Genomic DNA, 115343 nt, shown 5'->3' with positions numbered 1-115343 from the left:
TACATTAGAAAGTAGAGGAAAAAAATATGGAAGATAAGAGATACGATCCGTATACTGGATACGAGATCAAAGATGAAGATTCAACACAAGAATATCATACACAAGATGATGATTCATACAGACGATATCGTTACGAAGATGATCACATAGAACAACCACAGCAGGAGCAGACAAGTGGAATTGTGATCGCAACAATGATCCTCGGAATCATAGCAGTTGTATGCATGGTCAGTTGTTGCTGTACGCCAATCGCAATTATCACTGGGATTGCAGCGGTCATTTGTTTTGCGGTGACACCAAAAGTCAGAGGAACAAGAGGAAATAAGGCGAAAGCAGGATTGATCTGTGGGATTATAGGCATCATTGGTTCTGTGATCTTGATCATAGTTTTTGTTGTGAATATTTTGCTTAGTTCGGATTTTCAGAATGAAATGAAAGAGTTTAATACACATTATGATACATATATCGATGAAAATGATGACTCTATATAAGATCATAAGAAGTATGCCATGCTTCTTTAAGGAAGTAACACATTTCTATTGTCCGGCATGCGGCGGGACAAGAAGTGTGACCGCACTGCTGCATTTGGATATTGAGAGAGCATTTTTATGTAATCCAACCGTTGTATATACCGGGGTTATGTTTCTATGGTGTATTGCAGGATGGATGGTAAAGAAACTGACAGCCAAAGAGATGAAGAGCATGAAGCCGAGATTGTGGATGTTGATTTTGGGAGTGTGTATTTTCTTTGGATATGCGGTGATCAGAAATATACTGGTGTACCAGTTTGGATATGATTATTTGGGAGACCTCATTCATTACACAAAATTTAATTAAATATTTGTCACAGATCAAAAGTGCCATCTTTTTTGTAACAGAAAAAGATGGCACTTTTTAATGCTGCCAAAGTAAAAGGTCTATTGCTTGTACTTGTATAAGAATACATCGTATAATAAACATAAAGAAAGAGGTGTCATATGAAAGAATGGAAAGAATATTTATTTAAAGTCAATGGATTTGAAATGACAGCGGTCTATAACGAAGACACGATCCAGAAAGTTTTTCTTCCTTTATTAAAACAATTACAGCAGTTACAAAAGGAAAAAAAGGAACGGATCATTGTATTTATGGCAGCACCGCCGGCCGTTGGAAAGACAACATTATGTGAGTTTTTGGAATATTTATCAAAACAAGATCAAGAGTTTACAGACATTCAAGCATTAGGATTAGATGGATTTCATTATCACTCTGATTACATTAATTCTCATGATGCGATCGTGCTTGGAGAAAAAGTTCCAATGAAGCAGGTAAAAGGATGTCCGGAAACATATGACACAGAAAAATTAAGACAGAAACTTGAAAAGATAAAAATAGAAGATATTTTATGGCTGATTTATGATAGAAATCTTCACGACGTTGTGGAAGATCAGATTAAAGTTACCAAAGATATCATTTTGATCGAAGGGAACTGGTTACTATTAAAACAAGAACCATGGAAATCCATGCAGCAATACGCAGACTATAAAATCTTGATCCTGGCCGAGGAAGAGATGTTGAAAGAACGTCTGATCTCAAGAAAGGAAAAAGGAGGTCTCACAAGAGAAGAAGCTGTGGCATGGTATCAAAACAGTGACAGTAAAAATGTAAAAAGAGTTTTAAAAAATTCCTGCCGGAAACATTTGAATCTGCTGTTACAAGTGGAACAGGATAACGATTATCTGCAAGTAAAATAATGACCAAATTTTTGCAGGAAAACAGAAGATATTAGTAACAAGTGAAAGCTTGCAACCCACGTGTAAATAGAGTATAATAAACTAGATGTGAAAAAGTTAACGAATTATATGGAGGACAAACTATGTTAGTATCAGCAAAAGAAATGTTAAACAAGGCAAAAGCCGGACATTACGCAGTTGGACAGTTCAACATCAACAACTTAGAGTGGACAAAATCCATTTTATTAGCAGCAGAAGAAACAAGATCTCCAGTGATCCTTGGTGTTTCTGAAGGAGCAGGAAAATATATGACAGGATATAAAACTGTTGTAGGAATGGTTAACGGAATGTTAGAAGAATTAAACATTTCTGTACCAGTAGCTCTTCACTTAGACCATGGTTCTTACGAAGGATGCTACAAATGTATCGAAGCTGGATTCTCTTCTATCATGTTTGATGGATCTCACTATCCAATCGAAGAAAATGTTGAAAAAACAAAAGAACTTGTAAAAGTTGCAACAGGAAAAGGAATGTCTATCGAAGCTGAAGTTGGATCTATCGGTGGAGAAGAAGACGGAGTTATCGGTAAAGGTGAATGTGCAGATCCAGAAGAATGTAAAGCAGTTGCAGATCTTGGAGTAACAATGCTTGCAGCAGGAATCGGAAACATCCATGGAAAATACCCAGAAAACTGGGAAGGATTAAGCTTCGATACATTAGATGCAATCCAGCAGTTAACAGGAGATATGCCATTAGTATTACACGGTGGTACAGGAATTCCTGATGACATGATTAAAAAAGCAATCTCTCTTGGAGTAGCTAAGATCAATGTTAATACAGAATGCCAGCTTGCATTTGCTGACGCTACACGTAAATATATCGAAGCAGGAAAAGACCTTGAAGGAAAAGGTTTCGACCCTCGTAAATTATTAGCACCAGGTGCTGAAGCTATCAAAGATATGGTAATCACAAAGATCAAATTATTCGGATCTGAAGGAAAAGCTGACGAATAAGATTTATCATTTCTTGATGAAATTGAATATTGATAATGTAAGAACTCCACAGCGTATGCTGTGGAGTTCTTTATTAATCTTCAGATTTATCAGGTGAGATGTAGATTTTGTAGATTTCTTCAGTTGTTAGATTAATATTCTGCGAAATGCATTCGTAAAGTGATTGAATGTTGTCAGGTTCTTCTTCCAGTTCGTCAGCAATTTGAATGAAAGATTTTGATTTCTGGATTTTCTTTTTTATTAGTTGAATTAATCGGAAGGTTTCTCCTTCAGCACGCCCTTCAGCACGTGCTTTTCGCTTCTCAAGAATCTTTTCTTCCCATTCCTGCATATATTTCACTCCAATCTCTTCGCTGGATTTCACAATATTGACGTGATTCTTAATTTCCTGAAGGCGTGAAGTAGAGCAAGATATTTCTTCAGTAGTATGTTCCATATAGTAAAGAAGCTCCTTTAATTCAGGACTAATATCTTCTGAATTTTTACCATGCGTATTTAGAAAAATTCGCGTAGCACCATCTTCTAATGGCTGACCAGTTTCAGCACAAGTCATTTGAAAAGTATATTGATATAATCCTCTTCCAAACAGATCGAAAGGTGCAATGATAATAGAATAACAGTCTTTCATATTCGAAAAATCTACTTCTCCAGGATCTAATAATTTGGAGTCAATCAGAGCTTGATAAAAACGACTTCTATGAGGAAGATTTTTTGTATTTTCTTTTTGAGCTTCTACATTATAAACAGCATCGGTTTCATCCTCTGCCCATACGTCAAGTCGCACCTGTCGTTTTAGAGGCGAAGTCCGACTTTCGTGTTCAGATTGTGGACGGCCTTTGATGGAGATATCTTCTCCAAGAATAATAGATAATATATTCTCAAATGTCTTAGGATCTTCCATAACTTCAGCAAATAAAAAGCGGTCAAGTAAAGTTAAATCTTGCAGCGATTTTTTATTTTTACTCATAAGTTTCTCCTTTCATTGTATTAGAAAATACAGAGAGTGGCAAGCACTATTAGATAAGAAAATAAATTAATTGATACATAAACTCATGATATGATAAATATTTGATTGGCAAACAGACGAAAGAAGAAACTCTAACATACTGTAAAATATTTACATGGAATATATTAACAATTATAATGAAAAATGTCAATATAAAAATATAAGGATTCATAATAAACTCAAGAAAAATTCTCATAATGTCAAGGAAACCTTGACATTCTTTTTTAATTCGACTATAGTAGTCCTAGATAGGAACACGAGGTGAAAGTGATGGATAATGTAGAGCGTCTGATGGAATTTGGACTCACAAGACACGAAGCCAGTCTTTACATTTTACTGACACTGGAAGGAAGCCTTAACGGATACGAGGCAGCCAAACAAAGCGGGATTTCAAGATCAAACGCTTACAATGCACTGGCAGGCTTGGTAGACAAAGGCGCAGCCTATATACAAGAGGAAGATACAGTTCGTTACACACCGGTAGCGATCGAAGAATTCTGCAGTAATAAGATCCGGCATCTGGAACAGAAGAAGACAGAGCTGATCGCGGAACTTCCGGGCAAACGCAAGAACGAAGGCGGGTATCTGACGATCAAAGGCGAAGAACATATTTGCGATAAGATCATTGATATGCTGCTTTGTGCAGAAGAGCGTGCGTATATCTCTGTATACAATGAACGACTGGAGATGTTTCGGGAACACTTAGAGAAGATGGTAAGTGAAGGAAAGAAAGTCGTGATCATAACGAATGAACCATTTGATTTACAAGGAGCAACTGTTTATCTGACAGAATGTAAGAAAGAACAGATTCGATTGATCACGGATTCCAAGGACGTTTTAACAGGCGCGATCACAAATCGTTACGAAGCAACCAGCCTGTATTCCAGTAACAATAATCTGGTGGAAGTATTTAAAGATGCACTGGCCAATGAAATACAACTATTAAAAATGAAATAAATATACAAAAAGTATAGAAGAAAGGAATCAAACACCATGGCAAAAGTACCATTTGTAACAAAAGAACAGTTAGATGAAATCGTAAAAAAATATCCAACACCATTTCATTTATATGATGAAAAAGGAATCCGTGAAACAGCAAGAGGATTATACAAAGCATTTTCATGGAATAAAGGATTTAAAGAATATTTTGCTGTAAAAGCGACACCAAATCCAACAATCTTAAAGATTTTAAAAGAAGAAGGATGCGGAACAGACTGCTCATCTTTAACAGAACTTATGATGTCAGATCGTTGTGGATTCGATGGAAGCGAGATCATGTTCTCTTCTAACGATACACCAGCAGAAGAATTTATTCTGGCAAAACAGTTAGGTGCAACGATCAACTTAGATGACATTACACATATCGAATTCTTAAAAGAATGTGCCGGAATCCCAGAAAAGATTTCCTGCCGTTACAATCCAGGTGGAGTTTTCGCATTAGGAACAGATATCATGGATAACCCAGGAGATGCAAAATACGGAATGACAACAGAACAGATCTTTGAAGCTTTCAAACAGTTAAAAGAGCTCGGTGTCAAAGAATTCGGAATCCATTCTTTCCTTGCAAGTAACACAGTTACAAATGAATACTATCCAACACTTGCAAAACAGTTATTTGAATTAGCAGTTAAATTAAAAGAAGAAGTTGGAGTTCATATCGGATTTATCAACTTATCTGGTGGAGTCGGAATCCCTTACCTTCCAGATCAGGAAGGTAATGACATCGCTGTCATTGGTGAAGGTGTACACAAAGTATATGACGAAGTATTAGTACCAGCCGGAATGGGAGATGTGAAGATCTTTACCGAACTTGGACGTTACATGCTTGCACCAAACGGACATTTAGTAACAAAAGCAATCCATGAAAAACATACACATAAAGAATACATTGGTGTTGATGCATGTGCAGTCAACTTAATGAGACCTGCAATGTATGGGGCGTACCATCACATCACAGTTATGGGTAAAGAAAACGAACCAGCAGATCATGTATATGATATCACAGGATCTCTTTGTGAAAATAACGATAAATTTGCGATCGACCGTAAATTACCAAAGATCGACATGGGAGATCTGTTAGTGATTCATGATACAGGAGCACACGGATTTGCAATGGGATATAACTATAATGGTAAATTAAAATCTGCAGAAATCTTATTAAAAGAGGATGGAACAACAGAAATGATCCGTCGTGCAGAAACACCAGAAGATTATTTTGCAACGATCAAAGGATTTAATTTCTAAGAAAAATTAACAGATCAATATGAGATGTTCCAAAGCATGGCAAGTATAGGAAATTCTATACTTGCCTTTTTCATATATTACGAGTAAATTATATACAAGAAACAAAATGATACACGGCAAAACAGCATTTCAAAAGACGAAAGGCATTTATAGACAGGAGAAATCACATGAATTTATTTGACATCGTAGGACCAGTGATGGTCGGACCGTCGAGCTCTCATACAGCAGGTGCTGTAAGGATCGGACAGGTATCAAGGCACCTGCTCGGAGAATCGGTAAAAGAAGCTAAAATACTATTACATGGATCATTTCTTGCAACAGGAAAAGGACATGGTACAGACAAAGCATTAGTGGCAGGATTACTTGGCATGGCAGCCGATGACATTCGGATTCCAGACAGTTTTGACATTGCAAAAGAATCAGGAGTGAAATTTGAGATTGGAAAGATTCAATTAAAAAATGCACATCCAAACAGTGTAAAATTATTACTTGTCGGAGAATCAGGAAGGAATCTTGAGATTGTAGCCTGTTCCTTAGGCGGTGGACGAATTAAGATCTGCACGATTGATGGACTGGAAGCAAACTTTAGCGGGGAGTATACAACATTAGTCGTACACAATGACGACCAGCCAGGACATGTAGCAGAAGTAACATCAATGCTTGCTCATAAATCGGTTAATATCGCAACGATGCAATTATACCGTGATCACAGAGGTGGAAGTGCAGTCATGGTCATTGAATGTGACAAAGAAATACCAGAAGAAGGTCTGAACTTTTTGGAACGTCTGGAAGGAATCCAGAAAGTTACATATCTTGCTAAGATGAAGGAGGACTAGAGTATGGGATTTGCATCCGTAGAAGAGATAGAAACAAGAGCAAAAGAACAGGAATGTCAATTATGGGAAACAATTTTACATGATGATATGACAGAACGACAGGTAGACCGCCTAGAGTCTATCGGGAAAATGAGCAGTATGTATCTTGCAATGAAAGATGCCAATGAAAGTTACGATAAAGACTTAAAGTCACAGAGCGGTCTTTCTGGCGGCGACGGTGAAAAGATGATGGAAGAGGTTAGAAAACTGCAGAATCTGACCGGTGAATTTGTCGGGACCGTCATGGCAAATGCTTTAAAAATGGGCGAATCAAATGCCTGTATGAAACGTATCGTAGCAGCACCGACAGCCGGAGCATGTGGGGTGCTTCCAGCAGTATTGATCACATATGAACAATTTCATAAAGTACCAGAAGCAAAGATGCTAGAAGGAATGTATATTGCGGCAGGAGTCGGACAAGTTATCGCAGAACGTGCCTGTATTGCAGGGGCACAAGGAGGATGTCAGGCAGAGATCGGTTCTGCCTCTTGTATGGCAGCAACAGCTATTACGTACATTCGTGGCGGCAGCACAAAGCAGATCTTTGATGCAGGAGCATTTGCCTTGAAATCATTATTGGGATTGGTATGTGATCCATTAGGTGGTTTGGTAGAAGTACCATGTATCAAGAGAAATGTCATTGGATCTGTCAATGCGATCACAGCCTCAGATATGGCAATGGCAGGCATTGAAAGCAAGGTTCCATTGGATGAAGTGATCGATGCAATGGCAGAAGTCGGAGACCTCTTGCCATGTTCTTTAAAGGAAACCAGTCAGGCAGGTCTTGCCCAGACAGAAACAGGCAAAAAATACATGCCGGAATCATAAAATATTTGTAAGTAAAGGAAGGAAAACAATGATAGAAGTATGTTGTGGAAGCTTCGAAGATGCCATGATGGCAAGCGAATGCGGAATCAAAAGAGTAGAATTAAACAGTGCATTAAGTTTAGGTGGATTAACACCATCTTTAGGAAGCTTGATCATGATCAAACAATACAGCGATATTGAGATCGTATCTATGGTAAGAGCCAGAGCAGGGGGATTCTGCTATACAAATTACCAGTATGAACAGATGCTTGAGAATCTTAAGCTATTATTAGCATATGGGACAGATGGAGTATCTTTCGGGTTCTTAAATGAAGACCGAACAATCGATAAGAACCGTTGTCAGGAATTCTTGGAAAATGTAAAAAATGAAGGACGTAAAGCAACATTCCATAGAGCATTTGACTGCACAAGAGATCCATATGAGGCAATCGAAACACTGATCGATCTAGGATTTGATCGATTACTGACAAGTGGACAGGAAGCAACCGCAGAAGAAGGAATTCATCTGTTAGCAGATCTTCAGAAAAAATATGGGAACCAGATTGAGATCATCGCAGGATGTGGAGTCAACGAAAATAACGCCCAGAAGATCATAGACAAAACAGGAATCAAACAATTACACAGCACATGCAGAGGCTGGGGAGTCGATGCGACTGGAATGGGAGAGAGAGTATCATTCCAGGTATCCGATGAAGATGGAGATCGGTATCGAAGTGTTTCTGTAGATAGAATAAAGAAATTTGTAGAGATCTGTGGATAAATTTTTAATTTGTAGTTGGCCAACTGTAGATTTCGAATATATGATAAAAAATAAATAAACGATCGGAAGAGCAGCTAGAGAATTTTCCTCACGTTTTTTACAGATCGCTGATCCGTCGGCTTTCCTTGCGTAACTCGCCTTCAAGGGTATTGAAAACAGAACTCTTTGAGGCTCAAACAACGCACCAAGCCGGTTGCGAATCCGTAAAAAACGTGGCAAAATTCTAATGCTGCTCTTCCGATCGTTTATTTATTTTTTATCATATACCAGAAGTCTAAAGTGTGGACAATTACAAGATTGGAAAACTTAAGTGGTGTGTATATTGAGTGTTATCGTTTTTTAATTTTTGTAGTGACAGACAGTGTTTATTATAAATACCAATACAGTAAAACATACACCACTACCAGTGGTTTCGATAACTGAAATTATTGAATATTATAAAAATGGTTATATGTCGGCGACCGTAGGAACACGCCTGCACTTAGCGAGTGGATGATCGTAAGATCATTCAGGAGCTTAGTACAGCTGCGTAGTGAGTCGAGCGAGAGCGCGTCGCAGACATATAACCATTTTTATAATATTCCACCAATAATTTCCGTCATCGAACTAAAACTTGACAAATTATCTCAAAGGACTATAATATATTTTAAATAAATAAACTTCACCGAAATTCGTTGAAGAGAACAACGCTGTTTTTGAATCAAGTGTTTCAGAGAGTCTGCGGTTGGTGCGAGCAGATACATTTTCATGAACAGATATCATCTCTAAGATGCGGACTGAACATTACTTGACATTAATATTTTGAACCAGTAAGTCTCGCCGGAATCCTCCGTTATAAGGAAAGCGTATGATAGTACGTTAAGAGCTGTAATTTTATTGCAGAAATTGGGTGGTAACGCGGATTAGTTCGTCCCTTTTCAGGATTTTTCTGAGAAGGGGCTTTTTTATTGCATAGAAAATTTCGATGAAATAAAAAGTCCTCTGAGCAGGATTCTTTCTTGATTTATAGCGAAGGGCGGTGAGGAATATCAGGAGGTAACATAATATGAAACAACTACAAAAACTAAGCAAATTTTTATCAGACTACACATCTATCGTTGTCATCGCAATCGCAGTCATTACATTTTTCCTGCCATCGTTGATGGGGTGGGTGAATTTTCAATTATTCACGGATCCAGTAGCAAATAAATTCACGAGTCAGTCTATCATTATTGGCGTTATCATGTTCAGTATGGGATTGACACTGACAACAGAAGATTTCAAAATTCTTGCACAAAGACCATTTGATATCTGTATTGGTGCGATCGCTCAGTATCTGATCATGCCATTCCTGGCATTTGCAATTACAAAATTACTGAATCTCCCAGATGGAATCGCTCTTGGACTGATTCTTGTAGGATGCTGTCCTGGAGGAGTATCATCAAACATTATGTCCTATCTTTGCGGTGGAGATGTTGCATTTTCTGTTGGAATGACAACTGTATCTACAATCCTCTCTCCAGTGATGACACCACTGATGGTATCCTTTCTGGCAAGCGGAGCCAAGATTACAATTCATGGATTACCAATGTTTGTATCTATCGTAGAAACGGTTATCGTACCAGTAGCGATCGGGTTTGCATTAAACTACGCATTAGGAAAAAATAAAGCATTCAAAGAAGTTCAGAAAGTCATGCCGGGTGTGGCAGTTCTTGGACTTGCATGTGTTGTTGGTGGAGTTATCTCATCACAGGGATCAAAATTCTTCCAGTCTGGAATCGTGATCTTTGTTGCAGTACTTTTACACAACGGTTTCGGATATTTCCTTGGATATTGTGCGGGAAAACTTACTGGAATGAACACAGCAAAGAAACGAACAATTTCTATCGAAGTTGGAATGCAGAATGCTGGATTAGCAACAAACCTTGCAACAACAACAGCCCAGTTCGCATCAACACCAGAATCAGCAATTATCTGTGCAGTATCTTGTGTATGGCATTCAATCTCTGGAACATTACTTGCAGGTATGTTTGCACAGTATGATAAGATAAAGAGTGGGCATAAAGAAACTGCTACAGCAAAATAAATATTTTTATTAAATGAAAAAGAGACATCCAAAGTAGCTTCCAAAGGGAAAAGTGGGACACTTTCTATTGTATTTCAAACAGAAAGTAATGTTATTATGCTTCATAAACATTCCAACAAATCGGTGTTGTAGAAGTCCTTTTACTTTCTGTTAATAAATACAAAAATTATCAATCAATACCGTCTAACATACACAATGTATAGTGGTTTGAATGACGTAAATTATTTGAATATTATAAAAAGAGATCATATGTCGGCAACCGTACGGACACGTCTGCACTTAGCGGGTGGATGGTCGTTAGACCATTCAGGAGCTTAGTACAGCTACGTGGGAGTCCGAACGCAAGTGGGTTGCAGACATATGATCTCTTTTTATAATATTCCACCAATAATTTCCGCCTTCAAACTACAAATCAGAACTTCCCTTCTTTAAACGCCCGCATCATCTCATTCGTCAAGCTAAAATCATTCGGTTGCAATTCAATTTCATCACGAGATTTCCACTCAGCAAGTTTCAATTCTGAAGCATCCATATGAATCTCTGTATCTCCATCTACCTCACAATAAAAACCAGCCAGCAGATCATCCACAACACCCCAAGGCTGAGATTTATAATATTGAATATTCTTCACACGAATACCAGCTTCTTCCATGACCTCTCGTGCAACAGTTTCTTCCAAAGTTTCACCAATTTCCGTAAATCCAGCAATTAATGCAAATGGAGTGAATCCTTTACGGTATTTTGTAAGCAGGATCTTATCACCATTTTTAACACCAACGATCACAGCAGGCACGATTCTTGGATAGATCAAGTGACCGCAAGATGGGCATTTTAAAGCACGTTCTGTGGAAGAATGAACGGTCTTGTGTCCACAGCATCCACAGAAACGGTTTGTGCGGTACCAGTTATAAAGATGTAAACCAGTGATCGCCGCAAATGTACGGTATTTTGGACCAATCTGTAAATTGCGAAGTTCACGTACGGTATTGAATTCGTAATCTTCAGGAATTTCTTCCGGAGCTTCATTTAATAAGAAGTAGTTGTCATCATCCACAGAGAAAAGATATGTAAGAGTTTTTTCTGTAACATGAGTGTCATTCACAAAATCACTCAATCTAGGGAATGATAAAAATAGATGTTCCTCATTTAAAAGAGTTGGTCTTGCAAGTTTCTTACCATCACCGGTATAGATCATTTCATCCAGAGAAAATAGATTTTCCTGCCCCATTTCTTCTAAGTCTTCTTTCTTTAATAAACGATGAAGAAGACCGTCCTGTGTAAAATATAAAATAATGCTGTCAGCATCTGGTTTTTGATCTGGATGATATTGATTGTTTAGTTTATGTGGATAAATATCTTGTATCATATGTAATAAAATTCCTCGTTTCCATTAAAATTCAAATAAAAAAAGCACTTTTATCATAACAGAATGAGGATGAAATGAACAGAAGAAAAATAAATAAAGACAAAAGATAAAAATAATGATATACTGATAAACGATTAAGCTATAAGATTAAAAAATAAATGGGGGGGGTATATAAGTGGAGATGAACAAACTATGTAGTTGTATTGTTCCATGTTTTAATGAAGAAAAAGTTATACCAATCTATTACGATGAAATGCAGAAAGTTATGAAGCAAGAAGAAAACATTGAATTTGAAATTATTTTTGTGGATGATGGAAGTAAAGATGGTACATTAGAGATTATGAGAAAATTAAGTGAGCAGGATCCTAAAGTACATTATATTTCATTTTCCAGAAATTTTGGAAAAGAAGCTGCTTTATATGCAGGGTTAGAACGTGCAAAAGGTGATTATGTTATTACCATGGATGTAGATCTTCAAGATCCACCATATTTAATTCCAAAGATGATTCGATGTATTGAAGAAGAAAACTATGATAGTGTGGCAACAAGAAGAGTGACAAGAGAAGGAGAACCTGTTATTCGTTCTTTTTTTGCAAGGCAATTTTATAAACTAATCAATAAGATTTCAGATTCAAATATAGTAGATGGAGCAAGGGATTTTCGTATGATGAAACGAAAGATGGTAGATGCTATTTTGACAATGCCAGAATATAACCGTTTTACAAAAGGAATCTTTGGATGGGTAGGATTTGAGACAAAATGGCTGGAATATAAGAATGTAGAACGTGCCGCGGGGGAGACGAAGTGGTCTTTTTGGAAGCTATTTCGTTATGCCTGTGAAGGAATTATGGCATTTTCAACAGCACCATTGATGGCAGTATCATTGATGGATGTGTTTGTATGCATTTTTGCATTTTTATTTCTGATATTTGTAATCGTGAGAGCTGCAGTATTTGGAGATCCCGTTGCCGGATGGCCGTCATTAGTATGTATTATCAGTTTTTTAAGTGGTATTCAATTGTTAGGAATGGGAGTTGTTGGTATGTATCTATCTAAGACATATCTGGAAACAAAACATCGACCGATTTATATTGAAAAGGAAAGTCATTAATAATAATGAAAGAGGAATCGTTTAAATGAAATTAACTACAAAGAAACAGCTTATGGCAAGATATACGATCTTATTTGCAATTATAAGTCTGATTGTATTTTATCTATTCTACAAAAATGGAGTGACATTCATATGGGGAGCAAAGGGACAGGATGGATTATCACAACACATCAACGCGCTGATGTACTGGGGAGAATATATCCGCAATTTCTTCTTTAATATCATCCACGGACATTTCAGATTTCCAATGTGGGATATGAGCATTGGATTTGGAGCAGACATTCTAGGAACATTAAATTATTATGCGATCGGTGATCCACTCAATCTGATTTATGTATTTTCCAATAAGTCAAATATAGAATTATTGTATAACTTTATGCTTGTATTTCGTCTATATCTGGCGGGAGTAGCATTTATCGCATTTGGACATTATCTGAAAAAAGATGGAAATGGAATCTTAGCAGGAAGTATTGTGTATATTTTTAGCGGAACATTTTTTTCATTTGCGATACGTCATCCGTTTTTCCTAAATCCAATGATCTATCTTCCATTATTATTGATGGGAGTCGAGAAGATTTACAGAAAAGAAAAACCATATTTATTTATACTTATGGTAACGGTCGCAGCGATTAGTAATTTCTATTTTTTCTATATGCTGACAGTTGCGGCAGTGGTTTACGCACTGATCAGATTTCCAGAATATAAAGAAGCAGGATTTTTCAGAACTCTTGGAAGATTTAGCGGGTGGTATCTGCTTGGAATTGGTCTTTCTGCAGTAATCTTGTTGCCTGTATTAATCGCATTTTCAGGAAATGCGCGAACTACTTCGGATGTAAATTATTTTAGTATTTTCTTATATAAGAAATCATATTACAAACAAATATTCTTACAGTTTGCGGGTTTCCAGAAGATTTATAAAGGAACAAATCTAAACTATGCAGCTTTAGGATATTGTGCAATTATTGCACTGTTCCTGAAAAGGGATAAAAAGCGGTTTTCATACAAAGTAGCAGTGGTACTTGGTATTGTCAGTCTGTTATCACCAGTGTTCGCCTATATTTTGCATGGATTTTCTTATCCGATGAATCGATGGACATTTATACTGGCATTGATTGTTGGAATGACAGTCACAGAAATCTATCCAGATCTATTTGTACTGACGAGGATCCAGAAAACAGGAATTCTTGCAGGAGCCGTTTTTTACATAGTATTCGCACTTTCCTTAGGCGATAATATGGTAAAAGGGAAATATGAATTAGCAATACTTGCAGCTACAGTACTTGCATTGTTTGTACTTAATGAGTGTAAAATGTTTGGACAGGAGAAATATAAACATTTCATTTTGTATGCAGTATTGATCTTAACAGCAGGAACTTCTTCATATGTACAGTATTCTCCAAAATATGGAGAAACAATCTCAAATTATGTAAAATCCGGGCAGGCATATGAGATGTTGTGTGGAAAAGAAATGCGGTTGATACAGCCAGATAAATATAAGATACAAAATGGTGTGTATCGTGCAGAATCTCTGGATAACAAGGTAACAAACTGGAGTTTAAATGCGCATATTCCGGGAATTACGAATTATTATAGTGTGACAGATAAGAATGTCTCAGAGACTATGCAGGAATTCGGATTAAAATCTTATCAGTATAAGTTCAAATTCCGCAAACTTGATATGAGACAAGGTCTGATGGATTTATATGGAGTTCGTTATGTAATCTGCACCAAAGAAACAGGAGCTAAATTATTATCAGATTATCGGTTGTTAAGATCAAAAGATGGGATGCAGTTGTATGAAAATAAAAATGTATTTCCATTTGGATATACTTATGATGGATATTTGTCATCACAAACATATAAAACTTTGAACCCAGCACAGAAAGAACAAGCATTGCTTCAAAGTGCGATTCTGGAAGACGACAGCAAGAGTGCGGATAAACTAAAGAAGATGACAATCCCAGAGAACGTAACAAGTCATGTTGTTGGAGAAAATTATCGCATTCATAGTGAAAAAGAAAAGGAAAAAATCATTCAGATTAAGATTCCAAAACAATATATCAAGGCGAATTCTTATATTTATCTGCAAGGAGTCAGTACAGAAGCATTGGATGGAAAAAGCAGCAGACATGTATTAGGAGTTGGGATGAACAAAAGTAACTTCCAGCTTCTTTATGGAGGTAAACAGGTTCATTTATTTAATGCAGAGAAGAATTCCAGTTACGATATTGGGAAAAGAAATTATTTGGTCAAGATGAGCAGAGATGCAGTGAAAGATCGGGAAGATACATTGACATTAAAATTTAAGTTGAAAAGTGATTATTATATTGATCGGATTTCGATTCTTACAGTGGATCAACAGACAGAGATAAAACAGATTCAAAAGAGAAAAAAAGCAGATCATCTGACCAATATTTCATATGATGGAGGAAATCATTTTTCAGGAGATATCAAGGCATCTCAAAATGAGATACTTTGTATACCAATAACATATCACAAAGGTTGGAAAGCATATGACAATGGAAAGCAAGTGAAGAGTGAGCAGGTCAATGGAATGTTTGAAGGAATCTATTTAAACAAAGGAGATCATCATATTACATTAAAATATGAAACCCCAGGCCTTAAGATTGGCGCAGTTGTGTCGTTATTTAGTTTGATCATATTATTTATCATAAGTAAAAAGAAGAAATTTCAGTAATTAAGAAAAGCTTTTATTTACCAAAAAGAAAGGTAAATGAAAGCTTTTTTCTATAAAAGAGGAAACGGAATGTACAAAAATAAAAAATGACCAATGTTCAATAAATTATTGACTTTTATCAAGGAAGTGCATATAATAACCAATGATTCAAAGAGGTATGACCTCTATATAAGTAATAAAAATGCAAGGAAGGAGCAGCTGTGATCATGTTAAAACGAGAATGGCAGAAAATTTCAAAGAACCCCTGGATGATTATCATTTTGATCGCGATCATTACGATTCCTGCAATTTATACATCTGTATTCCTTGGTTCTATGTGGGATCCATACGGAGATGCAGATCAATTACCAGTAGCGGTAGTCAATCACGATAAGAAGGTAAATTACGAGGGAAAAACATTACAAGTAGGAGATGATCTGGTAAAGAATCTGAAAGATTCAGGATCACTGGATTTTCATTTTGTAAGTGACAAGAAAGCAGAGGAAGGATTGAAGAGTGGAGAATACTATATGATCATTTCCATTCCAGAAAATTTCTCAAAGAATGCAACAACATTAATGGATAAGAATCCAAAACAGATGAAACTGACATACAAGACAAACCCAGGTACGAACTATGTAGCATCCAAGATGGATGATAGTGCCATGGCGAAGATTGAGAAGTCAGTCAGAGAAAAAGTAACAGAAACTTATGTAAAGACCGTATTTGACCAGATCAAGACAGCCGGAAGCGGTTTCCAGAAAGCAGCAGATGGATCCAAAAAGATCGAAAGTGGAGCGAAGAAGCTGAAAGCTGGAAATGATACGATCGAACAGAATTTAAAGAAATTAGCATCCAGCACATTAACATTTCAGAATGGAGCAAAATCACTTTCCGTAGGGCTAAAAACATATACAGCAGGTGTAGCCAAAGTTAACAGTGGAGCAAAATCTTTAAAATCAGGAACAAAGACATTGAAAAATGGAGTTGCAGCTCTGCAGACAGGAGCAACTCAGTTATCCAATGGCTCTAAATCCTTAAAATTAGGAATCTCCCAGTACACAAACGGAGTCAGCACAGCACAGGCTGGAAGCAAACAGCTTGCAGCGAATAATAAAGCATTAAATGCAGGTGTTGAAAAATTATCCAGTGGAAGTAAGGATTTAAAAGATGGAACTGGAACATTATCAGCAGGCCTTAAAAATCTGTTGGGTCAGACAAAAGAAACATCCAATGGACTTGGAACTCAGTTAAAAGAAAATGAAGCGAAGAAAGATGGAATTATAAGCAAACGAAGCAATTTCGATACACAATTAGAAGCATTTAATACAAAATTAAATGAATTAAATCAAATGCTTTCTGCTGGATCAACCGCATCAGAGACATCAACACAGACAGCAAACAATGAAACAGCTAAGAAGGCAGCAAGCAGTGCAGCAAATGCAAAGTCAAGTGTATCTGATTTAAACGGCAAAGTAAGCGAGTTAAAGAATTCATCTGTACTTGATAAATTAAGCGAAGAAGATAAAAAAGCATTATTAGCTGAAATCGACGAGGTAGATAGCGCAGCATCTGATGTTGAAAATAATGTTGATGAAACATATACAAATGCACAGAAAGCGGCAGATACAAAAACAACAGCAAAAACACAGTCCGCAAGTAGTGAACAGCAACTTGCAACGGTAAAAGCATATGTTAGTTCTTTAGCAGATTCATCTAAGCAACTTGCAGAATCATCCCAGACACTTTCTGGATACGAAAAAGCGATGATGAATGGTCTGTATGAAGGCTTAAATGAAGTAAAAACAACATTAGACCGTCAGGGAACAACTCAGGATACAATGGGTATGATTCAGGCGTTAACTCAGTTATCAGAAGGTGCCAAAAAAGTACAGACAGGAATGACAACCTTAGAATCCGGAATCAATGACAGCACAAGCGGATTAAAGATTGGAATTGCCAACTATACAGCAGGAGTTGAAAGTCTGAACACAGGACTTACAACATTAACAAACAACTCCAAAGCATTAAATAGCGGAGCAACTCAGCTGAATAGTGGAATTGGTCAGGTAAGCTCAAAACTTCCAACATTTAAGTCAGGAACAGCAAAGCTTTACAAAGGAACAAAAACACTGAAATCAGGAACAGCAGCCTTAGTTGCCAACAACAATACATTAAACAGTGGAGCTGGACAGTTAGCATCTGGAGCTGGACAGATCGCAAGCGGATCAAGTCAGTTAGCAGCAGGATCTACAACTCTTGGAAATGGAATCGGAACACTTCAGAGTGGAAGCAAGACATTAAAAGATTCCTTACAAAAAGGAGCAGATCAGGTTAACAGTATCAAGGCAACCAAGAAGACAAACAAAATGTTTGCCGCACCAGTAAAAGCTAAGAATGTAGAATATTCACACGTTGATAACAATGGTCACGCAATGGCACCATATATGATGTCCGTTGGATTATTCGTAGCATGTATGGCATTTACATTAATGTATCCTTTAATGGAGAAAAACGAAGAAGTCAAGAGTGGACTTCAGTGGTGGTTAAGCAAAGTCACAGTTATGGCAGCAGTATCCATTGCGCAGGCAGTGATCATGGTTGCAGTTTTAATGGGAATCAATGGACTCGAACCACATTACGTAGGAAAAACATTTGGAATGGCCGTCTTAGCATCCATGGCATTTATGTCATTGATCTGCTTTGGCGAGATGTTATTAAACCGTGTCGGAAGTTACGTCATGTTAGTATTCATGGTCGTACAGTTAGGTGCAGCCGGAGGAACATATCCATTGGATATGGCACCACACTTCTACACAGTATTACACAAATATATGCCATTCAGCTATACAGTACACGCATTCCGTCACACACTATCCATGGATGGACGGATCGGACAGGATATTGCAGTATTTGTTGGAATCTTAGTTGTGTCAACATTAGCAACGATCATCTTCTACCGATTCAGAATGAAGAAACAGGTTGGAGGAACATTGGAACCTAATGGAGCGCCACAGCATTAGATATAAAAATAATTAAATAAAACTCTAATGAACAAAAGACTAGGACAATCAGTTTTGGATTGTATAGATATACATCTTCCAAAACTGATTGTCCTAGTCTTTTTATTGTTGTTGTATGCATGAAAAATGTGTATAAAATGTGAACAAATACATTGAATAAAGATTAATGCAGGAGTATAATTAAAAAAGTATAGTAATTGTAAATAGGGATAATAAGTTAATAGGGAGCTTTCACTTATGAAGAAGACTAAGATTCCACGGAAAAAAGTACGTGGAAAGAAAGCAACTGTAACGATTAAAATTAAATAATCCCAAAATGCGCTAAAAGAGTGATCAGATTGATCACTCTTTTATGCATTCTACACAAAAAAGTGTTATAATAAACAAAGCAATATGCAGATTCAAACATGAAGAAAAGGAGGACGAATTTCATGCAAAAAGGATGGAAAGTATTCAGCCACTTAAATGGCAAGAGTAGAAAGAAACTGTTAGCATGTCTGCTCAGCATATCTATGATACCGGTCAACGGATTTACGGTAATGGCGGCAACAGCAGATCAGGGGAATCAGGCAGCGGTGACACAGGAAGGTACAACCACACCAACAGTTACAAGTGGAATTTCATTTGCGGCAGAATCCCAGAATGTAACAGTAGGAAATTTCAAGTATTATGAATTCCAGGGAACTCAGGCAAAAGACTTTGATAAAGTCAACTTCAATATTTCTGATCAAACAGCATTAAAGATTGAACAAAAGACTTTCAAACAAGCAGATGGAACAGAAGTTGTGAAGTATATGCCGATTGCATTAAAAGACAGCGGAAAAGTTACTGTAATAGCAACATTTGAAAAGAATAAAAAGCCATTAGATGGAGTAAGTGCTCAGCTTGAATTTAATTTAAGCAAAGATGATAATATCATTCCATTTACTTCACAAACGATGTATCAGGTATTTAGTGGAAAGGAAGAAGGTGCACTTACCAAAGCAGACTTAGCAGCGAAGACAGAGATCAATCTTTCTGATAAAGGTCTGACAGATGCAGAAGTAGCATATCTTCAGTATGCAACTGGTTGTGAAAAATTAGATTTAAGCAAGAATACAAATGTAAGTAAGATTGATGCATTAAAATCTATGACGAATCTAAAGGAAATCAATCTGGAAGGTACAAAGGTTTCCACAGCAGACAGAATTGCGTTGATCAAGAAAGATCCGATCACAGTAGAAAAAGGAGCCAAAACAAATGATCCTATCCTTCCAAAAGGAATCTTAAAAGGATGCAAAGATGTTAAGTATTCTGAGGAAGTAGCAGCAGGAACAACAGCAAAATTAAAATCAATCCAGGTTCAGACAGATGGAACCATAAGTCTGGAAGTAGTGGATACAGCAGAAGCAGGAACGACGAATTTGAAAGTTGAGAGTACAACAACACCAACAGTATTTGTAACGATTCCAGTAAATGTGACAGCCAAAAGTGCAACAACACCAGAGTTTGATAAAAATGATCCAAATGTAAGTGTAGGAGCATTTAAGAAACAGATCAAGTTAAATAATCTGGAAAAAGATGATGTAGTAACGATCACATCAAAAGATACAAAGATCTTAAATATCCGCACAGAAACAGCGCAGGATGGAACAAAGACATACTATCTGGAACCAAAAGCAGCAGGAAAAGCAACGGTAGAAGCGGTAGTAGCAAGAGCAGGAAAGACATATACAGCAACGATTGAGATTCAGGTAGCAGCCGTAGGAAAAGATATCATTCCACTGACAAGTTACAAAGTATACGATGCATTAGAGACAGATGCAGATAAAGATGGAAAAAAAGAAAAGGCAGATGCAAATAACGATGGAATGATCTCAACAGAAGAGATCAAAAATGTAAAATCTATTAATTTAGAAAATAAAGATCTGACGAATGCAGATTTAGCAGGTTTATCCGAAGCAGTCAATTGCGAAAAGATCGATCTCGAAAACAACAAAAACATCACAGACATCAGTTTCATAAAGAATTTAAAACAGTTAAAAACACTCTATCTAAGAGGAACATCTGTGACAGATTTTACAGCATTAAATGATCTGAAAGCACAGTTAGAATCATTATATCTGCCAACAACAGCAAGCACAGCGACAAGAATGTCATTCTTAAGCGACAGCCTGTATCTAAAAGAAGGACAGGAATTAACAATACAGCAGTTTACAAAAGGTGTATTCGTAGATAGCAAAGAAGCATGCACGATCACATCATCTAATCTGGCAGCAGTATCCATTACAGGAGATAAGATCAAAGCCGGAACAAAAGGTCAGATGGCAACACTGACATTAAAAGCTGGAACAACAACAAAAACGATCAAAGTTTACACAACAGACGAAACAGGTAAGATTCCTACACAGGCGGTTGTATTAAACAAAACATTTGTAACATTAAATCCAGGCAAGACAGAACAGCTGAAGATCACATATTTACCAGATTATGCAACAGCTTCAATTGGAACAGTAAAATGGACATCTTCTAACGAAGCAGTTGTAACAGTTGATGCAGCAGGTAAATTAACAGCTAAGGCTGCAGGAAAAGCAATTATTACGGCAATAACATCTGACGGAAATGTAATGTACTGCATCGTAACAGTAGAAAATATCAAAGTCAGCAAGATTACGATCACAACAACAACATCTAACAAGATCGCAACTGGTAAGAAAGTAACATTAAAGGCGATCGTAACACCATCCAACGCATACAATAAAGGTGTTACATGGAAATCAAGCAATACCAAAGTTGCAACAGTTAGCAGCAGCGGTGTCGTTACAACGAAGAAGAAAATGGGTGGAAAAACAGTAACGATCACAGCGACAGCCAAAGACGGAAGTGGTAAGAAAGCATCATATAAGATCTATGTCAAGAAAGGTATTGTAAAGAAAGTCTATATTTCTGGAGTTAAATCAGTAAAAGCTGGTAAGAAGTTATATCTGAAAGGAAAAACAAGTGCATCTTCAGGGGCAAATAGAACTTTAAAATGGTCAAGCAGCAATACAAAATATGCGAAAGTTTCTTCCAAAGGAACTGTAACAACATACAAAGCTGGAAAGAAAAAATCCGTGAAGATCACAGCAAGAGCAGTGGATGGAAGCGGAAAGAGCAAGACGGTTACAATTAAAATTAAATAGTAAAGTAATCTCTGATATTTATTGAAAGAAAAAGCAGTTAGAAATCAAAATTTAAGATTTCTAGCTGCTTTTCTTCTAAATTGCAAAAGTAGTAACAAAAACTTGCAATACCCCTCTTATATTAAATCAAATGATAATGTTCAAATGCATGATAAATCCCGTCATCGTTTACGGAATCTGTAACATATTCCGCAATTGCTTTTAATTCATCACAGGCATTTCCCATAGCAATTCCATGGCCAGCAGCTTTAAACATGGAGATATCGTTATTACTGTCTCCAAATGCGTAGCAGTCATCTGTAGAGATGTTGAGATGATCAGCGACATATGTAAGACCAGTCCCTTTATCAGGATTTTCAACATGATCCCATGTAAATTCATGCGCCATATAAGGAGCAAGGTCAAAAGCAGTGATCATAAATCCATAATGTGGATGAAAGTCAACATTATGATCGCGGAAATAAGAACATTTTTCCCCTTCAAAGGTGCCATAGATATTGTTTTCTTCGCAAATCCGTTTGATCTGTTTGACCACTGTTTTAGGAACTGTTTTGTGATAGATCGTTTCACCATCCAGAAAGATTAGTTTGTTGTTTTCACTCATATTATCATTACCTATCTAAATATTTATAAAAATTAAGAGCCGGATACAAATGAAGATTGATGGTCCGGCTCTGTGCTGTAAGGATATAGTTGACTATTCTTCCACAGTTACAGTCTTCATAACTTGTGGTTCCAATGGTTTATCGGAATAATCTGTTGCAACTTCAGCGATCTTATTTACAACATCCATTCCTTCGATGATCTTACCAAATGCTGCGTACTGTCCATCTAAATGTGGAGCAGCTTTGTGCATGATAAAGAACTGTGATCCGGCAGAATCAGGCATCATAGAACGAGCCATGGATAAAACACCAGGAGTGTGTTTTAAGTTGTTGATCACACCGTTCTGGCTGAACTCTCCTTTGATCGTATGTCCAGGACCACCTGTTCCTGTACCTAATGGGCATCCACCCTGGATCATAAATCCGTTGATGATACGATGGAAAGTTAAACCATCATAGAAACCGTCTTTTACAAGATTTACAAAGTTCTCAACAGTGATCGGAGCGATCTCCGGATATAATTCTGCTTTCATTACATCACCATTTTCCATAGTGATCGTTACAATTGGATTTGCCATAATATGAAATTCCTTTCTATATTTTATAATCTTTTGCCATTTACGGCTATGCTTTGATTATAATGGAAATACTAAAAAAAGTACAGCAGTTTGACCAGAAGAGTTACAATCCAAAATATGCATATTTTTTCACAAAAATTACAAAAAAGTTAAGAATATGAACAAAATTTAATGAAAAAGCTTTTATTTCTACAAAATGCGAGTATAATAGCATAGGAACATAGTATGATTTTAAAATCATACGATAATAAAAATTTGGGAGGACATCATGGATTTATATTTAGATTTTGATCATAATTCCAGAAGGCGCAGAAGGGGGCGCAGACGTGGAAGAAGAAATCGTTCCAGAGCTCCATTTGTCATTGGAGTCATCATTTTACTAGTGGTCATTGTGGCAGGAGGTATATTTGCTGGAAGAAAATATATGGCTTACAGGCAGCAGAAAGCAGAAGAGGCCAGAAAACTTGCAGAGGCAAGAAGAGTCGTCACAGTCATGATCCCGGAAGGATATTCCATTGATATGATAGCAAAACGACTAGAGAAACAGGGAGTCTTTAAAGCAGATGAATTTATAAAGGCTGCGAAGAATACAGATCAGTATAAAAACGATTTTATTAAAGACATTGACCCAAAGAAGGGAACAAAGTACAAATTAGAAGGTTATCTGTATCCGGATACTTATAAGATTTACAAAAGTTCCAAACCAGAAGATCTGATCCAGAAGATGCTTGATAATTTCGATAAGAAATATTCAGCACTTGCGAAGTCTTATAAAGGAAAGCGTTCTATGGCAGAGATCATGACGATCGCATCAATGATCGAACGTGAAGCAAGCAATATGTCAGAACGTCCGATGATCGCAGGAGTCATTGAGAATCGCCTTGCAGCGAAAATGAGACTTCAGATCGATCCGACCGTTTTGTATACCACAACAAATGGATTATATAATGCGAAGAAAGTTTATTATAAAGATCTGAAAGTGAAAACGGTGTATAATACTTACGTTATGAAAGGGTTACCAGCAGGACCGATCTGTAATCCGTCAGACACGGCGATCAAGGCTGCGATGCATCCGAAGAAACATGATTATCTATATTATAGAACTGACGGAAGCAAAAAGGGAACTCATATTTTCACAAAAACATTCGATGAACATAAGAATGCGAAAAGCACAAGTACAAAAGATAAAAATAGTACAAATAGCACAAATACAACGAATTCAAAATCTTGAGTATTTTACTAAGGATTCAAAAAGATTGTTATTTTTTTGGCGTACAAAAAAAAATACCTAAAAATACATAAAAATCTCTTTAAAAACTTGTGCAAATAATGTAGAATAAAGCTGTATACAAAAGTTATATGTATACAGCTTTGTTTATGTTTTAAGCAACTTGTGAAAGTTGTAGTGATATTTTCTACGCCCATATGCTAGGTGGACGTAGAGATTAACAATGTGTGAATATATTCACACGAGATTTTTTAGGAGGAAGAGAACATGGCAAGAAAAATGAAAACCATGGATGGTAACACAGCCGCTGCACACGTATCATATGCTTTTACAGAAGCTGCAGCAATTTATCCTATTACACCATCCTCACCAATGGCAGAGTCAACTGACCAGTGGGCAACACAGGGAAAGAAAAATATTTTCGGACATCCTGTAAAATTAGTTGAAATGCAGTCTGAAGGAGGAGCAGCAGGAACTGTACATGGTTCTTTAGCAGCTGGTGCATTAACAACTACTTATACAGCATCTCAGGGTCTGTTATTAATGATCCCTAACATGTATAAGATCGCTGGTGAACAGATGCCTTGCGTATTTGATGTATCTGCTCGTGCACTTGCATCTCACGCACTGAACATCTTTGGTGACCACTCTGACGTTTATGCATGTCGTCAGACAGGTTTCGCAATGCTTTGCAGCTCTAGTGTTCAGGAAGTTATGGACTTAGGAGCAGTAGCTCATTTAGCAACAATTAAAGGACGTGTTCCTGTATTACATTTCTTCGATGGATTTAGAACATCTCATGAAATTCAGAAAATCGAAATGTGGGATTATGATGATCTTGCAGATATGGTTGATTATGAAGCAATCGACAAATTCAGAGCTGAGTGCTTAAACCCAGAACATCCAGTTCTTCGTGGATCAGCTCAGAACCCAGACATCTTCTTCCAGGCAAGAGAAGCAGCTAACTCAACATATAATGCTTTCCCTGCAATCGTTGAAGATTACATGAATCAGGTTAACGCTAAGATCGGAACAGATTATAAATTATTCAACTACTATGGAGCTGAAGACGCTGAGAGCGTAATCATCGCTATGGGATCTGTTTGTGAAACAATCGACGAAACAATCGATTACTTAATGAAACAGGGTAAAAAAGTCGGTGTTGTTAAAGTTCGTCTTTACAGACCATTCGTTGCTGAGAAATTAGTAGAAGCAATCCCTGATACAGCAAAAGTTATCAACGTATTAGACAGATCTAAAGAGCCTGGAGCAAGAGAACCATTATACCTTGATGTTGTTAACGCATTAAGGGGAACAAAATTCGAAAGCTGCACAATCAATGGTGGACGTTATGGATTAGGTTCTAAAGATACTACACCAGCTGATATCATCGCTACATTCGAAAACGTTGATAAAAACGAATTCACATTATCTATCGTGGATGATGTTACAAACTTATCTCTTGAAAGAGGAGAAACTCCAGTTACAGCTCCAGACAGCATCGTAGCTTGTAAATTCTGGGGACTTGGAGCCGACGGTACTGTTGGTGCTAACAAGAACTCTATCAAGATCATTGGTGACCATACAGACAAATATGCTCAGGCATACTTTGATTATGACTCTAAGAAATCCGGTGGTGTTACAATGTCCCACTTACGTTTCGGAGATGACCCAATCAAATCAACATACCTGATCAACAAAGCTGACTTTGTTGCTTGCCATTGTGCACCATATTTAACAAAATATAACATGGTTCAGGACTTAAAAGACGGTGGAACATTCCTGTTAAACTGCAGCTGGACTCCAGAAGAAGTTGGAGAACATCTTCCAGGACAGGTAAAAGCTTACTTAGCTAAACACAACATTAAGTTCTATATCATTGACGGTATCAAGATCGGTAAAGAAATCGGACTTGGTGGACGTATCAATACTGTATTACAGTCTGCATTCTTTAAATTATCAGGAATCATCCCTGAAGAAGATGCGATCAAATACATGAAAGACGCTGCAACAGCTTCTTACAGCAAGAAGGGTGAAGCTATCGTTAAGATGAACCACGATGCGATCGACGCTGGTGCAAAAGCTATCGTTGAAGTACCAGTTCCAGCTGAATGGGCTGACGCTGAAGCAGAAAGCTTATTCGTTGAAGCTAAGGGAGATAACAAACCTCTTGTTGATTACATCAACAACGTACAGAACTACGTTAATGGACAGGAAGGTAACGCTCTTAAAGTTAGCGATTTAGTACCTTACGTAGATGGACATATGCCTTTAGGTGCATCTGCATTCGAAAAACGTGGAGTAGCAGTAGACGTTCCTTCTTGGAATCCAGATAACTGTATCCAGTGTAACTTCTGTGCTTATGTATGTCCTCATGCAACAATCCGTCCAGTAGCTATGACAGAAGAAGAAGCTAAAGCAGCTCCAGCAGCTACTAAGACAGCTGATATGACTGGAATGCCAGGATACAAATTCGCTATGACAGTTACAGTTCTTGACTGTTTAGGATGCGGATCTTGTGTAAACATCTGTCCAGGTAAGAAGGGTGAAAAAGCTCTTACAATGCAGGGATTAGATTCTCAGAGAGATCAGCAGGAAGTTTATGACTATGGTCAGAAATTACCAGCAAAAGAAGAAGTACTTGCTAAATTCAAAGCTGATTCCGTTAAAGGAAGCCAGTTCAGACAGCCAATGCTTGAGTTCTCAGGAGCATGTGCTGGTTGTGGTGAAACACCTTATGCTAAACTGATCACTCAGTTATTCGGTGAAAGAATGTACATCGCAAACGCAACAGGATGTTCTTCTATCTGGGGTGGATCTGCACCTGCTACACCATACACAACAAACGCTAAAGGACAGGGACCAGCTTGGGCTAACTCACTGTTCGAAGATAACGCAGAGTTTGGTTTAGGTATGTTCACAGGACAGAATACATTAAGAGAACAGACAAAAGAAAAAGTTGTTGCATTAGCTGAATCTACAGATAACGCAGATGTTAAAGCAGCAGCAGCTGAATACTTAGACACATATGCAGACGGAAGCAAGAACGGAGCAGCTACAGATAAATTAGTAGCAGCATTAGAAGCTTGTGGATGTGACGCTGCCAAAGAAATCCTTGCTAAGAAAGAATTCTTATCTAAGAAATCTCAGTGGATCTTCGGTGGTGACGGATGGGCATACGACATCGGATTCGGTGGTGTTGACCATGTATTAGCATCTGGAGAAGACGTAAACGTATTCGTATTCGATACAGAAGTTTACTCTAACACAGGTGGACAGGCATCTAAATCTACTAACTTAGGTGCAATCGCTCAGTTCCAGGCAGCTGGTAAAGGAACTAAGAAGAAAGACCTTGCAGCAATCGCAATGAGCTACGGATATGTATATGTAGCACAGATCGCTATGGGTGCTGATTACAACCAGACAGTTAAAGCAATCGCTGAAGCTGAAGCTTATCCAGGACCATCATTAGTAATCGGATACGCTCCATGTATCAACCATGGTATCAAGGGTGGAATGAAGATTGCTCAGACAGAAGAAAAGAAAGCTGTTACTTCTGGATACTGGAATCTGTTCAGATTCAACCCAACATTAGCTGCTGAAGGAAAGAATCCATTCCACTTAGATTCTAAAGCTCCTACAACAGAATACGAAGATTTCATCATGGGAGAAGTTCGTTACAACGCTTTATCTCGTCAGAATCCTGAAAGAGCTAAAGAACTGTTCGCAGAAGCTAAAGCAAACGCAGAAGCTAAATACAACAGATTAAAAGAAATGTCTGATAAATAGGAATTACCTATTATTTAGATGATCTTAATCTAATAAATCAAAATCCCTCTTTGTGAGTAATCGCAAAGAGGGATTTTTCCATTTCTAAGAACAACGTCGAAACGTCTTATCTGTAATGATTCTGGCAAAGATCAATCCAAGTGGTAATGCCGTAATAATAAGCAAGGCTTCTGTAAACCAAAATGCACCAGCATCAATGGAAGTAATGCCAATGTTATAAATTGCCCGGTACAGATACAATCCAGGAACCATAATAACGATTGATGGCACAGTCAGTGAGATCCGAGGATAACCAATCGAAGTCTTGATCATAGATGCCAGAAGACCAGCAAGCAAAGCTCCAAGGAATGCAGCCGCAGCTGGCGGAAATGATGCAAGATCAACCAGTTCCAGACGAGTTGTATTTGCAATTGCTCCAATGATCCCTGCTGTAGCAGCAAGTTGTAATGGACTGTTAAACATTACGGAGAAACCTAAAACTCCAAAAAAGCTTGCGATCAGTCGAAATATCAGGTATTCTGACTTGCTTAAATTCAATGGAAGAAAATCCATCGGTTTTAAATGAAGAACTAAAGCAAGCATCCATGCAGCTAAAGTTGCAACAGCAATGATAATCAGTGCGTAAGCCAGACGTTCAAGTCCGGAACGCATATCCAATTTTGCAAGGTCAATTCCACTTGTGATAAATGGAAATCCTGGAATAATGAATAACATAGAACAGATATAACCAGCTTGATGGTGTATCGAAATATGAAATCCAGATTTCAATGCCATGAAGGCAATTGTGTATACAATACATGCCAAAGCAACGCTTGCCGCAGTGCATAGGAATAAAGTTAAATGATGTTGATTCATTTTTGCCCGGAGAAAATTTCCGGCACCAGCACCTAAGAATGCACAAAACATCTCAATCGGTCCGCCACCGAGTAAAAAAGTAAATGCACTGCATGCAACAGCTGCAGCCAGACCAAGGAATGGCGGAGAGTAAAATCCATGAATTTCATGAATCTGATCAAGTAGTGTATGAAGTTCATCTCCAGACATCTTCTTGCAGTTTTTGGAAAATTTGTTAACAAACAATTCCATTCGATAAAGTTTTGATGTATTTACGCCTGTATTAAACAGACATAGGGATTCTGTATAACAGTTACCACCATCAATACAAGTATATTCAATTGATAATAAACCAATATCAGCAGTACAAGTAATTCCAAGTTCTCTAGCCAGTGTGTTCATAGAACTTCGTACTCTCCATGCTCCAGTTCCGCAAGATAGAAGCATAATTCCAGTACGACCGATGATCGAGGCTTTCTCACTTAACGAAGCTTCCGTGATCGGACGACCAATACTTTTTCTTGTATAATCATGCCAAGGAATCCGCATATGATTATGAAATTCTTCCTCCATATATATCACCCCTCCGAATCCATAAGTATTTCTAATAATTTTTTCCCAGCAATTCCAATTGGTCGGGTAGAATCGGTAAGGAGACAAATGTCTCGTGGATTAGCATGTTCCTTTACAGGAATTTCTATAATTTCACCACGATCAAGATAGTCCTTAGCAAGAGCTTCCGGACAGAAACCAATTCCAAGATCATGCTGCACCAGAGATAAGATCTGGTTCGTTGTAGCAGTTTCCATATCCGGAGAAAAAACTAACTGATTCTGATAGAAATATTTCTCATAAAAATTTCTGGTTGCTGTTCCTTCATTTAATGAAATAAAAGGAAAATCCTGCAGATCACGTAGTCTTTTCGGTGAAAAACCAATATCCCTATAAGAAGGTCCGCCAATTAAAATGTCACGGAAAGAGCAAAGTCGTTGCGATTGTAATGGATGTTCGCAATACAATGGTGTTGTCACAATACTAAAATCAACGAATCCTTTTCTCAAAGCTTTGATTGCCTGTGGTGTGGAATGGTTGGAAATTTTTAATTTAATATGTGGATAAAGTTTGTGAAACTTCTCTAATTTCGGCAGCAAAAATAAATGAAGTGCAGTTTCGCTTACTCCGATCGTAACAGTTCCAGATTTCAGATTTTTTGTTCGATTTAGTTCATCATTTCCAGAAGAAATCTGCTGGATTGCAATCGCTACATGTGCATAAAGTTGTTCCCCTTCTGGTGTCAGTTTGATTCCCCTGTGTGACCGGATAAATAAAGTGCAGCCAAGTTCACTTTCCATAATATTCATGCAGCGAGTGATATTTGGCTGATTATTATGTAAGAATTTCGCAGCTTTAGAGAAACTCTTATATTTTGCAACATAATAAAAGATACGATAATAGTCAAAAGGCATGATTGACCTCCTAGTTATATAAAATTTGTATGTTATTGATATGATATATATATTTTACATATCATTCTTCCTAAAGTATAATACAGTTGATGAAAAAGTCAAGAAAGGGATGATCAGCGTGGAAACAATTTTTCCAAGAGAAGAAAATGCAGAGCATATATTTAAAAAAATTCTGGAAAATAATGATGCCTGTGAACGATTGAGAGAGTTATTTTATGAAGAGTTTGCCAACAGTGGAGATCGTGATCTTTCGGAAAAACAGTTTGTGAAAGCACTATTTGATGCATATCAAAATAGGGATCTTTCCGCTTTCTTGATGGAAATCTGTGGAAACAGTATGTTTGATCTGTTAAGAAATGCGTTTTTGATTCCTATGAGATTCAATGATAAAGGTGTAACAAATCCTGTAAGATTAACAGATGCAGAGGGCGAGCTGATCAAACAAACATCCGTAAACAAACAGATTTCACAAAAACAATATAAAATGTTTCAGCAGATTTCAGATCAGGCGGACGATATACCGGATTATGAAATCTGTCTTGCTTATGGATTTCGTGAAAAACACGATTATCGGAACAAAAATGAAATTAACACAATGAAGATTGGGGAACATATTGGAATCCTGCTATTATTTAAACTACCTAAAGAAGTAAAAGAAATGATAGAGGATAACGAAGTCTACAGCATTGTTTGGGATTTTATGATGAGACTGGAAGAACAATTACCAAGAGCGTTCATGTATTACGGTGTAATGGATGAAAACAAATTTGAACAACAAAGCAGCGAGATTGGCATCTTTCTTCCCTTCCGTCACTTTGAACACCAACTAGAGAAAAACATCGAACAGGCCAATGGTATTGGTCTGGGATGTAGAGAACGGATCCTGACAATGATCAAATAAAAAGGAACTATTTTATTTATAGTTACCAATAGTAGTCATAAAAGACATCGCATGAAATACAAATATTCGTGCGATGTCTTTTGTGTTTTCTATCAATTTATGATGAGAGTGTCAAAAGTATAAATGAAATAAGGATTGACATTTTATAAAAAGTAGCATATAATATTATTGTATTAAGGAAGTAATACAATAATACAATAAGAAGGAAGGAGAACTATGGGGTGGAAGATAGATGATGGAAGACCAATCTGGACACAACTGAAGGAACAGATGATCAAGAGGATTGTGTCAGGAACCTATTCAAGCGGAGAGAAACTACCAAGTGTCAGGGATCTTGCAGGAGAAGCAGGGGTGAATCCGAATACGATGCAGAGAGCGTTATCAGCACTTGATCAGGATGGATTAACGATCACCAACCGAACAAGCGGGCGCTGTGTCACAGAAGATGTGACGAAGATAGAAGAATGTCGGAAAGATATAGGACACAAGATTGTAAAACAATACATCAGGGATTTAGAGGAACTTGGATACAATAAGGAAGATGCAGTCGCATTGATCGGAAAGGAAGAGGAAGAATGAAGGATTTGAATTTAATAGAATTAACTGATTTAGAGAAACGGTATGGAAAGAAGGAAGCTTTAACGGGAATCAACTTAACAATAGGGAGAGGAAAGATCATCGGGCTTTTAGGACCCAATGGTTCTGGAAAGACAACATTGATCAAGTTATTAAACGGTCTGTTGCAGCCAACATCAGGTGAGATTAAAGTCAATGGTAAAGCACCTGGTGTTGACAGCAAGAAGATCATCAGCTATCTGCCAGATAAGATGTATTTTGCAGATTGGATGAAGATTGCAGATTTGATGGATTTTTTTGAAGATTTTTACGAAGACTTTGATCGTAAAAAAGCAGAGGGCATGTGTGAGACATTAAAGATCAACACCGAAGCGAAGGTCAAAAGCTTATCCAAAGGAAATAAAGAGAAAGTCCAGTTAGTTTTGGTAATGTGCCGAAAAGCACAACTCTATCTGCTAGACGAACCGATCGCAGGAGTCGATCCCGCAGCAAGGGATTTTATCTTAGATACGATCTTAAACAATTATAATGAGGAAGGAACCGTGATCATTTCAACACATCTGATCGCAGATATCGAGAAGATCATGGATGAGGTTATTTTTATCAAAGAAGGAAATATTGTAACATACAAGTCAGCTGATGACTTAAGAGAAGAAAGCGGCAAATCCATCGATGCCCTGTTCCGTGAGATATTTCATACAGATGTATACAGAGGAGGGGACGAAGTATGCTAGGAAAATTAATAAAGTATGATCTGAAAGCATTAGCGAAGATTTTAGCACCATTATGGGGTGTACTCTTAGTGATGGGACTGATCTTTGGAATCAGTATTCGGTCGAATCTTGACGGAATTGGAAATACGATGATCGTATTTAGTCTTGTGGTCATTGTTGCAGTGATCGTTGCGATCTTTGTAATGAATGTGATCATTGTGATTCAGCGCTTCTGGAATGGGTTATTGCAGGAAGAAGGATATTTAATGTTCACGCTTCCAGTTACTACAAGAAGCCTGATCTTATCCAAAGTGATTAGTGCATTGATCATTAGCTGTGGGACAGCACTTGTAATCTCTTTATTGGGAGTAGAGATCATTGCGATAAGCCCGGTAAAACTTATGGACACCGTAACATATTTTGGAAATTGGGTCATCAAAGTACATGCAGGACCATGGATTGGATATGGAGCGGTGATCGCAGTGGTAGGTTTGCTAAGTGGAATCTACCATATATATGCAGCAATGGTGATCGGACAGTTGAGTAATGGCAATCGATTCTTGTTTGCATTTGTGGCATATGCAGTGTTATCGATCATTGTATCACTAATCGGAATTCCAAGTATGACAAACTTAGATAATATGGGATCAAGTCTGCAGAACACATTTGGATTTGATAGTGATCTGTGGATCTATCTTGTAGAGAATATTGTGATCATTATCATTTATCATATTGTTACAGAAGTGATATTAACGAAGAAATTGAATCTGGAGTAGGAAAAATAGAAGGGATAAGGAGAGGAGGAAAAATTATGTTAAGGAAATTGATGAAATATGATCTAAAATATTACCGTAAGATCATGCTGCCACTATGGGCTGTTTTGATCATTTATGGAATTGTCCATGGAATCAATACTGTGTTCAATTATGAAACATTTTATGATCATATCCCAATAAAGGCACAGGCTATTGTTGTTGTGACCGGTATTTATTTTATATTCTGCGTGAATATTATTCTTGTGATACAAAGGTTCTGGAAAAGCATGTATGGAAAGGAAAGCTACCTTACACATACACTTTCAGTGACTGTGAGAAAGTTGATCTTGTCAAAGGTTTTCAGTGCGATCATCATCAGTTTTACAACAGTTTTTATCTTTTTTGCAGAAAATAATATATTGGTTTATATACAAAGTATTGTATATCACGGAGAAGCTTCACTTCAAGGGATACCGATTCGACATTTTCAGGATTTTACAAAAACAAAAGTTGTTTTAACCATTCTTTATATGATCATATATGGAATCATATGGACGATGCATCTGATCTATCAGGCATATACAGCAATATGCATTGGACAGATGAGAAGTAAAAACAGATTTGCGACAATGATCATTGTAGGAGCTTTTTTATTCTTGGTTGGCTATGAAATGCAAGTGGTATTGTTGCAACATAATAGATATTACAGTTGGTTTTATCTTCCGTGTCTTATTGCCTTTCTTCTGGAAATTGTGTTGTGTCATTTGGTGATTGAGTTTATTTTGACTAGAAAGTTAAATATAAATTAGATAATAGAATTGACATAAAAAATTATAGATGTTAATATAACAATATAAAAAGGTGCTACCGATGACGGTTTGCCTGATTAATATAAGTTTTATAGACCGCTTACTTTCTCAGGGTAGGGCGGTCTTTTTCTGTCTTGGCATCATGCTTTCCACGCACATAGCCAAGACTATAAAAAGTCGCACACAGTGAGATTACTGCGATTAGGTCTGTAATGGTTAGCATAATTTCAAGTCCCCTTTCCGTCAGATTTCTCTATGAAAGAGATGGATCTATGTAATCGGGGCTAGAACTCCCCGTAGGAAGCAAACCGCCATTCACGTCAATGTGAAGTAACACCTTGACGTTTATTTTAACAGAAAACATATATTAATTCAATAAAAAACAAAGTATAAACATATAAAAGTACAAAAAATTTTACATACATTTAACACAACACATCTCCTAAATAAGTTAAAATAAAACTGTTGTAAAAAATAAGTGAAAGAAAAGTAAAGAAAAGAACAACTAAAGGAGAAAAAAAGTGAGCAGTACAAACATTTTAGGTCTGTTGGGAGGATTAGCATTATTCCTCTATGGTATGCAGATGATGAGTAACGGATTAGAATCCGTTGCCGGAAATAAAATGAAAGACATTTTGGAAAAATTGACATCCAATAGATTCTTAGGAATTATCGTAGGAGCCTTGATCACAGCCGTGATCCAGTCATCCTCAGCTACAACGGTAATGGTTGTAGGATTTGTAAACTCTGGAATGATGACATTAAATCAAGCAGTATGGATCATCATGGGAGCAAATATCGGTACAACGATCACGGGACAGTTAATCGCATTAGACGTTGGAGCATTAGCACCATTGATCGCATTTATTGGTGTAGCACTTGTTGTATTTTCAAAGAATGAGAAAGTACAGTTTGTCGGAGAGATCATTGCGGGACTTGGTATCTTATTTGTCGGAATGAACATGATGGGAGATTCCATGGTACCACTTCGTGAGTATCCACCATTTATCAACCTGATGACAAGATTTTCTAATCCACTGATTGGAATCATCGCAGGTATGATCTTTACAGCGGTCATCCAGTCATCTTCAGCTTCTGTAGGTATCCTGCAAGCATTAGCATTAAGTGGAGTGATCAGTTTCCATGATGCAGCCTTTGTATTATTTGGACAGAATATCGGTACATGTATCACAGCGATCTTAGCATCGATCGGAACAGAGAGAAGTGCGAAGAGAGCAACGATCATTCATCTAAGCTTCAATATTATCGGAACAGCCATTTTTACAATTTTATGTTTAGTGACACCTTTGACAAATTATGTGGCAGGATTCAGTGGAAGCAGTATTACAAAACAGATTGCCAATATGCATACATTATTTAATATCAGTACAACCATCCTGCTGATCCCATTTGGAAATTATCTGGCAAAACTTGCAACCAAGATCCTTCCAGAGAAAGCAGAAGAGAAAGAACAACACAAACATTTAAAATACATCAAATCGGTTGATACAAGAGTAGATGCTACATTTGGTACGTCAGCGATCAACTTACAGAACTTAAGAAATGAAATTCAGAGAATGCTTGAGATGGCAAGAGTCAATGTAGAAGAAAGTTTTGATGCATTTTTGGCAGGAAGCAGCAGATCCTTAGGTGATGTTGATAAAAGAGAAGATTATATTGATTATCTGAATAAAGAAATTTCAAGAGCCGCAGCAAAGATGATGGCGCATGAAACGAATGTTAAAGCTTCAAAAAATATCGGCTCATATCTTGATATGACAAGTAATATCGAACGAATTGGAGATCATGCAGTTAATATTTGTGATTATACAAAGTTGATCGAAGAAAAACATATTGTATTTTCAGATGACGCAAAACAGCAGATGGAAGAAATGAAAATGATCTGTGAAAAAATGTTCCATAACATTTCTAAAGTACCAGAGGATACGCAGGAATGGCTTCAGAAAGTTCATGATTCAGAGAACTTTATCGATCAGAAGACAGAAGAATTCTACGAAAGTCACTTGGAACGTATCAACAGAGGAGAATGTAATGATGAAGCATGCATCATTTTCTCTGAAATGTTAACAGACTTTGAGCGTATCGGTGATCATACATGGAATGTTGCGAAACAGATGGCAAAGATCATTGAACGTGGGTAAAACAATTACATAAAATTCAAAAAGAACCTTCTGAAAGAACTAAAATAAGAAGGTTCTTTTTTTGATAGTAACTAGACTTGTTATAAACAATACGTTATACTAAAAAGAGTGCTAAAAACAGGTGTGTAAAGGAGAAATGAGTTATGGATTATATTTTATCCCCATCAATTTTGTCAGCAGATTTTGCGAATCTTGGAGCAGATGTAAAAGAAGCAGTAAAAGCAGGTGCAAAATGGGTGCACATTGATGTTATGGATGGAATGTTCGTACCTAATATTTCCTTGGGACTTCCAGTGATTAAATCACTTCGTAAAGAGACAGAAGCTTTATTTGATGTACATTTAATGATTGAAGAACCAGGAAGATATATTGATGATTTTGCAGAAGCAGGAGCTGATCTGATCACTCTTCACGCAGAAGCAACAAAACATCTTCATAGAGCGATCCAGCAGGTAAAAGCGAAAGGATTAAAAGTTGGAGTAGCCTTGAATCCAGCAACGCCATTATCTGCATTAGATTATGTATTGGAAGAATTAGATATGGTACTGATCATGACTGTAAACCCAGGTTATGGCGGACAGTCTTATATTGCGAAGATGGATGACAAGATCAAAGAATTACGAGCGATCATCAATGAAAAAGGACTGGATATCGATATTGAAGTAGATGGAGGAATCTCAGCAAAGAACGTAGCACATGTCAAAGAATGTGGAGCAAACGTATTTGTAGCAGGATCCGCTGTATTTAACGGTGATATTGCATCTAGTGCAAAAGATATTTTAGAAGCTATGGAGGCGTAAAAATGAGTGAATGTAGTCATGACTGCAGCAGTTGTAGTGCAAACTGCGGAAGCAGAACACAGGAGAAAACAGATTTTCTTGAACCATTATATAGAGAAAGTAAAGTAAAGAAGGTTATCGGTATCGTCAGTGGAAAAGGTGGCGTAGGTAAATCCATGACAACTTCTTTATTAGGAGTCGCAGCAATGAGAAAAGGGTTGCATACAGCAATTCTTGATGCGGATGTCACAGGACCATCCATCCCGCAGGCATTTGGACTTCATGAGAGATTATTAGGAAATGCAGAAGGAATCATTCTTCCAGCAATGACAAATTTCGGAATCGAAGTTGTATCCTTAAACTTAATGTTAGAAGAAGAAACACAGCCAGTAATCTGGAGAGGTCCAGTTGTAGCAGACGTTGTAAAACAGTTCTGGGGTAAGACATTATGGAAAGACATTGATGTGATGTTTGTGGACATGCCACCAGGAACCGGAGAAGTTCCATTAACAGTTTTCCAGTCTATTCCATTAGATGGAATCGTTGTCGTTGCAACTCCACAGGAATTAGTAGGAATGATTGTGGAGAAAGCTGTGAATATGGCGAACATGATGAATGTACCAGTTCTGGGTCTGATCGAGAACATGAGCTACATCAAATGTCCAGATTGCGGCAAAGAGATTAAGGTATTTGGAGACAGTCATATTGAAGAAATTTCTGAGAAGTTTAACATTCCAGTACTCGGAAAACTTCCAATTGATCCAAAATTAACACAGGCATGTGACGCAGGGCTGATCGAGGATGTGGAAAATATTTACTTAGATGGTGTAATGGATATCATTTTATAAGAAGAAACAACGTAAAGAAGCGGTTTTCCGCTTCTTTTTTTGATGGAAAAAATGCAATGAAAAATATAAATATTGTATACAAATTTATAAAAAACAAATCGTATAAGTTAATAAATTTGTAATAACAAACTTACATATATTGGGAATAAATTGTATTTTATCGAGTACAAAGGTTGACATATTGATGGATATCGGGTAAAGTATGAAACATAGATTTCGAAAATGTTACAAAATTGTTTCGAAGTTTAAGAAACTATTGAGCACAGAAAGAGGTTTATATGCTGAAAGTTATGAAGAAGAAATTGTTAGTAGTGATTGCGATGTTAGTTGTAGCATCAGGAATCATCTTTACAGGATCAACTTCAACCAAAGCAGAAGATAACGAAGTACAATACTTAGGAAAATACAAATTAACAGCATACTGCGGATGTAAAAAATGCAGTGGAAAATGGGGAACAAGAACAGCTTCTGGAAAGAAAGCAAAACAGGGAAGAACTATTGCTGTAGATAAAAGAAAGATCAAATTAGGATCAAAAGTACAGATCAATGGAAAAACATACGTAGCCGAAGATGTCGGAGGCGGTGTCAAAGGAAAACATATCGATGTATTCTTTAAATCTCATAAACAGACAAAGAGATTTGGTAAGAAAACAGGTGTTAAAGTTTATAAGGTAAATTAAGATACGAATGATGATTATAAAATATAGCGTAAAAATATCAGCCAGTTTGGAAGAAAAGATGAATTCAAACTGGCTGATATTTTTTTGCTTTTACAAATGAATATTTAACGGTATTAAAATTTATAAGTACCATTTTCTCTTAAAGCAGCTAAAGCATCAATAACGCTCTGTTTATCTTCTGGATATGTAACACCATACCACTGATCTTTAGATACAAGCACTTCAAGAGAGGCTTTTCCATCATGTAACAGGTCACTTGCGACACTAGGAATAAAGTATTCACCTTTTAATGGATTCTCTTTGATCGCTTGATCAAGGAAAGCAGGGAATCCTTTTTCTAACTCGTCCATGATCATAGGCTGGAATCCAAAGAAGTTCATGGACACTAAAGTATCAAATGGAAGCGATGCCCAAGTTGCACCGTCATCTTCTGTGAATTCTGCATGATCTTCATGTTTTTCGATATGAGTTCTTTCTGTGATAGAAAGTAACTGGTGGTTGTCATCAACTTCACAGACACCTCTGGATACGTATCCATTCTCTGTAACAGTATTTCCAAGATGATATCCCACCATTGCAAATGGTGCCTTTCCATCTTTCTCTTCATGGCTTGTAAGGAAATCAGCCATGACTTTATATCCATCAACACCATAATAGTCATCTGCGTTGATCACGGCAAATGGTTCATTGATAAATGGTTTTGCACATAAAACAGCATGTGCAGTTCCCCAAGGTTTCACACGTCCTTCTGGAACATTATAACCTTCTGGTAATGCATCTACTTCCTGATATGCATAACATACTTCCATTCCTTCAGGAACCCTTGCTCCAACAGTTTCTTTAAAATCTTTCTCAATTGCTTTCTTTATCACAAAGACTACCTTACCGAATCCGGCACGTTTTGCATCATAGATGGAATAATCGATGATCGCATGTCCCATTGGATCCATAGGGTCCATCTGTTTTAATCCTCCATAACGGCTTCCCATTCCGGCAGCCAGAATTACTAATGCTGGTTTTTTCATGAAAAAACTCCCTTCTGATTTTTAAACTAAAATAAGTATAACGCAAGATGGAACAGATGGAAAGAGAAAGAAAAAATAAAGAATTGGAATTGATAAAGATCTATTTCGGTCAGCTAGAATTTATTGTATAATTTGAGTATTGAATCGTTGCAAAAAAAGAGAAAGATTTACAAATATTCGAGGAGGAAGAGTATGAAAAAACGAATATTATCAGTTTTATTATCGATGGTTGTGACAAAATAAAAGGATATCCACGAGGATAAGAAAAGGATAAAGCGATGACAGAGATTCAACATGAACTGATCATGCCGAATAAGGATCTTCCATTTAAGATGTTCCTTTTTGAAGGCAGAGATGGTAATTACATCAGAGAAAAACATTGGCACAGATCGATCGAAATCTTTGCGGTCTTTCAGGGAACGCTGGAGTTTTATTTAAACGATCAGGAGTATTTACTGGAATGTGGAGATTTTATCATTGTCAATTCCAACGAAGTGCATTCCATTCATGCACCAAAAGAAAATATGACTGTTGTGCTTCAGATGTCGCTTAATATGTTTGAAAAATACTACACCCAGGATCAGTTCATTTGTTTCGCCCATGCTCCGCAGGCACAGGATGAACAGCTCATGGAAATGATCTGTGAGATGTATATGGCATATTCTGATAAGCATTGTGGCTATGATCTGAAGATTCAAAGCCTGTTTTATGATATGTTATATCTGATGGTTACAAGATACCGTGAGATTAATGTACACCCAGATATTTTACATCAACACAAGCAGTTAACCAAGTTATCTGTGATCACAGATTACATGAAAGAACATTACAAAGACGAATTATCTTTGGCAAGACTTGCAGAGATTTTCGGGTATTCTCCATCCTATCTATCCCGAATGTTTCAAAAATATGCAGGAATCAATTATAAAGATTATTTGCAGGCAATCCGCACTGAACATGGGTACAGACAGCTGATAGAGACAAAGATGACGATCAGTGATATTTCCATGGAAAATGGATTTCCAAATAACAAAGCATTTTCCAAAGCCTTTTATAAAAAGTATGGAATTATGCCTGCTGAATTTCGAAAAAGACAAAAAAGTGCCATAAATGAGATAAGTAATTAGTCGAGAAAACAAAAGCATATTGTTATAATCTTATAAGTGATAAATGGAGAAGACAAACTTTTAACTGCACAGATAAATGGCTGATCGCACATGAAGAAGCTCAAATACCTGGAGCATTTTGTGGATTAGTTGGAGAGAATATCACATTAAAATGATCAAAAAAGGAAAGGATGGAGAATCAAATGAGTAATATGCCAAAAGTAAAGATCGGAATCGTAGCAGTCAGCAGAGATTGTTTCCCAGAAAGTTTATCAGTGAATCGCAGAAACATTACTTGCCAAACATTTTGAAGGACCAAAAATGTTCTTTGCAGCAGCAGAGGAAAGAGGAGATAATCTGTTAGATGGACGTGGAGATGCATATTGTGGTATGCTGAATGCAAGTTATAATCTGAAATTGTACCAATCGCAAGAGCTGTCGTTGGATTAAGCAGCTTAAAGATCATCAGTTTTGGGCCTCGTCCATTAAACTTCTTAGCATACAATGCACCAATCCAGCAGTTATACAACTTAGGAGTTGAGATCGAGAAAAACTTCCCTCATCATGGAGCTGTAGCATTTGGTAATTTCGGAAAAACATTATATGAAGTATTTAAATATGTTGGAGTTCCAGTAGAAGAGATTGGATACAATCAGCCAGCTGGAGTCAGATATCCAACAGAAAATCCTTGGGGATAAGATCGGAGGTTTGTATGTTATACATTGGTGTAGACCTTGGAACATCCGCAGTGAAATTACTGTTAATGGATGAAAAAGGTGGAATCAAAAAAATCGTTTCCAAAGAATATGAGTTGCATTTTCCGCATCCAGGATGGTCTGAGCAGAAACCAGAAGACTGGTACAGTCAGTCTATGGAAGGAATCAAAGAATTGATCAGCGAATGTGATAAATCACAGGTTGCCGGGATCAGCTTCGGAGGGCAGATGCATGGACTTGTCGTTTTAGATGAAGATGATGATGTGATTCGCCCTGCAATCCTATGGAATGATGGACGTACACAGAAAGAAACAGATTATTTAAATAACAAGATTGGAAAAGATAAATTATCTGAGTACACAGCTAATATCGCTTTCGCAGGATTTACGGCACCAAAAATCCTGTGGATGCGTGAAAATGAACCAGACAATTTCAACAAGATCAAAAAGATCATGCTGCCAAAAGATTATCTGGCATATAAACTATCTGGAACATTTTGCACGGATTATTCCGATGCATCCGGAATGTTATTATTAGATGTAAAGAATAAATGCTGGTCAAAACAGATGATGGAAATCTGTGGAGTGAGTGAAGAACAGCTTCCGAAACTGTTTGAAAGTTATGAAGTTGTCGGAACATTAAAAGAAGATATTGCAGAAGAACTTGGTTTATCCAAAGAAGTCAAGATCATCGCGGGAGCTGGAGATAATGCGGCAGCAGCGGTAGGAACTGGAACTGTTGGAGATGGAATGTGTAACATTTCCCTTGGAACATCTGGAACGATCTTCATTTCCAGTAAGACATTTGGTGTAGATTCCAACAATGCCTTACATTCTTTTGACCACGCAGATGGATACTATCACCTCATGGGATGCATGTTAAGTGCAGCATCCTGCAATAAATGGTGGATGGACGAGATCTTAAAGACAAAAGAATACAGCAAAGAACAAGAAGGAATCACCAAACTTGGAGAAAACCATGTATTCTATCTTCCATACCTAATGGGAGAGAGATCTCCACACAATGATCCAAAAGCCAGAGCAACATTTATCGGAATGTCCATGGATACAACGAGAGAAGAAATGACACAGGCCGTGTTAGAAGGAGTTGCATTTGGACTTCGTGATTCTCTGGAAGTCGCAAGAAGTCTTGGAATCAAGATTGAACGCACAAAGATCTGCGGCGGTGGAGCTAAGAGCCCATTATGGAAGAAGATCATTGCAAATGTGATGAATCTGAAAGTCGACGTGATCGAAAGCGAAGAAGGTCCAGGATATGGAGGAGCGATGCTTGCAGCCGTTGGATGTGGAGAATACGACAGCGTACAGGAAGCAGCAGATCAGCTTGTGAAAGTGGTTGATACAGTGGAACCTGATGCCAAGCTTGTTGCGAAGTATGAGGCGAAGTATCAGCAGTTTAGAGAAATTTATCCAGCACTTAAGGGTGTATTTCAGAAATTTGATTAACTATAAGGTAACTATAAACTAAATATAAACTAAATATAAATAATGAACAACAACAAAGAACAGGTATGCATAAGGATTTCAAGGAATTCTAAAGCATACCTGTTCTTTCTTAAATTTATGATCTTATTGTAGAATCTGCATTGCGATCATGATAATGATCACAAGAATAAAAAATCCTAAAATGCATTTTGCAACAATCACTTTATTTTGCCACCAAGGCAATTTGATATCTTCATCTTCGAATGTATTGTAGTCATTATCGTATAACAGTTCATTGATCAAAGCTTCTGCCTTAGCTTTCTGATCTTCTCTAACATAAATATCCGTTCCATAAACAGAATACCCCATTGCAATACTCATATATTCTCCTGTTCCAGGTTGTTTGGACATGGTTTCAATTCCGTTTTGTTTTAAATGATCATGAATCATCTCAGCCTGAATCTGGTCAGCTGCGTTAAATATTTTTGTAATCTTAACCTCCATAATTGCCACCTCCTTATTGAGTAAATGTTCAGTAACTTTGTATATTAATGATGAGAGTATCAAAAGTAAATTTTGTCACGCTCTGATGTCCCCGGCGTGTCAATAAGTATGAATTAATTATAACAAAAATTGGACATAATTCATAGAAAGAAATATCACTATTCAAATTCTAAAAAATATTATTGACATTTTTTCTCACATGTATTATTATATAAATACAATAACAGTAATTATTATCGATTCAGACATGAGGAGGATGAAACAATGAAATACGTATGTGATGTATGTGGATGGGAATATGATGAAGAAAAAGGATATCCAGAAGGAGGAATCGCTCCAGGAACAAAATGGGAAGATGTTCCAGAAGATTTTGAATGTCCATTATGTTTTGTAGGGAAAGATCAATTTTCAAAAGAATAATTTTTATAGATATATTGTAGTAGAAGGGAGAAGAAGTTATGGCTAAATTTTATCGTTCAGAAGACAAAACAGTAGTATTAGAAGTATTTGGAGCAGGAAGTTCCATAGAGAATTTGAAAAGTTTAAAAGCAAATACAACCGATGCAGCAGTTGAAAAACATGTGCCGGTTGTGACACAGGAAGGAAATAAGATCACAGTAGCTGTATCTTCCGTAGAGCATCCAATGCTTCCAGAACATTATATTATGGGAGTATATATTGAAACAAAGAATGGTGGGCAGCTGCATAAATTTGCACCAGGGGATAAACCAGAGGCGGTATTTATGTTAGCCGATGGAGATGAATTCATAGCAGCATATGAGTATTGTAATCTGCATGGATTATGGAAATCTGAAGTATAGAAATTATCAATTTCTAGGGAAATATATAAAGTGATTGTAAAGGAATCAGTAAGGAGAAGAATCATGGGAAGTAATAGATATGTAGGAACACAGACAGAGAAGAATTTATTAGAAGCATTTTCAGGAGAATCACAGGCAAGAAATAAGTACACTTATTTCGCATCCGTTGCAAAGAAAGAAGGATATGAGCAGATGTCTGCATTGTTCCTTAAGACGGCAAATAATGAGAAAGAACATGCCAAAATGTGGTTTAAAGAATTAGCAGGAATTGGAGATACAAAGGAAAATCTTGCTGCAGCAGCTGAAGGTGAAAATTACGAATGGACAGATATGTATGAAGGTTTTGCAAAGACTGCAGAAGAAGAAGGTTTTCCAGAACTTGCTGCCAAATTCAGAGCAGTCGGAGAGATTGAGAAGCATCATGAAGAAAGATATCGTGCACTTCTTAAGAATATCGAGACTTCACAAGTATTTGAAAAAAGTGAAGTGAAAGTATGGGAATGTCGTAATTGTGGACATATCGTAGTTGGAACAAAAGCACCGGAAGTATGTCCTGTTTGTGCACATCCACAGAGCTATTTTGAAGTGCATGAAGAAAACTATTAAATTCTGATTTGAATAACGGAAAGTATTGGTGGAATATTATAAAAAGCGATTATGTGCCTGCAACCCACTCGCATTCGGACTCCCACGTAGCTGTACTAAGCTCCTGAATGGTCTAATGACCATCCAGGAGCTAAGTGCAGACGTGTCCGTACGGTTGCCGACACATGATCGCTTTTTATAATATTCAAATAATTTACGTGATTCAAACCACTATACAGCATACAAACACTGTGATTTATAATTGATAAGAATGGTTAGAATGGTTAGAATAAAGTTAGAAAGAACAGACAGAATAATTTCAAGGAGGGTTTTTCATGAAGTTACAAGAATCTGAGAGAACGGAATTCAAATCCATTGTAGTCACAGACATCAAGAAAGAAATCATAGCATTTGCCAATTGTGATGGAGGAAAAATCTATATTGGAATTGAAGATGATGGGACAGTTATCGGGGTAGAAGATTCAGACAGTGTAGCATTGCAAGTAAGCAATATGGTTAGAGATGCGATTAAACCAGATTTAACCATGTTCTTGCACTATGAGACAAAAGAGATAGAACAAAAACAAGTTGTGATCATAGATATTCAAAGAGGAACAGAACGCCCATACTATATAGCGAAGAAAGGGTTAAGACCAGAAGGCGTATATGTAAGACAAGGATATTCTTCTGTCCCAGCAACGGATACAGCTATTAGAAAGATGATTAAAGAAACAGATGGTGATCATTTTGAAGATATGAGATCATTAGATCAAGAATTGACTTTTTGCGAAACAAAAAAAGAATTCCAAAAGAGAAACATCACATTAGAACAGTCACAGATGAAAACTTTAGGAATTATAAACCAAGATGGAATTTATACGAATCTTGCTTTATTACTTTCAGACCAATGCGTGCATACGATTAAAACAGCAGTTTTTGAAGGAAAGAATCAAAATATATTTAAAGATAGAAAAGAATTTACAGGATCACTATTTGCACAAATGGAAGCAGTATATGATTACATTGACTTCAGAAATCAAACACATTCAACTTTTGAAAAACTTTATCGAATTGATAATAGAGATTATCCAGAAGTAGCAGTAAGAGAAGCATTGCTAAACTGTCTTGTACACAGAGATTACGGATATAGTTCTAGTATTCTGATCAGTATGTACGAAGATCGGTTAGAATTCACATCCATTGGGGGATTGGTAACAGGAGTTACATTAGAAGATGTGATGATGGGGATTTCTGTATGCAGGAATAAAAAATTAGCGAATGTTTTTTACCGTTTAGAATTGATCGAAGCTTATGGAACAGGAATACAAAAGATCATGAATGCTTATCAAGATCAGTTTATAAAACCAGAGATCAAAGTCAGTAATAATGTATTTAAGATCATATTACCAAACACAAATGCACAGGCAGAATTAAGAGAAGAACTGCAATACCATACACATATACAACCAGAAGACGAAGAAACACAGATCATGCAAATGATCGATCAAGAAAAAAGAATTCAAAGAAAACAAGTTCAGGAAAGATTAGGAATCAGTCAGACAACGAGTGGAAGGATTTTGAAGCAGATGGTTAAAAAAGGATTGATCATGCAGAGAGGCAGAGGAAAGAACACATGCTATGTGAAAAAATAATTACGAGACAATGTACAAGATATGATCGGACGAAAACAGCAAATGCATATGAAAATATATAGTGACCATATAAAATAAATAGAATTTATAATAATACCAGTGATTGAAGCATCTGAAAAAGAGGTAAAATCACTGGTATTTATCATATAAAAACATCACAAATACTTGAACAGAAGGGGTGGTCGTGGTATATTAAAATTTAATAACAAGGAGAGAAAGATGGAAAATTTAAAAAAAGAGATCGAACAATTAAAACAAGAAAAAAATGCTGTTTTACTAGCACATTATTATGTAGACGATGCCGTTCAGGAAATTGCTGATTATGTTGGGGATTCTTATTATCTTGCCAAAGTTGCATTAAAAGAATCCAAAGATGTGATTTGTTTTGCAGGCGTAAACTTTATGGGTGAGAGTGCCAAGATCTTAAACCCAGACCGTACAGTGATCATGCCAGATCAGAAGGCAGACTGCCCAATGGCTCATATGGTCGATGTAGAGAAGATTGAAGAGATGCGTAAGAAATATGATGATCTTGCTGTTGTCTGTTACATTAATTCTACAGCAGAGATCAAAGCACATTCTGATGTCTGTGTAACTTCATCCAATGCTCTGAAAGTTGTAACAGCACTTCCACAGAAGAATATTTTCTTCGTACCAGATGAGAACCTCGGACGTTATATCGGAAGCAAACTTCCAGAGAAGAACTTTATTTACAATGACGGATTCTGTCATGTACATAGAAGTATCACAGCCGAGAACGTAAAGAAAGCCAAAGAAGTACATCCAGAAGCAGAAGTTTTAGTGCATCCAGAATGTACACCAGACGTTGTAGCTTTAGGTGATTATGTAGGAAGTACATCAGGAATCATTGACTATGCGACAGCATCTGACAAGGACGTATTTATCATTTGTACAGAGATGGGTGTTTTATATGAATTAAAACAGAAGAACCCAGGAAAGACATTCTACTCTGTAGGACATCGTCAGTTCTGTCCAAATATGAAGCGTATCAGTTTAGAGAATGTAAGAGACACATTAAGAGACATGAAGAATCAGGTAGAATTACCAGAAGAACTGCGATTAAATGCTAAGAAAGCATTAGATGAGATGTTAAGAATCGCGCAGTAAGACAGGAAAGTTCCAAGGAAAGGCAAAGAGAATTATGAAAACAGCAGATGTGATCATTGTAGGAAGTGGTGCTTCAGGGCTATTTAATGCATTATTTCTTCCGCAGGATTACAAAGTAATCGTTATTACAAAGAAGGAAGTTGAAGAAAGTGATTCATTTTTGGCGCAGGGAGGAATCTCAGCGCTGAAGAATCCGGAAGATTATGATTCATATTTCGAGGACACTATGAAAGCCGGACATTACGAGAATGATAAAGGTGCCGTCGAGAAGATGATCAAAGAATCACCACAGATTATTCAGGATCTGAAAGATTTTGGTGTAAGATTTGACTTGAAGGATGGAGAGATTGAGTTTACAAGAGAAGGTGGACATTCCACATTCCGTATTCTTCATCATGAAGATCTGACAGGAAAAGAGATCACAAGCCATTTATACGAAGAGGCGAAGAAACGTGATAATATTACGATCATGGAAAATTGTACGATGATCGATATCATTGAGAAAGACGGAGAATGTAAAGGAATTGTATATAAAGATGCAGATGGTAATTTAGATACGATCGAAGCTCCGGATACTGTTCTTGCAACAGGAGGACTTGGAGGGTTATTTAAACATTCTACAAACTTCAGACATCTGACAGCAGACAGTCTGGCTGTCTGCTTGCGCCATAATGTTGAATTAGAGAATATTAACTATATCCAGATCCATCCAACAACATTTTATTCAAAGAAACCAGGAAGAAGATTCTTAATCTCTGAATCAGTCAGAGGAGAGGGAGCTTACCTGCTGAATAAAGATGGAGAACGTTTTACAGATGAGTTAAAACCAAGAGACGTTGTAACTGGAGAAATCTGCAAACAGATGAAGAAAGACGGAAGTGATCATGTTTATTTATCTGTTACACATTTAGATGGAGAAAGAATCAAACATAGATTCCCAAACATCTACAAACAGTGCTTGGATGAAGGATATGACATGACAAAAGAACCGATTCCAGTAACACCGGCACAGCACTATTTCATGGGTGGAATTAAAGTAAACTTAGACAGCAAGACATCTATGGAACATTTATATGCAGTCGGTGAGACAAGCTGTAATGGGGTTCATGGAAAGAACCGTCTGGCAAGTAATTCACTACTGGAAGCACTTGTATTTGCCAAGGCAGCAGCGAAAGACATCACAGAACATCCATCAAAAGCCGAGACAGTCGAAGTAGATTTAAGTAAGTATCAGAACGAAGAACAGCGTGAGAAAGAGAATGAACAGCTTGTTCTTGACGAAATTAAACGAAAGGACAGAAGTTTTTATGATCAGTGGTGTAACGATGAGAATTAACATCGATGAATATTTGATGAATGCATTAAAAGAAGATATCACTCAGGAAGATGTCAGCACAAACGCAGTGATGCCAGAACCAAAACAGGGAGAAGTAAATTTAATCTGTAAACAGGATGGGATCATCTGTGGATTAGAAGTATTTGAAAGAGTTTTCAAACTTTTAGATGAAACTGTTGTTTTTGAGACAGAATTAAAAGACGGAGATAAAGTAACCAAAGGACAGTTAATGGGAGTTGTCAAAGGAGATATCCGTGCCCTTTTATCTGGAGAGAGAGTTGCATTAAACTACTTGCAGAGAATGAGTGGAATCGCGACAATGACAAGCGAGTTATCCAAAGAGCTTGAAGGATATAAAACAAAGTTATTAGATACAAGAAAAACAACACCAAACATGCGCCCATTTGAAAAATACGCAGTGACGGTTGGTGGTGGACATAATCACCGCTACAACTTATCCGATGGAGTCATGTTAAAAGATAACCATATCGGTGCTGCAGGTGGAATCAAAGAAGCGGTAGCTATGGCAAAAGACTATGCACCATTTGTCAGAAAGATTGAAGTAGAGACAGAGAATCTTGATATGGTAAAAGAAGCCGTAGAAGCAGGCGCAGACATCATCATGTTAGATAACATGGATGATGAGACAATGAAAGAAGCTGTCAAACTGATCGACGGAAGAGCTGAAACAGAGTGTTCAGGAAATGTTACAAAAGAACGCCTAAAGACGATCCGTGAGATCGGAGTGGATTATGTATCCTGTGGAGCTTTAACACATTCAGCTCCTATTATGGACATTTCTTTGAAGAATTTACATCCGGTAGAGTAAAGAATAAAGATATAAAATCCGATGTTTTTATAAGAATAGTCATAGGATTGTTCTTATAAAAACATCGGATTTTTTTGATAATAATTTCCAGAAAATAACATTTTTTATTTCGACAGAAATTGCATACAAAATCCTCTATAATAATCTTGCAGGAGGGAAAACTATGGAAATCTTAAGAAAAAAAGAATTCGAAGAAGACCGGTTATTTCAAAATTTTCATGAAATGATCCTTTATCATATGCGCCAGATGCAGCAATGTCTCACGACAGCGGGAAAGATGTTCTGTGATCATAACGATGAGGAAGAAACGTGTGAAAAACGGGGAAGAGATGTAGTTGAAAGTGTGATCTTAAAAGAATGTGTCGGATGCTGTGAAAATCAAAAATGTCAGTTTACATTAGCAGATAAGGACAGGCTTGGGCAGATCATCGAAAAGCAAGGTGGATTAAGCTATGCAGATTTAAAAAGATGTCATCCATGCAAGAATGGACAGGATTTTATCGAGGAAGCAAATCAGATTTATGAACGGGAATTATTTCTGCGTGCAATGAGAAATCAGATGAAACAACTGAGAAAAATTGTCGGGGAGCAGTATATCAGAGCCGGAAATACACTGGGTGATTTCTTTCAGGGAAAAGTATCATTAACGGCAGATAATAAGAAATTATATGAGAAGATCACAAAAGGTTTTGCAAAAAGCCAACTGAGACTAAAAGAAATTTATTTCTACGATAATCCAGAGAAAGGAAAACAGATCTATCTATATCTGAAAAAGAAAAAAGGCAGGGAAATCAGCACAAGACAAGCAGCAGTGTTGTTAAGTTCCATGACAATGGAGAAAATGAAGCCATTGCCAGATCAGAAAAAGATGATTGGAAATTATTATGAGATTTATGGATTTACACCAGAAGAAAAATTCCATGTAATCGCAGGAATCCACACTTTGCCAATGATCGCAGGGGATGAGAATGGAGACAGTTTTTCCATGGGAAAAGTAAGGGAAGGAAGTTTTGTGTCTATGATCTCGGATGGAATGGGAACAGGACAGGAAGCGAAAAAAGAAAGTAGGAAAATAATTGAAGTGATGGAAGAACTTCTAGGAGCAGGAATTAACGAAAGTCAAAGTATTCAGCTTTTAAGGTCCATGATGATCTTACAACCAGAAAAAGAAAAATATGCGACATTAGATTTTTTTCAGTTAGATTTATTTGCAGGAATCGGAACATTCTTTAAAATTGGAGCCTGCCCATGTCTTTTAAAGAGAAAAAACGACGTGGAGATCATTCAAGTAGATACGATACCAGTGAACCTCTTATTACATACCGAGAAAATTCCAATTTACCGCAAAAAGATGGAAAGTGAAGATATTTTAGTCATGTTAAGCGATGGAGCCTTCGACGGATTTTCGCAAAATGGTTTGGAGATGGCAGCACGATATTTGAAAGAAATGGATGTGGTACGTCCACAGGCGATCGCAGATGGATTATATGAGCAAATTACAACAAACAAAGAATTTGAAAAAAGAGATGATATTACGATCATGGTATTGGGAATCTGGGACAGGTATTGAAGGAATCTGCAAAGAATGATAAAGTAAATTACATGAATAAAGTAAAAGAGTTTATCAAAGAAAAAAATTTAATACAAAATGGAGATCATATCATTATCGGTGTTTCTGGCGGTGCAGATTCTGTATATCTGTTACTTATTTTAAATGAATTAAGAGAATCAATGAATCTCACGATCACAGTAGTCCACATCAATCACATGATTCGAAGAGAAGCTGTGGATGATCAGAAGTTTGTGCAGGATCTTTGTGGACAACTTTCGATTCCGTGTAAAATATTTGAAATAGATGTAAAACAGATCGCCAAGCGTGAAAAGATGTCATTAGAAGAAGCAGGAAGAAAAGCGAGATATGATGCATTTGCAAAAACAATGAAAAAATATAATGCTGATAAGATTGCGATCGCACATCATCAAAACGATCAGGCAGAAACATTTTTATATCGAGTGGTGAGAGGAACTGGAATTTATGGGGCGGGTGCCATGAGAGAAAAAGATGGAAATCTGATCCGTCCGCTTTTATGTGTAAAAAAAGAAGAAATCGTAAAATATTTAAAAGAGGCTGGGCAGGTCTGGGTAGAAGATGCAAGCAATCAGGACGATGCATTTGCAAGAAATCAGATCCGAAATCAGGTAATTCCAAGACTTGAGATGATCAATGAGCAGGCGGTGGAGCATATAGGATGGCTGTGCGAAGATATCAAAGAAGTGACGACGTATCTGACAGATCAGATAGAAGAGTCATTTTTAAGATGTACAAAGCCTATTGGACAAGGATTTGAGATCAATTGTGATCAATTGTTATTGGAAACCCATTGGATCCAGAAACAGGTTCTAAAAAAAGTTTTGGAAGAAACAGCTGGTAAGAAGAAAGATTTAGAAAGAAGACATATTGAAGATCTGTTAACTTTGGTAGAAAATGGAACAGGAAAACGAATTTCTCTTCCGTATAATATGGTTGCCGAGAAAAATTATCAGTATATTAAGGTACAAAAAGGAAATATATCAGATAAACAAGAAATGACAGGAAAAATTTTGTGCGAAGAGGTTACAGATTTGACAAATATCGTGGAAAATGATTGTATCAAAATCATTGATTATGATAGAATAGAAACAGGTGTACAATTACGATGCCGGAAGCCAGGAGATTTTTTTACATTTGGCAAAGATCAGAAGAGAAAATCATTAAGTAGGTATTTTATTGATGAGAAGATTCCAAGACAATTGCGGGAAGAGATACCATTGGTGGCAGATGGCAGTCATATTGTATGGATCGTTGGCAGAAGAATCAGCGAATATTATAAGATCAAAGAATCAACCAAGCGTTATTTAAAGCTTGAGTTCAAAAGAGAAGGAGATGATTCCAATGGAGAATATCAGAGTAATGATTTCAGAGGAAGATGTAAACAAACGAATCGCGGAGATGGGAGCGCAGATCAGTGAAGATTATGCAGGAAAAGAAATCCATCTGATCGCCATCTTAAAAGGAAGTGTTTTTTTTGCGTGTGAACTTGCAAAGAGAATCACGATTCCAGTAACAATTGATTTTATGTCAGTGTCTAGTTATGGAAATTCCAGAGAATCCTCAGGAATCGTTAAGATCGCAAAAGACTTAGATGAGCCAATCTTAGATAAAGAAGTATTAGTTGTAGAAGATATCATTGACTCAGGAAAGACTTTAAATCATTTAAAACCAATGCTTGAGAGCAGAAATCCTGCGTCACTTCATCTGTGTACATTGTTAAGCAAACCAGATCGTCGTGAAGTTGAAGTACCAGTCAGATATATTGGTTTTGAAGTACCAGATGAATTTGTTGTTGGATATGGACTAGATTATGCACAGAAATATCGTAACCTTCCTTACATTGGAGTAGCAGAGGAAGAGTAGAGAGGAGACTAAACGTTGAACCCGAAGAAAAGTAACAGTGGATTTTTAGTAGTCCTGCTGATCTTGGTGATCGGAGCATATTATTTTATCAGCGTGTTCCAGCCAGGTTCAGGTGATTACACCTATCAGCAGTTTATGAAGGATGTAAAGTCTGACAAAGTAACTGCGGTAACTATTAAACAGAATAAAGAAGTACCAACTGGGACGATCACAGCAGAGTTTGGAAAAGATGATTATAAGAGCTGTGAAGTTACAGATGTCAATCAGGCAATCAATGATATTAAGAAAGCTGACAGCTCTCTTGCCAATAAGATCAGTATTAAGGGAATCGATCACAGTGGGGATATGATCTCTAATCTGATCGGGGTAGTACTACCGATCGGAGTTGTCATATTTTTCATGGTTATGATGATGCGCCAGAATGGTGGCGGTGGCGGCAAGATGATGGATTTTGGAAAAAGCCGTGCTAAACTTGCCAATCCAAATGCTAAGAAAGTAACATTTAACGATGTTGCAGGACTGACAGAAGAGAAAGAAGAATTAGAAGAAGTCGTGGAATTCTTAAAGAATCCAGGACGATTTATAAAGATCGGAGCCAGAATTCCAAAGGGCGTCCTTCTTGTAGGACCTCCAGGAACAGGTAAGACATTACTTGCAAAGGCAGTTGCAGGAGAAGCGAATGTACCATTTTTCAGCATTTCAGGATCTGATTTCGTGGAAATGTTCGTCGGTGTTGGTGCAGCTCGTGTACGTGACTTATTTGCAGAAGCTAAGAAACATTCTCCTTGTATCGTATTTATCGATGAGATCGATGCAGTTGCAAGACGAAGAGGCTCTGGACTTGGTGGTGGACATGATGAACGTGAACAGACATTAAACCAGATGTTAGTTGAGATGGACGGTTTTGGAGTGAATGAAGGAATCATCATGATCGCAGCTACAAACCGTGTGGATATCTTAGATCCAGCGATCTTACGACCAGGACGATTTGACCGCAAGGTTGGCGTTGGAAGACCAGATGTCAAAGGGCGAGAAGATATCTTAAAGATTCACTGTCGTCAGAAACCATTAGGAGATGATGTTGATCTTCATGAGATCGCAAGAACAACAGCAGGTTTTGTGGGAGCAGACCTTGAGAATCTGATGAATGAGGCAGCCATTCAGGCAGCAAGAGATGACAGAGCCTATATCATGAAAGAAGATATTGATAAATCATTTATCAAAGTAGGAATCGGAACAGAGAAGAAGAGTCGTGTGGTACCAGAAAGTGAAAGAAGGATCACTGCATATCATGAATCTGGACATGCAATCTTATTCCATCTGTTACCAGATGTAGGTCCGGTTTACACTGTATCTATTATTCCAACAGGAACAGGAGCAGCTGGATATACGATGCCGCTTCCTGAGAATGATAATGTCTTTATGACACGCGGAAAGATGATTCAGGATATCATGGTAAGTCTCGGAGGACGAATTGCCGAAGAATTGATCTTAGATGATATCACAACTGGTGCATCACAGGATATCAAACAGGTAACCCAGTATGCAAGAGCTATGGTAACGAAGTTTGGTATGTCAGATGAACTCGGACTGATCAATTATGACAGTGGTGAAGGAGACGAAGTCTTCTTAGGAAAAGAAATTGGACAGCAGCGTCCATATGGAGAAAACACACAGACTGTGATCGATCAGGAAGTGAAGAAGATTGTAAATAAATGCTACAAAGATGCGAAAGCACTGATTGAAGAACACATAGATGTCCTTCACAAATGTGCCGCATTATTATTAGAGAAAGAACGCATTAACCGCGCAGAATTCGAAGCATTATTTGAGCCTGAAACAGAAGTTGAAACACAGGCATAAAAAAATATAAAAAAAGTTAAAAAAACACTTGCAATTTACCTGACAATGCCGTATAATCTTTAATTGTCAGGTAAACACTTGGTGGGATTCCCGAGTGGCCAAAGGGGGCAGACTGTAAATCTGTTGGCACCGCCTTCGAAGGTTCGAATCCTTCTCCCACCACTAAGCCGCAGTGGCGGAACTGGCAGACGCGCAGGACTTAAAATCCTGTTCGAGTTAAATCGAGTACCGGTTCGATTCCGGTCTGCGGCATGAAAAAGGACTTCAAGTGATTGAAGTTCTTTTTATTTTTCAGTAATCGTGTTATCGCTTGCATCAGGAATAAAAGAACTGTATAAACAGAAATAATAAAAATAGAGAGCAGGATACGGAAATGAATTTGATCATTTCGTATTCTGCACTCTATTTTATTTTTATTTCATAGGAAATTTCGATGAAATCCCCTATGAAATAAAAAGCCCTCCGGGCAGGATCGCACTGCGGCGGAAGGGAAATTTGTCGCTGAAGCGACCCGCCGCAGGCGGAGAATCCTGCAAAGCAGGATTCTTTCTTATATCGAAATTAAGGATTCAAAATATTCTTCACAACATCCTTATCGCTCAAGTAAACCATATGTGATCCTTTCAGCTGTACATAATAATTCTTTTGATCAGAATCCTTTTTACCGATATAAAGCACAACATTTTTTGTTTTCTTTGTATCCGTATCCTTATAAGTGATATCGACTGTGATTCGAGAATTCTTATCCAGTCCATATTTTACAAGATCTGTCTGACTTGCATAATAATTCTGGCAGTCTCCAAAAGTAAATACACCCAAACCGCCAGAGATTCCATCAAGATTTTTCTTCTTGCTAGTATAAGTCTTTGTCTTACCGTTCTGAGTGACCAAAACTTTTTTAAGATTTCCAGTACTTAACGTAGGGAAAGTATCTGTCTCGATCAGATTATCTAAAGAATAAGATAAACTAGATGTAATATCAGAAGATACGGTATAAATCTTTGATTTATCTCCATAAGTTACATAGTAATTTTCACCGGTTGCATTTCCAATATAATAAGTCATGGATTTTCCAGTTTTGTCTTTGACACTAACTGTATAAGTTGGCTTGTCAAGACCATAGTCGCTTAGAGCATCTGCATTTTTAAGTTCTCTGACAGCCTCAACCTTTTGAAATGTAGAAGCAAGACTTTCGAGAGAGGACTGAGTGATCGGATATTTTTTATTTTTTGTATAATACCATTTGCCACTCTGTTTTATGAAAGAAAGAGTCGTTCCGTTGTTATTATAAGAGATGGAAGTTAAACTCTTTAAATCAGAGATCATTGTCTGATCAGAATCTTCTTTGGAAGATTGCTGTTTCTGGTATAAATTCACTCCCGTATACAGGACAATAAGTCCTGCAAATACGAGAAGTAAAATCTGCAATGTTTTTTTCTGTTTCATGAAAACCTCCTAACGGCGTCTGCGTCTAAACCATACAATGAATCCGCCAATGATCAGACCAACTGGAATTACAAAGACTACAAGGATACTGAATGGTCCAGGATGAGCAATCGTATTATAGCTGACTTCCAGACTCTTTGGAGAGATAGAAACATTATCGGCATTATTTAAACATGCGGTCACAGAGTTTGTAAATAATGTCAGATTTTCTAAGGATGAGAAAGAACTTGTGATCTGCTCATCAATCAGCATATTACTTCCGTAAACAGTCAGGCGACTTTCTTTTGTAACTTTCTTTCCTTTGCTGTTTTTGACTTTGACAGATTCTGTGGAAGTTGCACCAAGGACATAAGTTCCCTGTGTTTGTTTCTTCTCAGTGACAGCATATCCGTTGCTAGATGTTGTCATAAATGCATCGGTAGAAATAGAATCTCTAACTGGAGTACTCTGTGTCATACCTTTCGAATTGATCATCATAACAGAGTTTGATGAAATTCCAGAAGCCATATCACCGCTTACAGAAAGATTTGGGATCAAGTAATAATAATTTCCTTGATATGAACGTTCTGTATCTGCAATATATCCGCTTTGAACAGTTAAACCGTAGTCTTTTAACAGACCATATAAGTTTTTCATACTCTTATTTGTCTGGGCAAGTAAAGTAACAACTTTTCCACCTTTCTTCAGGTAAGAAGATAATAGTTTTACTTCATCTTTTGTAAAATCGCTTGTAGCCCCATCGATGATCAGCAGATCACAATCATCAGGAATGGATGTTGCAGTCATTAAAAGCAGATCACTTGTGGAAATTCTTGATTTTGTAAGAAGACTTGTAACCTCGGAAGATAAGGATGATTCTCCATGGCCAGAAGTATAATAAGCTTTATATTCTTTGTCACTTGTTACATAATTTAAAGCACTTGTAAGCTGCCCATCACCATCAAATGATGAAGCAGAAGAGGAAGTACTGTAGTAAGAATCTGAGGAAACTAATATATCATCAAACGAAACAGTTGTTGTACGGTTGGTTTTCTTACAAGAGATGACGATATTGTTTTCTTCGGTTCCGTATTTTGTCAATGCAGATGGATGAAGCACAGGATCGATCCATTTGACATGAATCTTGCTTGATAAAGAAGCATATTTATTGATGAAAGTTTTGATCCTTTTATCAGTGCTGTCCTTTTCTGCAAGAACATAAAAAGTGACGTCATCATCAACTTTTTTGATGATCTTTTCACTTTTTGATGAGATTTCATAAATATTGGTACTACTGATATCAAACTGTCGCTTATTTTCAGGGATCAGATTGACGATCATATTAAAAATGATAACGATCGCGATCACGATGGATGTCATAGCAAGAGTATAAGATCCACGTTTCGAATCATTGCTTTGAAATAATTTTTTGATTTTATCCACGATAACTTCCTCCTAACTCCAACGTCTTTTTTCAAATGTCTGTACTGTTAAGAACACCAGAAGAATGATCAATGACAGATAAGTCAGAAGTCCTCCGAGATCAAAAATGTAATTCTGAGAAAAATTATAAAAAATATCAGTTAATACAAGGTGTCCTAATAAAGTAGAAAACAGACTTTCAAGCAATGTTTTCTTCACAAAATAAGCAACGATACCAGCGATACATCCAATGCCAGTGACAATGCCAGCGATCATCTGATTTTTTGTGATATGGTAGATCAGAAGACCAATCAGAGCAAATATAATGATCCAGATGACTAGATTACTGATCGCACTGGAAGGAAAATACTGCAGCAGATTGTCCAACAGATAAAAGAAAAACAATGCTGCACAAGTAGTGATCGCTGCGATCACAGGACTTTCTGTCAAAGATGATAAAAACATTCCGATTGCAATAAATACACATCCAAGCAGGAAAAAGGCCAGAATGGATGAATAATCAACAAGAAAATGGGCAGTTCCTTGAAGTTTGATGATCAGTGGGAAAATACAGTAGATCACACATGGAATTGCAAATACAGTCACCATTGCAAGATATTTTCCTAATACGATCTCAACAAGTGAAACAGGAGAAGTTAATAATAACTGGTCAGTTTTATTCTTTCGGTCTTCTGCAAAAGATTTCATAGATAAAACAGGCACAGAAATCAATAACATGAAAATAACGCCCGCCAGAGAGTAGGCAAAAAATGGATAACCACTATAAAGGTTATAAACCATAAAATATACACCTCCAATGATCGTTAAGAATGCTGCAAATACGCATCCGATCATAGAGTTAAAATAGGAACGGACTTCCCTTTTATAGATAGCAAGCATTATTTGTCACCTCCATTACATCTCCGGTTAATTCTAGGAAAATATCTTCAAGAGTAGCCTTGTTTACAAACATCTGTGTCACAGGCATTTTTTTCTGTGCAAATTTAAGAGAAAGATCAGCACAGATTTCCTGTGAATCTTTGTTTGTATTGATCTGGATATGGCAGCTATCTTTACTTACATCAAGCCAGTTGACATCATCAATATCAGAAAAATCAGAAAGAACCTGTTTTACGGAAGTTTCATCCGCCAGGATCGTAAGCTCAATGGTTTCTTTTCCGTGTGTTAATTCTTCTAATTCATCAGGGCTTCCCTCAGCGATCAATTTTCCTTTGGAAATGATCAGGATATCGTCACAGATTTCTTGGACTTCAGCAAGAATATGAGAACTTAAGATCACCGTATGGTCCTTAGCAAGTGTACGGATCAGTTCACGGATTTCGATAATCTGCTTTGGATCGAGACCAACGGTCGGTTCATCCAAGATGATAATATCCGGGAAATCAAGAATTGCAGCGGCAAGACCTGTTCTCTGGCGATAACCTTTGGAAAGGTTTTTGATCAATCGGTCTTTCATATCAACAAGTTTGATCAGTTCCATAACTTTTATAACCTGTGCATTGAGGTCAGCTTTCGGAATTTTTTTTAATTCAGCAGCAAAATACAGATATTCAGATACTGTCATATCAAGATATAAAGGTGGGATCTCTGGAAGATATCCGATACATTTTTTTGCTTTCTCAGGTTCTTCCAGAATATTGTGACCATTGATGATAACCTCTCCACTCGACGCACCGATATATCCAGTCATAATATTCATAGTTGTAGATTTACCGGCTCCATTTGGACCCAAAAATCCATAGATTCGCCCTTTTTCAATGGTAAATGACAGATCATCTACGGCGAGATGTGTGCCATATTTTTTGGTAAGATGTTTTACTTCTATCAAAATATTGTCCTCCTTTTTGCGATAACTCTCATCATTATATGAAGAAAAACAAATCAAACTGTGATAAAAGTCTGAACAGTTTGTGTTAAAAATGTGGTAATTTTGTGAAGTGTTTTATGGAGTATATAGTATACAGAATAATATGAAAATGTTTCATAAAAGATGCATAGAATGGCAAGGATAGGCTTGCATAATCACGTATAGTTTCGTATAATATAAAAGTAAATTTACAAGAAAACTTGACAGAAGACAGTTGAAGAATGTATACTTTGAGAATCAAACTAATTAGAGTGTGAAGGAGAATCATTATGTTAGAGAAGATGAAAGAGATCATTGCAGATCAGTTAGGTGTAAGCGAAGATGAAGTTACTTTAGAAGCATCTTTTAAAGAAGATCTGGATGCTGATTCATTAGATTTATTTGAATTAGTTATGGCATTAGAAGAAGAATATGATGTTGAGATTCCATCTGATGATCTTGCAGAATTAAACACAGTTGGTGATGTTATCAACTACTTAAAAGACAAAGGTGTAGAAGACTAAAGAAATTGTAAGATTGGCTTATAACATTCCTGTTATAAGTCAATTTTTTGAAGAAAATATTTTGAACATCAAACTAATTATAGATTATTTTATAGATCAACGAGGTAAAGATAATGGGTAAGATCGTATTTATGTTTCCGGGACAGGGAGCGCAATATGTTGGAATGGGAAAGGATTTTTATGATTCTTTTGCATGCAGCAAGGAGATTTTCGACAAGGCGAATGAAGTTCTGGATATTGATGTAAAGAAACTTTGTTTTGAAGAGAATGAAGATATCAATATTACAGAGTATACACAGGCAGCGATGGTAACTGCAAGTGTTGCAATCTTAAAGAAGATCGAAGAAATGGGATTAAAGCCTGATCTGACAGCGGGATTAAGTCTTGGAGAATACTGTGCACTTGTAGCATCTGATGTGATGAGCTTTGAAGATGCAGTGAAAGTCGTAAGGCAGAGAGGAATTCTTATGCAGGATACTGTTCCAGCAGGAGAGGGTGCGATGTCAGCGGTTCTTGGAATGAAGAAAGAAGCGATCGAAGCAGTTTTACCAGACGTTGAAGGAATCGTTACGATCGCAAACTATAACTGTCCGGGACAGATCGTTATTTCAGGAGAATCAAAAGCGGTTGCAGAAGCTGGAGAAGCGTTGAAAGAAGCAGGAGCTAAGAGAGTTCTGCCACTGAAGGTCAGTGGACCATTTCATTCTCCAATGTTAAAACCAGCTGGAGAGAAATTGCTTGATGTATTAGCAGATGTTGAAGTGGATGATCCAACAGTTCCATACGTATCCAATACAACAGCAGAATTTATCACAAGTAAAGATGAAGTTAAGGAATTGCTTGGAAGACAGGTTTATTCTTCTGTATGCTGGGAACAATCTATTGAGAAGATGATCGCTGATGGTGCAGATACATTTGTAGAGATCGGACCAGGAAGAACATTATGTGGATTTATGCGCAAGATCGATCGTAATGTCAAAGCGATCAATATTGCGAAAGTAGAAGATTTAGAGAAATTAAAGGAGATCATGTAATCATGTTAAGTGGAAAAGTTGCAATCGTAACAGGTGCAAGCCGCGGGATCGGAAGAGAAACGGCACTGACTCTTGCAGGATATGGAGCAACTGTGATCGTAAATTACTGTGGTTCGAAAGATAAAGCGGAGGCAGTTGTAGAAGAAATCACAGCAGCTGGGGGAACAGCAAAAGCATATCAGGGAGATGTATCCGATTTTGATGTGGCGAAAGAGATGATCACTTCTGTAAAGAAAGAATTTGGGTCTATCGATATTCTGGTGAATAACGCCGGAATCACAAAAGATAACCTGATCATGAAGATGAGTGAAGAAGAATTTGATAAAGTCATTGAAGTAAACTTAAAAGGTGCATTTAACTGCATGAAACATGTTTCAAGAATCATGTTAAAACAGAGATCTGGACATATCATTAATATGTCTTCTGTATCTGGAGTTATGGGTAATGCAGGACAGGTCAATTACTGTGCATCAAAAGCAGGAATCATTGGTATGACAAAATCTCTGGCAAGAGAATTAGGTTCCAGAGGAATCACGGTCAATGCGATCGCTCCAGGATTTATTGAGACAGAGATGACGGATGTACTGTCAGAAGATGTGAAAGAGAATTTATTAGGAAGTATTCCATTAAAGAGAATGGGACAGACAAAAGATATTGCAGAGACAGTTGCTTTCTTAGCATCTGACAAGGCAGCATATATTACAGGTCAGACGATCAGTGTTGACGGTGGAATGGGAATGTAAAGGAGATTTTATATGAAGAGCATGAAACGTGTCGTTGTAACTGGTATGGGTGCGATCACACCGATCGGAAACAGCGTGGAAGAATTTTGGAATGGAATCAAAGAGCAGAAGATCGGATTTGCACCGATTACATATTTTGATGCAACAGAATACAAAGCTCATCTGGCTGCAGAAGTCAAAGGTTTCAACGCCAAAGATTATATGTCACCAAAAGCAGCAAGACGTATGGAATTATTTTCACAGTATGCTGTAGCTGCAACAAAAGAAGCAATCGAAGATGCGGGACTTGATCTTGAGAAAGAAGATACAACAAGAATTGGTGTATCTGTTGGATGTGGAGTTGGAAGCCTTCAGATGATCGAAACAACAACAAGAACATTAGATAAAAAGGGTCCGAACAGAGTGAAACCATTAGCAGTTCCAATGATGATCTCTAACATGGCTGCAGGAAATGTTTCTATTGCATTTGGCCTTCGCGGAAAGAGTATCAACGTTGTTACAGCATGTGCGACAGGAACGCAGTCTATTGGTGAAGCATATAGATCCATTCAGGTTGGAGAAGCTGATGTAATGGTAGCCGGTGGAACAGAAGCTGCAGTATCAGAAGTTGCAGTTGGTGGATTTGCAGCGTTAACAGCTTTAAGTGGATCTGATGATCCGAAGAGAGCATCTATTCCATTTGACAAAGAGAGAGATGGATTTGTCATTGGAGAAGGATCAGGAATCGTTGTTTTAGAAAGCCTTGAACATGCACAGGCAAGAGGAGCAGATATTTTAGCAGAAGTTGTCGGATATGGTGCAACAAGTGATGCATTCCATATCACATCCCCATGTGAAGATGGAGAAGGTGCAGCAAGAGCTATGGTATTTGCAATGGATGAAGCAGGAATCACACCAGATAAAGTTGATTATATCAATGCGCATGGAACAAGTACTCATGCAAATGACTTATTTGAGACAAAAGCAATCAAGAAAGCATTAGGAGAACATGCATATGATGTGAAGATCAGCTCTACAAAATCTATGATCGGTCATGGACTTGGAGCAGCTGGTGCGATTGAATTTATCACATGTGTTAAATCAATTGAAGAAGATTATATTCACCCAACCGTAGGATTAAAGGTTCCAGATGAAGAATGTGATCTTGATTATACATTAGAACCAGTAACAGATCGCAAGGTAAATTACGTTATGAGCAATTCTCTTGGATTTGGAGGACATAACGCAACACTTCTTGTGAAGAAATTTGAGGATTAATTTAGAAGGAGACTGACATGGAAGTTAAAGAAATGAAAGAATTGATCGCTGCAGTATCTTCTGCAAATGTCGATGAATTTGAATATAATAACGAAGAATTTTCAATCAGAATCGCTAAGAAAAAGGCAAAGATCGCAACAGTTGATGCATCTGTTGCAGGAGTACCAGTACAGAGTGCCGCGATCATGCCAGAACAGAATGAAGAACAGCCAGAAGAGCTTCTCTATGGAGATGAGATCAAAGCCCCACTTGTTGGTACATTTTATGTAGCACCATCAGAAGGAGCTGAGCCATTTGTATCTGTCGGTGACAAAGTCAAAAAAGGACAGGTAATCGGAATCGTTGAAGCAATGAAACTGATGAATGAAGTGGAAAGTGAATACGATGGAACAGTTGCAGCTATTTTAGTTGAGAATGGTGAGATGGTTGAATATGGACAGCCATTAATGGTCATCCAGTAAGAAAGGCAGAATATTTATTATGGTAATGGATATTAAAGATATTATGAATACGATCCCTCACAGAAGTCCATTTTTATTAGTGGACCGTATTGAGGAGATGGAAGAAGGAAAACGTATCGTTGGTAAAAAATGTGTGACATATAATGAACCATTTTTTGCAGGACATTTTCCACAGGAACCAGTGATGCCTGGGGTACTGATCATTGAAGCATTAGCACAGACTGGAGCTGTATGTGCACTTTCTGCAGATGAGTACAAAGGAAAGATTGCATTCTTAGGTGGAGTCAACAAAGCAAAATTCAGAGGAAAGGTTGTTCCAGGAGATGTGCTGACATTAGAAGTTGAGATGATCAAAGTCAAAGGACCAGTCGGTGTTGCACAGGGAACAGCAACTGTAGATGGTAAGAAAGTGGCATCTGCAGAGATTACATTTATGATTGGATAAGAGAGGGTTTCTTAAATGTTTAAGAAGATTTTAATTGCAAACAGAGGAGAGATCGCAGTGCGTATCATCCGTGCGTGCCGTGAGATGGATATCATGTCCGTAGCAATCTGTTCTGAAGCAGATAAAGATGCACTCCATGCCCAGTTGGCAGACCAGACGATCTGTATCGGACCAGCACCTGCCAAAGACAGTTATCTTGACATGGAACGTGTACTTGGGGCTGCAATGGCAGTCGGAGCGGATGCAATTCATCCGGGATTCGGATTTTTGTCTGAGAATAGCAAATTTGTAAGAATGTGTGAAAAATGCAATATCACATTTATTGGACCATCCGCAGAAATCATTGACCGCATGGGTAACAAATCCGCAGCAAGAAAGACAATGATGGATGCTGGAGTTCCAGTAGTTCCTGGTACAAAAGATGCCGTTTATGAGGCAGAAGCAGGGCAGGAGATCGCAGATGACATGGGATACCCAGTTATGATCAAAGCTTCTGCAGGAGGTGGTGGAAAGGGAATGCGTGTCTGCTATGACTCTGAAGACTTCGTACATACTTTTGAGACAGCGAAGTTAGAGGCAGAGAATGCATTTGGCGACGGAACAATGTATATTGAAAAATATATCGAAGATCCACGCCATATCGAATTCCAGATTCTTGCTGATAAATACGGAAATACGATTCATCTTGGAGAAAGAGACTGTTCTATTCAGAGAAGACATCAGAAACTGATCGAAGAATCACCATCCCCTGCGATCAGTGACGAACAGCGAAAGAAGATGGGTGAGATCGCAATCAAAGCAGCAAAAGCAGCAGAATATTACAGTGCAGGAACGATTGAATTCTTACGTGACAAACATGGAGATTTCTATTTTATTGAGATGAACACAAGAATTCAGGTAGAGCATCCAGTGACTGAATGGGTTACAGGAATCGATCTGATCCGTGAACAGATCCGTATCGCCGCAGGAAAACATCTGACTTATACACAGGAAGATGTACATGTTCATGGACATGCAATCGAAGTGAGAATCAATGCGGAAGACACAGAACATGACTTCCGTCCAAGTCCAGGAACTGTAACAAATGTACATTTTCCAGGAGGAAAAGGAGTGAGAATTGATTCTGCATTATTCGCAGGATATCAGATTCCACCATACTATGATTCTATGATCGCAAAACTGATCGTATATGATAAAAATCGTAAGTTGGCACTTCGCAAACTCCGTAATGCATTGGGAGAACTTGTATTAGAAGGCGTGAAGACAAACATTGACTATCAGTATGAGATCATCAATGATGAAGATTTTATCGAAGGCAATGTTGATACAGGATTTATTGAACGTTTTCAGAAGAAACATCAGTCTGAAAATGAAGCTGAATAAAGAAAGTTAAGGTGAGTATCATGTCATTAAAAGATATGTTTAAGAAAAGGACATTATCACCTCAGGAGATCAAACAGGCAGAGCGTGTACGAAAAGCAAAGGACACGCTCCTTGAATTTCAGGCACCAGAAGGATTATTCCAGAAGTGTAACTGTTGCGGAAAGCCTGTATACAATGAGGATTTGATCGAAAATGATTATGTATGTCCAGTCTGTGGCAATTACTTTAGAATCCGTCCAAAGACAAGAATTGCCATGGTATTAGATAAAGATACTTTTGAAGAATGGGATGCAAAGATGGATACAAGCGATCCACTGAACTTCCCAGGATATAAGAATAAATTGGAACGCCAGCGCTCCGTAACGAATCTTGATGAAGCGGTCATCACAGGAAAAGGAAAGATTCTTGGAAAAGATGTTGTGATCGCAGTCATGGGAGCAGATTTCATGATGGGAAGCATGGGAGAAGTTGTTGGTGAGAAGATCACACGAGCAGTTGAACGTGCAACACAGATGAGATTACCGATCATCATTTTCACATGCTCTGGTGGAGCTAGAATGCAGGAAGGAATCGTATCTCTGATGCAGATGGCAAAAACATCCGCAGCATTGAAACGCCATGATGAAGCAGGATTATTATACATCACAGTATTAACAGATCCTACAACCGGAGGTGTTACAGCAAGTTTTGCAATGCTTGGAGATGTTATCTTAGCAGAACCAGGAGCATTGATCGGATTTGCGGGACCGAGAGTTATTGAACAGACGATCGGGCAGAAGTTACCAGAAGGATTTCAGAGAGCAGAATTTTTGTTAGAACATGGATTTGTAGATAAGATCGTAGAGCGCAAAAAATTAAGAAAAGTGCTGGTAACGATCATAAGGAGTTGTGAATATGAGCAGTAATTATACACCATGGGAGAGAGTGCAGATCTCAAGATCCGCAGAACGCCCAACAAGTCTTGATTATATTTCTACGATTTTTGAACGATATATGTCCTTACACGGAGACCGTTATTTTGGAGATGACAAAGCGATCGTTGGTGGATTAGCCTCTATTGGAGGAAGACCAGTGACAGTCATCGGACAGCAAAAAGGACGCTCAACCAAAGAAAATATCAAACGAAATTTTGGAATGCCATCACCAGAAGGATACAGAAAATCCCTAAGACTGATGAAACAGGCAGAGAAATTTCATCGTCCGATCATTCTCTTTGTAGACACACCAGGAGCATTCTGTGGATTAGAGGCAGAAGAAGGCGGAGTCGGAGAGGCAATCGCAAGAAACTTATTCGAGATGTCAAACATCAAAGTACCGATTCTTTCTATCATGATCGGAGAAGGAGGAAGTGGTGGAGCCTTGGCTATGGCTGTTGGAAATGAAGTATGGAGTTTGGAGAACTCTACATATTCTATTCTTTCACCAGAAGGATTTGCGGCGATTCTTTGGAAAGATGGAAACAGAGCTTCTGAGGCGGCTAAGGTTATGAAGATCACGGCAGAGGACTTGAAAGAGTTAGGAGTCATCGAACAGGTGATTGAAGAACCTGAACCGGTTAGTATTGATAATATTTTGGAGATTTCTGAGCAGATGAAAGAGATGATCCTTGGATTTATTGAGAAATATGATAAGATGACACCAGAAGAACTGGTGGAACAGAGATATCAGAGATTTCGAAAGTTTTGATTTGAAGGGTTGACTTTCCGTATATTCATAAAAAATAAATAAAAAAGAAGAAAATTAGGCTAGAGAATTTTCTTCTTTTTTTATTTATTTTTTTATGAATATACCCAAAGACAATCCCTTTCATACGCAATATTCTCTGCTGTAGGGAAACTAAAAATCATAACTATGTTTATTAAGATATATTATGATAATTTTCCTGTTTTAGAACAAGTTAATTTAATGGTTCTGTTAATGGTACGCATGTGAATACCATTTAAATATTGCGCAGTAGAGACAGTAGCAGATGCCGTTGAATCCGTTTTATTGGCAAAAGATTTTATGATTTTCCAATTGCGATCGGGACAAGTAGTTGATACGCTGGAACGAATACATTTTGATGTAGAACCATTATAGGTAAATGATCCAGTTACTGTAACAGACCATAATGTTTTGCCAGAGTTATTCTTATAAGTACTGGTTTTGCTAGCAGTTTTAGTAGAAGAACTGGAAAGTGCTTTTGAGGTGGAGGGGAAAGATATAGAAGACTCTATGTAACTTCCATCACTAAAAGTTTCAACAATAGTATTAGTTTGAGAAGTAGATGCCATAATAGTGGTATTACTTATTAGAATGCCAAAACATATACATAAAATAATTTTTATAGATTTCATAGTTATAATTTCCTTTCGAATTTATTTGATTTCTTGGATAGTTGTGTTTTCGTGAATAATGATTGAATCTTGTAAATCATGATATGATTTATAAAGACAAGCAAATTGTATTGAAAAATATAAAATAAATATTCCTAGAATAATGAGTAACACTCTTTTAAAATATTTTGAAATGCGAATTTTGTTCATTAAATCATCGTTTTCAATGTTATCATAATAACTGAAAACTACATCTTTTGGACTACCAATTCTTTCTTTCATATCATTGTATGAAGAGTCTGGAAATTCTTCTAAATATGTGTCGATTTCTGATTGGTATTGACGCAGATATGCTTTTTCGGATTTACCGAAAAAAGGAAACAATGATTTGGTTTCTTTATAAAATTTGCTGTAATAAGAATTTCTCACTATAGAATACTCCTTTAATAAAAAATTATTTGTAATTTAAAATAGATTGTATACTGGCAGTGTATTTTTGGTAATCATCAATTAATTGTTGTAAAAGCTCGAATCCTTTTGGTTCCAAATGATAATATACTCTACGTCGATTGTTTTTGATAATTTCTTCATAACTACTAATATATCCCTGGTCAATTAATCGATATAAGATTGGATATAGGGAAGAAACCTTTGGCTTTATGATACCATTAGAACATTCATCAAAAATTTGTGTCAACTGATATCCATAACAATCATGTTTTGACAGTGTACTCAGAACTAACATATCTAATTTATATGGGCTATTACGAGTGGACATAAAATAAGAAACTTCTCCTTTCATTTATTTAATAATTTTATATAAGGATATATTATTTGTCAATATATTCTTGACAAATATATTTGTATAAAATATAATTACTGTATCAAGAAATCTTAAACAAAAGGAGATTAAGATGAAGAGAAAAGTTAAAAAAATGTGTACGGGTTTGGTAATGTCAATGGCATTTGTTATTGCTACTGTGGGAACAGTATACGGAATGACACAATATGGACATTATGATATTTCTACAATAACAGAAACAGGTATTAGAGCTTGGGCATATAAGAAATCACCTTATAAGAGTGCAAGTGCGAAAGTTACTGAGGCGGGTCGATCTTCAGGATGGAAAACGGGAAGAGATGTTAAGGCTACATTAACAAATTTACCTATTTATGTATCAAAAACATACTATAAATATAACAAATAGGGAATAGATGTTTTGTAGATCAAAATTGCTGATATGTTTTCACGCTGTAGCATTTTTTTCAATTCGTGTTATATCAGCAATGTATACAAATCATATTGATGCAAGGAGTATTAATGTGAATTCGGATATTGGAAAGAAATTTTATATGACTCTTTTGTTTATGATTCTTATAATGATCGTTAACATATGGGAGCTTCTGAAAAATTGGATTGATAGCAGAAAAAAAGAATTTTATATTCGCAGGATTGTAGGAGCGGATAAAAAACAGATTATGATCCTCTTTTTGTTGGATTATATCGGGATAATGATAATTTCTGCTATTCTTGGTATAGTATTAAGTTTCCTATTTTGCTTGCTGCCACTTTCGTATAGCGAAGGGATATGGAATGTGCATAAGGGAACTTTGGGGATCTCTGTGTTATCTTGCTTGATTCCGATGTTGATGGGAAGTGTGATTGTATGGAGGCAACAAAGTGTTAGAAATTTTGAGTGATTTTTGTGATTCCGTCTTACGAAGAAAAGGGAAATATTTTTTATTTTTTTTACAAATGATATTAATCTTTATAATCGGTCAATATACGTGTCATTTGGCAATAAAATATGTTTCGTTTCATCAGAAATTAAAACAGATTTCTGAAAAGAAAGATAAATCATATTTTGCGTTTCAGGATCAGAATTCTGATAATATGCCAGATTGCACACTTGAAACATATCAAAAATTTCGTAAGGAGATAAATGAACTTTGTAATGATACAGCTTTTTCGTTTGGCGTATCGGATATCGTGTTAAAATCAAGTAAGATTCCTGATAAATTTATTGCATTTAAGGATACAGGAAAAAAATATTTTCAGATTACATATGTCACGGAACATTTTTTGGATTATTATCATATAAAAACCAAAAATGGAAAAGTTTTTTCACAAAAAGATTATGAAGATATTTCAAGTAATCTTATACCGGTTCTGGTTGGAGCAGATTATGGAGAATACATAAAAAAAGGACAGATTCTGGATGGAAAATATAAAGTGATAGGAGTTCTTGAAGAGGGAGCATCCTATTTAGATACAGAATTGAATTCAGATGTCGTGTCTATGGATGATCAGATTGTAATCCCTATGATTTATCAAGCAAAAGAATGGGGAGGCTGCTATGTAAATCATCTGACGTTTTCAATAAATGACAATGCAGTAATAGAAAAAATAACAAAGAAAATTCGACAATATGGATTTAAAGATTATGAGATTCATGGCATGAGAAAACAGATAGATGATCTGAAAGCTGATTTTTGGACGGAAGTCAGTTTTATTATGATTATGAATGGAATTTTGTCCGTATTTTGTATCATTAGTATAGTATCAATGTTAGTTCATTTGATTGAGGAACGTAAAACGGAATACGGAATACGTATGATCTGTGGAGCATCAAGAAAGGATATTTGTATTAATATTATGTTGCCAGTAGCGGCTATTATATGTACATCAAGTGTTCCGTCAATTGTGTTGTGTAATAATTTATATGAATATTTACTTCAATTGATTGCAATATTACTGATGAATGGGCTGGTTGCAGCATTTCCGATAATGCATTGGTTGAAAAAACCGATTCAGGAATTGAAGAAGGAAAGATAGAGGGTGTAGAATTGATTGAATTAAAGAATATATCAAAGCAATACCGTGAATAAAGAAATTGAATCAGGTGTCTAAGGAAAAAAACAATGAGGAGAAAACTAAATGAAAATATATAGATATTGTGGCGTTTTTTTATTAACATTATTTTTAAGTGTGCAATTGTGCACCAATGTAAGTGCAGCGGAGTCTGTACAAAATAGTATTGGGATTTCTGAGTTATCAGGTTTAACAGAAGATAACGAGGAGATATATGAAATTCCTATCGAAACACAAATTAATACGGATGATTTAGAGAAGATTGATATGAATGAAAGATCTACAAATGCAATTGCAACATGCAGCCTTTCATTAGTTAGAAATGGAAATTCAAAGAATGTTCATGTATATATAAAATATAAAGCTAACCAGCTAATGAACCATATTAAATTTAAACAATTAAAAATCATGACTCCAAATCTGCTTTCGCCATTAACATATAAAACTTACGAAGATAAAAGTTATAAATTTACAGCAAGAAAATCAGGATATGTAAATATTGGTGATGCATCCATTCCAAAGACAGTTAAATATGTTAGAGTTGTTTCATCTAAATTATATGTATATTTTTTAAGTAAAGGATGGGTGGCAGCTACGCATAATTGGGGAACTGCAAATATAAATTAATAAGGAGCGTAGCAATTTAATATGAATCAATTCGTTAAAACATTGATAAAAAAATATAAAGATCCATCAATTATTGGTGAAAGAAGTGCAGAAGAAGTTATTCATTATTTAAAACAAAAATTTATTATAAAAGATATAAAGCAAAGTATTTCAGATGATCAAATGAAAGTATTTATATTTAATGTTATTCATTCGATGGATGGAGAAAATGCTTTGCCTAAAGATATAAAATTACGTGCATATAGTATAGAGTATTCAACTAGTAGCAAGATATATTATGAAGAAATGAATGATGATATGAAAATATATGTTTATATAGATGAATATACCGGCTGTATTGAGTCAAATTCCGTTAGACTTTTTACAGAATTAGAACTGTATAAAAGAATTTCGCAATATGATTATGATAATAATACAGATAAGCTAATTGAATATTTACATAATTGTAAAGAGTGGGAAGAACTTAATAGTCATGAGAGAAAATGGATGTCATCAAACTTTTTATTACAGATATTTGTGCTGATTTTTTCACTGATGTTAATAACGATGGTATATAAAGATAAAAATGTTTCATAAATAGAGGGCGTAAAATTGATTGAATTAAAGAATATATCAAAGCAATATTGTAAAGAAACGACAATTCTGAAGGATATTGATCTTTGTATAGAAGATGGAGACTATATTGCTCTGATGGGACCGTCAGGGGCGGGGAAAACAACATTAATGAATATTATGGGTTGTTTGGATCGTGCAACACAAGGAGAATATTTTCTTGACGGAAATGAAATCTCAGATTATCCTGAAAAAGAAAAAGCCAGATTACGAAATGAAAAATTTGGCTTTGTGGTTCAGGATTTTGCACTGATAAATGAAATGACAGTATATGAAAATGTAAGATTGCCACTTCGATATAGTAGAAAGAGATTAAAAGAAGAAAGGATATATATTGAGAATATACTAAAAGATTTAGAGATAGAAGACAAAAAAGAAATAAGGGTTTGCGATTTATCAGGAGGACAGCAGCAAAGAGTAGCGATAGCAAGAGCAATCGTGAATTCACCTGAGATCATCTTGGCTGATGAACCAACGGGAGCATTAGATCAGGAAACGGGGAGAGAAGTGATGGAAATCTTTTCCAAGCTAAACCAACAAGGTAAAACAATTATAATCGTAACACATGATCCCAATATTGCAGCAAAATGTAATAGGATCATTAAGATAGTAGACGGAAAAATACAAGGATGAAATAATTGCAAAACGAGTTCTTTCTATATATAATATTGACGGATAAATTTTGTGTTTATATTCCTAAGTATATTCTTAACAGTCCAAGTATCAGCAAGTGGACAGGATAAAATAAATAATTGATCAGCTTATTCTGTTTTCCACGTTCTCCGTTATACGTAAGTACCAATCCAAATCCAAGAAGTGCCCATGGTTCTTTATACATGGATAAGAAATTAAATGGAATTGCAATAAGTTCTCTTCCATGGAAAATATAATAAAAATATCCAATTAAAATTGCATGATAATCATAGTCAAGGCTGAGAATGGCAGCAATCAGGCACATGACCGCCAGGATCACAAATGACAAGAGAAACCATAATATCTTAGGAAACTTCTCCATTTTCTTTTTTAACACGTCGATCATCCAAATTGTAACAAGTACAAGTGCTAACGTAAACATAATGTTATTCCAGTTTGGTTCAAAAAATTGCTTTGTTGTAAACAGATCAAAAGGAACTTCTGAAATTACCCCGAATACTAATAAAGTTGCAAGGTATTTAGCTCTGCTTCTTGTTTTAAAAAAACCTTCTACAAGTAAAAATGCAAAGATTGGGAATGCAATTCTCCCGATAATGTCAAATATGTCACTAACTGTATTCAATCGGCCACCATTTAAATTTGGATAGATCAATGCCTTATTTGTGTGATCAATCAGCATTGATAAAAATGCAATGTATTTTAATTGTGCTCCTGATAATACTTTAATTTTATTTTTTATGGCTCTTACCTCCGTTTCTAGATGTTGACAATAATTTACGAATTCACATCCACAAGTATTACTTTCGTCATCTCGCTGATCATATCATACATTGGCTTTGGAAGATTACTGTCAGTAATAAAATAATCAATATCCCGCCAGCTCGCATACTGCACCAAGGCAGAAGTAGAGGCTTTTGAACTATCAGAAATTACAACATTGATCTTAGCATTCGGAAGGATTGCCTGTTTTGTCTGCGCATCTGTAAAATCAGAAACAGCAGGTCCTTTGTGTTGTTCGAATCCGTTTGTACCAAGAAAAGATACAGCGACCTTTAAGGTGTTAATGAAGCTTGTTGTCTGGAATCCTTCGATTGACATATTCCCAGGATTTAACTGACCGCCAGTAATGATTGTTGTATTATCGCTGTTTAATAAAACATTCGCTGCACTTAGTGATGAAGTAACAATCGTACATCCAGCTCTCTGCGCAAGAAGTTGTGCCATATGAACGATCGTGCTTCCAGAATCCAGATAAATCACTCCAGTTTGAGGAATAAATTCTAGAGCTTTTTCGCATAGTTTCGTCTTAATATCCGCATCTTTATTGATTCTAGTTTCAATTGGAATATTGCCAAATTCATAAATGGAAGTAGCCCCGCCATGACTTCTTTGAGCGGCACCTATTTCTGTCAGATAAGAAAGATCGCGGCGAATTGTTTCACGAGATACTTCAAAATAATCCGCAAGTTGTCCTATTTTCACACTTCCATTATCATGTAAAAGTTTTAAAATTTCTTTTTGACGTTCGGCTGCAATGATCTTACCCATAACATACCCCTTTCGTATTTATTATTTTAATTATATTTTATACGATTTGTGATAAATAGTCAATTATTGTGAATAATATTGAATAAATAAACAAAAAGTCACATTTGACCTAAAATGTATTGACATAAAATAAAAATAGTTGTACTATCTAAACATAAAACCACATAAAAACACATAAAATCACATAGAAGGAGGAAAACAAATGAAAGCGGTACACTTTGGAGCGGGGAAGATCGGAAGAGGATTCATTGCCGACCTGATTCATGAGACAGGGTATGAGATTACATTTGTAGATGTAAATGAAAAACTGAATGATGAATTAAACAAATACCACAATTATTATTTATATCTGATCGAAGATAACTATCAACGAAAAGAGATTGACCACGTATCAGCATTATCACCGATCACACAACCAGAAGAAGTAACAGATGCAATCGTAGAAGCAGATCTTGTAACAACAGCAGTTTTGGCAGATAATTTCCCAAAGATTGCTAGAAGTCTGGCACAGGGATTGAAAGCAAGGTTAGAAGCAGGAAAAACGAAAGTAAATGTAATTCCTTGTGAAAATGCATTATTCTGTGGAGATATGTTAAAAGAAGAAATCATAAAGACGGGAATCATTACCAAAGAAGAACTAGATCAGATTGCAGCAGTGCCAAATACAGCAGTTGACCGAATGGTATTCGGAACAGACAGAGATGGACGTGATGGGATTGAAATAGGAAAAGACTATGAATTAGTAATTGAAGTTGATAAATTAGCAGACCCTCAGAACCTGCCGATTAAAGGACCGGAATATACAGATAATTTAAAAAAATATCTCGAGAGAAAATTATATACGATCAATGGGGGACATGCCTGGTCAGGATATATTGCACATATAATGGGATATGATATTATTCAGGATTATTTTGCGAAAGAAGAAAATGTGGAAATGACAAGAAGTGTTATGTTGGAAATCGGTGTATTATTAGAGAAGAAACACGGATTTACGCATCAACAAATGGCAGACTATATTGACTTTGCGTTAAACAGATTCCTGACACCTGGAGTTACAGATACTGTTGCTAGAATTTCGAGAGCACCAATTCGTAAATTAGGTCACGAAGATCGTCTTGTAGGACCGGCAGTGCAATGTGAGGAAAGAGGACTGGAAAATGGACTGATCATAAAAGGAATTGCAGCTGCTTTTATGTTTGATGTAAAAGAAGATGAACAATCTGTAGAATTATTAGAATATGTCAAAGAACATGGAATTGAAGAAGCTGTTACACATTTTACTGAAATTGAAAAAGGAAGCAGAATCTTTGACGAAATCATAAAAAATTATCATGAATTAGAAGAAAAATGCAACAAGTAAAAATAAGAAAAAACAGAGGTCATGGCTCAACAGTCATGACCTCTGTTTTTTTTAACGATCAATTTGAAATTTGAAAATTCATTGACATCAAATGCATCTGAGTACTCAATAGGAATGCCCTTTGTATTATAAGTTACCGTGTGAACAAACTGGACGGCTGTATTTGGTACGATCTCTAAATATTTTGCAACATCTTTTGAAACATTTACTGCACGCAGGAGTTTTTCGGCATAATCAACGTAGATATTCTTTTCGCGTTCTAAAATATCAAATAAAGAATTTTTAGTAAGATCGTAATCGTTTAGATTCTCAATCAGATATTTTGGAATATAAGTTGTAACTAATTCTGCTGGTTTGTGATCCAGAAAACGAAGACGTTTGATACGGTAAAAAGAAGAAACATCGTCTCCGAAAACCTCTTTTAAAGAAGGATTGGATGGAACAGTACAAAATTCAAGAACATCCGTTGAAGATATATAGGATTTTTTTTGAGCTTCTTCATTGAAATTGAGCAGATCACCAAGATTTCTCGTGGAAAGTCTGGAATTCTTGCTTTTGACCATTGTACCGATTCCGCGTTGTTTCTCAAGAAAATTTTCCTGACACAGATTTTCAACAGCCTGTCGTATTGTAGGACGGCTGACGCCATATCGCTCCATAAGTTTAAATTCAGAGGGTAAATACTCACCTTCGTTCAAAATACCGTTTTCTATTTTGCTTTTGAGGTCTTCTTTGATCTGAAAGTAAAGAGGAAGCGGACTGTTTGATTTTATTTTTGATTTGGAATTTTTCTTCATACAAAACCTCTGTTTAATAAGATAAAAAATATATAGGAATTATTGGGGGTATAACTAATTTCCATATCTGTATCTTATCATAATATAACAAAATTTACCAGCACATTTATATTGTGGGCTGAATGAGAAAATTTGTGAAAAAAATATTGCAAAATACAAAAAAAGTCACATTTTTGTAAGAAATGACGAAAATTGATGTGATTTTTTGTGTGTTTTTATGGATTGATTTTTGCAAAAAGTGGTGTTACTATTATGTTAAGACGTAAGGACGTCTATACAGAACATCCGAATGAGAAAAAATAAAGCCAACAAAAGGAGGTAACTGATGAGTAAAGAGTGGATTGACATGAGTGACAAAGTGGTAATTGTAACTGGTGGAAGTATGGGAATCGGATCTCATATCGTAGAAGCATTATTAAAGAATCATGCAAAAGTTGTAATCGCAGATATGGCAGACTGTGATGCATATGATGATAATGAAAACGTCATGTATGTAAAATGTAATGTTACCAAAAAAGAAGAAGTAGAAGAAATGGTAAATAAAACAGTCGAGAAATTCGGAAAACTTGATTGTTTGGTAAATAACGCTGGAGTCAACAGACCAAGGATGTTAGTAGACTACTATCATAGTGATCCAAACCATGAAAACAGTGAAGATGATTTTGATTTCATGATGGGTGTTAATGTAAAAGGTGTTATGTTCTGTGCACAGGCAGCAGCAAGAATTATGATCAAACAAAAAAGTGGAGTAATCTTAAATATGAGTTCTGAAGCTGGAATGGAAGGTTCTAAAGGACAGAATATTTATTCAGCAACAAAAGGAGCGGTAAATTCATTTACATTATCTTGGGCAAAAGAATTAGGAGCTTATAATGTAAGAGTCGTAGCAGTTGCACCAGGAATCAATGAGCCAACGCCAATGGGAAATCCAGAACATGTAAAAGAACTGGCTTACACAAGAGGACAGGAAGCGGGAAGTGTTTCTACAGATTATCAGAAAGTAATTCCATTAGGAAGAGTTGGTAAATTAGATGAAATCGCAGATTTAGTAACATATTTGTTATCAGATCATGCATCATATATCACTGGAACGATCATGAATATTACAGGCGGAAAATCCAGAGGATAACATGAATTAGTTTAGGAGGAAATGGTATGCAGACAGAGATGAAACCTTGGATAATTCTTATAACACATGGAAAATTAGGAGCGGAAGTAAAGGGAAGCGCAGAGATGATCGCGGGAGAACTTAAGAATGTCTATAGTCTTTCGTTGATGGAAGGTACCGATCCTATGGATCTGGCGATGGAATTAAAAGAGCTGCTTGATAAGGCACCAGATGATACGATCATTTTAACAGATTTATTTGGCGGAACTCCTTCTAACACAGCAGCAAGATTTGCATTAGAGAAAAACTATACAGTACTTGCAGGACTGAACCTTGCAATGCTGATCGAAGCTGAAATGCAGCGAGGAATGTTAAAAGGTGATGAGTTGGAAGAAGACTTAATGAATGCGGCAAAAGATGGAGTCAGAAATATCAGAAAAATAATGAAAGAAAGGAAGGGGCTATGATGGAAGGAATTAAATTAGTTCGAATCGATTTTCGTTTAATTCACGGTCAGGTAATTACGAAATGGAGTAACAAGATTTCTGCGACAAGAATCGTAGTTGTCAATGATGCATTGTCAAAAGACGAATTTATGGCTGACATTTATGTAATGGCAGCACCTCCGGGAATGACGGTGGATGTAATTTCTATTGATGATTTTGTAGCAAATGCAAATGGCGGTGAATATGACAAAGGAAATGTATTAGTCCTGTTCAGAGGCATCGAAGACTGCAAGTCAGTGGTGGATAAAGGAATTATATTTAAACAAGTACAGATCGGTGGACTCGGAAGCGGAAATGGAAGAACATCGGTTGTAAAAGGAATTTCTATTGATGAGAAAGATGTACAGGATCTTTTATCAATTCAAGATACTGGAGCAGAAGTAACATTTCAGGTAACACCAGAAGAGAAAAAATTATCACTGGATGGTGCGGCGAAGAAAGTGAGGGGATAACATATGTTAGGTGTTAGTATTTTTACGGGAATTTATTACTGGATCATGAAAACTGACGTTGGATATGCATTTACACATGCATTACGTCAGCCATTAGTAGCAGCATTATGGATTGGTCTGATCATGGGAGATGTCAAACAGGCAATCATTATTGGAGCAGCTGTTCAGATTCTTTATATTGGATTAGTTGCTGCTGGATCAAACCTTCCAGCGGATGATTGTTTAGCAGGTTTGATAGCTATTCCAATCGCATTAAGTGCAGGTATGACAAGTGCACAGTCAATCACACTTGCAGTACCGGTTGGAGTACTTGGTGTATTCTTAGATCAGATCAGAAAAACAGTCAATGTAGTATTTGTACATATGGGAGATAAATACGCAGAAGACGGAAATGCAAAAGGAATCGTAATTTGTAACGTAGTACTTCCAACAATCTTAAGTTTCTTCATGAGATTCCCAGTGCCATTCTTAGCAAATATGTACGGAGCAGATGCAGTGCAGAATTTCATGAACTCAGTACCAACATGGTTAACAGAAGGATTCAGTGTAGCTGGTGGTTTACTTCCAGCATTAGGATTTGCGTTAACATTATTTGTAATCGGAAAGAAACAATTAATGCCATTATTCTTTGTTGGATATTTCCTTGTAATTGTTAGTAAAATTACTGTATTTGAAGCAGCAATATTCGGAGTTTGTGTCATTTTACTTGTTATGACATTCTCAAATAAAAAAGCAGAGGAGGCGTAAGGTTATGGCAGAAGAAAAGAAATTAGAACAGGAATATCTCCCAGAAGAGATTACAGAAAAAGATGTCAAGAAAAGCTGGTTAACATATTACTTTTTTGCAGAAACAGGAATTTCTTATGAACGTTTACAGGCGTTAGGATTTTGTATGTCACTGATCCCGATCTTTAAGAAACTGTATAAGAAAAAAGAAGATTTTACAGCAGCATTAAAACGTCACATGGTATTTTACAACACAGAAGCTGTATTTGGATCTGTGATCAATGGTATTACGATCGCCATGGAAGAGCAGAAAGCAAAAGGAGCCCCAATCGATGATGAAACTATCACGAGTGTTAAATCTGGATTAATGGGACCTATGGCAGGTGTTGGAGATTCCTTAGACTGGGCAACATTTAAACCGATCATCTTCGCTTTAGGTGCAACATTATCTGCACAGGGAAGTCCAATTGGATGTTTCGTATTATTATTATTGCCGATCATTCAGATGATCATCGGAACAAACTTTGCAGCATTTGGTTATCGCAAAGGACGTTCATCTGTACGTAGTATATTAGGATCTGGTAAGATTCAGCAGTTATTAACAGCGGCAAGTGCGCTTGGTATTTATATGATGGGTGCATTATCATCAACATATGTGAAATTGTCTACACCACTTCAGTTCACATTTGGTAAAGGAAATGAACCATATGTTATTCAGAATATCTTAGATGGAATTGTACCGGGATTATTACCATTATTAGCGGTATTAGCAGTTTACTGGTGGTTAAATAAGAAAAACCAGAACATGGTTGTTATCATGCTAATGATCGTTGCAGTTTCATTAGTAGGAGCATTTTTCGGTATTTTCTAAAACTGGAGGAAACAAATAAATGGAGTTTACAAACAAAGATGGCATAAAATTAGTGGATAAAGTTATCAGTACAATTCAAGAAAACAGAGATTACCTAAGTCAAATTGATGGAGAAGCTGGTGACGGAGATCATGGTATTAACATGAACAAGGGAATGACTTTTGCTCAGGAAGAGCTTGAAAAGAAAGATGGTGTCAATATGAGCCAAGGTTTTCTGACAATCAGTAAGATTTTGATCAGCAAAATCGGAGGTTCTATGGGACCTTTATATGGAAGTTTTTTCAGAGGCCTTAGTGTTGCATCAAAAAAAATGGAAGTCATTGACAGTCAGGTTATGTCAGAAATGCTTTGTAAAGCCTATTCTAATTTATCTGATCTGACAGATGCTAAACCAGGAGATAAAACATTAATCGATGTTTTATCTCCTGCGATTGAAGCATATGAAAGCAACAAGTCAGATTTTAAACAGGCATTAAAGGCGATGACAGAAGTGGCAGAGAAAGGATTGGAATCTACAAAAACAATGGTAGCTAAAATAGGAAGAGCAAGCCGTTTAGGAGAACGATCTAGAGGACATCAGGATGCAGGAGCAACATCATGTTACTTGATATTAAAAGCGATTGCAGATGCATCCTTGAGATTGCTGGAAGAAGGTGAATGATTAAACATGCAGAGATTTGTAAATAATCCAGATTTCATCGTAGATGATATGTTAAAAGGTCTGGTAAAGGCTAATCCAGAAGTTAGATTTTCAGAAGAAAATGATCATGTCATTTCCATGAAAGAGATGAAAAAAGGAAAAGTTGGAGTGATAACCGGAGGAGGAAGCGGGCACGAACCCGCATTCGTAGGTTATCTTGGAGACGGAATGCTTGACAGTGTCGCAATCGGTGAAGTGTTTGCATCTCCCCCTGCACTGGCATTTTATGATGCGATCGTAGATGCTGATCAGGGAGAAGGAGTTGCAGTATTATTTGGGAATTATGCCGGAGACAACATGAATGTAAAGATGGCAGTTCAGATGGCAGAAGATGATGACATCGAAGTAAAATATGTCGTTGCAAATGATGATGTAGCATCTGCACCAAAGGCAGTAAAAGAACAAAGACATGGAATTGCTGGTGGATTTTTCATGTGGAAAGTAGGTGGAGCAAGAGCAGCAAAAGGCGGAAGTCTTGATGATGTTATCGCATCAGCCCAAAATGTAGTCAACCGCACAAAAAGCATTTGTGTTGGATTGGAACCATGTGTGATCCCGGCATTAGGACATTCAAATTTTAAGATCGAAGATGGAACGATGGAATTTGGAGTAGGACATCATGGCGAGGCCGGAACAAAAGTGGAAAAATTAAAATCGGCAAGTGAAATGGCACAGGAAATGGCAGAAACCATTTTAAATGATTTTGATTTTGAAGAAGGAAAAGAAGTTGCAGTGATGCTTTCTGGTTTAGGAGCAACACCAGTGATGGAATTATATGTGCTTTACGATGAAGTAGAAAAAGTGTTAGCAAAGGCTGGGCACAAAGTATGGAAAACTTATATCGGGAATTATGTAACATCGCTGGATATGAATGGAGCATCTCTGACAATTGTAGATTTAGATGACGAAATAAAAGAACTTTTATCAGAACCGGCAGTGCCGATCGGAATGAAGAATTACTAGACTGGAGGGAAAAGAAATGAAATTACAGTTAGCTTTAGATGAAATGAAAACAGAAGAAGCAATCAAACTTGTAGAAAAGGTAAAAGATTATATCGATATTATTGAAGTTGGAACACCAATTTGTCTGGACGCAGGAAATAATGCAGTAGAAAGAATGAAAAAAGAATTCCCAGACAAAGAAGTTTTAGCAGACTGCAAGATCATGGATGGTGGTTACTTAGAAACTGAGAATGCAATCAAAGCAGGAGCAGACTATGTAACAGTATGTGCAGCAGCAGACCTTTTAACAGTCAAAGGTGCATTCAAAGCAACACAGGACTATGGAAAGAAATTAGTTGTTGATATGATCACGATCGAAGATATCCCAGCAAAAGTCGCAGAACTTGAAGAAGTTGGAGTTGATGTATTAGCAGTTCATACAGGTGCAGATGCACAGGCAGTCGGAAGAGAACCGATTGGTGATCTGAAAGTTATGAAGGAAAGCTCTAAGAAAGCTGAAATTGCAGTAGCAGGTGGAATCAGCAGCAAAACAATCGCGAAATACGTAGAGTTAAAACCAGATATCGTAATTGTTGGAAGTGCGATCGGAAATGCAGAAGATCCAGTTGCAGAAGCAAAAGCGATCAAAGAAGCAATGTTATAAATTAAAAGATATAAAAGGTATTAACAAATAGAAAGAAACTCAGTCAGGAGGTTATGGTATGTCAGAAGCAAAGAATATTTTTGCGATTCTTGATGAATTAAAAGGAAATGCAAAGCAGATTGATAATGAAGGTTTAGAATCAGTAGAAAAACTGATCACAGAAGCGAAAAGAATCTTTGTTGGAGGTGCAGGGCGTTCAGGATTTGCAGCAAGAGGATTTTCAAACAGATTGATGCATCTTGGATATACAGTATATTTTGTTGGTGAACCTACAACACCATCAATTCAGGAAGGTGATCTTCTGATTTTGGGATCGGGTTCAGGAAATACAGCAAGTCTTGTATCAAATGCAAAAAAAGCTAAGGATCAGGGAGCAAAAGTAGCGACTCTTACCATGTTCCCAGAAAATAAAATCGGATCTATGGCGGATGCGATCATTAAGATTCCTGGAGTAACAGAAAAATGTGTGGATCAGAATAAAGGAGGAAGTGTTCAGGCATCCGGCTCTTCCTTTGAAGAATTAAGCTGGATCACATATGATGCAATGGTAATGGATCTGATGAGAATCACAAACCAGAACAGTGAAGATCTGTTCAAGAGACATGCAAATATGGAATAAGTAAAACAAAACAAGAATTGCAAAACGAGTTCTTTCTATATATAATAAGGAAAGAACTCGTTTTCATTTATGCAAAAAAATATAAAAAACAAGATTATCTTGTGTCTAAAACGGTAATACTCATACAGAAAACACTACATTTTGTATTTTATCAAAAACATGCAAAAAAAATCGAAAAACCCCTTGCATTAATTTGAAACATCATATATAATAGCAAATGTTGTGACCTTGATAGCGTTGAAGCGTGAGGTTGCTGTAGAGGCAAAAGCCTTTGCAGGTTTTCCGTGGAGCGAATGTCAAGTTGTTAAAACTGGCGACAAGTCACTGTACGAATATACAATCTATTGAACACCGGTGTAGTCCGGAATAGAGACGCAGTGTGTAGATTTCACGATACACACGGAGGAGTGTACAGTCACCACTTGTCGTGCTACAAAAACATTTATAGTACGAAAAGGAGGCGGCTTTTTTTATGGCAGCAAGTCAGGTAATGAGAATTACATTAAAAGCATACGATCATCAGTTAATCGATGCAAGCGCAAAAAGCATTATTGAAACAGTTAAGAAGACAGGATCTAAGGTGAGTGGACCAGTTCCAATGCCAACTAAGAAAGAAATCATCACAATTCTTAGAGCGACTCACAAATATAAAGATTCCAGAGAGCAGTTCGAACAGAGAACTCACAAAAGACTGATTGATATCATCACACCATCACAGAAAACAGTTGATGCATTATCTAAATTAGAAGTACCAGCTGGTGTGTACATTGATATCAAGATGAAAAACAAATAGGTAATCCCTACAGGGTTATGAGTAAATGAGGTATCCCCTTAAGCTTGTAGCGTCTAGGATGATTACAACGTTAAGCGTTATAATCCGCTGTAGATTAAATAGGAGGAACAATCAAAATGAAAAAAGCGATTTTAACAACAAAAGTTGGAATGACTCAGATTTTCAACGAAGATGGAGTTTTAACTCCAGTTACTGTATTACAGGCAGGACCTTGTGTTGTTACTCAGGTAAAGACAGAAGAGAATGACGGATACAGCGCAGTTCAGGTTGGTTTTGTTGACAAGAAAGAAAAAGGAATCAACAAACCACAGAAAGGACACTTCGATAAAGCAGGAGTTGCACCAAAAAGATTCGTAAGAGAATTCAGATTTGAGAATGCTGAAGAATACACAGTAGGTCAGGAAATCAAAGCTGACATCTTCGCAGCAGGAGACAAAATCGATGCAACTGCTACATCAAAAGGTAAAGGATATGCTGGTGGTATCAAACGTCACGGTTTGAAATCAGGTCCATCTGCCCATGGTTCTAAATATCATCGTCATGCAGGTTCTAATGGTATGGCTTCTGATCCTAGCAAAGTATTCAAAGGAAAGAAAATGCCAGGACAAATGGGAGCAGAAAGAGTTACTATTCAGAATCTTGAAATCGTAAAAGTTGACGCTGATCAGAACATTATTTTAGTTAAAGGTGCCGTACCAGGACCTAAAAAATCTTTAGTAATGTTAAAAGAATCAGTAAAGGCGTAGGTCTTTAGAAGAAAGGAGGACTATATAAGATGGCAACAGTATCTGTATTAAATATGGAAGGCAAAGAAGTTGAGAAATTAGAATTAAATGACAACATCTTTGGCGTTGAAATAAATGAACATTTAGTACATCTGGCAGTAGTAAGCCAGTTAGCAAATAACCGTCAGGGAACACAGAAAGCAAAAACACGTTCTGAAGTTCGCGGTGGTGGAAGAAAACCTTGGAGACAGAAAGGAACAGGTCATGCAAGACAGGGATCTATCCGAGCTCCACAGTGGAAAGGCGGAGGAGTTGTATTTGCTCCAACACCAAGAGAGTACACAAAGAAATTAAACAAAAAAGAAAGACGTATTGCTTTAAAATCTGCATTAACATCTAGAGTACAGGCAGACAAATTCGTAGTGATCGACGAATTCAAATTCGACGAGATCAAAACTAAGAACGTAAAAGCAATGCTTGACAGCGTTGGTGCTAAGAAAGCATTAGTGGTTATGGGATCTAAAAATGATAACTTAGTATTATCTGCAAGAAACCTTCCAGGAGTTAAAACTGCTTTAACAAGCACAATCAATGTATATGACATTTTAAAATATGACACTGTAGTTGTTTCTAAGGAAGCAGTTGCAAATATCGAGGAGGTATATGCATAATGGCAGATATTAAATATTATGACGTTATCTTAAAGCCAGTTGTAACAGAAAAGAGTATGAACGCAATGGCTGAAAAGAAATATACTTTTTTAGTTCATCCATCTGCTACTAAGAATCAGATCAAAGAAGCAGTGGAAAAAATGTTCGAAGGAACAAAAGTAGCAAAAGTCAACACAATGAACAATGATGGAAAAACAAAGAGACGTGGAATGACTTTTGGAAAAACTGCAAAGACAAAGAAAGCTATCGTACAGCTTACTGAAGAAAGTGCAGATATCGAAATCTTCGAAGGACTATAGGCATTAACCACTTAGTTCGACTAAGATAAGGACTTGAAACTATACGCAACAAAAGCGTGATATTAAATCAGATTTGAAAGGAGACTGACATGGGAATTAAATCATATAACCCATATACACCTTCTAGAAGACATATGACTGGACTTGATTTTGATGTTATCACAAAATCTACACCAGAAAAATCTCTGGTAGTTTCTTTAAAGAAGAACGCTGGTCGTAACAATCAGGGTAAAATTACTGTAAGACACCGCGGAGGTGGATCTAGAAGAAAATACAGACTTATTGACTTTAAGAGAAATGATAAAGATGGTATTCCAGCAACAGTTGCTGCAATCGAATACGATCCAAATAGAACAGCTAACATCGCTCTGTTAGTTTATGCAGACGGTGAAAAAAGATATATTATCGCTCCAAACAAATTAGCAGTTGGAACAACTGTTATGAATGGACCAGAAGCTGAAATTAAAGTAGGAAACTGCCTTCCATTGGCAAACATTCCGGTAGGTACAGAAATCCATAACATCGAGATGCATCCTGGAAAAGGTGGACAGTTAGTTCGTTCCGCAGGAAACTCAGCACAGTTAATGGCAAAAGAAGGAAAATATGCAACACTTCGTTTACCATCTGGTGAGATGAGAATGGTGCCTGTAGTATGCCGTGCTACTATTGGTCAGGTTGGAAACATCGAACATGATCTTGTGAACATTGGTAAAGCTGGACGTAAACGTAACATGGGAATCCGTCCTACAGTCCGTGGTTCTGTTATGAACCCTAATGACCATCCACACGGTGGTGGTGAAGGTAAGACTGGAATCGGTAGACCAGGACCATGCACACCATGGGGTAAACCAGCACTTGGATTGAAGACACGTAAGAAAAACAAACAATCTAACAAGATGATCGTAAGAAGAAGAGATGGTAAAACTGTTAAATAGTACAAGGAGGTAACTTATGGCTCGTTCACTTAAAAAAGGACCATTTGCAGATAAGAGTTTACTGAACAAAGTAGACGCTATGAACGAAGCAGGAGACAAGAGTGTTATCAAAACATGGTCTCGTCGTTCTACAATCTTCCCATCATTCGTAGGACACACAATCGCTGTTCATGATGGAAGAAAACATGTACCGGTATACGTTACAGAAGATATGGTTGGACACAAACTTGGAGAGTTTGTAGCAACAAGAACTTTCCGTGGACATAAGAAAACGGAAAAGAAAACCGGAATGAAATAATTAATTTTGGAAGGAGGTTCCATATAAATGGCAAAGAAATATAGCAGATCTCAGTACAAAAAAGAGAGAAATGCAAATAAAGATACTAGACCAAAAGCTACATTAAGAAACGCTAGAGTTTCTACAACAAAAGCAGCTTTTGTATTAGATGCGATCAGAGGAAAAGACGTAGAAACAGCACTTGGAATTTTACTTTACAATCCAAGATATGCTTCAACATTAATTGAAAAATTATTAAAATCTGCAATCGCTAATGCAGAAAACAATAACGGAATGGACCCAGAAAACCTTTACATTGCAGAATGTTATGCAAATAAAGGACCTACAATGAAGAGAATTAAACCTAGAGCACAGGGTAGAGCTTACAGAATCGAACATAGAATGAGCCACATCACATTAGTGCTTGATGAAAGATAGATAGAAGGAGGCAAACATGGGACAGAAAGTTAATCCTCATGGTCTGAGAGTCGGAATTATTAAAGATTGGGATTCTAGATGGTATGCAGAAGACGCTTTTGCAGATAACCTTGTAGAAGACGATAAAATCAGAAAATATGTAAAGAAAAGATTATACAATGCTGGAATTTCTAAGATCGAGATCGAAAGAGCTTCCGACAGAGTAAAATTAATCGTATATACAGCAAAACCTGGAGTAGTAATCGGTAAAGGTGGATCTTCCATCGAAGAACTGAAAAAAGATCTTCAGAAAATGACAGACAAAAAATTACTGATCGATGTTAAAGAAGTAAAAAGACCAGACAAAGATGCTCAGTTAGTTGCAGAGAATATTGCACAGCAGCTTGAAAATCGTATTTCTTTCAGACGTGCAATGAAATCTTGCATGCAGCGTACAATGAGATCTGGAGCTCTTGGAATCAAAACATCCGTTTCTGGACGTTTAGGTGGAGCAGATATGGCACGTACAGAATTCTACAGCGAGGGAACAATTCCTCTACAGACACTTCGTGCTAACATTGATTACGGATTTGCAGAAGCAGATACAACATATGGTAAAGTCGGAGTAAAAACATGGATTTACCATGGTGAAGTACTTCCATCAAAAAAGGAAGGGGGAAATAAATAATGTTAATGCCAAAAAGAGTAAAACGTCGTAAACAGTTCCGTGGAAGCATGCGCGGAAAAGCATTACGCGGTAATAAGATCACTTACGGTGAGTACGGTATTGTAGCTACAGAGCCAGCATGGATCACAGCAAACCAGATCGAAGCAGCCCGTGTTGCTATGACTCGTTACATCAAACGTGGTGGTAAAGTTTGGATCAAAATTTTCCCTGACAAACCAGTAACAGCTCAGCCAGCTGAAACTCGAATGGGTAAAGGTAAAGGTAACTTAGAATATTGGGTAGCAGTTGTAAAACCAGGACGTGTAATGTTCGAAATTTCTGGTGTAAGCGAAGAAATTGCAAAAGAAGCATTACGTCTTGCAGTACACAAATTACCAATCAAGTGTAAGATTGTTTCTCGTGAAGCTTTAGAAGGCGGTGACAACAGTGAAAACTAAAGATTTTGTAAAAGAATTAAATAATAAGTCAGTAGACGAATTAAATAATGAGCTAGTAGCTGCGAAAAAGGAATTATTCAACTTAAGATTCCAGAATGCAACAAACCAACTTGAGAATACAAGCAGAATTAAAGAAGTTAGAAGAAATATTGCACGTATTCAGGGTGCAATTACAGCAAAAGCAAACGCTTAGTAATCATTTCGAAAGGAGGAATTTGTTGTGGAAAGAAATTTAAGAAAAACCCGTGTAGGGAAAGTCGTTAGTGATAAAATGGATAAAACAATCGTAGTTGCAATCGAAGACAACGTAAAACATCCTTTATATAAAAAGATCGTTAAAAGAACTTACAAATTAAAAGCTCATGACGAAAATAACGAATGTAACATTGGAGATAGAGTAAAGGTTATGGAGACAAGACCTCTTTCAAAAGATAAGAGATGGAGACTTGTTGAAATTATCGAAAAAGCAAAATAATTTTGCTTGGTTGGAAAGGAGAATAAAGGCATGATTCAGCAGGAGTCAAGACTTAGAGTAGCCGACAACACAGGAGCAAAAGAAATCCTTTGCATTCGTGTGTTAGGAGGATCTACAAGAAGATATGCTAACATCGGTGATGTTATTGTTGCTACAGTCAAAGATGCAACACCAGGCGGCGTTGTAAAAAAAGGTGACGTAGTCAGAGCAGTTGTTGTTCGTACAAAGAAAGGTGCCCGTCGTAAAGATGGTTCTTATATCAAATTTGACGAAAATGCTGCTGTAATTATTAAAGATGATATGAATCCAAGAGGAACTCGTATCTTCGGACCAGTGGCAAGAGAGCTTAGAGACAAGAAATTCATGAAGATTGTTTCATTAGCACCAGAAGTATTATAAGGAGGAAACACTGTGTCAGCAATTAAAATTAAAAAAGGCGATCTAGTTAAAGTTATCGCTGGTAAAGATAAAGACAAAGAAGGAAAAGTAATTGCTGTTGATCATAAAAAAGGTACTGTAACAGTTGAAGGTGCCAACATGATCACAAAGCATACTAAACCTAGTCCTGCAAACCAGCAGGGTGGTATCGTAAGCCAGGAAGGCCCAATGGATGTTTCCAATGTAATGTTAGTGCACAATGGAAAAACAACAAAAATTGGATATAAAGTAGTTGACGGTAAAAAAGTTCGTGTTGCACGTGCAACAGGCGAAGTCATTGACTAATTAAGAGAGGAGGTTTACGCAAGTGAGTAGATTACATGAACAGTATAGCAATCAGATCAAAGATGCTATGATGAAGAAATTCGAATACAGCAATATTATGCAGGTACCAAAACTCGAGAAGATCGTAATCAACATGGGTGTTGGTGAAGCAAAAGAAAATAAAAAAGTTTTAGAATCTGCAGTAGCTGATCTTGAAAAGATCGCTGGACAGAAAGCAGTCGTAACAAGAGCAAAGAAATCTGTTGCGAACTTCAAATTAAGAGAAGGTATGCCTATCGGATGCAAAGTTACATTACGTGGTGAAAGAATGTATGAATTCGCTGATCGTTTAATTAACTTAGCATTACCTCGAGTACGTGACTTCAGAGGAGTTAACCAGAACTCTTTCGATGGAAGAGGTAACTATGCATTAGGTATTAAAGAACAGTTAATTTTCCCAGAAATCGAATACGATAAAGTAGACAAAGTAAGAGGAATGGACATCATCTTCGTTACAACAGCGAACACTGATGAAGAAGCTCGTGAATTATTAACTTTATTTGGTATGCCGTTTAAGAAATAGTTAGGAGGGTTCCCATGGCTAAGAAGTCAATGGTTGCAAAACAGAAAAGAAAAGCAAAATTCTCAACAAGAGAATATAGCCGTTGCAGAATCTGCGGACGTCCACATGCATATTTAAGAAAATATGGTATCTGCAGAGTTTGCTTCCGTGAATTAGCATATAAAGGACAGATTCCAGGTGTCAAGAAGGCAAGCTGGTAAGATTAAGGAAGGAGGAACACGAAAATGACAATGAGCGATCCTATTGCAGATATGCTTACAAGAATCCGTAATGCAAATACTGCGAAACATGATACAGTAGAAATTCCTGCTTCTAAGATGAAGACAGCGATTGCAGAAATCTTATTAAAAGAAGGTTTTATCAAAGCATATGACATCAAAGAAGAAGGTTCTTTCAGCACAATCGTAATCACATTAAAATATGGTGCTGATAAAAATGAAAAAATCATTACAGGACTTAAGAGAATCTCTAAACCAGGGCTTAGAGTATACGCAGGGGCTGAAGAGCTTCCTAAAGTATTAGGAGGACTTGGTATTGCGATCATCTCTACAAACAAAGGACTGTTAACAGATAAAGAAGCAAGAAAACAGAACGTGGGTGGAGAAGTGTTAGCTTTTGTATGGTAAGATTTACTGTACATTAACCAGCATTCACTATTCTGAAAACAGAAGGGACACACCCTTGTCCCTTCCGACAATTTAAGGAGGTAACCTATGTCTCGTATAGGTAGATTACCAATCGATATCCCTGCAGGAGTAGAGGTAAAGATTGAAGAAGGAAACAAAGTGACTGTAAAAGGTCCTAAAGGAACATTAGAAAAATGTTTACCAGTAGAAATGACAATCAAACAGGAAGATAATCAGGTTGTCGTAACAAGACCAAATGACTTAAAGAAAATGAAATCTTTACATGGTCTTACAAGATCTTTGATCGCAAACATGATCACAGGTGTATCTGAAGGATACGAAAAGAAGCTTGAAATCAACGGTGTTGGTTACAGAGCACAGAAAAAGGGAAAAGAAATCACTTTCAACCTTGGTTTCTCTCATCCGGTAGTTATGACTGATCCAGAAGGAATCGAAACAGAGATGGACGGACAGAACATTATTATCGTTAAAGGTATCGACAAAGAAAAAGTTGGACAGTACGCAGCTGAAATCAGAGAACTTAGAAAACCAGAACCTTACAAAGGTAAAGGTATTAAGTATGCTGATGAAGTTATCAGACGTAAAGTTGGAAAAACTGGGGCTAAATAAAGGAGTGATATAGGATGATTAGAAAAGAATCAAGAAGCAAGATTCGTGCGAAAAAACACTACAAGCTTCGTAATCGAATCAATGGAACAAGCGAAAGACCTCGCTTAAGTGTATTTAGAAGTAATGATCATATGTACGCTCAGATTATTGACGACACTGTTGGAAATACATTAGTATCTGCTTCAACAACTCAGAAAGACGTAAAGGCAGAACTGGAAAAAACAAATGATGTTGCCGCAGCTAGCTACTTAGGTAAAGTAATCGCTGAAAGAGCTTTAGCAAAAGGTATCACAGAAGTTGTCTTTGACAGAGGCGGATTTATTTATCATGGTAAAATTGAAGCATTAGCAGATGCAGCTCGTGAAGCTGGTCTGAAATTCTAATAGGAGGAAGTCAAATGAAGCATACACTTATTGACCCTAGTCAGTTAGAGCTGGAAGAAAGAGTTGTATCCATCAAACGTGTTACTAAAGTAGTAAAAGGTGGACGTAACATGAGATTTGCAGCACTGGTTGTAGTAGGGGATAAAAATGGTCATGTTGGTGCTGGATTAGGAAAAGCAGCTGAAATTCCAGAAGCGATCCGCAAAGGAAAAGAAGCAGCTATGAAGAGCCTTGTTGAAGTACCAATCGATGAAAAAGGAACAACACCACACGACTTTACAGGAAACTTCGGTGGAGCATCTGTATTATTGAAAACATCTCCAGAAGGTACTGGTATCATCGCTGGTGGACCTTCCCGTATCGTTCTGGAACTTGCAGGATATAAAAACATCCGTTCAAAATCTTTAGGTTCTAACAACAAACAGAATGTTGTATTAGCAACAATCGAAGGATTAAAGAACTTAAAAACTCCAGAGCAGGTAGCAAAACTACGTGGAAAATCAGTAGAAGAGCTCTTAGGATAGGAGGAATTTTGAAATGGCAGATAAATTAAAAATCACATTAGTAAAATCTACAATTGGTGCAATTCCAAAGCACAAAAAAACTGTTGAAGCATTAGGTCTTAAAAAACTTCACAAAACAGTTGAGCTGCCTGATAACGCAGCAACACGTGGAATGATTCACCAGGTGAAACATTTAGTTAAAGTAGAAGAAATCTAATAATATTCGGCAAGGAGGTGTAACGGAATGGAATTATCAAACTTACGCCCTGCAGAAGGATCTAAACATAGCGACGCTTTCAGAAGAGGTCGTGGACATGGTTCAGGAAATGGAAAAACTGCAGGTAAAGGACATAAAGGACAGAAAGCTCGTTCAGGTGGTGGAGTAAGACCTGGATTCGAAGGTGGACAGATGCCTTTATACAGACGTATTCCTAAGAGAGGTTTCAAATGCAGAAACTCTAAGGAAATCGTTGGTATCAACCTTTCAGCTTTAGAAAGATTTGAAGACGGAGCAGAAGTATCTGTAGAAGCTTTAATCGAAGCAGGAATCGTTAAAAATCCTAGAGATGGAGTTAAAATCTTAGGAAACGGTGAATTAACAAAGAAATTAAATGTAAAAGCAAATGCATTTAGTGCTAGTGCTAAAGAGAAGATCGAAGCACTTGGAGGAAAAGCTGAGGTGATCTAGTATGTCAAACGCTGTTGTCAGCGCTTTTAAAAACAAGCAATTAAGAAAGAAGCTATTATTTACGACACTAATTCTTATTGTTGTACGTTTTGGATCACAACTACCAATTCCGGAAATCGATAGTGCACAGATCAGTGCCTATTTAAAGAGTACATTAGGCGATTCGTTCAGCCTATTGAACTCTTTTACCGGAGGCTCCTTCATGCAGATGTCAGTATTTGCATTAAGTGTAACTCCGTATATCACATCTTCCATCATCATGCAGCTGATGACGATCGTTATTCCAGCTCTTGAAGAGATGCAGAAAGATGGAGAAGACGGAAGAAAAAGAATGGCAAAGATTACAAGATATGTAACGGTTGTACTTGCGATCATCGAAGGCGCAGGACTTGCGATCGGATTTGCCAATCAAGGTGCATTAGGTACCGATTATACAACGTTTACCATTGTTACAATGATCATTGCTTTAACCGCAGGTGCAGTTCTGGTTATGTGGCTTGGAGAACGTATTACAGAGAGTGGAATTGGAAATGGTATTTCCATTATCCTGCTCGTAAACATTGTATCCGGAATGCCGGGAGATTTTACTTCTCTTTATAATCAGTTTATGAAGGGAAAACAGATCGGGCCAGCTCTGATCGCAGGATGTGTGATCGTAGGAGTTGTTCTGGCAGTTGTCGTATTCGTTATCGTTTTATCAGATGCGGAAAGACATATCCCAGTACAGTATTCTAAGAAGATGCAGGGAAGAAAACTTGTTGGTGGACAGCAGAGTAAGATTCCGCTGAAAGTTAACACAGCAGGTGTAATCCCAATTATCTTTGCATCATCCATTATGCAGTTCCCAATCATGCTGCAGAATGTCTTAAAATACGAGAATAACGGATTCATTGGAAAAGCATTAACAAGTTTGAACTCATCTACCTGGTTTGATGCATCCCATCCAAAAAGATCGATCGGTTTATTGATCTATATTGTTTTGGTAGTACTGTTTGCTTATTTCTATACATCGATTACATTTAATCCATTAGAGATTTCAAACAATATGAAGAAACAGGGTGGATTTATCCCAGGAATCCGACCGGGAAAACCTACAGTAGATTATTTGAATAAAATATTAAAATATATTATATTTATAGGTGCTGCAGGACTAACGATCGTGGCAGTTGTTCCATTCTTCTTTAATGGAGTATTTGGAGCAAGCGTTTCATTTGGAGGAACATCTATCATCATCGTAGTAGGTGTTATCCTTGAGACGATCAAGCAGATCCAGTCACAGTTGTTAGTACAGAACTATTCTGGTTTTTTGAGTGAGTAACTATAAGAAAGCTGTAGTGACAACTACAGCTTTTTGTGCTTATATGGAATGTTTTTATATAAGCACAAAAGTCCAATGGCATTAAAAACGATGGTATGGAAACAAATTGTATGGTAACTAAAAATAAAAGAGAGACAAAAGGAGGATTTGTCATGAAAATTATTATGTTAGGAGCTCCAGGTGCTGGAAAAGGTACTCAGGCAAAACAGATTGCACAGGCGTACGATATTCCACACATCTCAACAGGTGATATTTTCAGAGCAAATATTAAAGAAGGAACAGAGCTTGGAAAGAAAGCACAGGAATACATGGACAAAGGACTGTTAGTTCCAGACGAACTTGTATGCGATCTTGTTGTTGATCGTATCCACAAAGATGATTGTGAAAAAGGGTATATTTTAGATGGATTTCCAAGAACGATTCCACAAGCAAATGCATTAGATGAAGCACTTGCAAAAGACGGTGAGAAGATTGAATTTGCAATTGATATCGAAGTTCCAGATGAAAATATCATCAACAGAATGTCAGGAAGAAGATCCTGCAAAGACTGTGGAGCAATCTTCCATGTTCAGTATAATCCTCCAAAGAAAGAAAACTGCTGCGACGTATGTGGTGGAGAATTAATTCTTCGCGATGACGACAAAGCAGAAACTGTAAAAAAACGTCTGGATGTTTATCATGAACAGACAGCTCCACTGATCGCACACTATAAAGAAGCAGGAAGCTTACACGAGATCGATGGAACACAGGATATCAAAGTTGTTTTTGAAGAAATTAAATCTATTTTAGGATAAGAGGCAGACCATGGCAGTTACGATCAAATCAAAAAAAGAAATCGAACTTATGCGAGAAGCCGGTAAGATGTTAGAAGAGGTTCACAACAAGTTAGCTGATTTTGTAAAACCAGGAATTTCTACATTAGAGATCGACCAGTTTGGAGAGAAAGCGATCAGAGATCTTGGATGTGTACCAAACTTCTTAAACTATAATGGATATCCGGCATCCATCTGTGTATCTGTCAATGACGAAGTCGTACATGGTATTCCAAGCAAAGACCGGATTTTACAGGATGGAGACATTGTAAGTCTGGATGCAGGACTGATCCATGAAGGATATCATTCCGATGCAGCAAGAACACATGCGGTTGGAAATATTTCCGAAGAAGCAAAGAGACTGATCGAAGTAACAAAGCAAAGTTTCTTTGAAGGAATCAAACTTGCAGTTCCAGGAAATCATTTGTTTGACATATCTGAAGCAATTCAGAAATATGTAGAAAGTAATGGTTATTCTGTAGTCAGAGATTTAGTGGGACATGGAATTGGAACACATCTTCATGAAGATCCACAGATTCCGAACTTCAAACAGAGAAGAAAAGGAATGAAATTAAGACCAGGAATGACGCTTGCCATTGAACCAATGGTAAATGAAGGTAGTTATGATGTTGTCTGGCTGGACGATGACTGGACAGTTGTTACTGAAGATGGAAGTCTGGCTGCACATTATGAAAACACGATCGTCATCACAGAAGATGGTTGTGAAATATTGACTTTGTCTGAATAGGAGGAATAAAATGGCAAAATCAGAAGCAATTGAAGTTGAAGGAGTAGTGTTAGAAAAGTTACCAAACGCTATGTTCAAGGTAGAAATCGAAGGTGGACACGTAATTTTAGCTCACATCAGTGGAAAGCTTAGAATGAATTACATCAAGATTTTACCAGGTGACAAAGTAACACTGGCATTATCACCATATGATTTATCAAAAGGAAGAATTATTTGGAGAGACAAATAAATTATTTGGAAAGATAAATAAATTTAGAAAAAGTCTTGAAATATTCAGAATATGATGATATAATCATACCCGAACGTTTTTTGAAAGGAGATATTCAAGTGAAGGTTAGAGCATCTGTAAAACCAATTTGCGAAAAATGCAAGGTTATCAAGAGAAAAGGATCTGTCAGAGTAATCTGTGAGAATCCAAAACACAAACAGAGACAGGGATAATTACGACGTTCGATAAGAATATCGCAATAATCCTTGGTTTGTTGTGTATTCACCTATTTACTGCAAGAACAGTTTAGAGGTGTATTTTGTGATGTGTAGAGATACACTCGCATAATTTAGGCGGCTGCAGTATGAGTACAGGTACGCTCATACTGATTATTTATAGATAGAAAGATAATTTGAGGAAGAGACATATATATCATTTCACCGTACTGCGGATATATGGATTGCCCTTAATAGACAAGTAATTATTTATTTTGGAGGAAAGAAAAACATGGCTCGTATTTCAGGTGTTGATTTACCAAGAGAAAAGCGTGTAGAGATTGGTCTTACTTATATTTATGGAATCGGTCTTTCAAGCGCAAAACGTATTTTGGCAGAGGCAAATGTTGATCCTGATACTCGTGTACGCGACTTAACTGATGATGAAGTTAAAAGAATCAGTGCAGTTATCAACGATACACAGGTTGTAGAAGGTGATTTAAGAAGAGAAATCGCTCTTAACATTAAGAGATTAAAAGAAATTGGATGCTACAGAGGAAAACGTCATAGACAGGGACTTCCTTGCCGTGGACAGAAAACAAAAACTAACGCAAGAACACGTAAAGGTCCTAAGAAAACAGTAGCTAACAAGAAGAAATAATAAACACTAAATTTGTAGTGTTATGACACACCCGGCTGTATGGACAGTCAGGAATAGCATAAGATTTGCAGTATAGGCAATCTTTTTGGAATTGAAATGAAGAAAGAAAGGTATACGTAATTATGGCTAAAGTTACAAAGAAAAGTGCAAAAAAACGTGTAAAGAAGAATGTACAGCACGGACAGGCACATATTCAGTCATCTTTTAATAATACAATCGTTACATTAACAGATGCACAGGGAAATGCTCTTTCTTGGGCAAGTGCAGGTGGATTAGGATTCAGAGGATCCAAAAAATCTACACCATATGCAGCTCAGATGGCAGCTGAAACTGCAACAAAAGCAGCATTAGTGCATGGATTAAAATCAGTAGATGTAATGGTTAAAGGTCCAGGATCAGGAAGAGAAGCAGCAATCCGTGCTTTATCAGCAGCAGGATTAGAAGTTACAAGCATCAGCGATGTAACACCTGTTCCACATAATGGATGTCGCCCACCAAAACGTAGAAGAGTCTAATTTAGGAGGATAATTAAAGATGGCAGTAGATAGAACTCCAGTCTTAAAGAGATGTAGATCCTTAGGTTTAGATCCTGTCTTTTTAGGAATTGATAAAAAATCAAACAGAAGTTTAAATAGAGCAAACAGAAAGAAAAGTGAATACGGACTTCAGCTTTGCGAAAAACAGAAAGCTAAATTCATTTATGGTGTATTAGAAAAACCTTTCCGTAACTACTATGCAAAAGCAGAAAGAATGAAAGGTCAGACTGGTACAAACCTGATGACATTATTAGAGCTTCGTTTAGATAACGTATTATTCCGTTTAGGATACGGAAGAACAAGAAAAGAATGCAGACAGATCGTTGACCATAAACATGTATTAGTTAATGGAAAACAGGTTAACATTCCTTCTTACCAGGTTAAAGCTGGGGACGTTATCGAAATCAAAGAAAAACATAGAACATCTCCAAGATACAAAGAGATCTTAGAAGTAACAGAAGGAAGAATGATTCCTTCATGGTTAGAAGCAGATCATGATAACTTTACAGGAACTGTAAAAGAACTTCCATCAAGAGATGAGATCGACGTACCAGTTAACGAAACATTAATCGTCGAGTTATATTCTAAATAATAACCCTCAAGTTAAACCTAAGCCAAAAGGAGGGCACGTATGTTTGAATTTGAAAAACCAAATATTGAGATTAATGAGATTTCAGAAGATAACCGTTTTGGACGCTTTGTTGTGGAACCTTTGGAAAGAGGTTATGGTACAACTTTAGGTAATTCCTTAAGACGTATCATGCTTTCTTCTCTGCCAGGTGCAGCAGTAAGTTCAGTAAAGATCAAAGGTGTTCTGCATGAGTTCAGTTCCATCCCAGGGGTTAAAGAAGATGTACCTGAGATCATCATGAATATCAAATCTCTGGCAATTAAAAACAACAGCTCATCCGCTGAAACAAAGCAGGCTTATATTGAGTTTTCAGGAAAGGGTGTAGTAACTGCCGGAGATATTAAAGCGGACAGTGATATCGAAATCTTAAATCCAGAGCTTGTGATCGCAACATTAAGTGATGACAGCAGCAAACTGGATATGGAGCTTACAATCACAAACGGACGCGGATATGTAGGCGCAGACAAAGCAGACAAAGAAGGAAAAGCAATCGATGAGATCGCAGTTGATGCGATTTACACACCAGTTGAGCGTGTAAACTTAAAGGTTGAGAATACTCGTGTAGGTCAGATCACAGATTATGACAAATTAACATTAGATGTATTCACAAACGGAACACTAACACCAGATGAGTCTGTAAGTTTAGCAGCGAAAGTATTATGCGAGCACTTAAACTTATTTGTAGATCTTTCTGAGAATGCCAAGACAGCAGAAGTTATGGTAGAAAAAGAAGATGACGAGAAAGAAAAAGTTCTTGAAATGAGCATTGATGAATTAGAATTATCTGTTCGTTCATACAATTGCTTAAAGAGAGCTGGCATCAATACAGTAGAAGAATTAACTAATAAGACTTCAGAAGATATGATGAAAGTTCGTAACTTAGGACGTAAATCGTTAGAAGAAGTTTTAGCTAAGTTAAGTGAATTAGGATTATCCCTAAGTTCAGGAGAAGAATAGAAACCAGACCCGCCTAGGCTGAAGGCATAAGTAAGCAAGGCGAAAAAACACAGGAGGTCATTATAATGGCAAAATACAGAAAATTAGGAAGAACAGCTTCCCAGAGAAAAGCACTGATCCGTGCAGAAGTAACAAATCTGTTACATCATGGAAAAATCGTTACAACTGAAGCAAAAGCAAAAGAAATCCGCAAGGTAGCTGAGAAACTGATCGCTTTAGCTGTAAAAGAAAAAGACAACTTTGAAACAGTTACAGTTGACGCTAAAGTTGCTAAGAAAGATGAAAACGGAAAACGCGTGAAAGAAGTTGTAGATGGTAAGAAAGTTACTGTTTATGAAACAGTTCAGAAAGAAATCAAAAAAGATTTACCATCCCGCTTACATGCAAGAAGACAGATGTTAAAGGTATTATATCCTGTAACAGAAGTTCCTACAGAAGCAGCTGGTAAGAAAGCTAATACAAAGAAAGTTGATTTAACAGCTAAGTTATTCGACGAGTATGCACCAAAATATGCTGAACGTAACGGTGGTTACACAAGAATCGTTAAGATTGCTCAGCGTAAAGGTGATGCAGCATTAAAAGTAGTACTTGAATTAGTTTAATCAACAGTTCAATACTGACTATATTATTTAAATTCCAAATCGACAACAACAAAGAGGTCTTATTCCGGAACAACTGGGATAAGACTTTTCTTTTTTTATGGGAAATAGTATACTATCCTTATTACGGATCAGATAGGAGAATATTATGTCCATATTGAAAATAAAAGACTTAGTTCACAAATATGTGACCTATGGAGACACAGAAGAAGACAAGCAAGAGATTGCAGCAATCAATCATATTGATATCAATGTTGAGAAAGGTGAATTTGTAGCAATCCTTGGAAAGAATGGTTCTGGGAAATCATCGCTTGCGAAGCATATCAATGGACTTTTGATGCCGACAGAAGGCACAGTATATATCAAAGGAATGGATACAAAAGATGAAAGTACCCTCTTAAAAGTCAGACAGAGTGCAGGAATCGTATTTCAGAATCCAGATAACCAGATCGTAGGAACAACGGTAGAAGAAGACACAGCCTTCGGTCCAGAAAACCTCGGAATAGCTTCCAAAGATATCTGGACAAGGATCACAGCGGCTCTTACAGGTGTGGGAATGATCGCATATAAAGAAGCAAGTCCCAATCATCTTTCTGGCGGACAGAAACAGAGAGTAGCGATCGCAGGGATCATGGCAATGGAACCAGAATGTATCGTATTAGACGAACCAACAGCCATGCTAGATCCAGAAGGCCGCAGACATGTTTTATCTCTTGTGAAAGCATTGAATAAAGAAAAGAATATTACGATCCTTATGGTAACACATCATATGGAAGAAGTAATCTTAGCAGATCGTATCATCGTGATGGATCAAGGAAAGATTGTCATGGATGGAAAACCAAAAGAGATCTTTTCAAGAGTTGATGAGATGAAAACATTAGGTCTGGAAGTTCCGTACGCAACAGAACTTGCATGGGAACTAAAAAAAGAAGGTGTTAACTTGTCAGATACGATAACAACAAAGGAAGAGCTGGTGGAGGAATTATGTCAATTCGTTTAGAACATGTAAGTTACGCATATGAAGATAATTCTAGCAAGAAGAATTACGCATTAAAAGATATAAACTTAGAAATAAAAAAAGAAGAATTCATTGCAGTGATCGGACACACAGGTTCTGGAAAATCAACATTGATCCAGCATCTAAATGGATTGATCAAACCAACGTCTGGAACAATATATTTCGATGATGAAGATATATATTCAGAAGGATACCCATTACGAGAATTACGTGGAAAAGTCGGTATATGTTTCCAGTATCCAGAACATCAGCTATTTGAGACAACGATTTTAGATGATGTATGTTTTGGTCCAATGAACTTTGGAAAGACAAAAGAAGAAGCAACAGAGATTGCTGTCAAATGTTTAAAAGATGTTGGATTACCAGAGAAATTATATCAAAAATCGCCATTTGAATTATCTGGCGGACAGAAGCGAAGAGTAGCAATCGCAGGGATTCTTGCAATGGAGCCAGAATATTTCATTTTGGATGAACCAACAGCAGGACTTGATCCGGTCGGAAAAGATCAGATCTTAAATCTGTTAAAGAAACTTCATGAAGAAAAGAAGATTACGATCATTCTGGTATCACACAGTATGGAAGATGTTGCAGATTATGCACAGTGTGTGATCGTTATGAATGGTGGACAGGTCATGTATGAAGGAGATAAAAAAGAAGTATTCTCTCACAAGAAAGAACTAGAAGAAGCAGGGCTTGCTGTACCGTTTTATCGTCAAGTATGTGAAGAACTCGCAGACAGAGGGTTCCCAATCCAGAGGGATTTATTGACATTAGAAGAAACAAAAGAAGCAATTTTAGAAGGACTAAAAGGACTGAGAGGAAAATAAAATGCTCAAGGATATAACAATTGGACAATATTATAAAGAAGACTCTCTGATCCACAGACTTGATCCGAGAGTGAAATTATTTGCAGTCTTGATCTACGTCATTACATTATTTATGCATAAAGCACCTGCAACTTATGTGATGTCACTATTATTTTTGATCATAACGATCAAGATTTCAAAGGTACCTGTAAAATATATTTTAAGAGGATTAAAAGCAATTGCAGTGATCTTATTATTCTCTGTAATGATCAATATGTTATTTATTCCAGGAAAACCAGTGATCCAGTTCTGGATCATATCAATTTCTGCAGAAGGGATCAGGACAACTATTTATCTGGGAAGCCGTCTGATCATGCTGGTATTAGGAACGTCTTTACTGACATTTACAACAACACCAAATGAACTGACAGACGGACTAGACAAATCACTGGGATTTTTAAATAAAGTCGGAGTACCAGTACATGAGATTGCTATGATGATGTCAATCGCACTAAGATTTATTCCAATCTTAACAGAAGAATTAGAAAAGATCATGAAAGCCCAGACAGCCAGAGGAATCGACTTTGAATCCGGAGGTCTCTTAAAACGAGTAAAAAGCATGGTTCCGATTATAGTACCACTGTTTGTAGCAGCGATCCGAAGAGCAAATGACCTTGCAATGGCAATGGAATCACGTTGTTACCATGGCGGTGTTGGAAGAACTAAATTAAAACCATTAAAATACGAGAAAAGAGATAAAATAGCGTATATCGTCCTGTTTGTATTTTTAGCAGTGATGATTTATTTATCCTTTTTCAGTCCATGGAGGTAAGATACGATGAAACGAGTAAAATTAATCGTAGCCTATGATGGAACTGGTTATTGTGGATGGCAGGTACAGCCAAACGAGATTACAGTCGAAGGTGTCTTAAATAAGCATATATCAGAACTGACAGGAGAAGACATCAAAGTGATCGGAGCCAGCAGAACGGATTCAGGAGTCCACGCATTAGGAAATGTAGCTGTATTCGACACGGAAAGCCGTATTCCGGGAGAGAAGATGGCAAAAGCATTAAATGCAAGACTACCAGAAGATATCATTATTCAGGACTCCAAAGAAGTGCCATTAGACTACCATCCAAGGTTTCAGGATACAAGAAAGACATATGAATATACCTTTTACAATGCAAGATACGATAATCCCGTGACAAGCAGACATCATCATTTTGTATATGTACCACTTGATGTGGAGAAAATGAAAGAAGCAGCTTCTTATTTCTTAGGGGAACACTGTTTTATCAGTATGTGCAGCAGTAAAGCACAGGTTACATCCTATGTCAGAGAGATTTACGAATGTGATGTGACACAAAATGGCAGATATATCACGATGAGAGTCACAGGAAGCGGTTTTCTCTATAATATGGTACGTTTAATGGCAGGAACGCTTTTAGAGGTCGGAAGAGGAAAACAAGAACCACAATGGGTCAAAGAAATCTTAGCATCCAAAGAAAGAGTTACACCAGGACCAAAACTTCCAGCAAAAGGCTTGACATTAATTCAGATCGAATATCCGGAGGACCGCGAGAATGCAGAATAGCTTTATCATATTTCAGAAATTGTTAGTATTGTTTGGTTTTATGCTGATCGGATACCTAAGTTATAAGAAAAAATGGATCAGTGATGATACAAGTTCACAGATATCAGGACTGATCGTAAATATATTTAATCCTGCATTGATCATATCTGGCGTGATCGGTTCCGTTGGAAATGGAAACTGGAATCTTGTGATCATGGACCTGATCCTTGCAGTGATCTTATTTGTGGTATTGATCCTGATCAGTCCGGCATTTGTTCGTATTCTAGGTGTAAAAAAAGATGAAAGAAATATCTATGCAGTGATGCTGATCTTTTCGAATCTTGGATTTATGGGGATTCCGATCATTGAAGAATTATACGGTAGAGGAGCTATTTTTTATGTAGCACTGTATACACTGGTATATAATATTCTCTTTTACACCTATGGAATTTATCTTTTTGAGAAAGAACGTGCCATGCAGACAGGACAAAAAGCTAAGATTATATTCCACTGGAAAAAGATGATCAATCCAGGAATGGTCGCATGTCTGGCTGCGTTATTGATTTTTGCATTTCAGATCGACGCACCAGCACCTGCGGTAAGTTTTGTACAATACTTAGGAAATGCAGCAATCCCACTCTCCATGATCATTACCGGGGTATCTTTAGCGAAGATGCCACTGATCGAAGTTTTCAAAGACATCAAGATGTATCAGTTTACATTTTTAAAGATGCTGGTGATCCCAATGATTGCAGCATTTGCGATCCGGCTGTTTCATTTAGATCCTGTTCTCTCGGGGATCATGGTATTAATGTTTGGAATGCCAAATGGAAGCATGGCAGTGATGATGGCAATCGATTATGGATTAGACAGTTCCATTTGCAGCAGAGGAATCGTACTGACAACACTGTTATCGATCATAACGTTGCCGATTGTAGCATATCTTATTTGACATTGAGATTTATCAACAATGTTTTAACATATACGGACATAATATACCCATATATTGTGGATAAAATTTTGAAATCAAGACCATCTTGTGGATAACATCAAAAATTTATCAAAAACAACAAGAAAAAATCTTGACACACCCGGCTGCGTATTATATAATAAGAAACTGTGACATGCAAGAGAATACTACCCCAATGCCCCGGTGGGAGTATTTAATATAGACACATATGATTGATAGAAATTTTAAGGAGGAACACCATGAAAAGTTTTATGGCCAGCCCATCAACAATTGAAAGAGAATGGTATGTAGTTGATGCTACAGGACATACATTAGGACGTTTAGCATCTGAGATCGCAACAATCTTAAGAGGTAAAAACAAACCAACTTATACACCACATATCGATACAGGAGATAACGTGATCGTTATCAACGCTGAGAAGATCAAAGTAACTGGTAAGAAATTAGACCAGAAGATCTACTATCATCATTCAGACTATGTTGGTGGAATGAAAGAACAGACATTAAAAGAAAAATTAGCTAAAAAACCTGAAGACGTAATCTATCTTGCAGTTAAAGGAATGCTTCCAAAAGGACCTTTAGGAAGACAGATGATTAAGAAACTTCACGTATATGCAGGTGCAGAGCACAACCATGTAGCTCAGCAGCCAAAAGCATTAGAGATCAAGTATTAATTTTTGAAGGAGGAAGAAGCAGTGGCTACAGCAAAATATTACGGAACTGGTAGAAGAAAACACAGTGTTGCCAGAGTATATTTAGTACCTGGAACAGGAAAAATCACAATCAACAAAAGAGATATTGATGAATATCTTGGATTAGAAACATTAAAAGTAGTTGTACGTCAGCCATTAGTTGCAACAGATACAATTGACAAATATGATGTATTAGTAAACGTTCATGGTGGTGGATTTACAGGACAGGCTGGAGCAATCCGTCATGGTATTTCCAGAGCTTTATTACAGGTTGATGGAGAATTCCGTTCAACATTAAAGAAAGCTGGATTCTTAACAAGAGACCCAAGAATGAAAGAAAGAAAGAAACCAGGTCTTCGCAAAGCACGTCGTGCACCACAGTTCTCAAAACGTTAATTCAACCGAATATCGAAAAAGAGCAACAAACCCCGAAAATCCAGTATTTTCGGGGTTTTCTTTATATTCTGAAAATCTATCAAACATCCTCAAAACACACGAAAATCTATCGGTAACTAACACACAACTAACAGGTAACTGACAAATGATCACCATAATTAAAATAACTCTTTCTCAGTAATTTGTATATAAGAAGATATGATGTTGAAAAATGTCTTTTATTATCAATTGTAGTGGAGTATAATGATAGAAAGAACAAAGGGGAATTTTTATGAAATTACTTAAAACAAGTGACGAATTGATATCTCATATGAAAATAAAGGGAATAAAATTTGATATAGCTAAAGAAGAAGATGCAAAGGTATTTCTTCAAAATAATAATTACTACATGAAACTAGCATCTTATAGAGCCAATTATGACAAGCAAAAAAGTAGCGATAAGTACATAAATCTTGATTTTGCTTATTTGCAGGAATTGTCAACCATTGATATGCATTTACGGTATTTAATATTGCAAATGTGTCTTGATGTCGAACATGCTTTAAAAACCAGATTGTTAAAAGATATAGAGGATAATCCAGAAGAAGATGGTTATGATATTATTAGAAGATTTGTTACAAAGTATGAGAGAAGTTGTCAAAATATACAGAAACACAAATCTAGTGAATATTGCAGAGAATTGATAGAGAAGTATTATCCATATTTTCCTGCATGGGTATTTGTAGAATTAATATCTTTTGGAGATATGGTGAAGTTGTATGAGTATTATACGGAGAGGTATCCAGGGCGTTTAAAAGATAGTGACTTGTTGTATTCAATAAGGGATTTAAGAAATGCAACTGCACATAGTAATTGCCTGATAAATAAACTTCAAAAAGGAACAAATAAGCCATCTGTTAAAATTATAAAATTTGTTTCAAATATAGATGGAATAGGTGCATCTATGAGAAAGAACAAATTGAGTAATAAGTTTTTGTATGATTTTGTTACATTGCTTTATGTTTACAATGAATTTATTAATGCAGATGTTGTGAAAGAGAAGAGGTTTAAGCAGATACAAGTATTTATAGATGGTCGTGCAATAAAAAATAAAGAGTATTTTGATAAAAATGAATGCATAAAAACAGCATATTTTTTTGTAAAAAAAGTTGTTGACTATATAAATGAAGCGTGTTAAAATATATACACGATTAAAAAATTAACTTTTTGTAGGGAATGGGTCTTTACTCGTTCCCAATTTTTTTTGCATAAAGCAGTGTGGATAACATGAGAGATATTTTCGGTAACGAACACGTAACTGACAAAATGTGTTTGAATGTTTTAAAATCAATATTTGATGTTCTGCAAGAGTTAATCATACGTTACGGAAGATACGAAGAATATACAGAGCCTTTCAATGGAGAAATCTATTGGAAGGCTTTTTCTTTTTATTAGAGGATTTAAGTTTCATGATCATACATAGCGCAAATGAGGTGATACATATGAAATATGAAGAACTTTTTCAGTTAAAAGATTTTCAGAAAGGAAAATTGCTGACAGGAAATAATATTTTATTAAGAGAGATCACAGGAGCTCATGTGATTGAGATGGCAGATGGAGTAAACTGGGCAGGCAGAGGTGAGTTGGTATTTACAAGCGGTGTTGGATTTCACGATATTGACAACGAAATGAAACTACTTATTGAAACGGTTGCGAAAAATTATGCAGCAGGAATCGTGGTGGAGATTGGACCATATATCAAAGATGTAACACAAGAATGGATCGATCATGCACAGAAACTAAATATTCCACTGATGACACTTCCATATGATGTTCCGATCACAAGGATCATTTCAGGAATTATTAAAGAAAGATATTCATGATGTTAATGTGCAGTTTAATCTTCGGCTGGCATTTAAAATACAAAAATTTTTTCATCGGGAAAGCTAAGAGGAAAGATGATTCAGAAATGGATCATCTTTTTTGCACGAAAATAACAAGGTCTTTGTCTACTATGGACAAAGAGATATGAAAATCTTTAGAATATATGGATATTGGTAGGAAAAAATGAAAGTGTTGTCATCTAAATTGTTAAAAGAAATAACAAAACGACCAACAAGGAGGCGGATAATATGAGTCATGAGTTTGTAATGCCAGGAAAAGTCATTACAGGAAAAGGTGCATTACAAGATGCAGAAAATGAATTCCAAACAGCCGGAAAAAAGGCTCTGATCGTATCTGGTAAGGTCATGGAACGTGTAGGAAATGTAAAGGTGTCATCGTAGACAAGAAGATTGCAGATTACTTCGATGATCACAAATTAATGTGCGGTTTAACATACTCCGGACATCCTCTTGCTTGTGCCGCAGGAATTGCAACTTTAGATGTATATAAAGAAGAAAAATTGGTTGAACGTTCCAAAGCGATGGGTAAGATCTTAGGACAGATTGAAGAAGAATTAAAGAGAAAACATCCATGTGTCGGAGATGTCAGATACAAAGGATTATTCTCTGCGATCGAGTTAGTCAAAGACAAAGAAACAAAAGAACCATTAGTGGAATACAATAAAGATCCAGAAAACATCTTGGGAGGAATTATTGGGGTGTTAAAGAAAAAAGGATTCTCAACCTACAGCCACGAAAACAATATTATTGTGGCGCCACCATTGATCATTACAGAAACAGAACTTCGTGATGCTATGGCGATCATGGATGAAGTTTTAGCTGACGTGGATGCGATGATCTAAACAAAATATTTTCAGAAATTTCTTTTTATCAAAATACAATACACAAAACAAGAAAAATGGCATGTCTGTTTGAAAATGGATGTGTCATTTTTCACATGTAAAAAATATATGGAAAGATTTTATTTTTAGGATAAAAATGTTAAAATAAAAGCTACATAGTGTAAATAAATTAAGAATGGAGAAACCTATGAAAAAAGAGATGAAAAAAGGGATTTCCATGATACTTTCACTCGCGATGATCCTTACGATGAGTGTTGGATATCAAGGAAAAAAAGTAAAAGCTGCAACAAATACAGCAGTGAAAAAGCAGTGTGCGACGTATAAAGGAAGTAATGTTAGAGGACAGAATTATATTATATGGTCGTATCCTATGGAATCATATCTTACGGCACAGAGTGATGGTTCGTTTATGCGTGTACAGTATGGAAGTAAGATTGGTGGATTATTAGTTGAATATTATGATAAGGATTATAATCTGACAAGCATGAAGATCATAGATGAGGAATTACCTGTATTTGGTGGATTCTATGCAACCGATGATAATTACTATGTTGTGACAGGGCAGAATAATAAAGACAAAGATAACGATCTGGAAGTATACCGAATTACAAAATATGATAAAAAGTGGAATAGAATAGGGTCTACAGGACTAAAAAAATGCAATACAACGTATCCATTTGGTGCAGGATCATGCAGAATAGATGTTTCAGGAAAGTATATGATCATTCGTACATGTCATGAGATGTATAATGGTCATCAGGCGAATGTAACGATTCAGGTAGATATTGATAAGATGGAGATTACAGATTCATGTACATCAGTTGTGAATAATAATTATGGATATGTAAGTCATTCCTTCAATCAGTTTGTTAAAATCGAAGATGGACATATCATTGCATTAGACCATGGAGATGCATATCCAAGATCCTTTATGATTTTTAAATATCAGACAGATTTAACAACAGGTAAATTTTTACCTGGTTATTCTTCTCCATGTACAAAAATACCAGTGTTGCAATTTGAAGGAACTGCAGGGAATAATAAAACAGGAGCCAGCGTTGGAGGTTTTGAAATCTCTGATGATCATTACCTCGTGGCAGCCAATACAGTAGTTCAGGACAGCGACTTTAGCAGTCATAAAACAAGGAATGTATTCGTGGCAGCAGTCGATAAGAGCACATCAGATGTGAAAATCAATTACCTGACAGATTATGCAGAAGGAGAAGAAACAACAACAACACCTCAATTAGTGAAGATTTCAGGAACTCGGTTTATGGTCTTATGGACCAAAGGAGATCAGGTATACTATACACTGGTTGACGATCATGGAGAAAAAGTCGGAACGATCCATCATTTTGAAGGAAATCTATCAGACTGCCAGCCAGTTGTTTCAGGAAATAAAGTAGTATGGTATACATGGAACAATGAAGATATTAGTTTTTATGATATCAATACAACAAATGTAACAGATCATCATGTAACAGAGATTCATAATGGACATGAGTATTCATATGATCCAAAATCTGATACGGATGATACGATCACGTTCCGCTGTACAGTGTGTGGTGCTGAAAAGATAGAAAAGAAGATTACTTTTGATCAAATATATTGGAGAAACAGTGAATCAGTTGATGGTAATTATTGGGTTCAAGGAAGCGGATGGAGACAAAAAACAGGAACGATCATGACATCCTGGATCCAATATACACCAATAAGTTTGGATGCAAATACAGACATAGAAGTTACCTCTACGGATGAAAGTGTAATATCCATTGAGAAAGCGTTGGGAGTTAATATCAATCTGATTGCTAAGAAAGTTGGAACATCAACGGTAACGATCAAGCCAAAATATAATCAGACAAGTGCAATAACATATAAGATTACTGTATATGATCCATCACAGAGCACAGTAATTGATAAAATTACAATTACTCCAAAAGAAGGAGCTGAGCCGGCAATAGAAGGAAGCAATGAACTGTATTATGGACAGAAGATCTCTGATCTAAAATTAAATACATCCAAAGCCAAATTTGTAACTCCAGATGGAACAGAGGTAGCCGGAACATTAAAATTCAACAATCCAGACCAGATGCCGGAAGTTGGAACAAAAACCGTAGAATATACATTCACACCAGATGATGAACAATACAAATCATACACAGGAAGTCTGACGATCAATGTAATAAAACATACACCAGTAAAAGATCCAGACTCTGGAAATCATGGATCAAACAACGGAGGCTTAGGTTCGAGTGAAAATGGACAGCCAACAACACAGAAACCAAATACAAATAGCAATGTAAGTGTAGGCGTTAAAGCAAACCAGACAGCAACAGTGAAGGGAGTTACCTACAAAGTCACAAAGGTAGAAAACGCTAAAAACGCTCAGGTAACCATTACAAGCCTAGACAAAAAGAAATCATCCATCATCATCCCAGACTACATCACGATCAATGGGGTAAAATGCAAAGTTGTATCTATTAAAAAGAAAGTCTTATACAAAGGAAGAAAACTAAAGAAACTAACAATCGGCAAGAACGTACAGACAATTGAAGATAATGCCTTCAATGGATGTAAGAACTTAAAATCCATCACGATCAAATCCACAGTACTTAAGAAAGTAGGAAAGAATGCGATCAAAGGAATCCACAAGAAAGCCGTGATCAAAGTGCTAAAGAAACAGTATAAGAAATATAAGAAACTATTTGGAAAGAAGAGCGGATTTAAGAAGCCGATGAGATTGAAGAAATAAGATGAAGTAGAAAAATAGCTAGAGCGATTCACATAGTTGGTCATTTTGGCTATTTTTTATAGTGAGCCTAACGGCGCATGTTTCTAACGGGTTAAAGTCCCGAAGCCGCCCGGTAGAGTGTGTGAACTTGGCATTCCAACCGTCATAGACCACATCATTCAACAGGCAATATCACAACAGCTGATATACAAGAGCATTAACAAAAGAAAGACGGATAAACTGGGGTTTTTATGATTTAGTCAACATCTTTCTATTCAATTGAAAATAACGTATAAGAATTATATGAAAAAATTTTATTTTAAGGATAAAAATGTTAAAATAGAAATAACATAGTGTAAATAAATTAAGAATGGAGGAACATATGAAAAAAGAGATCAAAAAAGGGATTTCTATGATGCTCTCACTCGCGATGATCATTACGATGAGTGGCGGATATCATGGAAAAAAAGTAAAAGCTGCAACAAATACAGCAGTGAAGACACAGTGCACAACGTATGAAGGAAGTAATGTTGGGGCGCAGAATTATTCCAGATGGACAAATCCTATGAAATCATATCTTGTAGCAGAGGATGATGGTTCATTGATGAGGGTGCAATATGGAAGTAAGATTGGCGGATTATTAGTTGAATATTATGACAAGAACTATAATTTGACAGATACCAAGCTTGTAGATGAAGAATTGCCTGTATTTGGTGGATTTTATGCGACAAAAGATAATTATTATATTATAACAGGTCAAATTAATAAGGATGAAGATAATGATCTGGAAGTATATCGAATTACAAAATATGATAAAAAATGGAATAAAATAAAATCTACCGGATTGAAAAATTGTAATACGACATATCCATTTGATGCAGGATCATGCAGAATGGATGTTTCAGGAAAGTACATGATCATTCGAACATGTCATGAGATGTATAATGGCCATCAGGCGAATGTAACGATTCAGATAGATATTGATCAGATGGAGATTACAGATTCATATACTTCAGTTGCTAATAATAATTATGGATATGTAAGCCATTCCTTTAATCAATTTGTAAAAACAGAAGACGGACATATTATTGCCTTAGACCATGGAGATGCATATCCAAGGGATTTTATAATTTTAAAATATCAGACCGATTTTACAAAAGGTAAATTTTCACCAGGTTATTATACCCAATGTACAAAAATTCCAGTGTTGCAATTTGAAGGAAGCATTGGAAATAATGCAACAGGAGCTAGTGCCGGAGGCTTTGAAATATCTGATGATCATTATCTTGTAGCAGCGAATACAGTGAAACAGGACAAAAACTTTGATTCCTATAATACAAGAAATGTATTCGTGGCAGCAGTCGATAAGAGCACATCAGATGTAAAAATTAACTATCTGACAAATTACGATGAAGGAGAAGAAACAACAACGACTCCGCAGATGGTTAAGATCTCAGGAACCAGATTTATGGTTTTATGGACAAAGGGAGATCAAGTGTATACAGCAATCGTAGACAACAATGGACAGAAAGTAGGAGAGATTCAGCATTTTACAGGAAGTTTATCTGACTGTCAGCCAGTGATCTCCAATGGAAAAGTTGTCTGGTATACATGGAAAAATGGAGATATCAATTTCTATGATATTAATACAACCGATTTAACGGATCATAATGTAACAGAAATTCATAATGGACATCAGTATGTGTATGACAAAGATCTAGATACGGATGATACGATCACGTTCCGTTGCACAGCATGTGATGCTGTAAAGATAGAAAAGAAAATAACATTAGATAAATTGTATTGGAAAAACAGTGAGACAACCGGTAATACTTATTATTGGCGTGAAAATGGATGGAAACAGAAAACAGGAACAACGATGGCATCCTATATCCAATATAAAACAACAAGTTCCGATTCCAGTATAGAAACAAATACAGAACTAGAAGTTACTTCTACTGATGAAAATGTAATATCCGTTGAGAAGTCCAGCGGAATTGACATAAAACTGATTGCTAAGAAAGCAGGAACATCAACCGTAACGATCAGACCAAAATATAATCAGACAAGTGTAAAAACATACAAAATTACTGTATATGATCCACTAAAGATCACCAAATTCGAAGCAGCTGCAGCCAATCCTAAAATAGGAGAAAAAGTTCAGTTATCTGCTGAAGCCCAAAATGGATCAGGAAATTTACAATATAAATTCTATGAAGAAAATGAAAATGGAGACCAGACAGAGATTCAGGATTATTCTTCAAAATCAACCTGTGAATGGACACCGACAACACTTGGAAAGCACACACTTTATGTAAAAGTGAAAGACTCTGAGGGAAACATTGAGAAAAAATCACTGGAAAATGTTACAGTAGTTAAAAAACAAACGAAAATTCAGGATATTGATAAGACATATTGTTATACCATTGGAGCAAAAGATCAGAAGATCAATCTAAAAGATTATCTTCCATCCGATATTTCCAATGCAACGTACGAAGCAAAGATTACGAATTTATCAGGTAATCTTGTATCTGAAGCAGCAAAAACAGACACAAGCTACACCTATAACGTAAGTAAAGCAGGAAAAGCTGGAGATCAGTCTAAGATTCAATTTACGGTAAAAAGTGATAATTATGAAGACATGACTTTCAATGTCAATATCACATTAACAGATAAGCTTTCCATTGCTCCAAAAGAAGGGGAAGAACCAGCAATTGAAGGAAACAATGAACTAACCTATGGACAGAAAATCTCAGACTTAAAATTAAATACAACGAAGACAAAATTTATAGCAGAAGATGGAAGTGAAGTTACTGGTAAACTGGAATTTACAGATCCAGATAGGATTCCAACGGCAGGAACAAAATCAGCAGAATATACTTTTATACCAGACAAAGATCAATACGAAAGTTATACAGGAAGTGTAACAATCGCAGTGAAAAAAGCAACTCCACAATTAAGTAAGGTAACTGTGGATGAAATTATGTATGCGAAAGGAAAATGTAGAAAAGATCTTCATTTTGAACCAGGAAAAGCAACGGCAACTTATGATGGAGTGGAAAAAGAAGTTTCAGGTACATGGAGTTTGGAGAGTCCAAATAGTGTTTTATATGTAGGAAAAAGTACAATGACACTTATATTTACACCAGATGATCTAAACAATTATGAAAAAGCGACACAGAAAGTCGATGTTGTAGTAAATCTAAGATTATTAGCACCAAAAACCAAAGTATCTTGTGGAGATACCATTGATTTTTCAATCGATCCAGACACAATTGACAGTTCTCCTAATCGTACATATAAATTTTTCTATGAGGACGAAACAGGATATGAAAAAACGATCCAGGCATATTCCAAAGAAACAAAATGCCAGTGGAAACCAATGGCAGCAGGAAAATATACGGTTTATGTTCAGGTAAATGGAAGAAATTATAAGACAGCGATCAAAGATATCGAAGTTTCCAAATTAAAAGCACCAGAGATTTCAGATATTACAAAAAAATATCCATATACATCAGGATCAGATATGGAAAAAATCAATTTAACACAGCTGTTACCAGAAGATATTAAAATAAAAGACCAAAAAGAAGAGATTCAGGATGATCATAAAATTCTTGAGTATCACGAGTTTTCAACTGCAAACAAACAGCATACATATTCTTATTGGGTAAATCAAACGGGAAAGATTGGGGATACAGCGACAATTCGTCTTACGATAGAGAGTGATAATTATGAAGATATTACCATTGCAATTAAAATTCATCTGACGGATCAGATCACAATAGAACCAAAAGAAGATTTAACAACAGATATTTTGAACAAAAATACCCTGACTTATGGAGAGAAAACTTCTTATATTGGATTAAAATCCACCTATGTAACTCTTGAAACAAAAGATGGAGAAAAAGTTTATGGAAGTCTTAAATTTAAAAATCCAGATGAAATACCAGAGCCAGGAAAAACAAAGATAGCATATGTATTTGTTCCTCAGAATAAGAAATATAAAGACTACGAAGGAAGTGTAATAGTCGATGTAGAAAAACAGAGACCAACATTATCTGGAACCAGTTTGAAAAGAATAAAATATGATCAACATAAGACAAAGAAGAATATTCCTTTGGAAAAAGATGCTGTTGCATTAATCGGTGAAAAAATGCAGGCAGTATCAGGAACATGGACAATTGAGAAAGAAGATGACAAATTACCGTTAGGTGATTACCAGGCAGTTGTTAAATTTACACCAGATGATATAACACATTACACAACAGCTGAGATTGCTTTAACTGGTCAGACATTTATTGAACTGGATACAGATATAGAAGATTCAGCAAAAGTTGGAGATATCATACAGCTTTCTGCAGATCCAAAAGCTACGAATCTCCAATATAAATTCTATACAGAAGATAGTGAGGGAAATCAAGAAATCATTCAAGAGTTTACATCTGATTCAGAATGTAAATGGGTACCGGAAAAAGAAGGAACTTACACAATCTATGTTAAAGCAAAAGATGCAGCAGGAAATACAGTAACAGATTCTTGGAAAGGAATTAAGATTATCCAAAAAGGAGAAGAAAAACCACCAGTTAAAGATCCAGACTCTGGAAATCATGGATCAAACAACGGAGGCTTAGGTTCGAGTGAAAATGGACAGCCAACAACACAGAAACCAAATACAAATAGCAATGTAAGTGTAGGCGTTAAAGCAAACCAGACAGCAACAGCGAATGGAATAATCTATAAAGTCACAAAGGTAGAAAATGCCCAAAACGCTCAGGTGACCATTACAAGCCTAGATAAAAAGAAATCATCTATTGTAATTCCAGACTACATCACGATCAATGGTATAAAATGCAAAGTCGTAACTATTAAAAAGAAAGCCTTATACAAAAGAACAAAACTAAAGAAACTAACGATCGGCAAGAACGTACAGACAATTGAAGATAATGC

General features: G+C 36.7%; 124 protein-coding genes, 2 tRNA genes, 3 pseudogenes and 1 other annotated feature (2 of these 130 cut by a window edge). Of the genes and pseudogenes, 111 read left to right on the top strand and 18 right to left on the bottom strand.

Going from position 1 to position 115343, the window contains the following annotated elements; translation table 11 throughout:
- The 5 genes from QUE18_RS12650 to fba all read left to right on the top strand — a co-directional run.
- Positions 1-15: the 3' portion of a GNAT family N-acetyltransferase gene (locus tag QUE18_RS12650; RefSeq protein ID WP_009202857.1), read on the top strand. Its footprint begins 411 nt before the window's first position; the window shows 15 of its 426 coding nt (coding positions 412-426); the start codon falls outside the window, past its left edge; the stop codon is at positions 13-15.
- A gap of 11 nt (positions 16-26) precedes the next feature.
- Positions 27-491, top strand: a complete 465-nt coding sequence (locus QUE18_RS12645) for a hypothetical protein (protein ID WP_009202856.1) — start codon at positions 27-29, stop codon at positions 489-491.
- Positions 469-837 carry a DUF2752 domain-containing protein gene (locus tag QUE18_RS12640; protein ID WP_009202855.1) on the top strand — a complete coding sequence of 123 codons (369 nt, stop codon included), beginning with the start codon at positions 469-471 and terminating at the stop codon, positions 835-837. The genes QUE18_RS12645 and QUE18_RS12640 overlap by 23 nt, the downstream gene beginning before the upstream one ends.
- Positions 838-977: 140 nt before the next feature.
- Positions 978-1733 carry a nucleoside/nucleotide kinase family protein gene (locus tag QUE18_RS12635; RefSeq protein ID WP_009202854.1) on the top strand — a complete coding sequence of 252 codons (756 nt, stop codon included), beginning with the start codon at positions 978-980 and terminating at the stop codon, positions 1731-1733.
- Positions 1734-1855: 122 nt separating this feature from the next.
- Positions 1856-2725, top strand: a complete 870-nt coding sequence (gene fba / locus QUE18_RS12630; RefSeq protein WP_009202853.1) for a class II fructose-1,6-bisphosphate aldolase — start codon at positions 1856-1858, stop codon at positions 2723-2725.
- Between the two features lie 73 nt (positions 2726-2798).
- Here fba and QUE18_RS12625 read toward each other — a convergent pair whose 3' ends face one another.
- Positions 2799-3692, bottom strand: coding sequence for an Rpn family recombination-promoting nuclease/putative transposase (locus QUE18_RS12625; protein WP_009202852.1), 894 nt, complete (start codon positions 3690-3692; stop codon positions 2799-2801).
- 309 nt (positions 3693-4001) lie between these two features.
- Here QUE18_RS12625 and QUE18_RS12620 point away from each other — a divergent pair, with 309 nt between their 5' ends.
- The 6 genes from QUE18_RS12620 (at position 4002) to QUE18_RS12595 (ending at position 10503) form a co-directional block, all read left to right on the top strand.
- A complete protein-coding gene (locus tag QUE18_RS12620; protein WP_009202851.1) occupies positions 4002-4688 on the top strand; it encodes a TrmB family transcriptional regulator in 687 nt (228 codons plus the stop codon).
- Between the two features lie 36 nt (positions 4689-4724).
- Entirely contained in the window at positions 4725-5975 is a 1251-nt protein-coding gene (locus tag QUE18_RS12615) for a diaminopimelate decarboxylase (RefSeq protein WP_008392203.1), read from the top strand.
- Positions 5976-6142: 167 nt separating this feature from the next.
- Positions 6143-6811, top strand: a complete 669-nt coding sequence (gene sdaAB, locus QUE18_RS12610) for an L-serine ammonia-lyase, iron-sulfur-dependent subunit beta (RefSeq protein WP_008392206.1) — start codon at positions 6143-6145, stop codon at positions 6809-6811.
- A gap of 3 nt (positions 6812-6814) precedes the next feature.
- Entirely contained in the window at positions 6815-7678 is an 864-nt protein-coding gene (gene sdaAA, locus QUE18_RS12605) for an L-serine ammonia-lyase, iron-sulfur-dependent, subunit alpha (protein WP_009202849.1), read from the top strand.
- Positions 7679-7706: 28 nt separating this feature from the next.
- Positions 7707-8438, top strand: a complete 732-nt coding sequence (locus tag QUE18_RS12600; RefSeq protein ID WP_009202848.1) for a copper homeostasis protein CutC — start codon at positions 7707-7709, stop codon at positions 8436-8438.
- Between the two features lie 665 nt (positions 8439-9103).
- Positions 9104-9356, top strand: a binding site (T-box leader).
- A 127-nt stretch (positions 9357-9483) separates the two neighbouring features.
- Positions 9484-10503, top strand: a complete 1020-nt coding sequence (locus tag QUE18_RS12595) for a bile acid:sodium symporter family protein (RefSeq protein ID WP_009203663.1) — start codon at positions 9484-9486, stop codon at positions 10501-10503.
- A gap of 412 nt (positions 10504-10915) precedes the next feature.
- Here the strand turns inward: QUE18_RS12595 and nudC are convergent, their stop codons facing one another.
- Entirely contained in the window at positions 10916-11869 is a 954-nt protein-coding gene (gene nudC / locus QUE18_RS12590) for an NAD(+) diphosphatase (RefSeq protein WP_009203664.1), read from the bottom strand.
- Positions 11870-12050: 181 nt separating this feature from the next.
- Here nudC and QUE18_RS12585 point away from each other — a divergent pair, with 181 nt between their 5' ends.
- From QUE18_RS12585 to QUE18_RS12570, 4 genes are all read left to right on the top strand, one after another.
- Positions 12051-12980 (top strand): glycosyltransferase family 2 protein, encoded by a 930-nt coding sequence (locus QUE18_RS12585; RefSeq protein WP_009203665.1) that lies wholly within the window; start codon positions 12051-12053, stop codon positions 12978-12980.
- Positions 12981-13005: 25 nt separating this feature from the next.
- Positions 13006-15678 carry a YfhO family protein gene (locus tag QUE18_RS12580; RefSeq protein ID WP_009203666.1) on the top strand — a complete coding sequence of 891 codons (2673 nt, stop codon included), beginning with the start codon at positions 13006-13008 and terminating at the stop codon, positions 15676-15678.
- 206 nt (positions 15679-15884) lie between these two features.
- The gene (locus tag QUE18_RS12575; protein WP_286257985.1) at positions 15885-18680 is read left to right on the top strand and encodes a YhgE/Pip domain-containing protein; all 2796 of its coding nucleotides are present in this window, start codon (positions 15885-15887) and stop codon (positions 18678-18680) included.
- A gap of 431 nt (positions 18681-19111) precedes the next feature.
- On the top strand, positions 19112-21841 hold the full coding sequence (locus QUE18_RS12570; RefSeq protein WP_242852724.1) for an Ig-like domain-containing protein: 2730 nt from the start codon (positions 19112-19114) through the stop codon (positions 21839-21841).
- A gap of 121 nt (positions 21842-21962) precedes the next feature.
- Here the strand turns inward: QUE18_RS12570 and QUE18_RS12565 are convergent, their stop codons facing one another.
- Both QUE18_RS12565 and QUE18_RS12560 read right to left on the bottom strand, forming a co-directional pair.
- The gene (locus QUE18_RS12565; protein WP_009203669.1) at positions 21963-22445 is read right to left on the bottom strand and encodes an HAD family hydrolase; all 483 of its coding nucleotides are present in this window, start codon (positions 22443-22445) and stop codon (positions 21963-21965) included.
- 93 nt (positions 22446-22538) lie between these two features.
- Complete coding sequence (locus QUE18_RS12560) at positions 22539-23024, bottom strand: peptidylprolyl isomerase (RefSeq protein ID WP_008393484.1); 486 nt, start codon at positions 23022-23024, stop codon at positions 22539-22541.
- A 268-nt stretch (positions 23025-23292) separates the two neighbouring features.
- Between QUE18_RS12560 and mltG the strand changes: the two genes are divergently transcribed.
- Both mltG and nifJ read left to right on the top strand, forming a co-directional pair.
- Positions 23293-24255: an endolytic transglycosylase MltG gene (gene mltG, locus QUE18_RS12555; RefSeq protein WP_009203670.1), complete on the top strand. Its 963-nt coding sequence runs from the start codon at positions 23293-23295 to the stop codon at positions 24253-24255.
- A gap of 264 nt (positions 24256-24519) precedes the next feature.
- Positions 24520-28041, top strand: coding sequence for a pyruvate:ferredoxin (flavodoxin) oxidoreductase (gene nifJ / locus QUE18_RS12550; protein ID WP_009203671.1), 3522 nt, complete (start codon positions 24520-24522; stop codon positions 28039-28041).
- 84 nt (positions 28042-28125) lie between these two features.
- On the opposite strand, the gene QUE18_RS12545 is transcribed toward nifJ, so the two are convergent.
- Together QUE18_RS12545 and QUE18_RS12540 are read right to left on the bottom strand one after the other, a co-directional pair.
- Complete coding sequence (locus tag QUE18_RS12545; protein WP_009203672.1) at positions 28126-29448, bottom strand: threonine/serine exporter family protein; 1323 nt, start codon at positions 29446-29448, stop codon at positions 28126-28128.
- A gap of 5 nt (positions 29449-29453) precedes the next feature.
- A complete protein-coding gene (locus QUE18_RS12540) occupies positions 29454-30341 on the bottom strand; it encodes a LysR family transcriptional regulator (RefSeq protein WP_009203673.1) in 888 nt (295 codons plus the stop codon).
- A 40-nt stretch (positions 30342-30381) separates the two neighbouring features.
- Here QUE18_RS12540 and QUE18_RS12535 point away from each other — a divergent pair, with 40 nt between their 5' ends.
- The 9 genes from QUE18_RS12535 (at position 30382) to QUE18_RS12495 (ending at position 38564) form a co-directional block, all read left to right on the top strand.
- The gene (locus QUE18_RS12535) at positions 30382-31242 is read left to right on the top strand and encodes a DUF4866 domain-containing protein (RefSeq protein WP_009203674.1); all 861 of its coding nucleotides are present in this window, start codon (positions 30382-30384) and stop codon (positions 31240-31242) included.
- Between the two features lie 216 nt (positions 31243-31458).
- The gene (locus QUE18_RS12530) at positions 31459-31821 is read left to right on the top strand and encodes a GntR family transcriptional regulator (RefSeq protein ID WP_009203675.1); all 363 of its coding nucleotides are present in this window, start codon (positions 31459-31461) and stop codon (positions 31819-31821) included.
- A complete protein-coding gene (locus QUE18_RS12525; RefSeq protein ID WP_009203676.1) occupies positions 31818-32552 on the top strand; it encodes an ABC transporter ATP-binding protein in 735 nt (244 codons plus the stop codon). The genes QUE18_RS12530 and QUE18_RS12525 overlap by 4 nt, the downstream gene beginning before the upstream one ends.
- Positions 32546-33307 (top strand): hypothetical protein, encoded by a 762-nt coding sequence (locus QUE18_RS12520; RefSeq protein ID WP_009203677.1) that lies wholly within the window; start codon positions 32546-32548, stop codon positions 33305-33307. Before QUE18_RS12525 ends, QUE18_RS12520 begins: the two co-directional genes overlap by 7 nt.
- A gap of 35 nt (positions 33308-33342) precedes the next feature.
- Positions 33343-34095, top strand: a complete 753-nt coding sequence (locus QUE18_RS12515) for a hypothetical protein (protein ID WP_009203678.1) — start codon at positions 33343-33345, stop codon at positions 34093-34095.
- A gap of 521 nt (positions 34096-34616) precedes the next feature.
- Positions 34617-36257 (top strand): Na/Pi cotransporter family protein, encoded by a 1641-nt coding sequence (locus QUE18_RS12510; protein WP_009203679.1) that lies wholly within the window; start codon positions 34617-34619, stop codon positions 36255-36257.
- A 143-nt stretch (positions 36258-36400) separates the two neighbouring features.
- Positions 36401-37057, top strand: coding sequence for a ribulose-phosphate 3-epimerase (gene rpe, locus QUE18_RS12505; protein WP_008393457.1), 657 nt, complete (start codon positions 36401-36403; stop codon positions 37055-37057).
- A 2-nt stretch (positions 37058-37059) separates the two neighbouring features.
- Positions 37060-37884 (top strand): Mrp/NBP35 family ATP-binding protein, encoded by an 825-nt coding sequence (locus tag QUE18_RS12500; protein ID WP_008393455.1) that lies wholly within the window; start codon positions 37060-37062, stop codon positions 37882-37884.
- Between the two features lie 278 nt (positions 37885-38162).
- Positions 38163-38564, top strand: a complete 402-nt coding sequence (locus QUE18_RS12495) for a 3D domain-containing protein (protein ID WP_009203680.1) — start codon at positions 38163-38165, stop codon at positions 38562-38564.
- Positions 38565-38677: 113 nt separating this feature from the next.
- Here QUE18_RS12495 and QUE18_RS12490 read toward each other — a convergent pair whose 3' ends face one another.
- Positions 38678-39589, bottom strand: coding sequence for a nucleotidyltransferase family protein (locus tag QUE18_RS12490; RefSeq protein ID WP_009203681.1), 912 nt, complete (start codon positions 39587-39589; stop codon positions 38678-38680).
- A 278-nt stretch (positions 39590-39867) separates the two neighbouring features.
- Here QUE18_RS12490 and QUE18_RS12485 point away from each other — a divergent pair, with 278 nt between their 5' ends.
- The 4 genes and pseudogenes from QUE18_RS12485 to xylB all read left to right on the top strand — a co-directional run bounded on the left by QUE18_RS12485 (position 39868) and on the right by xylB (position 42877).
- Entirely contained in the window at positions 39868-40716 is an 849-nt protein-coding gene (locus QUE18_RS12485) for an AraC family transcriptional regulator (protein WP_009203682.1), read from the top strand.
- 42 nt (positions 40717-40758) lie between these two features.
- Positions 40759-40871 (top strand): annotated as a pseudogene (locus QUE18_RS13910) (DUF4867 family protein); the annotation flags it as partial.
- Positions 40872-40898: 27 nt separating this feature from the next.
- Positions 40899-41393 (top strand): annotated as a pseudogene (locus QUE18_RS13875) (hypothetical protein).
- 14 nt (positions 41394-41407) lie between these two features.
- A complete protein-coding gene (xylB, locus tag QUE18_RS12470; protein ID WP_009203684.1) occupies positions 41408-42877 on the top strand; it encodes a xylulokinase in 1470 nt (489 codons plus the stop codon).
- Positions 42878-43000: 123 nt separating this feature from the next.
- Here xylB and QUE18_RS12465 read toward each other — a convergent pair whose 3' ends face one another.
- Positions 43001-43360 (bottom strand): putative signal transducing protein, encoded by a 360-nt coding sequence (locus tag QUE18_RS12465; protein ID WP_009203685.1) that lies wholly within the window; start codon positions 43358-43360, stop codon positions 43001-43003.
- A 264-nt stretch (positions 43361-43624) separates the two neighbouring features.
- On the opposite strand from QUE18_RS12465, the gene QUE18_RS12460 reads away from it, so the two are divergent.
- The 13 genes from QUE18_RS12460 to QUE18_RS12400 all read left to right on the top strand — a co-directional run bounded on the left by QUE18_RS12460 (position 43625) and on the right by QUE18_RS12400 (position 55280).
- Positions 43625-43780 carry a rubredoxin gene (locus QUE18_RS12460; protein ID WP_008393447.1) on the top strand — a complete coding sequence of 52 codons (156 nt, stop codon included), beginning with the start codon at positions 43625-43627 and terminating at the stop codon, positions 43778-43780.
- Positions 43781-43818: 38 nt separating this feature from the next.
- Positions 43819-44181 carry a desulfoferrodoxin family protein gene (locus tag QUE18_RS12455; protein ID WP_009203686.1) on the top strand — a complete coding sequence of 121 codons (363 nt, stop codon included), beginning with the start codon at positions 43819-43821 and terminating at the stop codon, positions 44179-44181.
- 63 nt (positions 44182-44244) lie between these two features.
- Complete coding sequence (rbr, locus tag QUE18_RS12450) at positions 44245-44787, top strand: rubrerythrin (RefSeq protein WP_008393445.1); 543 nt, start codon at positions 44245-44247, stop codon at positions 44785-44787.
- Positions 44788-45101: 314 nt separating this feature from the next.
- A complete protein-coding gene (locus QUE18_RS12445) occupies positions 45102-46418 on the top strand; it encodes an RNA-binding domain-containing protein (protein ID WP_009203687.1) in 1317 nt (438 codons plus the stop codon).
- 219 nt (positions 46419-46637) lie between these two features.
- Positions 46638-47546, top strand: coding sequence for a quinolinate synthase NadA (nadA, locus tag QUE18_RS12440; protein WP_008393442.1), 909 nt, complete (start codon positions 46638-46640; stop codon positions 47544-47546).
- A gap of 34 nt (positions 47547-47580) precedes the next feature.
- Positions 47581-48882 carry an L-aspartate oxidase gene (locus QUE18_RS12435; protein ID WP_009203689.1) on the top strand — a complete coding sequence of 434 codons (1302 nt, stop codon included), beginning with the start codon at positions 47581-47583 and terminating at the stop codon, positions 48880-48882.
- Positions 48854-49711 (top strand): carboxylating nicotinate-nucleotide diphosphorylase, encoded by an 858-nt coding sequence (gene nadC / locus QUE18_RS12430; protein ID WP_022091932.1) that lies wholly within the window; start codon positions 48854-48856, stop codon positions 49709-49711. Before QUE18_RS12435 ends, nadC begins: the two co-directional genes overlap by 29 nt.
- A gap of 163 nt (positions 49712-49874) precedes the next feature.
- A complete protein-coding gene (locus QUE18_RS12425) occupies positions 49875-51281 on the top strand; it encodes a SpoIIE family protein phosphatase (RefSeq protein ID WP_009203691.1) in 1407 nt (468 codons plus the stop codon).
- A gap of 32 nt (positions 51282-51313) precedes the next feature.
- The gene (gene tilS / locus QUE18_RS12420; protein WP_242852725.1) at positions 51314-52720 is read left to right on the top strand and encodes a tRNA lysidine(34) synthetase TilS; all 1407 of its coding nucleotides are present in this window, start codon (positions 51314-51316) and stop codon (positions 52718-52720) included.
- A complete protein-coding gene (hpt, locus tag QUE18_RS12415; protein WP_015530286.1) occupies positions 52644-53165 on the top strand; it encodes a hypoxanthine phosphoribosyltransferase in 522 nt (173 codons plus the stop codon). The genes tilS and hpt overlap by 77 nt, the downstream gene beginning before the upstream one ends.
- 15 nt (positions 53166-53180) lie before the next feature.
- A complete protein-coding gene (gene ftsH, locus QUE18_RS12410; RefSeq protein WP_207641995.1) occupies positions 53181-55028 on the top strand; it encodes an ATP-dependent zinc metalloprotease FtsH in 1848 nt (615 codons plus the stop codon).
- 80 nt (positions 55029-55108) lie between these two features.
- Positions 55109-55190, top strand: a tRNA-Tyr gene (locus QUE18_RS12405).
- Between the two features lie 4 nt (positions 55191-55194).
- Positions 55195-55280: transfer RNA gene (locus QUE18_RS12400), tRNA-Leu, on the top strand.
- Positions 55281-55589: 309 nt separating this feature from the next.
- Here QUE18_RS12400 and QUE18_RS12395 read toward each other — a convergent pair.
- The 4 genes from QUE18_RS12395 to QUE18_RS12380 are packed head-to-tail and all read right to left on the bottom strand — an operon-like array spanning position 55590 to position 59724.
- Complete coding sequence (locus tag QUE18_RS12395; RefSeq protein ID WP_009203694.1) at positions 55590-56474, bottom strand: DUF4340 domain-containing protein; 885 nt, start codon at positions 56472-56474, stop codon at positions 55590-55592.
- Between the two features lie 9 nt (positions 56475-56483).
- Positions 56484-57896, bottom strand: a complete 1413-nt coding sequence (locus tag QUE18_RS12390) for a DUF7088 domain-containing protein (RefSeq protein WP_009203695.1) — start codon at positions 57894-57896, stop codon at positions 56484-56486.
- Between the two features lie 12 nt (positions 57897-57908).
- Positions 57909-58775 carry an ABC transporter permease gene (locus QUE18_RS12385; RefSeq protein WP_009203696.1) on the bottom strand — a complete coding sequence of 289 codons (867 nt, stop codon included), beginning with the start codon at positions 58773-58775 and terminating at the stop codon, positions 57909-57911.
- Positions 58759-59724, bottom strand: coding sequence for an ABC transporter ATP-binding protein (locus tag QUE18_RS12380; protein ID WP_330380018.1), 966 nt, complete (start codon positions 59722-59724; stop codon positions 58759-58761). The genes QUE18_RS12385 and QUE18_RS12380 overlap by 17 nt, the downstream gene beginning before the upstream one ends.
- A 308-nt stretch (positions 59725-60032) precedes the next feature.
- On the opposite strand from QUE18_RS12380, the gene acpP reads away from it, so the two are divergent.
- From acpP to QUE18_RS13870, 8 genes and pseudogenes are all read left to right on the top strand, one after another.
- On the top strand, positions 60033-60266 hold the full coding sequence (gene acpP, locus QUE18_RS12375) for an acyl carrier protein (RefSeq protein WP_008393429.1): 234 nt from the start codon (positions 60033-60035) through the stop codon (positions 60264-60266).
- Between the two features lie 113 nt (positions 60267-60379).
- Complete coding sequence (gene fabD, locus QUE18_RS12370) at positions 60380-61300, top strand: ACP S-malonyltransferase (protein WP_009203698.1); 921 nt, start codon at positions 60380-60382, stop codon at positions 61298-61300.
- 2 nt (positions 61301-61302) lie between these two features.
- On the top strand, positions 61303-62043 hold the full coding sequence (gene fabG, locus QUE18_RS12365; RefSeq protein ID WP_009203699.1) for a 3-oxoacyl-[acyl-carrier-protein] reductase: 741 nt from the start codon (positions 61303-61305) through the stop codon (positions 62041-62043).
- 12 nt (positions 62044-62055) lie between these two features.
- Positions 62056-63300, top strand: a complete 1245-nt coding sequence (gene fabF / locus QUE18_RS12360; protein WP_008393426.1) for a beta-ketoacyl-ACP synthase II — start codon at positions 62056-62058, stop codon at positions 63298-63300.
- Between the two features lie 17 nt (positions 63301-63317).
- Positions 63318-63761, top strand: a complete 444-nt coding sequence (accB, locus tag QUE18_RS12355) for an acetyl-CoA carboxylase biotin carboxyl carrier protein (RefSeq protein ID WP_009203700.1) — start codon at positions 63318-63320, stop codon at positions 63759-63761.
- Between the two features lie 19 nt (positions 63762-63780).
- The gene (gene fabZ / locus QUE18_RS12350; RefSeq protein ID WP_008393424.1) at positions 63781-64206 is read left to right on the top strand and encodes a 3-hydroxyacyl-ACP dehydratase FabZ; all 426 of its coding nucleotides are present in this window, start codon (positions 63781-63783) and stop codon (positions 64204-64206) included.
- Positions 64207-64221: 15 nt separating this feature from the next.
- Positions 64222-65589 (top strand): acetyl-CoA carboxylase biotin carboxylase subunit, encoded by a 1368-nt coding sequence (locus tag QUE18_RS12345; RefSeq protein ID WP_009203701.1) that lies wholly within the window; start codon positions 64222-64224, stop codon positions 65587-65589.
- Positions 65590-65609: 20 nt separating this feature from the next.
- A pseudogene (locus QUE18_RS13870) lies at positions 65610-67275 on the top strand (acetyl-CoA carboxylase carboxyltransferase subunit alpha).
- A gap of 182 nt (positions 67276-67457) precedes the next feature.
- On the opposite strand, the gene QUE18_RS12335 reads toward QUE18_RS13870, so the two are convergent.
- Genes QUE18_RS12335 through QUE18_RS12325 form a run of 3 tightly spaced genes read right to left on the bottom strand, consistent with a single transcriptional unit; the run spans position 67458 to position 68682 of the window.
- Positions 67458-67925, bottom strand: a complete 468-nt coding sequence (locus QUE18_RS12335) for a hypothetical protein (protein ID WP_154663009.1) — start codon at positions 67923-67925, stop codon at positions 67458-67460.
- Between the two features lie 21 nt (positions 67926-67946).
- Positions 67947-68333: a DUF6120 family protein gene (locus tag QUE18_RS12330; protein ID WP_009203703.1), complete on the bottom strand. Its 387-nt coding sequence runs from the start codon at positions 68331-68333 to the stop codon at positions 67947-67949.
- Between the two features lie 25 nt (positions 68334-68358).
- Positions 68359-68682, bottom strand: coding sequence for a PadR family transcriptional regulator (locus QUE18_RS12325; protein WP_015530290.1), 324 nt, complete (start codon positions 68680-68682; stop codon positions 68359-68361).
- 136 nt (positions 68683-68818) lie between these two features.
- Between QUE18_RS12325 and QUE18_RS12320 the strand changes: the two genes are divergently transcribed.
- From QUE18_RS12320 to QUE18_RS12300, 6 genes are all read left to right on the top strand, one after another.
- Positions 68819-69112 carry a hypothetical protein gene (locus tag QUE18_RS12320; protein WP_009203705.1) on the top strand — a complete coding sequence of 98 codons (294 nt, stop codon included), beginning with the start codon at positions 68819-68821 and terminating at the stop codon, positions 69110-69112.
- A 7-nt stretch (positions 69113-69119) separates the two neighbouring features.
- On the top strand, positions 69120-69605 hold the full coding sequence (locus tag QUE18_RS13865) for an FtsX-like permease family protein (RefSeq protein WP_318248891.1): 486 nt from the start codon (positions 69120-69122) through the stop codon (positions 69603-69605).
- On the top strand, positions 69586-70740 hold the full coding sequence (locus QUE18_RS12315) for an FtsX-like permease family protein (protein ID WP_022091920.1): 1155 nt from the start codon (positions 69586-69588) through the stop codon (positions 70738-70740). The genes QUE18_RS13865 and QUE18_RS12315 overlap by 20 nt, the downstream gene beginning before the upstream one ends.
- A 102-nt stretch (positions 70741-70842) precedes the next feature.
- Complete coding sequence (locus tag QUE18_RS12310; protein ID WP_009203707.1) at positions 70843-71403, top strand: hypothetical protein; 561 nt, start codon at positions 70843-70845, stop codon at positions 71401-71403.
- A 21-nt stretch (positions 71404-71424) separates the two neighbouring features.
- The gene (locus QUE18_RS12305; RefSeq protein WP_008393412.1) at positions 71425-71979 is read left to right on the top strand and encodes a hypothetical protein; all 555 of its coding nucleotides are present in this window, start codon (positions 71425-71427) and stop codon (positions 71977-71979) included.
- Between the two features lie 15 nt (positions 71980-71994).
- Positions 71995-72648, top strand: coding sequence for an ABC transporter ATP-binding protein (locus tag QUE18_RS12300; RefSeq protein WP_009203708.1), 654 nt, complete (start codon positions 71995-71997; stop codon positions 72646-72648).
- A gap of 55 nt (positions 72649-72703) precedes the next feature.
- Here QUE18_RS12300 and QUE18_RS12295 read toward each other — a convergent pair whose 3' ends face one another.
- Both QUE18_RS12295 and QUE18_RS12290 read right to left on the bottom strand, forming a co-directional pair.
- On the bottom strand, positions 72704-73408 hold the full coding sequence (locus QUE18_RS12295; RefSeq protein ID WP_080786898.1) for a TraX family protein: 705 nt from the start codon (positions 73406-73408) through the stop codon (positions 72704-72706).
- 35 nt (positions 73409-73443) lie between these two features.
- A complete protein-coding gene (locus tag QUE18_RS12290) occupies positions 73444-74217 on the bottom strand; it encodes a DeoR/GlpR family DNA-binding transcription regulator (protein WP_009264120.1) in 774 nt (257 codons plus the stop codon).
- Between the two features lie 202 nt (positions 74218-74419).
- Here QUE18_RS12290 and QUE18_RS12285 point away from each other — a divergent pair, with 202 nt between their 5' ends.
- On the top strand, positions 74420-75580 hold the full coding sequence (locus tag QUE18_RS12285; RefSeq protein WP_009203711.1) for a mannitol dehydrogenase family protein: 1161 nt from the start codon (positions 74420-74422) through the stop codon (positions 75578-75580).
- A 26-nt stretch (positions 75581-75606) separates the two neighbouring features.
- Here the strand turns inward: QUE18_RS12285 and QUE18_RS12280 are convergent, their stop codons facing one another.
- Entirely contained in the window at positions 75607-76377 is a 771-nt protein-coding gene (locus QUE18_RS12280; protein ID WP_009203712.1) for a GntR family transcriptional regulator, read from the bottom strand.
- Positions 76378-76702: 325 nt separating this feature from the next.
- Between QUE18_RS12280 and QUE18_RS12275 the strand changes: the two genes are divergently transcribed.
- The 53 genes from QUE18_RS12275 to QUE18_RS12015 all read left to right on the top strand — a co-directional run.
- Positions 76703-77506, top strand: a complete 804-nt coding sequence (locus QUE18_RS12275) for an SDR family oxidoreductase (protein ID WP_009203713.1) — start codon at positions 76703-76705, stop codon at positions 77504-77506.
- Between the two features lie 26 nt (positions 77507-77532).
- The gene (locus QUE18_RS12270) at positions 77533-77952 is read left to right on the top strand and encodes a PTS sugar transporter subunit IIA (protein WP_009203714.1); all 420 of its coding nucleotides are present in this window, start codon (positions 77533-77535) and stop codon (positions 77950-77952) included.
- Entirely contained in the window at positions 77949-78443 is a 495-nt protein-coding gene (locus QUE18_RS12265) for a PTS sugar transporter subunit IIB (protein WP_009203715.1), read from the top strand. The genes QUE18_RS12270 and QUE18_RS12265 overlap by 4 nt, the downstream gene beginning before the upstream one ends.
- Before the next feature lie 3 nt (positions 78444-78446).
- A complete protein-coding gene (locus QUE18_RS12260) occupies positions 78447-79190 on the top strand; it encodes a PTS mannose/fructose/sorbose/N-acetylgalactosamine transporter subunit IIC (protein ID WP_009203716.1) in 744 nt (247 codons plus the stop codon).
- 4 nt (positions 79191-79194) lie between these two features.
- Positions 79195-80040: a PTS system mannose/fructose/sorbose family transporter subunit IID gene (locus tag QUE18_RS12255; RefSeq protein WP_009203717.1), complete on the top strand. Its 846-nt coding sequence runs from the start codon at positions 79195-79197 to the stop codon at positions 80038-80040.
- A 19-nt stretch (positions 80041-80059) separates the two neighbouring features.
- Complete coding sequence (gene dhaL, locus QUE18_RS12250) at positions 80060-80701, top strand: dihydroxyacetone kinase subunit DhaL (protein ID WP_009203718.1); 642 nt, start codon at positions 80060-80062, stop codon at positions 80699-80701.
- 6 nt (positions 80702-80707) lie between these two features.
- Positions 80708-81703: a dihydroxyacetone kinase subunit DhaK gene (locus QUE18_RS12245; RefSeq protein WP_009203719.1), complete on the top strand. Its 996-nt coding sequence runs from the start codon at positions 80708-80710 to the stop codon at positions 81701-81703.
- A 16-nt stretch (positions 81704-81719) separates the two neighbouring features.
- Positions 81720-82346, top strand: coding sequence for a 3-hexulose-6-phosphate synthase (gene hxlA, locus QUE18_RS12240; RefSeq protein WP_009203720.1), 627 nt, complete (start codon positions 81720-81722; stop codon positions 82344-82346).
- A gap of 58 nt (positions 82347-82404) precedes the next feature.
- Positions 82405-82965: a 6-phospho-3-hexuloisomerase gene (hxlB, locus tag QUE18_RS12235; RefSeq protein WP_009203721.1), complete on the top strand. Its 561-nt coding sequence runs from the start codon at positions 82405-82407 to the stop codon at positions 82963-82965.
- Between the two features lie 472 nt (positions 82966-83437).
- On the top strand, positions 83438-83758 hold the full coding sequence (rpsJ, locus tag QUE18_RS12230; protein WP_008393407.1) for a 30S ribosomal protein S10: 321 nt from the start codon (positions 83438-83440) through the stop codon (positions 83756-83758).
- Between the two features lie 116 nt (positions 83759-83874).
- Positions 83875-84504, top strand: coding sequence for a 50S ribosomal protein L3 (gene rplC, locus QUE18_RS12225; protein ID WP_008393406.1), 630 nt, complete (start codon positions 83875-83877; stop codon positions 84502-84504).
- Positions 84505-84533: 29 nt separating this feature from the next.
- Positions 84534-85154, top strand: coding sequence for a 50S ribosomal protein L4 (gene rplD, locus QUE18_RS12220; protein ID WP_008393405.1), 621 nt, complete (start codon positions 84534-84536; stop codon positions 85152-85154).
- A complete protein-coding gene (rplW, locus tag QUE18_RS12215; protein ID WP_008393404.1) occupies positions 85154-85453 on the top strand; it encodes a 50S ribosomal protein L23 in 300 nt (99 codons plus the stop codon). Before rplD ends, rplW begins: the two co-directional genes overlap by 1 nt.
- Positions 85454-85542: 89 nt before the next feature.
- The gene (gene rplB / locus QUE18_RS12210; protein ID WP_015530291.1) at positions 85543-86388 is read left to right on the top strand and encodes a 50S ribosomal protein L2; all 846 of its coding nucleotides are present in this window, start codon (positions 85543-85545) and stop codon (positions 86386-86388) included.
- A 16-nt stretch (positions 86389-86404) separates the two neighbouring features.
- On the top strand, positions 86405-86686 hold the full coding sequence (gene rpsS, locus QUE18_RS12205; protein WP_008393401.1) for a 30S ribosomal protein S19: 282 nt from the start codon (positions 86405-86407) through the stop codon (positions 86684-86686).
- Positions 86687-86713: 27 nt separating this feature from the next.
- A complete protein-coding gene (gene rplV, locus QUE18_RS12200; protein WP_008393400.1) occupies positions 86714-87103 on the top strand; it encodes a 50S ribosomal protein L22 in 390 nt (129 codons plus the stop codon).
- Between the two features lie 16 nt (positions 87104-87119).
- Positions 87120-87770, top strand: coding sequence for a 30S ribosomal protein S3 (gene rpsC / locus QUE18_RS12195; protein WP_008393399.1), 651 nt, complete (start codon positions 87120-87122; stop codon positions 87768-87770).
- Positions 87770-88207, top strand: a complete 438-nt coding sequence (gene rplP, locus QUE18_RS12190) for a 50S ribosomal protein L16 (RefSeq protein WP_008393397.1) — start codon at positions 87770-87772, stop codon at positions 88205-88207. The genes rpsC and rplP overlap by 1 nt, the downstream gene beginning before the upstream one ends.
- Complete coding sequence (rpmC, locus tag QUE18_RS12185; protein ID WP_008393396.1) at positions 88197-88400, top strand: 50S ribosomal protein L29; 204 nt, start codon at positions 88197-88199, stop codon at positions 88398-88400. The genes rplP and rpmC overlap by 11 nt, the downstream gene beginning before the upstream one ends.
- Positions 88401-88427: 27 nt before the next feature.
- Positions 88428-88682 (top strand): 30S ribosomal protein S17, encoded by a 255-nt coding sequence (gene rpsQ, locus QUE18_RS12180; RefSeq protein ID WP_008393395.1) that lies wholly within the window; start codon positions 88428-88430, stop codon positions 88680-88682.
- 30 nt (positions 88683-88712) lie between these two features.
- The gene (gene rplN, locus QUE18_RS12175) at positions 88713-89081 is read left to right on the top strand and encodes a 50S ribosomal protein L14 (RefSeq protein WP_009264114.1); all 369 of its coding nucleotides are present in this window, start codon (positions 88713-88715) and stop codon (positions 89079-89081) included.
- 12 nt (positions 89082-89093) lie between these two features.
- Positions 89094-89405: a 50S ribosomal protein L24 gene (gene rplX, locus QUE18_RS12170; protein WP_008393393.1), complete on the top strand. Its 312-nt coding sequence runs from the start codon at positions 89094-89096 to the stop codon at positions 89403-89405.
- 22 nt (positions 89406-89427) lie between these two features.
- Positions 89428-89967 carry a 50S ribosomal protein L5 gene (gene rplE, locus QUE18_RS12165; RefSeq protein WP_008393391.1) on the top strand — a complete coding sequence of 180 codons (540 nt, stop codon included), beginning with the start codon at positions 89428-89430 and terminating at the stop codon, positions 89965-89967.
- Positions 89968-89981: 14 nt separating this feature from the next.
- The gene (locus tag QUE18_RS12160) at positions 89982-90167 is read left to right on the top strand and encodes a type Z 30S ribosomal protein S14 (RefSeq protein WP_008393389.1); all 186 of its coding nucleotides are present in this window, start codon (positions 89982-89984) and stop codon (positions 90165-90167) included.
- Between the two features lie 24 nt (positions 90168-90191).
- Positions 90192-90593 carry a 30S ribosomal protein S8 gene (gene rpsH, locus QUE18_RS12155; protein WP_008393388.1) on the top strand — a complete coding sequence of 134 codons (402 nt, stop codon included), beginning with the start codon at positions 90192-90194 and terminating at the stop codon, positions 90591-90593.
- A gap of 87 nt (positions 90594-90680) precedes the next feature.
- Positions 90681-91223 carry a 50S ribosomal protein L6 gene (rplF, locus tag QUE18_RS12150; RefSeq protein WP_008393387.1) on the top strand — a complete coding sequence of 181 codons (543 nt, stop codon included), beginning with the start codon at positions 90681-90683 and terminating at the stop codon, positions 91221-91223.
- Positions 91224-91237: 14 nt separating this feature from the next.
- Positions 91238-91606: a 50S ribosomal protein L18 gene (gene rplR / locus QUE18_RS12145; protein WP_008393386.1), complete on the top strand. Its 369-nt coding sequence runs from the start codon at positions 91238-91240 to the stop codon at positions 91604-91606.
- A gap of 14 nt (positions 91607-91620) precedes the next feature.
- Complete coding sequence (gene rpsE, locus QUE18_RS12140; protein ID WP_008393385.1) at positions 91621-92130, top strand: 30S ribosomal protein S5; 510 nt, start codon at positions 91621-91623, stop codon at positions 92128-92130.
- Between the two features lie 13 nt (positions 92131-92143).
- Positions 92144-92326, top strand: a complete 183-nt coding sequence (rpmD, locus tag QUE18_RS12135; RefSeq protein WP_008393384.1) for a 50S ribosomal protein L30 — start codon at positions 92144-92146, stop codon at positions 92324-92326.
- Positions 92327-92353: 27 nt separating this feature from the next.
- Positions 92354-92797, top strand: a complete 444-nt coding sequence (gene rplO / locus QUE18_RS12130; RefSeq protein ID WP_008393382.1) for a 50S ribosomal protein L15 — start codon at positions 92354-92356, stop codon at positions 92795-92797.
- A 1-nt stretch (position 92798) separates the two neighbouring features.
- Positions 92799-94115, top strand: coding sequence for a preprotein translocase subunit SecY (gene secY / locus QUE18_RS12125; RefSeq protein WP_009203724.1), 1317 nt, complete (start codon positions 92799-92801; stop codon positions 94113-94115).
- 152 nt (positions 94116-94267) lie between these two features.
- Positions 94268-94909: an adenylate kinase gene (locus tag QUE18_RS12120; RefSeq protein ID WP_009264113.1), complete on the top strand. Its 642-nt coding sequence runs from the start codon at positions 94268-94270 to the stop codon at positions 94907-94909.
- 10 nt (positions 94910-94919) lie between these two features.
- Positions 94920-95675, top strand: a complete 756-nt coding sequence (map, locus tag QUE18_RS12115) for a type I methionyl aminopeptidase (RefSeq protein ID WP_008393378.1) — start codon at positions 94920-94922, stop codon at positions 95673-95675.
- 10 nt (positions 95676-95685) lie between these two features.
- Positions 95686-95904, top strand: coding sequence for a translation initiation factor IF-1 (gene infA, locus QUE18_RS12110; protein WP_008393377.1), 219 nt, complete (start codon positions 95686-95688; stop codon positions 95902-95904).
- Positions 95905-96002: 98 nt separating this feature from the next.
- A complete protein-coding gene (rpmJ, locus tag QUE18_RS12105; RefSeq protein WP_009203726.1) occupies positions 96003-96116 on the top strand; it encodes a 50S ribosomal protein L36 in 114 nt (37 codons plus the stop codon).
- Between the two features lie 274 nt (positions 96117-96390).
- Positions 96391-96759 (top strand): 30S ribosomal protein S13, encoded by a 369-nt coding sequence (gene rpsM / locus QUE18_RS12100; RefSeq protein ID WP_008393376.1) that lies wholly within the window; start codon positions 96391-96393, stop codon positions 96757-96759.
- A gap of 122 nt (positions 96760-96881) precedes the next feature.
- The gene (gene rpsK, locus QUE18_RS12095; protein ID WP_008393375.1) at positions 96882-97274 is read left to right on the top strand and encodes a 30S ribosomal protein S11; all 393 of its coding nucleotides are present in this window, start codon (positions 96882-96884) and stop codon (positions 97272-97274) included.
- 19 nt (positions 97275-97293) lie between these two features.
- A complete protein-coding gene (gene rpsD / locus QUE18_RS12090; RefSeq protein WP_008393374.1) occupies positions 97294-97887 on the top strand; it encodes a 30S ribosomal protein S4 in 594 nt (197 codons plus the stop codon).
- A 39-nt stretch (positions 97888-97926) separates the two neighbouring features.
- The gene (locus tag QUE18_RS12085; protein ID WP_008393371.1) at positions 97927-98883 is read left to right on the top strand and encodes a DNA-directed RNA polymerase subunit alpha; all 957 of its coding nucleotides are present in this window, start codon (positions 97927-97929) and stop codon (positions 98881-98883) included.
- 65 nt (positions 98884-98948) lie between these two features.
- Entirely contained in the window at positions 98949-99485 is a 537-nt protein-coding gene (locus QUE18_RS12080) for a bL17 family ribosomal protein (RefSeq protein ID WP_009203728.1), read from the top strand.
- Between the two features lie 145 nt (positions 99486-99630).
- Positions 99631-100482 (top strand): energy-coupling factor transporter ATPase, encoded by an 852-nt coding sequence (locus tag QUE18_RS12075; RefSeq protein ID WP_008393368.1) that lies wholly within the window; start codon positions 99631-99633, stop codon positions 100480-100482.
- On the top strand, positions 100467-101327 hold the full coding sequence (locus QUE18_RS12070) for an energy-coupling factor transporter ATPase (protein ID WP_009203729.1): 861 nt from the start codon (positions 100467-100469) through the stop codon (positions 101325-101327). The genes QUE18_RS12075 and QUE18_RS12070 overlap by 16 nt, the downstream gene beginning before the upstream one ends.
- Position 101328: 1 nt before the next feature.
- A complete protein-coding gene (locus QUE18_RS12065; RefSeq protein ID WP_008393366.1) occupies positions 101329-102138 on the top strand; it encodes an energy-coupling factor transporter transmembrane component T family protein in 810 nt (269 codons plus the stop codon).
- 6 nt (positions 102139-102144) lie between these two features.
- The gene (gene truA / locus QUE18_RS12060) at positions 102145-102903 is read left to right on the top strand and encodes a tRNA pseudouridine(38-40) synthase TruA (protein ID WP_009203730.1); all 759 of its coding nucleotides are present in this window, start codon (positions 102145-102147) and stop codon (positions 102901-102903) included.
- Entirely contained in the window at positions 102893-103834 is a 942-nt protein-coding gene (locus QUE18_RS12055; protein ID WP_009203731.1) for an AEC family transporter, read from the top strand. The genes truA and QUE18_RS12055 overlap by 11 nt, the downstream gene beginning before the upstream one ends.
- Before the next feature lie 257 nt (positions 103835-104091).
- Positions 104092-104526, top strand: coding sequence for a 50S ribosomal protein L13 (gene rplM / locus QUE18_RS12050; protein ID WP_009203732.1), 435 nt, complete (start codon positions 104092-104094; stop codon positions 104524-104526).
- A gap of 21 nt (positions 104527-104547) precedes the next feature.
- Positions 104548-104940, top strand: a complete 393-nt coding sequence (gene rpsI / locus QUE18_RS12045; protein ID WP_022091912.1) for a 30S ribosomal protein S9 — start codon at positions 104548-104550, stop codon at positions 104938-104940.
- A gap of 271 nt (positions 104941-105211) precedes the next feature.
- Complete coding sequence (locus tag QUE18_RS12040) at positions 105212-106117, top strand: Abi family protein (RefSeq protein WP_009203733.1); 906 nt, start codon at positions 105212-105214, stop codon at positions 106115-106117.
- Between the two features lie 304 nt (positions 106118-106421).
- Positions 106422-106802 carry a PucR family transcriptional regulator ligand-binding domain-containing protein gene (locus tag QUE18_RS12035; RefSeq protein WP_040344295.1) on the top strand — a complete coding sequence of 127 codons (381 nt, stop codon included), beginning with the start codon at positions 106422-106424 and terminating at the stop codon, positions 106800-106802.
- Between the two features lie 249 nt (positions 106803-107051).
- The gene (locus tag QUE18_RS12030; RefSeq protein WP_009203737.1) at positions 107052-107204 is read left to right on the top strand and encodes a hypothetical protein; all 153 of its coding nucleotides are present in this window, start codon (positions 107052-107054) and stop codon (positions 107202-107204) included.
- Between the two features lie 38 nt (positions 107205-107242).
- On the top strand, positions 107243-107665 hold the full coding sequence (locus tag QUE18_RS12025; protein WP_009203738.1) for an aminotransferase class III-fold pyridoxal phosphate-dependent enzyme: 423 nt from the start codon (positions 107243-107245) through the stop codon (positions 107663-107665).
- Positions 107666-107852: 187 nt separating this feature from the next.
- Positions 107853-110417: a leucine-rich repeat protein gene (locus tag QUE18_RS12020; protein WP_286257842.1), complete on the top strand. Its 2565-nt coding sequence runs from the start codon at positions 107853-107855 to the stop codon at positions 110415-110417.
- A 361-nt stretch (positions 110418-110778) separates the two neighbouring features.
- Positions 110779-115343: the 5' portion of a triple tyrosine motif-containing protein gene (locus QUE18_RS12015; RefSeq protein ID WP_154663010.1), read on the top strand. Its footprint extends 190 nt past the window's final position; 4565 of the gene's 4755 nt are visible here — the first part of the coding sequence; it begins with the start codon at positions 110779-110781; its stop codon lies beyond the right edge, outside the window.

This window comes from Anaerostipes hadrus ATCC 29173 = JCM 17467, from assembly GCF_030296915.1.
Classification (GTDB): domain Bacteria; phylum Bacillota; class Clostridia; order Lachnospirales; family Lachnospiraceae; genus Anaerostipes; species Anaerostipes hadrus.
The sequence above is the reverse complement of the archived record's forward strand: the minus strand, read 5'-3'. Positions and strand labels throughout refer to the sequence as shown.

Bases quoted from the DNA above. Each gene is read 5' to 3' on its own strand.
- QUE18_RS12465 (WP_009203685.1), bottom strand. From the start codon at position 43,360: ATGGAGGTTAAGATTACAAAAATATTTAACGCAGCTGACCAGATTCAG.
- nadC (WP_022091932.1), top strand. From the start codon at position 48,854: ATGATCAGTGGTGTAACGATGAGAATTAACATCGATGAATATTTGATG.
- rpe (WP_008393457.1), top strand. From the start codon at position 36,401: ATGGATTATATTTTATCCCCATCAATTTTGTCAGCAGATTTTGCGAAT.
- QUE18_RS12120 (WP_009264113.1), top strand. From the start codon at position 94,268: ATGAAAATTATTATGTTAGGAGCTCCAGGTGCTGGAAAAGGTACTCAG.
- QUE18_RS12085 (WP_008393371.1), top strand. From the start codon at position 97,927: ATGTTTGAATTTGAAAAACCAAATATTGAGATTAATGAGATTTCAGAA.
- QUE18_RS12260 (WP_009203716.1), top strand. From the start codon at position 78,447: ATGTTAGGTGTTAGTATTTTTACGGGAATTTATTACTGGATCATGAAA.
- rplO (WP_008393382.1), top strand. From the start codon at position 92,354: ATGGAATTATCAAACTTACGCCCTGCAGAAGGATCTAAACATAGCGAC.
- QUE18_RS12020 (WP_286257842.1), top strand. From the start codon at position 107,853: ATGAAAAAAGAGATGAAAAAAGGGATTTCCATGATACTTTCACTCGCG.
- secY (WP_009203724.1), top strand. From the start codon at position 92,799: ATGTCAAACGCTGTTGTCAGCGCTTTTAAAAACAAGCAATTAAGAAAG.
- rplM (WP_009203732.1), top strand. From the start codon at position 104,092: ATGAAAAGTTTTATGGCCAGCCCATCAACAATTGAAAGAGAATGGTAT.
- QUE18_RS12645 (WP_009202856.1), top strand. From the start codon at position 27: ATGGAAGATAAGAGATACGATCCGTATACTGGATACGAGATCAAAGAT.
- hpt (WP_015530286.1), top strand. From the start codon at position 52,644: ATGGAGAATATCAGAGTAATGATTTCAGAGGAAGATGTAAACAAACGA.
- QUE18_RS12245 (WP_009203719.1), top strand. From the start codon at position 80,708: ATGCAGAGATTTGTAAATAATCCAGATTTCATCGTAGATGATATGTTA.
- QUE18_RS12520 (WP_009203677.1), top strand. From the start codon at position 32,546: ATGCTAGGAAAATTAATAAAGTATGATCTGAAAGCATTAGCGAAGATT.
- QUE18_RS12620 (WP_009202851.1), top strand. From the start codon at position 4,002: ATGGATAATGTAGAGCGTCTGATGGAATTTGGACTCACAAGACACGAA.
- QUE18_RS12530 (WP_009203675.1), top strand. From the start codon at position 31,459: ATGGGGTGGAAGATAGATGATGGAAGACCAATCTGGACACAACTGAAG.
- rplF (WP_008393387.1), top strand. From the start codon at position 90,681: ATGTCTCGTATAGGTAGATTACCAATCGATATCCCTGCAGGAGTAGAG.
- acpP (WP_008393429.1), top strand. From the start codon at position 60,033: ATGTTAGAGAAGATGAAAGAGATCATTGCAGATCAGTTAGGTGTAAGC.
- nifJ (WP_009203671.1), top strand. From the start codon at position 24,520: ATGGCAAGAAAAATGAAAACCATGGATGGTAACACAGCCGCTGCACAC.
- rplW (WP_008393404.1), top strand. From the start codon at position 85,154: ATGGCAGATATTAAATATTATGACGTTATCTTAAAGCCAGTTGTAACA.
- rpsJ (WP_008393407.1), top strand. From the start codon at position 83,438: ATGGCAGCAAGTCAGGTAATGAGAATTACATTAAAAGCATACGATCAT.
- QUE18_RS12560 (WP_008393484.1), bottom strand. From the start codon at position 23,024: ATGGCAAATCCAATTGTAACGATCACTATGGAAAATGGTGATGTAATG.
- rpmD (WP_008393384.1), top strand. From the start codon at position 92,144: ATGGCAGATAAATTAAAAATCACATTAGTAAAATCTACAATTGGTGCA.
- QUE18_RS12025 (WP_009203738.1), top strand. From the start codon at position 107,243: ATGTGCGGTTTAACATACTCCGGACATCCTCTTGCTTGTGCCGCAGGA.
- fabG (WP_009203699.1), top strand. From the start codon at position 61,303: ATGTTAAGTGGAAAAGTTGCAATCGTAACAGGTGCAAGCCGCGGGATC.
- rpsC (WP_008393399.1), top strand. From the start codon at position 87,120: ATGGGACAGAAAGTTAATCCTCATGGTCTGAGAGTCGGAATTATTAAA.
- QUE18_RS12600 (WP_009202848.1), top strand. From the start codon at position 7,707: ATGATAGAAGTATGTTGTGGAAGCTTCGAAGATGCCATGATGGCAAGC.
- QUE18_RS12395 (WP_009203694.1), bottom strand. From the start codon at position 56,474: ATGAAACAGAAAAAAACATTGCAGATTTTACTTCTCGTATTTGCAGGA.
- QUE18_RS12070 (WP_009203729.1), top strand. From the start codon at position 100,467: ATGTCAATTCGTTTAGAACATGTAAGTTACGCATATGAAGATAATTCT.
- QUE18_RS12040 (WP_009203733.1), top strand. From the start codon at position 105,212: ATGAAATTACTTAAAACAAGTGACGAATTGATATCTCATATGAAAATA.
- QUE18_RS12335 (WP_154663009.1), bottom strand. From the start codon at position 67,925: ATGAAATCTATAAAAATTATTTTATGTATATGTTTTGGCATTCTAATA.
- nadA (WP_008393442.1), top strand. From the start codon at position 46,638: ATGGAAAATTTAAAAAAAGAGATCGAACAATTAAAACAAGAAAAAAAT.
- QUE18_RS12575 (WP_286257985.1), top strand. From the start codon at position 15,885: ATGTTAAAACGAGAATGGCAGAAAATTTCAAAGAACCCCTGGATGATT.
- QUE18_RS12640 (WP_009202855.1), top strand. From the start codon at position 469: ATGAAAATGATGACTCTATATAAGATCATAAGAAGTATGCCATGCTTC.
- rplB (WP_015530291.1), top strand. From the start codon at position 85,543: ATGGGAATTAAATCATATAACCCATATACACCTTCTAGAAGACATATG.
- QUE18_RS12285 (WP_009203711.1), top strand. From the start codon at position 74,420: ATGAAAGCGGTACACTTTGGAGCGGGGAAGATCGGAAGAGGATTCATT.
- QUE18_RS12080 (WP_009203728.1), top strand. From the start codon at position 98,949: ATGGCAAAATACAGAAAATTAGGAAGAACAGCTTCCCAGAGAAAAGCA.
- QUE18_RS12255 (WP_009203717.1), top strand. From the start codon at position 79,195: ATGGCAGAAGAAAAGAAATTAGAACAGGAATATCTCCCAGAAGAGATT.
- truA (WP_009203730.1), top strand. From the start codon at position 102,145: ATGAAACGAGTAAAATTAATCGTAGCCTATGATGGAACTGGTTATTGT.
- QUE18_RS13865 (WP_318248891.1), top strand. From the start codon at position 69,120: ATGTTTTGTAGATCAAAATTGCTGATATGTTTTCACGCTGTAGCATTT.
- QUE18_RS12055 (WP_009203731.1), top strand. From the start codon at position 102,893: ATGCAGAATAGCTTTATCATATTTCAGAAATTGTTAGTATTGTTTGGT.
- dhaL (WP_009203718.1), top strand. From the start codon at position 80,060: ATGGAGTTTACAAACAAAGATGGCATAAAATTAGTGGATAAAGTTATC.
- QUE18_RS12305 (WP_008393412.1), top strand. From the start codon at position 71,425: ATGAATCAATTCGTTAAAACATTGATAAAAAAATATAAAGATCCATCA.
- rbr (WP_008393445.1), top strand. From the start codon at position 44,245: ATGGGAAGTAATAGATATGTAGGAACACAGACAGAGAAGAATTTATTA.
- tilS (WP_242852725.1), top strand. From the start codon at position 51,314: ATGAATAAAGTAAAAGAGTTTATCAAAGAAAAAAATTTAATACAAAAT.
- infA (WP_008393377.1), top strand. From the start codon at position 95,686: ATGGCAAAATCAGAAGCAATTGAAGTTGAAGGAGTAGTGTTAGAAAAG.
- fabZ (WP_008393424.1), top strand. From the start codon at position 63,781: ATGGTAATGGATATTAAAGATATTATGAATACGATCCCTCACAGAAGT.
- sdaAA (WP_009202849.1), top strand. From the start codon at position 6,815: ATGGGATTTGCATCCGTAGAAGAGATAGAAACAAGAGCAAAAGAACAG.
- QUE18_RS12570 (WP_242852724.1), top strand. From the start codon at position 19,112: ATGCAAAAAGGATGGAAAGTATTCAGCCACTTAAATGGCAAGAGTAGA.
- QUE18_RS12290 (WP_009264120.1), bottom strand. From the start codon at position 74,217: ATGGGTAAGATCATTGCAGCCGAACGTCAAAAAGAAATTTTAAAACTT.
- sdaAB (WP_008392206.1), top strand. From the start codon at position 6,143: ATGAATTTATTTGACATCGTAGGACCAGTGATGGTCGGACCGTCGAGC.
- QUE18_RS12345 (WP_009203701.1), top strand. From the start codon at position 64,222: ATGTTTAAGAAGATTTTAATTGCAAACAGAGGAGAGATCGCAGTGCGT.
- rpsS (WP_008393401.1), top strand. From the start codon at position 86,405: ATGGCTCGTTCACTTAAAAAAGGACCATTTGCAGATAAGAGTTTACTG.
- QUE18_RS12490 (WP_009203681.1), bottom strand. From the start codon at position 39,589: ATGAAAAAACCAGCATTAGTAATTCTGGCTGCCGGAATGGGAAGCCGT.
- QUE18_RS12625 (WP_009202852.1), bottom strand. From the start codon at position 3,692: ATGAGTAAAAATAAAAAATCGCTGCAAGATTTAACTTTACTTGACCGC.
- QUE18_RS12035 (WP_040344295.1), top strand. From the start codon at position 106,422: ATGAAATATGAAGAACTTTTTCAGTTAAAAGATTTTCAGAAAGGAAAA.
- QUE18_RS12310 (WP_009203707.1), top strand. From the start codon at position 70,843: ATGAAAATATATAGATATTGTGGCGTTTTTTTATTAACATTATTTTTA.
- QUE18_RS12435 (WP_009203689.1), top strand. From the start codon at position 47,581: ATGAAAACAGCAGATGTGATCATTGTAGGAAGTGGTGCTTCAGGGCTA.
- QUE18_RS12585 (WP_009203665.1), top strand. From the start codon at position 12,051: ATGAACAAACTATGTAGTTGTATTGTTCCATGTTTTAATGAAGAAAAA.
- QUE18_RS12455 (WP_009203686.1), top strand. From the start codon at position 43,819: ATGGCTAAATTTTATCGTTCAGAAGACAAAACAGTAGTATTAGAAGTA.
- rplD (WP_008393405.1), top strand. From the start codon at position 84,534: ATGGCAACAGTATCTGTATTAAATATGGAAGGCAAAGAAGTTGAGAAA.
- QUE18_RS12595 (WP_009203663.1), top strand. From the start codon at position 9,484: ATGAAACAACTACAAAAACTAAGCAAATTTTTATCAGACTACACATCT.
- QUE18_RS12580 (WP_009203666.1), top strand. From the start codon at position 13,006: ATGAAATTAACTACAAAGAAACAGCTTATGGCAAGATATACGATCTTA.
- QUE18_RS12565 (WP_009203669.1), bottom strand. From the start codon at position 22,445: ATGAGTGAAAACAACAAACTAATCTTTCTGGATGGTGAAACGATCTAT.
- rpsK (WP_008393375.1), top strand. From the start codon at position 96,882: ATGGCTAAAGTTACAAAGAAAAGTGCAAAAAAACGTGTAAAGAAGAAT.
- QUE18_RS12495 (WP_009203680.1), top strand. From the start codon at position 38,163: ATGCTGAAAGTTATGAAGAAGAAATTGTTAGTAGTGATTGCGATGTTA.
- rpsH (WP_008393388.1), top strand. From the start codon at position 90,192: ATGACAATGAGCGATCCTATTGCAGATATGCTTACAAGAATCCGTAAT.
- QUE18_RS12065 (WP_008393366.1), top strand. From the start codon at position 101,329: ATGCTCAAGGATATAACAATTGGACAATATTATAAAGAAGACTCTCTG.
- QUE18_RS12030 (WP_009203737.1), top strand. From the start codon at position 107,052: ATGAGTCATGAGTTTGTAATGCCAGGAAAAGTCATTACAGGAAAAGGT.
- QUE18_RS12535 (WP_009203674.1), top strand. From the start codon at position 30,382: ATGATATATATATTTTACATATCATTCTTCCTAAAGTATAATACAGTT.
- nudC (WP_009203664.1), bottom strand. From the start codon at position 11,869: ATGATACAAGATATTTATCCACATAAACTAAACAATCAATATCATCCA.
- QUE18_RS12445 (WP_009203687.1), top strand. From the start codon at position 45,102: ATGAAGTTACAAGAATCTGAGAGAACGGAATTCAAATCCATTGTAGTC.
- fabD (WP_009203698.1), top strand. From the start codon at position 60,380: ATGGGTAAGATCGTATTTATGTTTCCGGGACAGGGAGCGCAATATGTT.
- QUE18_RS12385 (WP_009203696.1), bottom strand. From the start codon at position 58,775: ATGCTTGCTATCTATAAAAGGGAAGTCCGTTCCTATTTTAACTCTATG.
- QUE18_RS12635 (WP_009202854.1), top strand. From the start codon at position 978: ATGAAAGAATGGAAAGAATATTTATTTAAAGTCAATGGATTTGAAATG.
- QUE18_RS12320 (WP_009203705.1), top strand. From the start codon at position 68,819: ATGAAGAGAAAAGTTAAAAAAATGTGTACGGGTTTGGTAATGTCAATG.
- rplP (WP_008393397.1), top strand. From the start codon at position 87,770: ATGTTAATGCCAAAAAGAGTAAAACGTCGTAAACAGTTCCGTGGAAGC.
- rpsE (WP_008393385.1), top strand. From the start codon at position 91,621: ATGAAGCATACACTTATTGACCCTAGTCAGTTAGAGCTGGAAGAAAGA.
- accB (WP_009203700.1), top strand. From the start codon at position 63,318: ATGGAAGTTAAAGAAATGAAAGAATTGATCGCTGCAGTATCTTCTGCA.
- QUE18_RS12460 (WP_008393447.1), top strand. From the start codon at position 43,625: ATGAAATACGTATGTGATGTATGTGGATGGGAATATGATGAAGAAAAA.
- QUE18_RS12280 (WP_009203712.1), bottom strand. From the start codon at position 76,377: ATGAAGAAAAATTCCAAATCAAAAATAAAATCAAACAGTCCGCTTCCT.
- QUE18_RS12325 (WP_015530290.1), bottom strand. From the start codon at position 68,682: ATGTCCACTCGTAATAGCCCATATAAATTAGATATGTTAGTTCTGAGT.
- rplN (WP_009264114.1), top strand. From the start codon at position 88,713: ATGATTCAGCAGGAGTCAAGACTTAGAGTAGCCGACAACACAGGAGCA.
- QUE18_RS12615 (WP_008392203.1), top strand. From the start codon at position 4,725: ATGGCAAAAGTACCATTTGTAACAAAAGAACAGTTAGATGAAATCGTA.
- QUE18_RS12270 (WP_009203714.1), top strand. From the start codon at position 77,533: ATGCAGACAGAGATGAAACCTTGGATAATTCTTATAACACATGGAAAA.
- QUE18_RS12540 (WP_009203673.1), bottom strand. From the start codon at position 30,341: ATGCCTTTTGACTATTATCGTATCTTTTATTATGTTGCAAAATATAAG.
- fabF (WP_008393426.1), top strand. From the start codon at position 62,056: ATGAAGAGCATGAAACGTGTCGTTGTAACTGGTATGGGTGCGATCACA.
- QUE18_RS12525 (WP_009203676.1), top strand. From the start codon at position 31,818: ATGAAGGATTTGAATTTAATAGAATTAACTGATTTAGAGAAACGGTAT.
- mltG (WP_009203670.1), top strand. From the start codon at position 23,293: ATGGATTTATATTTAGATTTTGATCATAATTCCAGAAGGCGCAGAAGG.
- QUE18_RS12515 (WP_009203678.1), top strand. From the start codon at position 33,343: ATGTTAAGGAAATTGATGAAATATGATCTAAAATATTACCGTAAGATC.
- QUE18_RS12545 (WP_009203672.1), bottom strand. From the start codon at position 29,448: ATGGAGGAAGAATTTCATAATCATATGCGGATTCCTTGGCATGATTAT.
- QUE18_RS12425 (WP_009203691.1), top strand. From the start codon at position 49,875: ATGGAAATCTTAAGAAAAAAAGAATTCGAAGAAGACCGGTTATTTCAA.
- fba (WP_009202853.1), top strand. From the start codon at position 1,856: ATGTTAGTATCAGCAAAAGAAATGTTAAACAAGGCAAAAGCCGGACAT.
- rpsD (WP_008393374.1), top strand. From the start codon at position 97,294: ATGGCAGTAGATAGAACTCCAGTCTTAAAGAGATGTAGATCCTTAGGT.
- hxlA (WP_009203720.1), top strand. From the start codon at position 81,720: ATGAAATTACAGTTAGCTTTAGATGAAATGAAAACAGAAGAAGCAATC.
- QUE18_RS12275 (WP_009203713.1), top strand. From the start codon at position 76,703: ATGAGTAAAGAGTGGATTGACATGAGTGACAAAGTGGTAATTGTAACT.
- QUE18_RS12265 (WP_009203715.1), top strand. From the start codon at position 77,949: ATGATGGAAGGAATTAAATTAGTTCGAATCGATTTTCGTTTAATTCAC.
- QUE18_RS12485 (WP_009203682.1), top strand. From the start codon at position 39,868: ATGACAGAGATTCAACATGAACTGATCATGCCGAATAAGGATCTTCCA.
- map (WP_008393378.1), top strand. From the start codon at position 94,920: ATGGCAGTTACGATCAAATCAAAAAAAGAAATCGAACTTATGCGAGAA.
- QUE18_RS12160 (WP_008393389.1), top strand. From the start codon at position 89,982: ATGGCTAAGAAGTCAATGGTTGCAAAACAGAAAAGAAAAGCAAAATTC.
- QUE18_RS12075 (WP_008393368.1), top strand. From the start codon at position 99,631: ATGTCCATATTGAAAATAAAAGACTTAGTTCACAAATATGTGACCTAT.
- hxlB (WP_009203721.1), top strand. From the start codon at position 82,405: ATGTCAGAAGCAAAGAATATTTTTGCGATTCTTGATGAATTAAAAGGA.
- rpsM (WP_008393376.1), top strand. From the start codon at position 96,391: ATGGCTCGTATTTCAGGTGTTGATTTACCAAGAGAAAAGCGTGTAGAG.
- rplC (WP_008393406.1), top strand. From the start codon at position 83,875: ATGAAAAAAGCGATTTTAACAACAAAAGTTGGAATGACTCAGATTTTC.
- rplR (WP_008393386.1), top strand. From the start codon at position 91,238: ATGATTAGAAAAGAATCAAGAAGCAAGATTCGTGCGAAAAAACACTAC.
- rplV (WP_008393400.1), top strand. From the start codon at position 86,714: ATGGCAAAGAAATATAGCAGATCTCAGTACAAAAAAGAGAGAAATGCA.
- QUE18_RS12500 (WP_008393455.1), top strand. From the start codon at position 37,060: ATGAGTGAATGTAGTCATGACTGCAGCAGTTGTAGTGCAAACTGCGGA.
- xylB (WP_009203684.1), top strand. From the start codon at position 41,408: ATGTTATACATTGGTGTAGACCTTGGAACATCCGCAGTGAAATTACTG.